This window comes from Candidatus Limnocylindrales bacterium (genome assembly GCA_035559535.1).
GTDB lineage: Bacteria > Moduliflexota > Moduliflexia > Moduliflexales > JAUQPW01 > JAUQPW01.
The window spans coordinates 115343-230685 of sequence record DATMBG010000037.1; the positions used below are offsets into that span (position 1 = coordinate 115343).

General features: G+C 46.8%; 95 protein-coding genes and 1 tRNA gene (1 of these 96 cut by a window edge). 55 read left to right on the top strand and 41 right to left on the bottom strand.

What is annotated here, in order from left to right; translation table 11 throughout:
• Positions 1-89, bottom strand: partial view of an acetyl-CoA carboxylase biotin carboxylase subunit gene (gene accC, locus VNM22_13080; GenBank protein HWP48092.1) — the start only. 1441 nt of this gene lie to the left of the window's left edge; the window shows 89 of its 1530 coding nt (coding positions 1-89); the start codon lies at positions 87-89; its stop codon lies off the left edge, out of view.
• 918 nt (positions 90-1007) lie between these two features.
• Between accC and VNM22_13085 the strand changes: the two genes are divergently transcribed.
• The 11 genes from VNM22_13085 to VNM22_13135 all read left to right on the top strand — a co-directional run bounded on the left by VNM22_13085 (position 1008) and on the right by VNM22_13135 (position 8752).
• A complete protein-coding gene (locus tag VNM22_13085) occupies positions 1008-2267 on the top strand; it encodes a threonine synthase (protein HWP48093.1) in 1260 nt (419 codons plus the stop codon).
• Positions 2268-2344: 77 nt separating this feature from the next.
• Entirely contained in the window at positions 2345-2860 is a 516-nt protein-coding gene (locus tag VNM22_13090; protein HWP48094.1) for a MoaD family protein, read from the top strand.
• Positions 2861-3242: 382 nt separating this feature from the next.
• A complete protein-coding gene (locus VNM22_13095) occupies positions 3243-4223 on the top strand; it encodes an ABC transporter substrate-binding protein (protein HWP48095.1) in 981 nt (326 codons plus the stop codon).
• A gap of 149 nt (positions 4224-4372) precedes the next feature.
• The gene (locus VNM22_13100) at positions 4373-5404 is read left to right on the top strand and encodes a hypothetical protein (GenBank protein ID HWP48096.1); all 1032 of its coding nucleotides are present in this window, start codon (positions 4373-4375) and stop codon (positions 5402-5404) included.
• Positions 5405-5463: 59 nt separating this feature from the next.
• The gene (locus tag VNM22_13105; GenBank protein HWP48097.1) at positions 5464-5643 is read left to right on the top strand and encodes a hypothetical protein; all 180 of its coding nucleotides are present in this window, start codon (positions 5464-5466) and stop codon (positions 5641-5643) included.
• Between the two features lie 4 nt (positions 5644-5647).
• Positions 5648-6403: an ATP-binding cassette domain-containing protein gene (locus VNM22_13110; GenBank protein HWP48098.1), complete on the top strand. Its 756-nt coding sequence runs from the start codon at positions 5648-5650 to the stop codon at positions 6401-6403.
• 23 nt (positions 6404-6426) lie between these two features.
• Entirely contained in the window at positions 6427-6825 is a 399-nt protein-coding gene (locus VNM22_13115; protein ID HWP48099.1) for a PPC domain-containing protein, read from the top strand.
• A 342-nt stretch (positions 6826-7167) separates the two neighbouring features.
• Positions 7168-7356, top strand: a complete 189-nt coding sequence (locus VNM22_13120) for a hypothetical protein (GenBank protein ID HWP48100.1) — start codon at positions 7168-7170, stop codon at positions 7354-7356.
• Between the two features lie 55 nt (positions 7357-7411).
• On the top strand, positions 7412-8233 hold the full coding sequence (locus VNM22_13125; GenBank protein ID HWP48101.1) for a PRC-barrel domain-containing protein: 822 nt from the start codon (positions 7412-7414) through the stop codon (positions 8231-8233).
• A gap of 17 nt (positions 8234-8250) precedes the next feature.
• Positions 8251-8505 (top strand): DUF2795 domain-containing protein, encoded by a 255-nt coding sequence (locus VNM22_13130; GenBank protein ID HWP48102.1) that lies wholly within the window; start codon positions 8251-8253, stop codon positions 8503-8505.
• Positions 8506-8605: 100 nt separating this feature from the next.
• Positions 8606-8752, top strand: a complete 147-nt coding sequence (locus tag VNM22_13135; protein HWP48103.1) for a lmo0937 family membrane protein — start codon at positions 8606-8608, stop codon at positions 8750-8752.
• Positions 8753-9188: 436 nt separating this feature from the next.
• Here VNM22_13135 and raiA read toward each other — a convergent pair whose 3' ends face one another.
• From raiA to VNM22_13180, 9 genes are all read right to left on the bottom strand, one after another.
• Positions 9189-9707, bottom strand: coding sequence for a ribosome-associated translation inhibitor RaiA (gene raiA, locus VNM22_13140; GenBank protein HWP48104.1), 519 nt, complete (start codon positions 9705-9707; stop codon positions 9189-9191).
• A gap of 183 nt (positions 9708-9890) precedes the next feature.
• The gene (locus VNM22_13145) at positions 9891-11591 is read right to left on the bottom strand and encodes an IlvD/Edd family dehydratase (protein ID HWP48105.1); all 1701 of its coding nucleotides are present in this window, start codon (positions 11589-11591) and stop codon (positions 9891-9893) included.
• A 310-nt stretch (positions 11592-11901) separates the two neighbouring features.
• Positions 11902-12312 carry a F0F1 ATP synthase subunit epsilon gene (locus VNM22_13150; protein ID HWP48106.1) on the bottom strand — a complete coding sequence of 137 codons (411 nt, stop codon included), beginning with the start codon at positions 12310-12312 and terminating at the stop codon, positions 11902-11904.
• Between the two features lie 73 nt (positions 12313-12385).
• Positions 12386-13807 carry a F0F1 ATP synthase subunit beta gene (atpD, locus tag VNM22_13155; protein HWP48107.1) on the bottom strand — a complete coding sequence of 474 codons (1422 nt, stop codon included), beginning with the start codon at positions 13805-13807 and terminating at the stop codon, positions 12386-12388.
• A gap of 98 nt (positions 13808-13905) precedes the next feature.
• Positions 13906-14772 carry an ATP synthase F1 subunit gamma gene (gene atpG / locus VNM22_13160; GenBank protein HWP48108.1) on the bottom strand — a complete coding sequence of 289 codons (867 nt, stop codon included), beginning with the start codon at positions 14770-14772 and terminating at the stop codon, positions 13906-13908.
• 85 nt (positions 14773-14857) lie between these two features.
• Positions 14858-16372, bottom strand: a complete 1515-nt coding sequence (gene atpA / locus VNM22_13165) for a F0F1 ATP synthase subunit alpha (protein HWP48109.1) — start codon at positions 16370-16372, stop codon at positions 14858-14860.
• 123 nt (positions 16373-16495) lie between these two features.
• On the bottom strand, positions 16496-17038 hold the full coding sequence (gene atpH / locus VNM22_13170; protein HWP48110.1) for an ATP synthase F1 subunit delta: 543 nt from the start codon (positions 17036-17038) through the stop codon (positions 16496-16498).
• Complete coding sequence (gene atpF / locus VNM22_13175; protein ID HWP48111.1) at positions 17035-17637, bottom strand: F0F1 ATP synthase subunit B; 603 nt, start codon at positions 17635-17637, stop codon at positions 17035-17037. Before atpF ends, atpH begins: the two co-directional genes overlap by 4 nt.
• Positions 17638-17713: 76 nt before the next feature.
• Positions 17714-18133, bottom strand: a complete 420-nt coding sequence (locus VNM22_13180) for an ATP synthase F0 subunit B (GenBank protein ID HWP48112.1) — start codon at positions 18131-18133, stop codon at positions 17714-17716.
• Positions 18134-18515: 382 nt separating this feature from the next.
• On the opposite strand from VNM22_13180, the gene VNM22_13185 reads away from it, so the two are divergent.
• The 10 genes from VNM22_13185 (at position 18516) to VNM22_13230 (ending at position 29517) form a co-directional block, all read left to right on the top strand.
• Positions 18516-19325 carry an SAM-dependent chlorinase/fluorinase gene (locus tag VNM22_13185; protein ID HWP48113.1) on the top strand — a complete coding sequence of 270 codons (810 nt, stop codon included), beginning with the start codon at positions 18516-18518 and terminating at the stop codon, positions 19323-19325.
• Between the two features lie 180 nt (positions 19326-19505).
• Entirely contained in the window at positions 19506-20291 is a 786-nt protein-coding gene (locus VNM22_13190; protein ID HWP48114.1) for a basic amino acid ABC transporter substrate-binding protein, read from the top strand.
• Between the two features lie 18 nt (positions 20292-20309).
• Positions 20310-20975, top strand: a complete 666-nt coding sequence (locus VNM22_13195; protein HWP48115.1) for an amino acid ABC transporter permease — start codon at positions 20310-20312, stop codon at positions 20973-20975.
• Between the two features lie 27 nt (positions 20976-21002).
• Positions 21003-21737, top strand: coding sequence for an amino acid ABC transporter ATP-binding protein (locus tag VNM22_13200; protein HWP48116.1), 735 nt, complete (start codon positions 21003-21005; stop codon positions 21735-21737).
• Between the two features lie 153 nt (positions 21738-21890).
• Positions 21891-21967: transfer RNA gene (locus VNM22_13205), tRNA-Met, on the top strand.
• Positions 21968-22016: 49 nt separating this feature from the next.
• On the top strand, positions 22017-23714 hold the full coding sequence (gene tilS / locus VNM22_13210; protein HWP48117.1) for a tRNA lysidine(34) synthetase TilS: 1698 nt from the start codon (positions 22017-22019) through the stop codon (positions 23712-23714).
• Between the two features lie 28 nt (positions 23715-23742).
• The gene (gene ftsH / locus VNM22_13215; protein HWP48118.1) at positions 23743-25539 is read left to right on the top strand and encodes an ATP-dependent zinc metalloprotease FtsH; all 1797 of its coding nucleotides are present in this window, start codon (positions 23743-23745) and stop codon (positions 25537-25539) included.
• 127 nt (positions 25540-25666) lie between these two features.
• Entirely contained in the window at positions 25667-26200 is a 534-nt protein-coding gene (locus VNM22_13220; protein HWP48119.1) for a DUF4416 family protein, read from the top strand.
• Positions 26201-26415: 215 nt separating this feature from the next.
• Positions 26416-27771, top strand: coding sequence for an NAD(P)/FAD-dependent oxidoreductase (locus tag VNM22_13225; GenBank protein ID HWP48120.1), 1356 nt, complete (start codon positions 26416-26418; stop codon positions 27769-27771).
• 18 nt (positions 27772-27789) lie between these two features.
• A complete protein-coding gene (locus VNM22_13230; protein ID HWP48121.1) occupies positions 27790-29517 on the top strand; it encodes a sulfatase in 1728 nt (575 codons plus the stop codon).
• A 1-nt stretch (position 29518) separates the two neighbouring features.
• Here the strand turns inward: VNM22_13230 and VNM22_13235 are convergent, their stop codons facing one another.
• The 5 genes from VNM22_13235 to VNM22_13255 all read right to left on the bottom strand — a co-directional run bounded on the left by VNM22_13235 (position 29519) and on the right by VNM22_13255 (position 36114).
• A complete protein-coding gene (locus VNM22_13235) occupies positions 29519-30622 on the bottom strand; it encodes a sorbosone dehydrogenase family protein (GenBank protein ID HWP48122.1) in 1104 nt (367 codons plus the stop codon).
• A 157-nt stretch (positions 30623-30779) separates the two neighbouring features.
• The gene (locus VNM22_13240) at positions 30780-34163 is read right to left on the bottom strand and encodes an efflux RND transporter permease subunit (protein HWP48123.1); all 3384 of its coding nucleotides are present in this window, start codon (positions 34161-34163) and stop codon (positions 30780-30782) included.
• Positions 34164-34432: 269 nt separating this feature from the next.
• Entirely contained in the window at positions 34433-35683 is a 1251-nt protein-coding gene (locus tag VNM22_13245; protein HWP48124.1) for an alpha/beta hydrolase, read from the bottom strand.
• Complete coding sequence (locus tag VNM22_13250) at positions 35637-35819, bottom strand: hypothetical protein (protein HWP48125.1); 183 nt, start codon at positions 35817-35819, stop codon at positions 35637-35639. Before VNM22_13250 ends, VNM22_13245 begins: the two co-directional genes overlap by 47 nt.
• A gap of 1 nt (position 35820) precedes the next feature.
• On the bottom strand, positions 35821-36114 hold the full coding sequence (locus VNM22_13255; GenBank protein HWP48126.1) for a hypothetical protein: 294 nt from the start codon (positions 36112-36114) through the stop codon (positions 35821-35823).
• 600 nt (positions 36115-36714) lie between these two features.
• Between VNM22_13255 and VNM22_13260 the strand changes: the two genes are divergently transcribed.
• The 8 genes from VNM22_13260 (at position 36715) to VNM22_13295 (ending at position 45843) form a co-directional block, all read left to right on the top strand.
• A complete protein-coding gene (locus tag VNM22_13260; protein ID HWP48127.1) occupies positions 36715-37884 on the top strand; it encodes an SPFH domain-containing protein in 1170 nt (389 codons plus the stop codon).
• Between the two features lie 67 nt (positions 37885-37951).
• Positions 37952-38947 carry a tetratricopeptide repeat protein gene (locus VNM22_13265; protein ID HWP48128.1) on the top strand — a complete coding sequence of 332 codons (996 nt, stop codon included), beginning with the start codon at positions 37952-37954 and terminating at the stop codon, positions 38945-38947.
• A gap of 36 nt (positions 38948-38983) precedes the next feature.
• Positions 38984-39943 (top strand): cyclase family protein, encoded by a 960-nt coding sequence (locus VNM22_13270; protein ID HWP48129.1) that lies wholly within the window; start codon positions 38984-38986, stop codon positions 39941-39943.
• 16 nt (positions 39944-39959) lie between these two features.
• Complete coding sequence (locus VNM22_13275) at positions 39960-41240, top strand: MFS transporter (protein HWP48130.1); 1281 nt, start codon at positions 39960-39962, stop codon at positions 41238-41240.
• Between the two features lie 110 nt (positions 41241-41350).
• The gene (gene tsaB / locus VNM22_13280; GenBank protein HWP48131.1) at positions 41351-42040 is read left to right on the top strand and encodes a tRNA (adenosine(37)-N6)-threonylcarbamoyltransferase complex dimerization subunit type 1 TsaB; all 690 of its coding nucleotides are present in this window, start codon (positions 41351-41353) and stop codon (positions 42038-42040) included.
• 39 nt (positions 42041-42079) lie between these two features.
• A complete protein-coding gene (hemB, locus tag VNM22_13285) occupies positions 42080-43135 on the top strand; it encodes a porphobilinogen synthase (GenBank protein ID HWP48132.1) in 1056 nt (351 codons plus the stop codon).
• Between the two features lie 170 nt (positions 43136-43305).
• A complete protein-coding gene (gene lepB / locus VNM22_13290; protein HWP48133.1) occupies positions 43306-43872 on the top strand; it encodes a signal peptidase I in 567 nt (188 codons plus the stop codon).
• A 288-nt stretch (positions 43873-44160) separates the two neighbouring features.
• Positions 44161-45843 (top strand): DUF2461 family protein, encoded by a 1683-nt coding sequence (locus VNM22_13295; protein ID HWP48134.1) that lies wholly within the window; start codon positions 44161-44163, stop codon positions 45841-45843.
• 222 nt (positions 45844-46065) lie between these two features.
• On the opposite strand, the gene VNM22_13300 is transcribed toward VNM22_13295, so the two are convergent.
• The 10 genes from VNM22_13300 to VNM22_13345 all read right to left on the bottom strand — a co-directional run bounded on the left by VNM22_13300 (position 46066) and on the right by VNM22_13345 (position 59843).
• A complete protein-coding gene (locus tag VNM22_13300; protein ID HWP48135.1) occupies positions 46066-46530 on the bottom strand; it encodes a RidA family protein in 465 nt (154 codons plus the stop codon).
• Positions 46531-46678: 148 nt separating this feature from the next.
• The gene (locus VNM22_13305; protein ID HWP48136.1) at positions 46679-48316 is read right to left on the bottom strand and encodes a thiamine pyrophosphate-requiring protein; all 1638 of its coding nucleotides are present in this window, start codon (positions 48314-48316) and stop codon (positions 46679-46681) included.
• A gap of 273 nt (positions 48317-48589) precedes the next feature.
• Positions 48590-49930 carry an aspartate aminotransferase family protein gene (locus tag VNM22_13310; protein ID HWP48137.1) on the bottom strand — a complete coding sequence of 447 codons (1341 nt, stop codon included), beginning with the start codon at positions 49928-49930 and terminating at the stop codon, positions 48590-48592.
• A 99-nt stretch (positions 49931-50029) separates the two neighbouring features.
• Positions 50030-50728: an ABC transporter ATP-binding protein gene (locus tag VNM22_13315; protein ID HWP48138.1), complete on the bottom strand. Its 699-nt coding sequence runs from the start codon at positions 50726-50728 to the stop codon at positions 50030-50032.
• A gap of 2 nt (positions 50729-50730) precedes the next feature.
• Complete coding sequence (locus tag VNM22_13320) at positions 50731-51483, bottom strand: ABC transporter ATP-binding protein (protein ID HWP48139.1); 753 nt, start codon at positions 51481-51483, stop codon at positions 50731-50733.
• A gap of 95 nt (positions 51484-51578) precedes the next feature.
• Positions 51579-52556, bottom strand: coding sequence for a branched-chain amino acid ABC transporter permease (locus tag VNM22_13325; GenBank protein ID HWP48140.1), 978 nt, complete (start codon positions 52554-52556; stop codon positions 51579-51581).
• 73 nt (positions 52557-52629) lie between these two features.
• Entirely contained in the window at positions 52630-53505 is an 876-nt protein-coding gene (locus VNM22_13330) for a branched-chain amino acid ABC transporter permease (protein HWP48141.1), read from the bottom strand.
• A 179-nt stretch (positions 53506-53684) separates the two neighbouring features.
• Positions 53685-54938, bottom strand: coding sequence for an ABC transporter substrate-binding protein (locus VNM22_13335; protein HWP48142.1), 1254 nt, complete (start codon positions 54936-54938; stop codon positions 53685-53687).
• A 748-nt stretch (positions 54939-55686) separates the two neighbouring features.
• Positions 55687-58341, bottom strand: coding sequence for a PAS domain S-box protein (locus tag VNM22_13340; GenBank protein HWP48143.1), 2655 nt, complete (start codon positions 58339-58341; stop codon positions 55687-55689).
• A gap of 125 nt (positions 58342-58466) precedes the next feature.
• On the bottom strand, positions 58467-59843 hold the full coding sequence (locus tag VNM22_13345) for a sigma-54 dependent transcriptional regulator (protein ID HWP48144.1): 1377 nt from the start codon (positions 59841-59843) through the stop codon (positions 58467-58469).
• A gap of 658 nt (positions 59844-60501) precedes the next feature.
• Between VNM22_13345 and VNM22_13350 the strand changes: the two genes are divergently transcribed.
• The 5 genes from VNM22_13350 (at position 60502) to VNM22_13370 (ending at position 65391) form a co-directional block, all read left to right on the top strand.
• Positions 60502-61263 carry a VIT1/CCC1 transporter family protein gene (locus VNM22_13350; protein ID HWP48145.1) on the top strand — a complete coding sequence of 254 codons (762 nt, stop codon included), beginning with the start codon at positions 60502-60504 and terminating at the stop codon, positions 61261-61263.
• Between the two features lie 629 nt (positions 61264-61892).
• Complete coding sequence (coxB, locus tag VNM22_13355; protein HWP48146.1) at positions 61893-62567, top strand: cytochrome c oxidase subunit II; 675 nt, start codon at positions 61893-61895, stop codon at positions 62565-62567.
• Between the two features lie 66 nt (positions 62568-62633).
• Positions 62634-64373 (top strand): cbb3-type cytochrome c oxidase subunit I, encoded by a 1740-nt coding sequence (locus VNM22_13360; GenBank protein HWP48147.1) that lies wholly within the window; start codon positions 62634-62636, stop codon positions 64371-64373.
• Positions 64370-64963: a cytochrome c oxidase subunit 3 gene (locus VNM22_13365; GenBank protein HWP48148.1), complete on the top strand. Its 594-nt coding sequence runs from the start codon at positions 64370-64372 to the stop codon at positions 64961-64963. Before VNM22_13360 ends, VNM22_13365 begins: the two co-directional genes overlap by 4 nt.
• 155 nt (positions 64964-65118) lie before the next feature.
• Positions 65119-65391, top strand: a complete 273-nt coding sequence (locus tag VNM22_13370) for a cytochrome C oxidase subunit IV family protein (protein ID HWP48149.1) — start codon at positions 65119-65121, stop codon at positions 65389-65391.
• Positions 65392-65545: 154 nt separating this feature from the next.
• On the opposite strand, the gene VNM22_13375 is transcribed toward VNM22_13370, so the two are convergent.
• Positions 65546-66694, bottom strand: a complete 1149-nt coding sequence (locus VNM22_13375; GenBank protein ID HWP48150.1) for a site-2 protease family protein — start codon at positions 66692-66694, stop codon at positions 65546-65548.
• Between the two features lie 726 nt (positions 66695-67420).
• Between VNM22_13375 and VNM22_13380 the strand changes: the two genes are divergently transcribed.
• The 7 genes from VNM22_13380 to VNM22_13410 all read left to right on the top strand — a co-directional run bounded on the left by VNM22_13380 (position 67421) and on the right by VNM22_13410 (position 75406).
• Positions 67421-68362, top strand: coding sequence for a universal stress protein (locus tag VNM22_13380; protein HWP48151.1), 942 nt, complete (start codon positions 67421-67423; stop codon positions 68360-68362).
• Positions 68363-68783: 421 nt separating this feature from the next.
• Positions 68784-70550, top strand: coding sequence for an acetate--CoA ligase (gene acsA / locus VNM22_13385; protein ID HWP48152.1), 1767 nt, complete (start codon positions 68784-68786; stop codon positions 70548-70550).
• Positions 70547-71581, top strand: a complete 1035-nt coding sequence (gene pdhA, locus VNM22_13390) for a pyruvate dehydrogenase (acetyl-transferring) E1 component subunit alpha (GenBank protein HWP48153.1) — start codon at positions 70547-70549, stop codon at positions 71579-71581. The genes acsA and pdhA overlap by 4 nt, the downstream gene beginning before the upstream one ends.
• Entirely contained in the window at positions 71578-72573 is a 996-nt protein-coding gene (locus tag VNM22_13395) for an alpha-ketoacid dehydrogenase subunit beta (protein HWP48154.1), read from the top strand. Before pdhA ends, VNM22_13395 begins: the two co-directional genes overlap by 4 nt.
• Before the next feature lie 88 nt (positions 72574-72661).
• The gene (locus VNM22_13400) at positions 72662-73885 is read left to right on the top strand and encodes a dihydrolipoamide acetyltransferase family protein (GenBank protein HWP48155.1); all 1224 of its coding nucleotides are present in this window, start codon (positions 72662-72664) and stop codon (positions 73883-73885) included.
• A complete protein-coding gene (locus tag VNM22_13405; protein ID HWP48156.1) occupies positions 73882-74127 on the top strand; it encodes an acyl carrier protein in 246 nt (81 codons plus the stop codon). Before VNM22_13400 ends, VNM22_13405 begins: the two co-directional genes overlap by 4 nt.
• Positions 74128-74233: 106 nt before the next feature.
• Positions 74234-75406 (top strand): hypothetical protein, encoded by a 1173-nt coding sequence (locus tag VNM22_13410; protein HWP48157.1) that lies wholly within the window; start codon positions 74234-74236, stop codon positions 75404-75406.
• A 22-nt stretch (positions 75407-75428) separates the two neighbouring features.
• Here the strand turns inward: VNM22_13410 and VNM22_13415 are convergent, their stop codons facing one another.
• A complete protein-coding gene (locus VNM22_13415) occupies positions 75429-75872 on the bottom strand; it encodes a DNA polymerase ligase N-terminal domain-containing protein (GenBank protein HWP48158.1) in 444 nt (147 codons plus the stop codon).
• A 29-nt stretch (positions 75873-75901) separates the two neighbouring features.
• Positions 75902-78337, bottom strand: a complete 2436-nt coding sequence (gene ppsA / locus VNM22_13420) for a phosphoenolpyruvate synthase (protein ID HWP48159.1) — start codon at positions 78335-78337, stop codon at positions 75902-75904.
• Between the two features lie 354 nt (positions 78338-78691).
• On the opposite strand from ppsA, the gene VNM22_13425 reads away from it, so the two are divergent.
• Positions 78692-79495, top strand: a complete 804-nt coding sequence (locus tag VNM22_13425; protein HWP48160.1) for a carbon-nitrogen hydrolase family protein — start codon at positions 78692-78694, stop codon at positions 79493-79495.
• A 38-nt stretch (positions 79496-79533) separates the two neighbouring features.
• Here the strand turns inward: VNM22_13425 and VNM22_13430 are convergent, their stop codons facing one another.
• Positions 79534-80412: an exonuclease domain-containing protein gene (locus VNM22_13430; GenBank protein ID HWP48161.1), complete on the bottom strand. Its 879-nt coding sequence runs from the start codon at positions 80410-80412 to the stop codon at positions 79534-79536.
• Positions 80413-80582: 170 nt separating this feature from the next.
• Positions 80583-81464 carry a dienelactone hydrolase family protein gene (locus VNM22_13435; GenBank protein ID HWP48162.1) on the bottom strand — a complete coding sequence of 294 codons (882 nt, stop codon included), beginning with the start codon at positions 81462-81464 and terminating at the stop codon, positions 80583-80585.
• 1777 nt (positions 81465-83241) lie between these two features.
• Between VNM22_13435 and VNM22_13440 the strand changes: the two genes are divergently transcribed.
• The 7 genes from VNM22_13440 (at position 83242) to VNM22_13470 (ending at position 95810) form a co-directional block, all read left to right on the top strand.
• Positions 83242-87264, top strand: a complete 4023-nt coding sequence (locus VNM22_13440; GenBank protein HWP48163.1) for a PAS domain S-box protein — start codon at positions 83242-83244, stop codon at positions 87262-87264.
• A 1005-nt stretch (positions 87265-88269) separates the two neighbouring features.
• Positions 88270-88899: a DsbA family oxidoreductase gene (locus VNM22_13445; protein ID HWP48164.1), complete on the top strand. Its 630-nt coding sequence runs from the start codon at positions 88270-88272 to the stop codon at positions 88897-88899.
• 307 nt (positions 88900-89206) lie between these two features.
• Entirely contained in the window at positions 89207-90229 is a 1023-nt protein-coding gene (locus VNM22_13450) for an ethylbenzene dehydrogenase-related protein (protein HWP48165.1), read from the top strand.
• A gap of 83 nt (positions 90230-90312) precedes the next feature.
• Positions 90313-92109, top strand: coding sequence for a cytochrome ubiquinol oxidase subunit I (locus tag VNM22_13455; protein HWP48166.1), 1797 nt, complete (start codon positions 90313-90315; stop codon positions 92107-92109).
• Positions 92106-93113 carry a c-type cytochrome gene (locus tag VNM22_13460; protein HWP48167.1) on the top strand — a complete coding sequence of 336 codons (1008 nt, stop codon included), beginning with the start codon at positions 92106-92108 and terminating at the stop codon, positions 93111-93113. Before VNM22_13455 ends, VNM22_13460 begins: the two co-directional genes overlap by 4 nt.
• A gap of 270 nt (positions 93114-93383) precedes the next feature.
• A complete protein-coding gene (locus VNM22_13465; protein ID HWP48168.1) occupies positions 93384-94127 on the top strand; it encodes a cytochrome c in 744 nt (247 codons plus the stop codon).
• Between the two features lie 105 nt (positions 94128-94232).
• Positions 94233-95810: a c-type cytochrome gene (locus VNM22_13470; protein HWP48169.1), complete on the top strand. Its 1578-nt coding sequence runs from the start codon at positions 94233-94235 to the stop codon at positions 95808-95810.
• Positions 95811-95991: 181 nt separating this feature from the next.
• On the opposite strand, the gene VNM22_13475 is transcribed toward VNM22_13470, so the two are convergent.
• The 11 genes from VNM22_13475 to VNM22_13525 all read right to left on the bottom strand — a co-directional run bounded on the left by VNM22_13475 (position 95992) and on the right by VNM22_13525 (position 108765).
• Positions 95992-96762, bottom strand: coding sequence for a DUF2182 domain-containing protein (locus VNM22_13475; protein ID HWP48170.1), 771 nt, complete (start codon positions 96760-96762; stop codon positions 95992-95994).
• Between the two features lie 15 nt (positions 96763-96777).
• Positions 96778-97422 (bottom strand): DUF1326 domain-containing protein, encoded by a 645-nt coding sequence (locus tag VNM22_13480; protein HWP48171.1) that lies wholly within the window; start codon positions 97420-97422, stop codon positions 96778-96780.
• A gap of 38 nt (positions 97423-97460) precedes the next feature.
• Positions 97461-98828: an alkaline phosphatase family protein gene (locus VNM22_13485; protein ID HWP48172.1), complete on the bottom strand. Its 1368-nt coding sequence runs from the start codon at positions 98826-98828 to the stop codon at positions 97461-97463.
• Positions 98829-98914: 86 nt separating this feature from the next.
• The gene (eboC, locus tag VNM22_13490; GenBank protein ID HWP48173.1) at positions 98915-99796 is read right to left on the bottom strand and encodes a UbiA-like protein EboC; all 882 of its coding nucleotides are present in this window, start codon (positions 99794-99796) and stop codon (positions 98915-98917) included.
• Positions 99797-99894: 98 nt separating this feature from the next.
• On the bottom strand, positions 99895-101223 hold the full coding sequence (gene eboE / locus VNM22_13495; protein ID HWP48174.1) for a metabolite traffic protein EboE: 1329 nt from the start codon (positions 101221-101223) through the stop codon (positions 99895-99897).
• A 109-nt stretch (positions 101224-101332) separates the two neighbouring features.
• Positions 101333-102241: a TatD family hydrolase gene (locus VNM22_13500; protein HWP48175.1), complete on the bottom strand. Its 909-nt coding sequence runs from the start codon at positions 102239-102241 to the stop codon at positions 101333-101335.
• Positions 102231-103076 (bottom strand): EboA domain-containing protein, encoded by an 846-nt coding sequence (locus tag VNM22_13505; protein ID HWP48176.1) that lies wholly within the window; start codon positions 103074-103076, stop codon positions 102231-102233. Before VNM22_13505 ends, VNM22_13500 begins: the two co-directional genes overlap by 11 nt.
• A 130-nt stretch (positions 103077-103206) precedes the next feature.
• Positions 103207-104535 carry a cytochrome c gene (locus tag VNM22_13510; protein HWP48177.1) on the bottom strand — a complete coding sequence of 443 codons (1329 nt, stop codon included), beginning with the start codon at positions 104533-104535 and terminating at the stop codon, positions 103207-103209.
• A gap of 254 nt (positions 104536-104789) precedes the next feature.
• Positions 104790-105725 (bottom strand): transporter substrate-binding domain-containing protein, encoded by a 936-nt coding sequence (locus VNM22_13515; GenBank protein ID HWP48178.1) that lies wholly within the window; start codon positions 105723-105725, stop codon positions 104790-104792.
• A gap of 392 nt (positions 105726-106117) precedes the next feature.
• Positions 106118-107818 (bottom strand): PQQ-dependent dehydrogenase, methanol/ethanol family, encoded by a 1701-nt coding sequence (locus VNM22_13520; GenBank protein ID HWP48179.1) that lies wholly within the window; start codon positions 107816-107818, stop codon positions 106118-106120.
• Between the two features lie 236 nt (positions 107819-108054).
• Positions 108055-108765 (bottom strand): ATP-binding cassette domain-containing protein, encoded by a 711-nt coding sequence (locus tag VNM22_13525; GenBank protein ID HWP48180.1) that lies wholly within the window; start codon positions 108763-108765, stop codon positions 108055-108057.
• A 217-nt stretch (positions 108766-108982) separates the two neighbouring features.
• On the opposite strand from VNM22_13525, the gene larE reads away from it, so the two are divergent.
• The 6 genes from larE (at position 108983) to VNM22_13555 (ending at position 114998) form a co-directional block, all read left to right on the top strand.
• Positions 108983-109810 carry an ATP-dependent sacrificial sulfur transferase LarE gene (gene larE / locus VNM22_13530; protein ID HWP48181.1) on the top strand — a complete coding sequence of 276 codons (828 nt, stop codon included), beginning with the start codon at positions 108983-108985 and terminating at the stop codon, positions 109808-109810.
• Between the two features lies 1 nt (position 109811).
• On the top strand, positions 109812-110573 hold the full coding sequence (larB, locus tag VNM22_13535) for a nickel pincer cofactor biosynthesis protein LarB (GenBank protein ID HWP48182.1): 762 nt from the start codon (positions 109812-109814) through the stop codon (positions 110571-110573).
• 26 nt (positions 110574-110599) lie between these two features.
• On the top strand, positions 110600-111259 hold the full coding sequence (tmk, locus tag VNM22_13540; GenBank protein ID HWP48183.1) for a dTMP kinase: 660 nt from the start codon (positions 110600-110602) through the stop codon (positions 111257-111259).
• Positions 111260-111266: 7 nt separating this feature from the next.
• Entirely contained in the window at positions 111267-112304 is a 1038-nt protein-coding gene (gene holB / locus VNM22_13545; protein HWP48184.1) for a DNA polymerase III subunit delta', read from the top strand.
• A gap of 356 nt (positions 112305-112660) precedes the next feature.
• The gene (gene metG / locus VNM22_13550) at positions 112661-114661 is read left to right on the top strand and encodes a methionine--tRNA ligase (GenBank protein HWP48185.1); all 2001 of its coding nucleotides are present in this window, start codon (positions 112661-112663) and stop codon (positions 114659-114661) included.
• Between the two features lie 19 nt (positions 114662-114680).
• Positions 114681-114998: a lipid-A-disaccharide synthase N-terminal domain-containing protein gene (locus tag VNM22_13555; protein HWP48186.1), complete on the top strand. Its 318-nt coding sequence runs from the start codon at positions 114681-114683 to the stop codon at positions 114996-114998.
• Positions 114999-115343: the final 345 nt, after the last annotated feature.

A 115343-nucleotide genomic window follows, 5' to 3' on the forward strand; every position in this document is an offset into this window, starting at 1 on the left:
GCGACTGTTGTAATCTCCAGATCCCTGCAGGCCCTGATAATCCTCAGAGCAATTTCCCCACGGTTGGCAATAAGAATTTTTTTGAACATGACCGGTAACCCTCTACTTTACAACCAGGATATGATACTTCCTAAGCTTAGACCCATTCCGGGGCAATAGCCTTTAATAACGGTGCAGTTGTCATCAAAGTACTATACGCTTTGGAAAGCTTCAAGTAAATTTTTTCTATAAAGATAATCCAGAAAGTGGGAAAGAGGCCCCCCAGGCCTTGGTAAACTAACACGCCCTTCCTGTCGAGGGATTCAGAATTCAGAATTTTCTTCAAGCTTCCTGGCCGTGTCCTGTTAGACAGGTTGCCCTGCCGGGGCTGACCTTTTCCCTTCAGTCAGGGTTTCCCAGGTCTTATCGGCCTTAACCGTCGTTTTGTGGGTTCCTTCCCATCTAACAAAGTGTTTTCTTCAATGAAGCCTATACGGTTGCTTTTCCACCTCCTTCCCGGTAAGCACCGTATCTTTTTACAGAGCAAATTTTATGCTATATTCCCAAAGGGAGACTTTATTTGTAAAAGGGATCTTTTTTCAATAACTTATAAAAAATTATTTTAGGGAAGCCTTCTTTCTGTCTTGCTAAAGGAGACAATAAAAGAGCTATAGAGACCTACAAGTTATTTTTTATTAAATAATTGTTTGATGTCTCAGTTTCTAAGACATCTTTCTCCCTGAGAGAGATCTTTATTTTCTTGACAATTCAGACCGGGAATATTAGTTTTCACATAAATCCTTATCCAGAATAGATAGATTTTCCCAAGAAACTTATGGAAATGACAGAATTCTTTAACCCTACAGGATGACCGAAGGGAACTTACCGATATAAGCGTTTCTGGGATGATCCTCCTTTTAAACCGTGGAAAGCGGTAGAGGTGTCTGTATTGCTTAATTTTATAAATTGTTCAGTGTCCGTTGCAAGGAACAGCAGACAACGGACAAAGGACAATGGATAGCGGACCGATGAGTTACGTACGTGGATTAAAGTGTCGGGAATGTGGGCGAGAATATCCTAAGGAACCCTTACATGTCTGCGAGTTTTGTTTCGGACCATTGGAAGTTGTTTATAATTATGAAGAGATCAAACGGAATATCAGTAAGGAGAAAATTGCCGAGCGGCAGAAGAACATGTGGCGGTATAAGGAGCTCCTCCCTTTAGAAAAAGACAGCGGAATCGGTATCGATATCGGATTTACGCCGTTAATTCGTGCCCATAACCTGGCTCAGGCTCTGGGAGTTTCTGAACTTTATCTTAAAAATGATGCGGCCAATTATCCGACCCTCTCCTTCAAAGATCGGGTTGTATCGGTAGCCTTGTCCAAGGCCAAAGAGTTCGGCTTTGATACCGTTGCCTGTGCATCTACCGGAAATCTGGCGAATTCAGTGGCAGCCATTGCAGCAGCCAGTAGCCTTCGTAGCTTTGTTTTTATCCCCTATGACCTGGAGCAGGGAAAAGTTCTTGGAACCATGATCTACGGGACCAATTTAGTAGGCATCAGGGGAAGCTACGATGAAGTCAACCGCCTGTGTAGCGAGATTGCCGGTAAATACGGTTGGGCCTTCGTCAACATCAACCTGCGCCCTTACTATGCTGAAGGTTCTAAAACCTTTGGCTACGAAATTGCCGAACAACTGGGGTGGAAGGTTCCCAAACATATCGTGGTTCCCATGGCAGGTGGATCTCTCATTACCAAGGTCTGGAAAGCCTTTAAGGAGCTGGAAAAGCTGGGTTTTGTTTCCGAGGTGGATACTAAAGTTTATGGCGCCCAGGCGACGGGGTGTGCACCTATTGTGACTGCCGTTAAGAAGAAAAGCGAGCTGATTACCCCTGTTAAACCGTCTACCATTGCCAAATCCCTGGCTATCGGTAATCCCGCCGATGGCTTTTATGCCATGGGAGTAATCCGAGAAAGTGGCGGCTGGGCCGAGGATGTATCCGATGAAGAAATCATCCAGGCCATGAAACTTTTAGCTGAAACCGAAGGAATTTTCACAGAAACTGCCGGTGGCGTCACATTGGGGGTGACCAAGAAACTCCTGGACCAGGGAGTCATTCCCCGAGATGAATCCATTGTGGTCTCCATTACAGGAAATGGTCTAAAAACCCAGGAGGTGGTCATAGATCGTGTGGGTAAACCCATCGTCATTGAAGCTAAGCTCTCCCAATTTGATGCCCTTTATAAAGAAAAAGGGGGCAGAAAATCCATTAACCACGAAGAATAAAAGATAGAAGATCAAAGGTCGAGGATAAAGCCTGTAGGAACTATCTTCCCTGCTTGATCTTCTATCCTCAAAGAGTTATGAGCGTGATTGTCAGAATTCCAACGCCTTTAAGGAAATTAGCCGGGGGAAACGCCGAAGTTGAAGTTCAAGGAAGCACCATTTCTGAAGTTATCGACAATCTGGAAAAGTCCTATCCAGGGCTCAAGGAGCGGATCTGCGATGAAAAAGGAGCCATACGTAGGTTTGTAAATATCTACGTTCGGGAGGAAGATATTCGGTTCCTTAAAAATATGGAAACCGAGGTAAAAGACGGAGATGTGGTCTCGATTGTACCGGCCATTGCCGGAGGTGCTATAGAAAAAAGACGGGTTTATTTAACTTTTCCTAAGGAGTTGGTTAAAGAGCCGTTGATTTATCGGGTAGGACATAAATTTGAAGTGGTTACCAACATCCGTCAGGCCAGCGTTTCCGATGAAATCGGACTTGTAGCTCTGGAGCTGGAAGGTGAACGAGAGGAAATTAAGAAAGCCATTGCCTACTTCCAGGAACAGGGGGTGAAGGTAGAACCTATCGAGATGGATGTAATCGAGTAATTTTTAACCAACCATTCCCTGAATTTCACGAATTTTATCCTCCCAATTCGTGAAATTCTCTCCTTCTCCCCTTCTCCCCTTCTCCTTACCTCGAAGATAAATTTTTTCTGCTTGACATTCCTATCTTGTCTGTTTATGAAAGAGTTATATCCCTTCACCACGAAAATAGGACCTGATCAGACAGGATGATCCTGACCTTACCTCCCATTTCCCTCTCCTGAAACCTCCAAAGAGGGAGCGTGAGGGGAGAGAGGATAGGCCCTCTGGGATTGTCCTTACAGGTGATGGGGCATTTCAATGGGAAAGGGTATTCATCGTTCTTCATTAACTTTTCTACTTACTTCCTCACCCCATTTAAGTATAACTTTAAAGGAGGAAAGGCATGAGACGAGTTATTTTAAGTTTGCTTTGTGGGCTTTTAGTAAGTTCTGTGATAAGTGATGGTTTGGCGGCAGAGAAAAAATTAAAATTTGCCTTTGTAGCCGGAGTAGCAGACCCCTTTTACTTCACCATGGAAAAAGGAATCCGAAAAAAGGCTCAGGAATTAGGGGTTGATCTGGTTGTTTCAGAGTATCCAAAAGCCTGGGGACCGGAAGTGCAGGTTCCTATCCTGGAAGCGGTTGCGGCCCGTGGAGATATCGATTTGATTATGACCGCTCCGACCTCCACCGAGGCGTTGATTCCGGTCCTTAAAAAAATCCACGATCAGGGGATCGAGATCATTACCGTGGATACCTTCATCGGAGATGGGGATTATACCAAGGAAAGTAATTATAGCTTCCCTCTGGCTTATATTGGAACAGACAATAAATTGGGCGGCATCCAGGTTGCCGAACGGCTGGCCAAAATGATCGGTGAAAAGGGGAAGGTCTATATTAATACCACAAATCCCGACGTCTCCAGTGTAAGGGATCGGGTCGAAGGGTTTAAGGAAGGGATCAAAAAATATCCCAACATTGAGCTGGTAGGAATAGATTACAATCTAGATAGTCAGGAAAAGGCCCAGGCTCAAACTTTAGCCAAGCTTCAGGCTAATCCAGATATTGTAGGGATCTTCGGAACTAATCTGTTCAGCGCCCAGGGGGTTTATCAGGCTGTGGTCAATGCAGGCCTGACAGGTACCGTAAAGATCGCTTCCTGGGATGCTACCCAGGATTTGATCAATGCTCTCAAAAAAGGTCAGGTGGATCTGGTACTGGCACAACTCCCGGCTGAAATAGGTAGCCTGGCAGTGGAATGGGGTTATAAGTATTTTAAGGATAAGACTCCGATTCCTAATAAAAGGGTCGTCCCCGGTTTCCAGTTCTTTACCAAAGAAAACGTGAATGACCCTGAGATGCAGCAGTATATCTATTCCAAATAGGGGATAATGGGCAGTGGATCATAAGTCTTAAAAAGGGAAGGTCCTGAGGGGTCTATTGGTCCCTTCTCCCCCTGTGGATCCACCGCCCATTGTCTACTACCCCCGGTACAATCACCATGAAATCCGGCCTGAGAAGATTCCTGATCCGAGTGGGTCGGAACTGGGCCTTGTTCTTTCTCATTTTGATGCTAACTTACTTTAGCATCTTTGGGCTTGGGTTCTTCAGCCTTAAAAACTATCAAAACATTCTCGTTGCCTCTACGACCACCCTTATGCTGGCAGCCGGGGAAACCTTCGTTATCATTACCGGAGGAATTGATCTCTCTGTAGGTTACGTCATGGGAGCCGCAACGGTTATCGCTGCCCTTGTCATGAGAGATCTTTACAATTCCGGGGTTTCAGAATCCTTGAGTATCCTCCTGGGATGCCTGGCCGGGCTTTTTTCGGGGATAATTCCGGGATTTATCAACGGATTTCTCATCGCCAGGTTAAAAGTCCCCCCTTTTATTGCAACTCTGGGTATGTTTGGCGTAGCCCATGGGGCCGGGCTTATCCTGTCTGGTGGTTTTCCGGTTGTTAACCTGCCTCCTTCCCTGGGTTTTATTGGAAACGGTTATATTTTCTATTATCTGCCGGAAAAAGGGTTCTCTTTTCTTCAACGTCCGGAGATGGAAAGAACCGAAGTCCGAAATCTCGTTGGAATTATTCCTATCCCTGCCGTTATAGCAGCCATTGTCTTGATTATTTTTGGTTTTATATTGGCCCAGACCCGATTTGGTCAGCATACCTATGCCATTGGGGGAAATGTAGACGCGGCTCTAAGGGCCGGTATTCCGGTTTCCCGACACCTGATGATTATCTATATTATCTCGTCCATGTTTGCAGCACTGGGAGGGGTTCTGTACGTGCTTCGCTTTACTACCGGAAGTTCCCTGGCCGGAGAAGCCAGGATGCTGGATTCTATCGCAGCGGTTGTTATAGGAGGTGCCAGTCTGTTCGGAGGTACCGGTAATCTCAAGGGAACGGTGATTGGAACCTTGATCATCGCCACTTTAGAAACCGGATTGGTTATTTTGGGCGTTCAACCCTTTTATCAATTCTTTGCCGTGGGTATCATTATTATTATCGCCGTCCTCATCGATCAGTTCTTTCCCGAAATGATCTATGAAGATGAATCCTGACCCCTTAGAAACAGAAGGTCAGAATTCTAAAATCGGCGTAATGAAGAAAGTAGGGGAGTATGGGGGTAAGGGAGTATGGGGGTATGGAGGGGTGGGTGTGTAAGAGAATTTACCCCCATACTCCCCTACTCCCACACCTCCTCTTCATGGATGAGGATTTAAAAACTGCAAAAGTATCATTAAAACCGAAACTTTTAACTGAACAGGACGTCTTAAAAATAAGAATAGAGAGGAGATAAAAATTTGGAATCGTCTACGCCTATTTTAGAAGTTATCAATTTAACCAAACGATTCGGTGGATTGGTGGCCGTAGATCGGGTCCATATGCAGGTCTTTCCAGGTGAAGTGGTGGGATTGCTGGGAGATAACGGAGCCGGTAAGTCCACTCTTATTAAAATGATCTCTGGAGTTTATCAGCCCGATGAAGGACAAATTCTCTTCCAGGGAAAGGAACTCAAACTCTCAAACCCCATGGAGGCCTTGAAACTGGGTATTGAAACCATCTATCAAGATCTGGCTCTGGCAGAGAATCTAAATGTCTACGCTAATATTTTTTTGGGGCGAGAGAAAGTCAAAAAAGTTTTGGGTTTTATTAACGTATTGGATAGAAATTATATGTTAGAGGAATCCAGACGAGTCTTAAAGCGGTTAGATATCGAGATTCCTTCGCTACGGAACAAAATTCAGAAGCTTTCCGGTGGTCAACGACAGGCCGTTGCGATCTCCCGGTCGATTTATTGGAATGCAAAATTTTTAATCATGGATGAACCTACGGCTGCCCTGGGAGTTGCCGAACAACAGAAGGTTCTGGCCCTTGTTCGAACCCTAAAGGCTCAAGGAGTTCCGGTGATTATTATCAGTCATCAACTCCACGATGTCTTTTCCGTAGCAGATCGGTTAATTGTGATGCGTAGGGGAAGGAAAGTGGGCGAGCGCTTAACCCGGGAAACGACACCCGATGAAATCGTTGGGCTCATTGTCGGTTCAATCCGGGAATAACAAGATAAAAAGGAGGCCGTACCATGGCTAGTTATAAAAATAAAGGGTTATGGATTTATCTGGGAATTATCTTTTTAGTCGGTCCTGTTTTTCTTGCCGGCTGCCACGATGAGGATAATGGGCCTACAAGTGTCGTTGTATTAGATACTACCCAGCAATTGGCCCCGGGGGGTTGCGCTTCTCCCCTCTTTAATGGAGAGGCCGGGGTTCCTGTAAAGGTTGAGGCTACGGGACCTTCCAATGAAAATCCAGACTTAACCATATTCGATCCTAATAATAATCAAGTTGCTACGGCGACCAATTCAACCCTTGGATCGGAAACTCTGGGCTTTACACCCAGTATCACGGGGGGTTATACTGTCAGAGTCTGTGATGCGAATAATGTCGGCGGTGCAATCCGGATTGTGGTAACCCAGAGGTAATCCTTTGCCCATCTTTATTCTGTTCAACTCTTACCATTCCTTATGGGGGCGCCTGAAATATGCCCCTGCCTCCTTTATTTCTATCCCTTTTAAAATCCCTAAAGGACTCATTTTTACCCCTTGAAGGGTCTTCCTTAACCTCTTTCTTCGCTTCTTCTGCCTCCTGGACTTGAAATAATCCTACCAAAGGATAAACCCAAGAAAACTTGTAGAATTCGGATCTACCGGCTTGTCCTTGTCTTTGGTTACTTTATTGGAATTTGGGCTTATTAAAATCTTATTTTGGCATAAAAAATGAATAATTAAGAAAATAATAACTAAAAAATAAAAAAGGAGGAAAGTATGGCTGAGATACATATTCAGAGAAAACGATCCGGTGGTTGGCTTTGGTTTCTGCTGATCCTGGTACTCATGGTTCTGGCTATTATCTTTTTTTCATGGCGTCGTACTCCAGCTCAAGGAATAAATACCCTATTTACCGGCCAATCCACTTCAGTAATTACAATCTATCCGGTCATTATACCTCATTGAATAGGCTCTTTAGGGTAGCCTGAAGGAGGATTTCAGCAAACAGGAGGTAAGAACTATGGCTTTAGCTGAATTATCAAAATTGGATGATTTTGAGGTAGCCGATGAAAGCGTCGATATTCGAGGATTTCCGGTTTATAATAAAATGGGAGATTATCTCGGCGATATTGACGAGCTTCTGGTGGATCCAGTCGCCATGAAGGTTCGGTATGTCATCATCGATGCGGGGACCTGGTTGGAAAGTAAAAAGTTCATCGTACCTGTAGGAATGATTGAGATTGATGATGCTTCTAACCGGGTGTATCTGGGTACGCTGACCCGGGAAACCATTCATCGACTACCCGTTTATGATGAGTCCCGATGGACGGATCCCGACTATGAACGGGAGTTATTGGGTATTTACTACCCAAACAGAGCAGGAAGTTTTGACCAATTTACTTACGAAACCGATGAAGCGTTCCGGTATCCCAGGCGGTTTGAAACCCACGAAACGCCTTTTCGACGAAGGGATATCTATCGCCCAGGTGAATCCACATGGGGTTGGTTAGACACCTGTAGGATAAATAATCATCAGTGGGATCTTAAAGGGTATGAAGTTTATGGAAAAAATAACGAGTATCTGGGAGTTGTAACCCGTTATTGTGGCTATAAGGATACCCAACAAACAGAGTATCTGGTTGTAGATACCGGTGGATGGCTCATCAGCGAAAAATTTCTGGTTCCGGTTAACCGGATTCGGATTGATCCCACAGCAAGAAAAATTTACATCGATAACCTGACCCGGGCTCAGGTAGAAACTTTACCCAGGTATGATGAAAGTAGGCTCTTCACGCCAGAGTATGAAAACGAATGGCGTAAAGCCTATCAGTATATCGTATAGAACCAGGAGGTAGAAAGATGGCCGAGAAAACTCGAAAAGATCAAACTCAGGAAGATAAACAAAAAACCCAAAAGGACTCCCAGGCACCTAATCCTATTCAAGTCCAAAAATATCTAAGCGGAATTGACTACCCTACCGATAAGCAGGGTTTACTGGAAGCGGCAAGAAGAAATGGAGCCGATGAAAAGGTCTTGAATATTCTCAATGAACTTCCAGAGAAAAGCTACGCCAGCCCCAAGGAGGTATCCCACGAGATAGGACAGGTCGAGTAAATCCCAGGTTGAATCTATCAGGTTTCAGGTAGTAGAAAAAATACAGATCGGTATCCAACTTAATTTTAAATAAACCCTCCCCGGTAAGGAGTAGCTGCTTATGTTGTGGACGATTCTGTTGATTCTTTTGGTGCTTTGGGCTCTTGGTTTTGGCTTTAGTATAGGAGGTAATCTCATTCACTTGTTATTGATTGTTGGGCTTGTTGTGCTGATTGCCCAGTTGATACGGGGACGGAGAGGAGTCTGAGACCCTTCAGAGAACTATCCAGACCAGTCTGACCGGTTTTCAGAAGCTCTGGTGGGGTGACCTGCTAAGAAATATCTTGCCAATAGGAAGTTTTTGGAGCAAGAAGTATCTTAAAAAGATTTTAGTCGGCTGTTTATAAAAGTAGCCTGTCCTTCCGTAGGGGGCCCGTTCTGTTTCTGACTTGAGGTTGTACCGGTTGCATCCCGTTCGTCCTGGGCAGGTGAAAGGGTTCAGGACGAACGGGAAAGGATTTCCTTCGCTGAACTTTTAAAACAGAAAGGATAGGAGAGGTTCCTTCAGTAGGGGGAACAGACGAGGAAGGGGCCTAAAACCCATTTGTCGATGGAGCAGTTCTGAAGGAGTACTTCGGGTCTGAGCAACTCCGTAAGGTTTTTTGCTTTTTCTCCCTTTGTATTTCCCTGGCTTTAAAACTTCACTAAAACACGGCTACCCGGGTGGCCTGGGGTCCTTCTCTACCCTCTTCAAGATCAAACTCTACCGGAATCCCCACTTCAAGGTTTTCAAAAGAGACGCCTCGAACAGAATTTTTATGGAAATAAACTTCTGTTCCTTCCTCTGTAAGAATAAAGCCATATCCTTTATCCTTAAAAATTTGGCTGATGGATCCTCTAGGTTGAGTAGACGGCGGCTTGATGGCATGAATCTGTTTTTCCTTGATATAGTCTTTAAGTTCCCTTTCGATGGTATCGAAGGCCTTAAAGAGTGCGTTCTCTAGCGTATCATCGGTCTTGTTCGCGACCAGGGTATTACCCGGAACCAGCAGCACAATACGTACACAATCATTCCCCTTCTGATGGTGGGGATCTTTTTCTAGCGTAATGCGGATATGAATGAGATCGATATCGTATTTAGTAAGTTTGGAGAGTCTTTCTTCAATTAAAGCCCTTCGTGCCGGGGTTACCTCATCATGGAGTCCTTCAATCTGAATGTTCATATCAAGCCTCCTTCCCAAAGAAGTGGATGCAAAAAGACGTTCCGATTTTAATTTAATACAAATCCTGCATAGTTTGTTCCAACTAAATAGGTTTTGAGAGTTTTTCTGTTTAAATTTCTCGCGTAGAATCCTGCCTTCAGAAGGATAAGCGACGAAAAGAGAGCTACCTGAAGGATATGCCGGTTATTCCAAATTTTCTGCCTGCAAATAATCAAAATCACAGCCTTCGTCGGCCTGGAGAACGTGTTCCAGGTACATCTTCACATAACCCCGTTTATAGGGGGATAGGGGCGGTTTCCAGGCGGCCAGACGACGTTGGATTTCTTCATCGGGTACCAGTAAGTTAAGTTTTCGATTGGGAACATCCAGTTCAATGAGATCTCCGGTTTGTACAATGGCTAAGGGACCTCCTGCGGCAGACTCGGGGGTTACGTGGAGCACAATGGTTCCATAGCTGGTTCCGCTCATACGAGCATCGCTAATTCGGACCATATCCTCGATTCCTCGCTTTAACAATTTAGCCGGAACCGGTAATCTTCCCCACTCCGGCATACCCGGTGCTCCTTTGGGTCCTGCATTTCTTAAAACCAGTACGGTATTTTCATCTACCTCCAGATCAGGATCATCAATCCGTTCATACATTTCTTTATTACTTTCAAAAACAAGGGCACGTCCTCGATGCTGAAGTAATCTGGGTGATGCGGCAGTTTGTTTAATCACTGCCCCCCTGGGGGCCAGGTTTCCATAGAGGATAGCCGTTCCTCCCTCTTTATAGAGGGGTTCTTTCATCGTTCGAATGACATCGGGGTTATAGCATTGGGCATTCCGGATATTTTCTCCCAGGGTTTTACCGGTACAGGTCAGGGTATCCAGGTGCAGGAGGGGAGAAATTTCTTTCATGACGGCCTGAACTCCGCCCGCATAGAAGAAATCTTCCATCAGATATTTCCCGGAGGGGCGTACATTGGTGATAAACGGGGTAGTTCGGGAGAATTCATCAAAGAGAGACAGAGGGAGACGAATGCCCAGTCGTCCGGCAATGGCCGTGAGGTGAATGATGGCATTGGTAGAACCGCCCAAAGCCATCAGAACCCGAATGGCATTTTCGAAGGCTTTACGGGTCATAATTTGCGAGGGCTTCAGATCTTCGTAAACCATTTCGACGATTCGGCGTCCGCTGGCTTCAGCTGTGGCATAGCGGCGGGAATCGGGGGCCGGAATGTTTGCCGTCCCCGGTAAGGTCATTCCAAGAACTTCGGCGAGACTGGTCATCGTCGAAGCGGTCCCCATAACTGTACAATGACCGGCGCTACGCGAAATGCTACCTTCAATCTCGGCCCATTCTTCATCGGTGAGTTTTCCGGCTCGTTTCTTATCCCAGTGTCGTCGCACATCGGTTCCGGAGCCCAGTTCTTGTTGTCCCCACATCCCTCGCAACATAGGTCCTCCGGTTACCATAATAGTTGGGATATTGGCGCTGGCGGCACCCATTAACTGGGCTGGAACCGTTTTATCACACCCTCCCAACAAAACTACTCCATCGATGGGACTGGCCGTAATCATTTCTTCTACATCCATGGCCATCAAATTACGGTAAAGCATGGTCGTTGGTTTCATGAAGGGTTCCCCTAAAGAAATCGTCGGAAACTCCAGGGGGAAGCCGCCGGCCTGCCATACCCCTCGTTTAACCGCTTCGGCAACGAATTTTAGATGCAGGTTGCAATTGTTCAACTCACTGGCGGAGTTACAAATTCCAATGATGGGTTTATTTTGAAAAACCTGTTCATGAAAGCCTTCTGCCCGCAGCCAGGCACGATGAAAAAGACCCGCCTCATCGGAGGGTCCAAACCATTCTCGACTCCTTAATTGCTTCGATGGACGCATAGATCCTCCTTCTCACAAGATAGAGGGTTATTTCTATTCTTTGAAAGATAAGTGGGAAAGCTAAAAATGGTAAACAAAGATTAGTAAAACATGGGGATCTGTTAGATATTGAGCACCCTCAGCCGGGAACCCAGTTTTTAAATCAAGGGGCTTCCAAGATTTCTGGACTCCTGGAAGCCTTCCTAGGAATCCTAGGCAGGCAGGTATAGGTTACTTTTGGGATCCTGAGTACCGGGTACCCCTTCCCATAGCTGCCATTTTAGGGTTTATAACTTCTTATTGCCAGTTCAATGGGATGGGTCAGGCAGGTTTAGGTTTTTTTAACCTTCTTGGCTACCTCCAACCGTACTTCTGCCTGCCGCATTTCGGCCAAGGCGGTTTCCAGGTCATAATCGGTCTTCCGTAGATTCTCTTCGGCCCTTGCCCGGGCCATTTGAGCCCGGTTGACATCGATTTCGTCGGCAGTTTCGGCAGTATCCACCAGAATGGTTACTTTGTCCGGTCCCACTTCTGCAAATCCAGGACCTACAGCTAAGAAATAATCCACATTCCCCTTTCGGTACCACAATTCCCCAAATCGAAGTGTGGTCAGGAAAGGAGTATGCCCCGGAAGCACGCCAAATTCTCCTTCAGATCCAGGCGCTGTCATTTCATTAACCTGTTCACTGACCACAACCCTTTGCGGGGTCACCACATCTAATTGAAAGGTTTCCTCGGCCATAGATAAGGACTGGAGACAGGAGGCAAGAGAGCCATCTTACAAGCCTTCAGGCTCCGGTCTTAAACTTCCTGGTTTATTTTCCCCTTCGGATTCGCTCGGCTTTTTCCATAGCTTCGTCGATGGTCCCCACCATATAAAATGCCTGTTCCGGAACCTCATCATGTTTCCCTTCCAGGAGTTCTTTAAATCCCCGAATGGTGTCTTTGACGGTGACATATCGGCCTGGGGTTCCGGTAAAGGCCTCTGCAACAAAGAAAGGTTGAGACAGGAAGCGCTGTATTTTTCTGGCCCGGGCCACGATGAGCTTATCCTCTTCAGAAAGCTCTTCCATTCCAAGGATGGCAATAATATCTTGAAGATCTTTATATCTCTGGAGAACCTGTTGAACTCCCCGGGCCACTTCGTAGTGTTCAAGGCCCACAACGCGGGGATCTAGGATCTTAGAGGTGGAATCCAGGGGATCGACGGCGGGATAGATACCGAGTTCTGCAATCTGTCGATTGAGTACCGTCGTTGCATCCAGGTGAGCAAATGCGGTCGCGGGGGCAGGATCGGTTAAGTCATCGGCCGGAACGTAAATAGCCTGGACGGAAGTAATGGAACCTTTAAGGGTGGAAGTAATACGCTCCTGCAGCTCACCCATTTCTGTAGCCAGTGTCGGTTGGTAGCCTACAGCCGACGGCATTCTTCCCAGAAGGGCTGAAACTTCCGAACCTGCCTGGGTAAATCGGAAAATGTTATCGATAAAAAGGAGTACATCCTGACCTTCCACATCCCGGAAGTATTCGGCAACCGTTAAGCCGGTTAATCCGACTCGAAGTCTTGCCCCCGGGGATTCCGTCATCTGTCCGTAGATCAGGGCGACCTTGTCAAGAACGCCCGAGTGTTTCATTTCTAACCAGAGATCATTCCCCTCCCGGGTTCTTTCTCCAACCCCGCTAAAAACCGAGAATCCACCGTGCTGCATGGCGATATTATGGATCAGCTCCTGGATAATGACCGTTTTTCCTACACCTGCTCCACCAAACAAACCTGTTTTTCCCCCCTTGGTATAGGGCTCTAACAGGTCAATTACCTTAATTCCGGTTTCAAACATCTCTTTAGAGGTACTCTGTTCTATAAGGGGCGGAGCGTCCCGGTGAATAGGCCATCGTTCTGTAGCTTCGACAGGCCCTAGTCCATCAACCGGCTCCCCGATAACATTCAGGATTCTACCCAGGGTTCCCCTTCCAACCGGAACACTAATGGGTCTTCCGGTATCTTCAACGGGTAGACCCCGGATAAGTCCATCTGTAGGGGCCATGGAGATGCATCTTACCGTATCTTCCCCCAGATGCTGGGCTACTTCAGCAATAATATTGATATCCCTACCGGTATCCGCCTCAAAACCTTTATTGGTAATGCGAACTGCATTATAAATAGCCGGTAAATCCCCTTGCTCAAATCTCACATCGATAACAGGTCCGATGACCTGAACAATTTTTCCTACTCCCATCTTGATAAATACCAGAAGCCAGGAATCAGGAGCCAGAGTACAGAATAATTTCTGGTTCCGGACTTCTGACTTCTCAATTCTTCACTCATCACTTTTTCTTAGGTTTTTAAAGCCTCTGCGCCATTGACAACCTCAATGATCTCTTTGGTAATGGCAGCCTGTCGGGCCCGGTTATAGGTTAAAGTTAGTTTTGCAATAACTTCTGAGGCGTTTTTGGTTGCAGCATCCATGGCCGTCATCCGGGATGCGTGTTCGCTTGCATTAGACTCCAAAAGGTAACGGTAAATTTGAGTTATAATATGTTTGGGAACTAATTTTTCCAGAACTTCTTTGACTCCTGGTTCATAAATATAATCGGGTTGATAAATCTCAGACGGTACTTCTTCTTGGGGCTTTACGGGCAGCAATTGCTGTAGACTCACCTGTTGCCTCATCACAGATTTAAATTCAGTATAAACAACATAGACCCCATCGACTTCTTCTTTCAAATAACGATCAACTAAGTCTGTTCCAATAAGAATGGCCTGCTCATAACTTAGCTTCCTAAAAATATCTATATACTCTTTCCGAATGTTGGAGTATCTTCGCCTTAAAAAATCTCTTCCCTTCCGTCCTACGACGTTTAGCGTTAGTGAGACCTCATCTCCCCGTTCTCGAATAAATTCCATGGCTTTTCTGAGAACATTTCCATTAAATGCTCCGGCAAGCCCTTTGTCGGCCGTAATAATGAGGAGTTCCACTTTCTTTTCTTCTCTGGGCGTTAGAAGGGGATTTAAGCCGGGTTTTGCCCTCCTGGCCACTCTGCTAAGAACTTCTGCCATCTTCTGGGCGTAGGGGCGAGCTTCTTCTATTTGGATCTGAGCCCGTCGCAGCTTCGCTGCAGATACCATCTTCATGGCTTTCGTGATCTGTTGGGTATTTTTAACACTACGAATTCTGCGTCGAATATGTCTAAGACTCGGCATTCTTTAAAGAAGTATGGAAGTAAAAGGGGATAAGCGTATGGAAAGATAAGGGAGCTTTCCACACTTCCATACTTCCGTACTTCTTCTATACTTTCTCATTAAATATTCGCTTAAATTCTTCAATGGCCTGGTTAATCTTCTTTTGAAGCTCATCGGATAGGGCTTTTTTCTCGGCTATTTCCTGGACGATCTCAGGGTGCTTGTTATCCATAAAGGCGTAGTACTCCCTCTCGAATTGTCGTATTTTTGAAACCGGAAGGTCATCCAGGAAACCGTTAACTCCGGCGTAGATGATCAGAACCTGCTTTTCCATGGGGAGAGGTTGATATTGATCCTGTTTTAATAGTTCAACCATTCTTTCACCCCGGGCCAGTTGGGCTTGAGTCGCTTTATCCAACTCACTTCCAAACTGGGCAAAGGCCGCCATCTCTCGATATTGAGCCAGATCCAGTCTCAATCTACCGGCAACCTGTTTCATCGCTCTGGTTTGAGCAGCTCCGCCAACCCGAGAAACAGAAAGGCCTACATTAACAGCAGGCCGAATGCCCGAATAAAAAAGGTCGGATTCAAGGTAGATCTGTCCATCGGTGATGGAAATGACATTGGTGGGAATATAAGCTGAAACATCACCCGCCTGAGTTTCAATGACCGGAAGGGCCGTCAGACTCCCCCCTCCCAGTTCATTGTTAAGCTTGGCTGCACGCTCTAAGAGCCTGGAATGAAGGTAAAAGACGTCTCCCGGATAAGCTTCACGACCTGGTGGTCGTCGTAACAAAAGGGAGAGCTGTCGGTAAGCAACGGCATGCTTGGAGAGATCATCATACATCACCAGGGCATGTCGACCGGTATCCCGGTAATACTCGCCCATGGCACATCCCGCATAGGGAGCAATGTACTGAAGGGGAGCCGGCTCGCTGGCTGTTGCCGAGACTACAATGGTATAATCCATTGCCCCATAATCTTCCAGGGTTTTGACGACCTGGGCAACTGTGGAACGTTTCTGACCAATCGCCACGTAAATACAGATCACGTCCCCACCCTTTTGGTTAATAATGGTATCGACCAGAATAGCCGTCTTTCCTGTTTGTCGATCTCCAATAATCAATTCACGCTGTCCCCGTCCAATAGGAATCATGGAATCAATGGCTTTGATTCCCGTTTGTAGGGGTTGATTGACCGGAAGACGATCGACAACCCCAGGAGCTATACGTTCAATGGGACGGTATTCGGTGACGGGGATGGGACCCTTTCCGTCGATGGGTTGCCCCAATGCATTTACAACTCGACCGATCATGGCATCTCCAACGGGCACTTCGGCGATGCGCCGGGTCCTTTTAACCGTATCGCCTTCCTTAATGGCCACGTAGTCCCCCAGTAATACTGCTCCCACGTTATCCTCTTCCAGGTTTAAGACCATTCCCATGACTCCATGGGAAAACTCCAGAAGCTCGCCGGCCATGGCCTTTTCTAATCCATAAATGCGGGCAATCCCATCTCCTATTTCGATAACGGTCCCCACTTCTTCTACATCGATCCCCGCTTCAAAACCTGCTATTTGCTGCTTAATAATGGAACTGATTTCCTCCGCTCGAATTCCCATCTAATAAAATGTGGAAGTAGGAAATATAGGAGTGTGGAAGTATGGGAGTATGGGAGTAAATTCTCCCACACTCCCACACTTCTATACCCCCATACCTCCCTACTTCCACACTCCCATACCTCTTTATCCTTTTACCAACCTCTCCCGTACACGATCCAATTGGGTACGGATGCTTCCATCAAATACAAGACTTCCAATCCTGGTTACAATCCCCCCCAGGAGTTCGGGATTTACCGAGGTTCTCAGGATAATCTCTTTACCTGTAACCTGACTTAACTTTTCCCGTAACCGGATTTTGGTTTCTTCGGATAAAGGAATTGCACTTTGAACTTCAGCCGTAGCCCGATTGAGAATCTCATCCCAGAGTACCCGGTATTGCTCTATAATATCTGAAAGATTCTGCAAACGTCCTTTCCGAAGCAATAGATTTAAGAAATTAACAGTCAGAGGAGATAACCGAATTCTTTCTGATACCTCTTCTAAAACCAGGCCCTTCTGGACAGGTGCAATGGAAGGATTAAAAAAAATATACTTTAAGGTTTCTTCACTTTCTAAAAGGTTGGAAAGTCGGGAAAGCTCTTCCCAGACTTCCTCAAGCTTACCCTGGTTTTTCGCCAGATCTACCAGGGCTTTTGCATAACGTTTAGAAACTTTAGTCGTTCTCAATTCAGATTCTCCATCCTTGCAATATACTCTTCGACCAATTTCTTTTGGTCAGACTCTGTCAGACTGGCACGTAGTTTTTTCTCAGCGATTTCCACGGCTAACAGAGCCGCAAAGGTTCTGAGCTCTTCCTTTGCTTTTTTCACCTCTTGATCTACTTCAAACCTTACCTGGGTCATCAACCTTTCTGCCTGCGTTTGAGCTTCGGCCAGAATTTTTTTCTTTTCCTCCAGAGCGTCTTGCTCGGCTTCTTGTTTTACTTTCAAAGCTTCTTCTTCTACAGAGAGCAGTTTAGTTTGATAAGCCTCTGCTTTTTGGATAGCCTCCTCTTGAATTTCCTTGGCTTCCTTTAAAGCTTTCTGAATGTGTTCGGCATGATTATCCAGAAAATTCATCAGAGGTTTTCTCAGGGCGACATAGAGAATTCCTGCGAAGATAACGAAATTGATCAACCGTTCCAGAGTTTCTGCCACAGATCCCCCTTCTGCCTGGGAATGTCCTCCTTCTCTACTATCTTTCTCAGCCGCCAGGCTTAATCCGGCCGGCTGAACGACGCATAACAAACCTAAACAGATTAGAATTATAAACCCTTTTGTTAACATTTTCTAAAAACAGAATACGGCGGGCAGTAAACAGAAAACCGTCACTTTAAAGGCCTTTTTTACCGCTTACCGTCCGTTATTTCTGCAGGATTTTCTCCACAATCAGATTAGAAAAGGCTTCCACCTGTTGTCTAAGATCAGCCTTGGCCTTCTCCAGATCTGCCTGCATATCTGCTTTGGCCTTCTGAATTAACGCTTCCCCTTTCCTTTGGGTTTCTTCAATGAGACGCATCTTTTCATTTAAAGCTTCGGTCTGGATCTTCTTACGAAGTTCTTGAGCTTCTTTTTTGGCTTCCAGGAGTCTTTTCTGGTATTCCGTTTCCAGTTCCAGAGCTTTTTTTCTGGCCTCTTCGGCATCTTTAAATGCACTTTTAATGGCTTCTTCCCTTTTCTCGAGCCAGTTTGTAATAGGCTTAAATACCAGTCGGGTCAAAATGAACATCAACACAAGGAAATTGATAATCTGAATTATGAGGGTATAATCTAGTTTAATCACCTATTTGAATAAAGTCATAAACCTGCCCTTCTCCCTGAGACCAAACTTACCTGGCTACTTGATCAGGTTTATCCAGATCCCTATTCTCTGGATTCATTTACTTCAACAAGGTAATTAAGCTATCCCAACAGGAGTGTAAGGCAGATTTCAAACTCTGAGACTTCTTTACCTTACTCGTTTCTTTGATATTCGTTGATATTCTTACAGTTTCAGGAATCTCCCGGAAAAGTTCTTTTATATAATAACACCCTGCTACGATTTTTTCACATAGAAGATTTTTTCATGTCAAGTTTTTTTTATGAATTTGCGTCCAAAGATTTAACTTTTCATTGACAAGCTGTCTTTTTCGTGGTTTCAAATAGTTAAAAAAGAGGAGAAGCTTATGCCCGAACCAATTCCACTTATTACATTGCTCACCGATTTTGGACTTCAGGATCACTACGTGGGGGTTATGAAGGGGGTTATCTATCAGATTAACCCTCAGGCTCGAATTGTAGATCTTTGTCATAACGTCCGACCTCAGGATATCCTTCAGGCCGCCTTCTTATTAAGGGTTTCTTACAGTTACTTTCCCAAGAGAACGATCCATGTAGTGGTGGTCGACCCGGAAGTCGGAACCAAGCGACGCCCTATTCTGGTTTCGACGGAGTCCTATTACTTTATTGCGCCCGATAATGGGGTCCTTTCTTATATCTATCAAACAGAGCCTGTTGGGGAGATCCGTGAGATTACGGCCTCTCATTATTTTTTGCACCCGGTCAGTCAGACCTTTCACGGACGGGATATTTTTGCTCCTGTAGCTGCCTGGTTATCCCGGGGAGTTGCTCCGAGCTCCTGTGGGGAGCTTATTACCGATTATAAGAGATTTACTATTCCGGTTCCAACCCTGGTAAAAGAGGATATCCTCCTGGGACGAATCCTTTATATAGATCGATTTGGTAACCTTGTTTCTAATATTACGCGAAAGGATTTCACAGAACATCTGGATAAATCACCGGGGAAACGCTTTGTGATCCGAATTGCTGACCGTAACCTGACCAGGATTTGTCATTCCTATACCGAGGGAAGCGAAGGAGAACTTATAGCCATCTTTGGAAGCTCGGATTTCCTAGAATTTAGTATCAATAAAGGAAATGCAGCTAAAACCCTTGGTCTGCAAATAGGGGCCGAGGTGCTTTGTAAAGTTGCTTAATACCCGCCACCTTACACTTACTGTGGGTTAGATAAGCGGCAGGTAGGGTAGACCTGGCAGTGAGCTTCCATTCGGGATTAGTAACTTTCTCGTCTCCTGGAGACGTTGTGTGCTTCGCCGGTAGTACGAATCGCTATTTCGTTCAACGGAATCTGTGATTCATATTCCGGTAAAACCCTTATGTATCGTAGAACAACCTTTTTAGGATTGATTTTCTTTTTGGGTTTGGTAGGTTTGTTGGCCACTCTATGTTATGCCGGACCGGGAGTAGATCGGGTCAAAAAGGCGGGGGTATTGAAAGTGGGAAGTGACATTACCTATCCCCCTTTTGAATACATGGAGGGGAATCAGCCTGTTGGGTTTGATGTGGATTTAGCCGAGGCCATTGCAAAGGAATTAGGAGTTAAACTGGAGTATATCAACACGGCCTGGGATGGTATCTTTGCCGCCTTAAAGGCCGGAAAATTCGATATGCTCCTGTCTGGTATTACCATCACAGAGGAAAGGAAAAAAGCCTTTGATCTGGCTTTCTCCGACCCTTATTTTTTGTCCGGTCAAGGGGTAGCAGTGCGAAAGGATAATGATCAAATTAAAACTGAAGCCGATCTCAAAGGTAAAGTTGTGGGTGTCCAGATTAATACCACCGGTCAATATGCCGTGGAGAAAATAGCCGGGATCAAAGAAATCAAAAAATACGAAACGCTCCCGGAAACTTACATTGATCTGGCAGCGGGAAGATTGGATGCTGTGGTAGGGGATTATCCTGTCATCGCCGAGAACGTAAAAAATAATGATAAGATAAAAATCGTCGAAGGCCTTAAATTAGGGGAACCGGAGGCTTTAGGTATTCCGGTCCGGGCTTCCGAAAAAGATCTTTTGGAAGTCGTTAACAAGGTGATCCGAGATCTTAAGGCCAGTGGAGAATACGATAGGATGGTCCAAAAGTGGTTTGGAACTTCCCAGTAGGAGTGTAGGTAGTTTTTAATGGACTTCAAGCTTTCTATTCTGATAGAAGTCTTTCCTATTCTGCTTCAGGGAGCCTGGGTAACCCTTTACTTAACCGTCAGCTCCCTCACGATAGGGTTGGTCATCGGCCTAATCCTGGGGCTTATGCGGATCTCGGAAAACTGGATCTTAAGGACATTTTCACTGTGTTACGTAGAATTTATCCGGGGTACCCCTCTTCTGATGCATCTGGTAATTATCTATTATGCTTTACCTTCTTTGCATCCCAGTCTGAATCTTCCGGCCATTGTAGCCGGGATTGTGGGTATGGCTTTAAATAGTGCCGCTTACATTGCCGAGATTTTTCGTGCAGGTATTCAGTCCATCAGTAAAGGTCAGATGGAAGCGGCACGTTCTTTGGGAATGACCCATTTACAGGCCATGACCTATATTATTCTTCCCCAGGCTTTTCGGGTTTCTCTGCCGCCGCTCACCAATGAGTTTGTTGCTTTGTTAAAGGATTCTTCCCTGGTTTCTACCCTGGCTGTCTCCGAGTTACTGAGAAAAGGTCGTGAAATTGTAGCGTGGAAAGTAAACGTTTTTAGTCCCTACGTGGGAGTTGCCCTTCTTTATCTGGCCATGACCCTTCCCATGACCAAACTGGCCAGATACCTTGAAAAAAGGGTTAGTGTGGGTTATAGCTGAGAAGATCTTGCCGGAAAGGTGAAGCCCATGATCGAAATTCAGAATGTTTATAAAACCTATAAAACCTCCCACGGTCCGGTCCGGGCTCTAATAAACGTTAGTAACTCAATTAAAAGAGGGGAAGTGGTGGTGATTATAGGTCCCAGCGGTTCGGGTAAGAGTACCCTGCTTCGCTGCTTAAATCGCCTGGAGGTCATCGATCAGGGTAAGATTATCATCGATGGGATTGTTTTGAATGATGTCGGGATAAATATTAACAGAGTAAGGGAGGAAATTGGAATGGTTTTTCAACAGTTTAATCTTTTCCCCCACAAGACGGTTCTTCAGAACATCACGCTGGCTCAAAGGGTTGTAAGGAAGCGATCCCGAGAGGAAGCCGAACGAATTGCCCGGGAATTACTGGAAAAGGTGGGAATTCCCGAGAAGGCCTCTGCCTATCCTGCCCAACTTTCAGGAGGTCAACAGCAGCGGGTTGCCATAGCCAGGGCTTTGGCGATGCAGCCAAAAATTATGCTCTTTGATGAGCCTACCTCGGCTTTGGATCCGGAGATGATCGGCGAAGTCCTGGAAGTGATGAAAAATCTTGCCCGTGAGGGGATGACCATGGTCGTGGTGACCCACGAAATGGGATTTGCCCGCGAAGTCGCGGACCGTATCATCTTTATGGATGAAGGACGGATCATCGAAGAGGGACCTCCGCAATTATTTTTCAAAACTCCGCAACAGGAGAGAACCAAACTTTTTTTAAGCCAGATCCTGTGATGGAATCGTACGCACTTTTCTCTTGACAAATCCGCGAGAAGTTTAGTATTCTTTATACAACTCTGTCATTTTTGCCTGTAAATTTAGGAAGTTTAAACTGAGGCGAACGATTGAAATTAAGCGAAGGAACTTACCTCCCACCTATCGGAAGACGGCGGTGTAGCTCAGTTGGTTAGAGCACGCGGCTCATATCCGCGGCGTCCGGGGTTCGAATCCCTGCACCGCCACCAAATGTACGTGTGTTAATTAAACTCTTCCTCTTTCTTTCAAAAGAATAGCATGCAGTTAACAGGTACGAACAAGTCAAAATTTCTTGAAAAAATTCTCCATATTCTAAAAAAATATCCCATGCTGGAGGCGGGAGATAATCTCCTCGTAGGGGTCTCCGGGGGGATGGATTCGGTATCACTTTTGCATGTTTTAAATCGATTAAAACCCACCTTAGGGTTTAGACTGCATGTGGCTCATTTTAATCATAATCTTCGGGGTGCAGAATCCCTTCGAGATGCCAGGTTTGTAGAAAAGCTGGCCTGTGAATGGGGTCTTCCTTATACTTTAGGTTCCGATTCTGTCAAAGATTTTGCGCAATCCCAGAAAATGTCCCTTGAAGAAGCTGCCAGAACCCTTCGCTATCGGTTTTTTTATCGGACTGCCGAAAAGGTAGGGGCCAACAAAATTGCCACAGCCCATACGGCAGATGATCAGGCTGAAACTTTACTTCTTAGACTTTTGCAAGGGGCTGGACTGGATGGATTAAGCGGTATTCGCCCCATGTACAGCCACCTGGAAAACATCACCCTTCCCTTGCAGGGAGGCGAGGAAGAGAAGGTTTCCTGGAGTGGACAGATTATTCGCCCTTTTCTTCAAATTACCCGGGAAGAGATCCGGTCCTTTGTTGAACAGGAAGGGCTGGAATATGTCCAGGACTCTTCTAACCTGGACAGGCGCTATCTACGGAATAAGATCCGATGGGATTTGCTGCCTTTGCTTAAACAAGAATTTAATCCAAACATTATAAAGCGATTGGCCGTCACGGCTGATTTACTTCGAGATGATCTCCATCTGCTCGAGGAATTAACCGAGGCCTGTGATCCTCAGGTTTGCAAGATGGAAAGGGAGGGAGAAATTCGGATCGAACTCCCTCGATTTGCCCGACTTCATCCGGCACTCCAAAAGCGTCTTCTACGAAGAAGTTTCGAAAAGTTGACCGGATTTATCCAGGGACTTAAGAGTACCCATGTGCAGGCTGCCGTGGAGTTGCTAAATTCTGGAGAAACCGGGAAATCTGTTCATCTGCCCGGAGGCGTAATCCTCCAACAGAGCTATGGACAGGGGATTATGCTAAAAAGACCTCCAGAAACTCAAAAATCTTCCTCTCTCCAATCTCCACTTTTAACAGAAAATCCCGGAGGGGCCAGTTTATGGGGCAGGGAAGTCGCTTTATCCGAAGAAATCCTACAGGTTCCTGGCATACAGAACCAAAAAGGCTTGATCTTTCGCACCCAAGTTCTTAGTGTAAAAGATAGAGACGCCCAGAGTTTATTCGAAACCTTGCATAAGCAGTCCCAGGGTCTTACCTTTCCGTTTCTCTTCTTTTCTCAGGAGGGAAATAGGAAGGAGGTTGACTTTTGGAATAATAGACCGGATGGCTCTAAAAAGGTTCAGGTTCTACAACCTCAAAAAATTACCGTTTTTTTCGATTATCACAAGTTACGATTTCCTCTGAGAGTTCGAAAAAGAAAACCGGGAGATCATTTTCAGCCGTTGGGAATGAAGGGACGAAAAAAATTACAAGATTTGCTGGTGGATCTTAAGGTTCCCAGGGAAAAGCGAGATTTAGTTCCCATCTTAGAAGACGAAGAGGGGATTATTTGGGTAACAGGTTATCGTATAGCCGAACGGGTTAAAGTAGACTCTACAACAGAAAAAATCCTGGTATGTACGGTAACGCCTTCTGAAAAGGACGACTTACCTTGAAAGTATTTATGTAAAGGGGGTATAGACGTTGAACACTTCGTTTTATAAAAATCTTGCTTTATGGTTAGTGATTGTGGTCGTAACTATTTTACTTTTCGATTTATTTAACAGCAAACCTGAGACCTATCGCAGAATTGTTTTCAGTGAATTCATGGATCGTGTGGATGAGGGAAATATCAAAGAGGTGGTTATTTCGGGAAATTTAATCCGTGGAAGGTTAACCGATGGGTCCAAGTTTGAAACCTATGCCCTGGAGGATCCGGAACTTGTAAAAAAGTTACGCAAGCAAAAAGTCGAGATTATTGTAGAACCTGAGGATAAAAGCTCCTGGTACCAATATTTATTAACCTGGTTACCGATGTTGGTCTTCCTGGGGGTCTGGTTTTTCTTTATGCGGCAGATGCAGATAGGAGGAAGCAAAGCTCTCTCCTTTGGTAAAAGCCGGGCCCGACTTATGAGTGATCAACAAAGAAAGGTGACATTTAAAGATGTTGCCGGAATTGATGAGGCTAAGGAAGAATTGGAGGAAATCATCGAGTTTCTCAAAGATCCTCATAAGTTTCAAAAGTTGGGGGGTAGAATCCCTAAGGGCGTTTTGTTAGTCGGACCTCCAGGAACGGGTAAAACTTTATTAGCCCGGGCCATAGCTGGTGAAGCCGATGTTCCTTTCTTTAGTATCAGTGGGTCGGATTTTGTGGAGATGTTTGTTGGCGTGGGGGCTTCTCGGGTTCGAGACCTGTTTGAGCAGGGGAAGAAAAACGCACCCTGCATCATCTTTGTCGATGAAATTGATGCGGTGGGAAGACATCGTGGGGCCGGCCTGGGGGGTGGTCACGATGAACGCGAACAGACTTTAAACCAACTCCTGGTTGAAATGGATGGTTTCGAAACCAATGAAGGGGTTATTATCATAGCCGCTACAAATAGACCCGATGTTCTGGATCCTGCCCTCCTGCGTCCAGGACGTTTTGACCGTCAGGTGGTCGTTCCCAGCCCAGATTTGAAGGGACGTATAGAAATTCTCAAGGTTCATACGCGAAAAGTCCCCTTGGCCAATAACGTAAATCTGGAGGTAATAGCCCGAGGAACTCCGGGTTTCTCCGGAGCCGATCTGGCCAATCTCGTCAATGAAGCTGCCCTCCTGGCTGCCCGAAAGAATAAATCTGCTGTCGAAATGGTTGATTTTGAAGATGCCCGGGATAAAGTTCTAATGGGCTCAGAACGAAGAAGTCGGGTTATCACCGAGGAGGAAAAACTTGTTACGGCTTATCATGAAGCCGGACATGCCCTGGTTGCTAAGCTTCTACCGGAAACCGACCCGGTCCATAAAGTCACCATTATTCCAAGAGGAATGGCTCTGGGAGTAACCCAATATCTACCGGTAGATGATCGCTATATGCGGTCTAAGACCTATTGCTTGAATGCAATCGCTTCGGCTCTGGGTGGCCGTGTGGCAGAAGAAATTATCTTCAAAGAAACAACCACCGGGGCCTCTAATGATCTGGAAAAAGCAACCGAGTTGGCCAGAAAAATGGTTTGTGAGTGGGGAATGAGCGAAAAAATGGGACCTATAGCCTTTGGTAAACGCGAGGAGCATATCTTCCTGGGTCGGGAATTTGCCCAACGTCAAAATTATAGCGAGGCAACTGCGGTTGAAATAGATAAAGAAGTACGAAGAATTGTTATGGAAAATCTGGAGCAGGCTAAAATGTTGTTAACCAAGCATATCGATAAACTCCATGCCATTGCGAAAGCTCTCTTAGAGAAAGAGGTCTTAAATGGTGCCGAACTCGATAGTATCGTTTACGGAACCGCTACGGTTTGATTCGGTACTGAATAAAGAATACTGAAGGATGGGCGAGGATACCCCCGCTCCCAGGAGGGTAAGGAGGCTTACGCTTATTCAGGACTCTTTATTCAGTACCTCATACGTTGGTAGGAGGGCATGAAAAATGGTTAAAGAAATAAAATTTCCACGGCGCGGAAAACTTGTCGTTGGAATTATGTCCTCCAATATAAACCTCATTGAAGATACAGAACAAAAATTAATCAAAAAATTCGGTAAAACAGATTTTGAAAGCTCTCTAATTCCCTTCAATCACACCGATTATTACACCGAAGAGATGGGAGAAGGATTACAAAAAAAATTTGTGAGTTTTTCAGAACTTATAGCCGTGGAAGATCTCCCGTATATTAAGATATTTACCAACGACCTGGAAAAACGAACTATGAAAGACGGTAAAAGACAGGTTAATATTGACCCAGGCTATCTGACTCACTCCCAATTGGTTCTGGGAACTACTAAAGCCTACGCCCACCGAGTTTACCTCAAAGAAGGTATCTATGCAGATCTTACCTATATTTGTAAGAGAAAGAAACTTCAACCCCTGGATTGGACTTATCCTGATTTTAGAGACCCTAACGTTATCCTCTTTTTCCAGAAAGTACGGGAGCGATACTTAAAACAAATACGCGTAAGTCGATAATAAGGTTTAAAATGCCCTAAATCTCTTCTATACGTTTGCAGTTTTTAACTGTTTATCCCCAAAGAACCCTGAAAAGTGTGGGAGTGTGGGGGTATGGAGGGTATGGGAATGTGGGAGTATGGGAGTAGGGGGGCGTAGGAGAGTATAATCCAATATTTCTTATCTCTACACTTCCACATTCCCATACCCTCCATACCCCCACACTCCCCTTTTCTATGAGAGTTGGCATTATCGGAGGGGGTATTACCGGGTTGTTTATTGCTCATGCCCTTTCCCAAAATCACATTTCGGTTACTCTATTTGAGAAGTATGCCACTCTAGGGGGTCTCATAGGGGGTTTTAAACTGGGAAACGTCTATCTCGAGCGATATTACCACCATTTTTTCAAGAGTGATCTTCCCCTCCTCCGACTTCTCGAGCAATTGGGCCTCCAGGATAGACTATTTTGGCGGGAAGCAAAAATGGGATTTTACTATCGTGGCCCACAGGATCCGACAGGTCATCTCTATGGGTTTGGAACTCCTGTCGACCTCCTGAAATTTACTCCCTTAAGTCTGATAGATCGTTTGAGATTTGGATTTTCCATGGTCTATCTTCAACGAGTGAAAAAATGGGAAGGACTGGAAAATATTAAAGTTCAGGATTGGGCTATTCGCTACCAGGGTCGGCGAGTTTATGAGGTAATCTGGCAGCCTCTGTTAAAGGCCAAGTTTGGAGAAGATTATGAAAATATCTCGGCTTCCTGGCTCTGGGGTCGGGTTCATGCCCGGGGAAATTCCCGAAGTAAAGGAGGTAGTAAAGAAGAACTGGGCTATATAAGGGGCGGGTTTCAGCAACTGGCTATGGCTCTTGAGATCAGTATTTTAAAAAATGGAGGCCAAATCTTTAAAAGTACCCCTGTGGATCATATAACCCGTAATGGCCGGGATCCTTTTACCTTGACAACCCGAAAGGGTTCTTTTGCCTTTGATAAAGTGGTATTTTGTGTTCCGATCCCGGACTTTTTGAAAACGCTGGGTCTGGATCATCCCTATCCAGTGGAAAGGAAGAATCGGTCCCTGGAGTTGCCTGAGGAGTATATAAATCAATTGAAAAAAATCAAGTACCGTGCGGCCATTTGTCTGATTTTGAAACTCAAACAACCGCTTAGCGATATTTATTGGCTTAATATCAGTGATTCAGAAGTTCCCTTTGGAGGAATCATTGAGCATACTAATTTTGTTCCCCCCTCTGAATATCAGGGATCCCATATCGTCTATATTTTTAATTACTTGAATCACCAGCATCCTTTCTTGAATATGTCTAAACTTCAACTTCTTCAAACTTACCTCCCGGCCCTTCAAAAAATCTTCCCGGACTTTAAAGAGTCCTGGATCGAGCAATCCTTTTTAACACGAGCAGATTACGCAACTCCGGTCTATACTTTTCAGTATTCGCTGATAAGACCTCCCTTTGAGACGCCTATTAAAGATCTCTATCTGGCCAATACCAGCCAAATCTATCCTGAAGATCGAAATACAAGCAATGGAATCGCTATCGGGATGGAAGTGGTAAAGCGATTACTCTCTTGAGTAAAAGAGTTAACCCTTATGAACTCAAATACTTACCAGAAAGCAAAACCTATCCTTTGTAGGATTATTGATTCGGTAATTATCTTTTACTTTCTTCTTTTATGGGTATTTTATTATACCGGTGGCTTCGTCTATGAATTTTTCGGTATTACCCTTAAGCTCACCCATATCAAAAACCCTTTGATTATTATAACAACTTTATGGTTGATCAAGCACCTTCTGCTTTTTGATTCCTTGAGATCTGTCCTGCGCTTTTTTCATAAGGCCTTTCTTTTTGCAACTTTCCTTCTTTCCCTTCACTTAGCGAATTATATAGGGTATGGGTATTATCTCAATGCAACCTTAGCCAGGTTCGATGCCTATAAAAAATTTGCCGATACTCCCTCTGAGGGAATAAAATCCGATAAAGGCTGGAATGTGATTCTGATCAGTATCGATACCCTTCGGGCAGACCACCTTCATAGCTATGGATATGAAAGGAATACCTCTCCTCATATCGATAAACTGGCTTCTGAAGGGGTTTTGTTCACAAACCACATTGCCGCCGCCCCGGCTACTCTCATCTCCCATGCTTCGATGTTTACTTCCTTAAATCCTTCTGTTCATAAAGCCGAAGCACGAACCCGGACTGTTTTAGATGGTAGATTTATTACTCTGGCTGAGTTCTTAAAAAAAGAAGGATTTATAACAACTGCCTTTACCGGGGGTGGACAGATGAATAAGGCGTTTAGACTGGATCAGGGTTTTGACAGGTATGATGATGAGAACGATGGAAACGGACTTCCCGATGCAATAGATAAGGTACTCAACTGGCTAAAGCGACATAAAAACCAGCGTTTTTTTCTGTTCTTCCATACCTATCAGGTCCATGCTCCTTATAGTCCTCCTCCACCCTATGATGAACTTTTCTACCCTGAATATAGAGGAAGTTTAGGAAAAAAAATAGAAGGTGAGATCCTGACTCAAATTAATGAAAAAGTCTTACCCATCGAGCAGGAGGATCTAAGACATATTATAGCCCTTTATGACGGTGAAATTGCGTTTACAGACGCCCAATTAGGGCGCTTATTTGACGAGCTTAAAGCCCTGGGTCTCTGGGAAAAGACCCTCATGGTTCTTACTTCTGACCATGGAGAAGAATTTAACGAGCATGGCATTGTAGGACACCACGGTCATACTCTGTATGAGGAACTCTTAAAAATTCCGCTTATTATTAAATTTCCAGATTCATCTTTTCGGGGAGTTATTGTTCACCAACAATCCAGGGGAATTGATATTTTTCCTACTATTGTTGATATACTGGGATTTCGAAAACCCGAACCGATCCAGGGTATCTCTTTACTTCCTCTGATAAAAAATCCTCAGATGAAACTGGCTCTTCCCGCTCTAAGTGAGAAGGAAGGCCATGAATTAAAATCCCTCCGAATAAACGGCTACAAACTCCATGTAGGCTCTAGAAAAAGCAAATCGGTAACCTTTGAAACCCCCTGGACAAAAATGTTCTTTTATCGAATCCCTGAATATCATTCAAGATTAAAAGAACAGGCCTTCTATGATTTAAAAACAGATCCAGGAGAAACCCGGAATCTTCATAAATCCCAGGTCCGGTTGGTCAGGGTTTTTGAGAGAAAAATAAAACAGCTAGAAGAAGAAAACTCTCTTTTGGCCGGTTCCTTTAAACCCGGTAAAGCCCAGGAAGATCAGGAGCTTGTTAAACAACTTAAAGGATTAGGCTATCTTCAATAGGTTAACCTCGTTTATAGAAAATTCGGTAAATGACCCCTCCCTTATCATCTGAAACATAGAGGGCCCCGTCTTTTCCAACCACCACATCCACAGGGCGTCCCCAGGCACTGCTTCCCTGCAGCCAGCCGGTAGCAAAATCCTCAATCTTTTCAGGTTGACCATCTTTGAACTTAATTCTAATCACTTTGTACCCGGTGGGAACGGTACGATTCCAGGAACCATGGAAGGCAACAAAAAGATTACCCTGATATTCCTCGGGAAATTGGTTTCCGGTATAGAAGGTAAGTCCCAAAGGGGCAGAATGGGCTTGCAAGGAAATCACCGGGGGAATGGTTTTTTTACAAAAATCAATTCGATCTTTAAATTCTGGATTGGGCTTTTGATCTCCATAACAATAGGGCCAACCGTAATGGCCTCCTTCTTTAAGAATATTAATTTCTTCAGGCGGAAGATCATCTCCCAGCATATCCCTTCCATTGTCGGCTGCCCATAATTCTTGAGTTTGGGGGTGCCAGGTCAGGCCGACCGAGTTTCGAAGTCCCTTTGCAAAAATCTTTTCTCCAGTACCATCGGCATTGTATTGGAGAATAGCTGCGCGTCTCGGATCTCTTTCCTCACAAACATTGCACGAAGAACCTATCGAAACATACATTTTCCCATCGGGTCCAAAACTAATCGTTTTGGTTGAGTGTCCTCCCATCGGGAGTCCTGAAACCAGAACCTTTTTATCTTCACCTTTGAGGTCTCCATCTTTATCTGTAAATCGAACCACCCCATCCAGAACCGAGATATAAATCCCATCTTCAAAAAAGGCAATACTATGGGGGCCTTTCAAACCTTCGGCAAATAGGATCTTTTGATCTGCTTTTCCATCTCCATCTTTGTCCGGGAGAACGAAAACTTTTCCACCGCTCATATCTGCTACAAATAGATCTCCTGCTGGACTTACGGCCATGTGTCGGGGAGTACCCAGATCGGAGGCAAAAATTTGAATTTCGAAACCGGCCGGAAGATCAATTTTCTGAGCGGCAAGACATCCTTGGGAGGTGAGGAGAAACAGTAAAAGATAAAAAGCAAAAAAAGGAAATTTATCAGCTAATTTCATTTTCATCCAGAAAGAAGATTATACTTATCAAGGCCTTAAATTCTAAATTTGATAAGCATAAACGACTTAAAGCACTAGAGTTATAAATCGAGAAGCCCGTTTTCTTAGGGAAAACGGGCTTCAAAGGTACTTCTACAAAAACACCGAGCCTACAGAATCAGTGTTTTTTGTCCGGTTGGGTCAGATCCAGAACTGCCGGGGGGTTATTCCCGTCAGAACCGTTACTTCCGGTTGTAGCGTCCCTATCTCCATCCCCCGAAACCGGTATAAGCTCCATATCCAGGAGGGGGGCTTCATGGATAGATTCCATCCCAGAGGAAGTAGCCGGTTCCATTTCCTTTCTTCTTCTGATTCCGGCTCGCAGTTGTGATATCCATTTAGGAACTTTCGTCTGGATATCATCAAAGACGGTATAAGTAACCGGGGTAATAAGGAGGGTCATAAGTAAACTGAGGGCCTGGCCCCAGATAATAACATTGGCCATCGAAGCCCGCGATGCAGATCCGGCTCCTTTACCGAACACCAGGGGAAGCATTCCGGCAATGAGGGTTAAAGTGGTCATGAGGATTGGACGCAGTCGTGCATGGTTTGCCTCGAGGATGGCTTTATCCCGCTCCATCCCTTCCGCCCTTAACGTATTGGTATAGTCCACCTGAAGGATACCGTTTTTCTTTACAACTCCCAATAACATGAAAAGTCCCAGGTCGCTGAAAATATTGAGGGTAGGATCCCGGGTAAGGTTAAAATCCCTCATAAGAATCAGCGAAACCATGGCAGCGCTCCAGGTCAAGGGAAGAGCCATCATAATACTGATGGGAAGGGTAAAGCTCTCAAACTGAGCAGCCAGAATCATATACATAAAAACCAGACTGGTCTGAATGGCCATGATAAACCCCCAGTTGGCATCCACTAAGGTTTTAGCCCAACCCGAAAAATCCGTTTGATAGGTGATGGGTAAATTCAATTCCTTAGTAGCCCGGGTGAGGTGCTGGATAGCTTCGCTAAGGGACAACACCGGGGTTACGTTGGCCAGGATGGTAATTTGTCGTTGGCGATTCTGACGATCGATCTGGGCGGGTCCTCTGGCTTCGGTCAGGGTAGCTACGTTGGCTAACTTAACCAGTCCTACCTTCTTCGAGGGGATCGTAAGTTGATAAATTACTTCTGGGTTGTTACGAAATTCTTCCTGAGCCCGAATCCAGACGTCATATTGATCTGCTCCTTCTTTGAATTTGGATACCGGTTCTCCTTGCACAAAGGTTCTCAAGCTGGAGGTAATGTCTTCAACCGTAACACCCAGATCGGAAGCTTTCTCCCGGTTGATATTAACCCTCAACTCGGGTTGTCGGAGGGAGAGCGTCGTATCGAGATCGACAAATCCGGGGATATCCCGTACCTTAGCAATAATTTGCTCGGCATATTTCTGCAATTGCTCCAGATCCGGACCTCGGATGTTATAGGCTATCATTTGAGGTCGGTTACCGCTTCCACTCACCAGGCTAACCGGTTGAACACTGGTTCTGAGATCCGGGAACTTCCGAAGCATTTTTCTTGCATCCAGCATGACATCATCTTGGGAGAAATTGGGTTTCTCAGGTACATTTAGTTTTAAAAGATCGTTAAGGACAAAATATGCGATGGTTTCGAACGGATTATGGGATCGCTCCCTGACAGGAATCAAACCTACGTAAATATTTCCTGCAGTGACTTTAGTTCCGTCTACATCTCCGATAGAGGTTAACACATGGGTCACACCTCGCAGCTTGACCACTTCTTGCTCGATTTTGCGGAAGTATTCATCGGTTTTCTCCAGGGTACTTCCTTCGGGAACCTCTACAGAAATCTCAAATTGATCTTGATCATCGCGGGGAATGAGGCTTTGACCGATCTGCCTCAATAAAGGTCCAGGAGTACCCAGGATTGCATAGTAGAAAAGGTCGTAACATAGAAAGGCGGAGATCAATAAGATGACCCATCTATGACGGAGAGACCAGGCCAGAATCCATCCATAGGATCGGTCGATAAGGGAGTAAAACCGGGATTCCTTGGCACTTTTCCCGGAATGTTTGAGTTTCAAGAACCGGGAACAAAGCATTGGTGTCAATGTAAAGGCAACCAGGAGGGAAATCATAATGGAGAAAGCGACGGTCAATCCGAAGCTCGCGAAAAACTTACCAACTCGGGTTTGCATAAAAGACAAGGGGATGAAAATGATAACCAGGGAGAGGGTGGTGGCCATAACGGCCAGGGATATTTCTCGAGTCCCTGTGGAAGCTGCAATTCTGGGAGCCAGCTTTTTTTCTTCCATATGTCGGAAGATATTTTCCAGAACTACGATGGCGTCATCAATAACAATTCCAATAGCCAGAATTAACCCCAGCATCGTGATATAATTCAGCGTATATCCGAACAGGTACATCAAGGTAAAAGTAGAAATAATAGAGGTTGGGATGGCCAGGGACGCGATTAAGGTACTTCGAATATCCCACATAAAGATAAGAACGGCTAAACTGGCCAATATAACTCCGAGTTTTAGATCGAATTCGACCTCTTCCAGGGAGTTAAGGACAAAGGTAGACTGATCCCGAATCAATTGAATCTGAATATCTGGGGGGAGAATACGTTTGATCTTTTCCAGACGCGCTTTGATTCTATTAACAACCTCAACGGTGTTGGTACCCGACTGCTTCTGGACAATGAGTTGAACCGCGTTATTTCCATCCAGTCGCGAAAGGGTTCTCGGTTCTTCAATCCCGTCTTCCACATACCCGACATCTTTAATTCGGATCGGCGTGTTGTTAAAGTTGGCCAGAATGAGATTATTGAAATCCTCAACCCGATAGAATCGCCCCATGGTCCTTAACATGAGCTCTTGCTGCCCTTGCTCAACCCGTCCGGCCGGTAATTCTATATTTTGAGCTGCTAACGCGGTCTTAACCTGACTGATGGAGATGTTGTAGGCACTGAGTTTATCTGGATTGAGCCAGACATTGATAGCACGTTTTCGGCCTCCGATGATATCAACAGAGCCGATCCCATCCAAAGTTTCTATATCTTCTTTGATCATTTTCTGGGCAATCTCCGTTACTTCCTTAAGATCCCTCTTTCCGGAGACCACGATACTGATAACCGGCACCGCATCCACATCAAACTTACTTACAACGGGTGGGTCTGTTCCTTCAGGTAATTTAGACAAGACGGTACTGATTTTATCTCGAATATCCTGGGCTGCTTCTGCAGCTTTTCTGTGCAGTTGAAAGACAACGGTTATTCTCGAAACCCCCTCTATAGAGGAGGACCGTAACTCGTCAATTCCATTAACGGTATTGATAACCTCTTCCAGGGGTTTGGTGACCTCTGTTTCAATTTCTTCCGGACTGGCTCCTTTAAGGGTTGTTGTAACCGTTACAACCGGAAGATCCACATTGGGAAGAAAATCTACCCCAAGCTTCTGATATGAATACCACCCTAAAACAACCAGGGCTAGAATAAGCATCGTGGCAAAAACAGGTCGTTTAATACAAATATCGGCAAGAGACATACTCTTATAACAGGGAATAAGGGGTTAGGGTTGGGAGCGGAGAGGGCTCCGGCTCTGTGATCCTAAATTCTAATTCCCAGTCCTTATTTTATCTTGCAAGACCTTTATCCCAGTCATTAGACTATGAAGAGAGCTTCGGAAAGAGAAATGATGATTCAATATAAAAATCACCATTCAAACTTAATACAACGGAGTAAAATTCTTGTCAAGAATATTTATAAATTTTCAGATTTCTCCCGTAGAAGACCATTTCAAGTTAATTAATTTTTCTAAATAACTGGTCCCTGTTTATTATTGGATTGAGCCTGCTGCAGGAACTGTATGAGCAACTTACTTACCTCCTCCGGCTTCTCTTGCTGCACCCAGTGCCCAGCTCCTTCCACCAGGTGAACCCCCAGCATTTGCCTGCAGGCACTCTCCTTCATTTTCTCTAGATGGCCGGGTCTCTGATAGACCCCCCAGTCACTGGCCCCTGCAATGAAACTTGCGGGTACCTCAATGGCTCGACCGGAGAATATCTCGAGCTCGGCTGCGTACTTGGGGTCCGTTAGGCAACGATACCACTGCAGACCCCCCTGGAACCCAGTCCTGGCGAACTCTGAGCTATACACCCGCAACTCTTCTTCGGTCAGCCATTTGCAGGCTGCGATCTCAGAGTCAGATGGCATCTCCGGGGCTACGGTCTCTGCCATTCCCTTGTCCAGATCCATGATATAGTAAGGGGGGAGTTTAGCCAGCTCGGTCGCTGTCCAGGATTTGAGCGGGAAAGGTTTATTTTGCTTCCAGTCCGCACTCTTGACGTGGTAGTAGGCCCGAAGGAAGTTATGAACCCCCTGGGGGCAGTGAAGCATGTTATCGTTGGCCTCACGGGTAGAGTAGTACCATTGATAATGCTTGCGCGGTCGGGGTAGCGCTGCCAGTTCTTCGTGGATGTCAGGACCGGATGAGACATTGCTTTGTGGGGACTCGTTAGCCGTGTTGAAGGGTAGCAATGGTGGACCTGCAAAGGGCGCACTCATCAGCACCACAGAACGAAACACGTCCGGCCGTATCAAGGCACACCAGGCCGCGACAGGGGAGCCAAAATCGTGCCCTACGACGGCTGCCACCGAGCGGTAACCAAGCGCGAAGACGAGCCCCAAAGTGTCCCTGACCAGATTGAGAAAACGGAAAGAACCGACATCGCCGTCATAATTGCCATCCCAACCTGTAGTGGGTCCATAGCCTCGTTGATCAGGAGCGACTACGTGGAACCCGGCCTGAGCGAGCGGCAGCATCACCTTTCTCCAGCTGTAGGCAAGCTCTGGGAAGCCATGGAGAAGTAAGACACAGGGATGATCTTTGACCTCGAAGCCGGCTTCCAGCAGGTGCATAGTGAGACCATTGATGTCGTTCACGAAGCGGGAGCGTATTCCGGCGGGAAGGGTGGTCTCGCCATAAGCCACATCCTTGTTCTTCCTCTCGGTTGATTCTTCAACATCGTTCATCGTTCGACCCTGAATAGTTAAATGCATAAGCATTTGTTGCCATCATGGCATGGGCAAGGACGGTGAAGACTCCTTGCATGCGTAAACGGCGTGTGAGAACTCTGCTCTCAGATAAGATAATAAGATTATCTAGGGTTTTATGTAGGGCTTCTCCTCTGTTAAGTGCCACTCTAGTCTCGTTTGTGTCTTCCAAGGTGCTCTGATGCTTTCTGAATGGTGTAGCTATTTTCTTTGATTTTTATCGAAGATAGGTCTCCAGCCAGTTTGTTGGTGTGGATAAACAGGAAGAATAGTTTACAAAGCCTTCCCGCATAGGTAAGCTTTGAAGGGTTCCTTTCTTTGCCCTTTGATATCCCTGCTGCCAGATACTCTAACCCATCGAAGATTGTGCTCCGCATACTGCGGATACAGGTTTTATCATCCAGCTTACCGGGCTCAATGGCAATTAAGTGCTGGTAGTTCATACGTATGAAGGTAATCCGCAGGTTGCTGGATGTCAAGAACGGAGCAGGAATTGCGGGTTGGGAGGTATCCAAAAAATTGTGTAAACTAAACCCGAAATCAACTATTATAATTTATTTAAGGTTATTGTCTGAAAAGAACCGATAAAAATTCATCTTTACCCTATCATGATTTTATCCAAAGAATGGTGGAGGAAATCTCTGAGAAGTCTTCACAGGGAAAGAAATCTGCTTTGAGCTATTTAGAGATAAACGTATCCGTATCCATTTAGTAGGTGGAAAAAGAAACACTCCCTGGCCCCCCTCCAGGGGGGACTGATGTAGGGTTGCTGCCGCTGAAGTCCCCCCTGGAGGGGGGCCAGGGAGTGTTCAGATAGAAAAAGTAACACCTGCTAGATGGTTACAGTTACGAGATAAACTTTTTTTCTTGACCCTTTTTCCTTAATCTGTTAAACTTTTACAAAAATCTGTTCAATTTAAATTAAATAGGTTTATGGAACATTTAGATGCTATATTTAATAGAAGGTATATGTTACCTGTTTATATCAGGATAATTTTCCTGATAACTCCAGTTTGCTACCCTCAAAGAGTGGGAGGAAAGGTATGTCATCGGATCTCTTAAACGAGGCAAAATTACCTGCAATTGTTTTACTGACCCTCTTATTTACCTTGATGGTTATCGGCGTCATTGTTTATTTTGCTGTTGGCGCTCATCGGCCCGGATTTGCCATCGCCATGCTGGTTATAATAGCTTTTCTGGCCATAGCAGTAACCATTCTTTATCTCTGGAAGGGTGTGATTACCGTTGAAGAAAAGCGGGCCATGGTTGTGGAGCGATTGGGGCAATTCCATGCGGTTTATGGTGCCGGAGTTCATATTTTACTTCCTTTTATTGATCGGCCCCGGAAGCTCCAGGTCAGAAGTGTAAATGGGGAGTTTATACAGGTTGAAGATATCGATTTAAGGGAGAGGACTGTAGATCTGCCTGCACAGGTCGTTATTACCAAGGATAACTGGCAGGTCGAAGTCGATAGTGTAGCTCAGTATCAGATTGTGGATCCCAAACAAGCCGTTTATGGAACAGCCAACGTGGTTCTGGCTATGGAAGAGTTGATCAAAACTTCTCTAAGGGATGTTATCGGAGGGATCACTTTGCAGGATTTGCTGGGTGGACGAGAGAAGATTAATGCGGAATTAAAACTACGGATCAGCAAAACCAGTGCAGATTGGGGAGTTCAAGTTCGTGAAGTGGGGTTGCAAAGGATTAATCCACCTGCCGCCTACATTGAGTCCATGAGCAGGAAGCAGGCGGCTATTGCAGAAGCGGAGGGTAAGAAACAAGCAGCCATTGCAGAAGCGGAGGGTAAGAAACAGGCAGCTATTCTGGAAGCCGAAGGGGAACGGGCAAAGATCAATGCCTATGAAAGTACCGATGTTCTTTTAAGAGTCAAATACCTGGAAGCCTTGGGGAGGATCGCAAACGGTAACGCAACTAAGGTATTTATTCCTTTCCCCAACGATCCGAGTCAGGCAAATCTTTTCAGTAATATTATGAATGTAATGGCCGGCGTGGGAGAAGCCTTTTCTACCAAAGATTTTAATACCCCGGCTGGTGGACAGGGTTCCAAACCGTCTCCTGAAAGTACTACCAAACCTTCGGTCCATAAACCCGAACCTGCCAAATCAGATCCCCATAAACTTGGGCAACGACCCCTAGTCAAAAGACCTGTACCCCCCTCATCTCCACAATCCCCTCCAAAGGCAGAATCCTAACCCCCCTCGAGAGGATGTGGAAGCAGAATAGGAACCCCTATTTTCATCCTACATCCCAGGTTCCAGCGTGAGAAAGGTCTCCATTCCTCTGAATAAGATTTCATCCCAGGATATTAACCTGGCTAAAAATCCTAAGGCCATGGAAGAGGTGACCGCTATTCTAAAATTGTCCCAGGAAGAGCGAAACGCCAGGTTATCAGAGATTTCTCAGAGAATTACCCAGGGAACTGCTACCCTCTACGAAGAAAAAGTCCTGGCAAAGCTACTTTCTCCAGGTCAGGCAGAATGGATCTACTTGCTTAATAAAAACCTCTCTAAGATTGAGGCCCAAGGGACCGGTCTGGAAGAAGAAAAGCCTTCCTCATCAGAGGATGAACTAAAGCAGGAGGAAAGGACTCCTACTTCTTCCTCTACCCAAACTGAGGAACCTCCGGATCGAGTTTCCAGAACAATCTTTTCAAACCGAAGTTTAGAAAAGGAACAATCAGACCTCAAAATCCTGCCTTCTCCATCTGAAATAGGATCTTACATGAAAGGTTTTTTAACTGGAGTTATCGGGGCCGGTCTCTTAATTCTGGGAATATGGAAAACTTTTAATTCCCCTGAAAGCTCAAAGTTTGAGGTAACCTTCTCTTCTCGATCTTCCTCGACCCCTTCTCTCCCTGCAGATACCCTTCAGGTTCTTCAGACCCAATTAGAAAAAGGACAGCAGGAGATCCGAATGGGTAATTTTAACCGGGGAGAGTCTGAACTGAAGGAAATTATGGTAAAATATCCGGAGACTTCCCAGGCTGAGGAAGCTTATCTGACACTGGCAGAAGCCTATCGATATCGGAGCCAAAAGCCGGATCAAGCCCTCCAGCTTTATCAAGCTTTTTTAGAAAAATATCCCCATAGTTCCCGAACCGGTCTGGTTCTCTTAAAAATGGGATTCTGTTATGAAGACATGGAGGATCGGGGGAATGCAGTAGCCATGTACCAATCTGTTATCCAACGCAACGGTGAAAAAAGTCGACTAGGGCAGCTAGCGGCTGAGAGATTGAAAACTCTAACAAAAGAGTAAGAGTGTGGGCGTGTGAAGGTATGAGAGTATGGGAGTGTGGAAGTAGGGAAGTATGGGAGTATGGAAGTGTGGGGGTGTGGGAGTGTGGACGTGGGGAGTAAATTCTCCCCTACTCCCCTACTCTCATACTCCTATACTCCCATACTTCCACACTCTCATAACTTCCACACTCCCATACTTTATAAAGAAATGCTATCACCTGAGATCCGAGATACCATTGTGCGGAGTAGTAAAATTTATGACCTTGGCCAGCCTATATATATGGGAATGCCTGTTTATCCTACCCATCCACCCTATATTTTTACCATGGTCCGACGACACGGGGATGTCTTTCGAGAAAATGGATTCAGCGGAGCTAACGAGCTCCTGGTTATGTGCGGACATACGGGAACACATCTCGATGGATTAGGGCATATTTCCCAGAATTGTAAGCTCTACGGAGGAGTGGATGCGATAGAAACGCAAACTGGCGGAAAGGGATTAAAATCCCATGGAATGGAAACGGTCGCCCCTATTCTTTGTCCGGGAGTTTTGTTAGATGTTCCGGCGTATCAAAATATAGAAGTCTTACCCCCTACCTATGAAATTTCATCGGCAGAGTTAGAAGCTGTAGCAAAGTTTGAAGGGGTCTCTATTAATCCGGGCGATGCCGTTTTCATTCGTACGGGTTGGATCAGGCACTGGAATACCCCCCAGACTTATATCGGACAGGATACCGGCCTTCCGGGTCCCAATAACGATGCGGCGGAATGGCTGGCCAGTAAGAAAATTCGCGTGACCGGAAGCGATACCATTACCTATGAATGTGTGAAGCCCAACACCAATCGGATGCCGGTTCATATGACTTTACTGGTCAAAAATGGTATTCATATTATTGAAATGATTAACCTTGAAGAATTATCTCGAGATCGTATTTATTCCTTTCTTACAATTATATCCCCACTTAAGATTGTCGGAGCAACCGGTTCCCCGATTCGACCTCTGGCTATCGTTTAAAATTAAAGGAACTTTCGTGTCGAAGAAGGCAAGTAATTTAGAAATTTTTAGCTGGTGCATGTATGATTTTGCTAATTCCTCCTTTACGACCGTCATCGTCACCGCTTTTTACGTCCTTTACTTTAAAGAGGTCGTACTTAAGGGTTACTCTCCCGAAGAAGGGGATTTTTTCTGGGGGTTGAACATTTCCTTATCTATGTTATTTGTAGCCCTGTCTTCACCGATATTAGGTGCCATAGCCGATTATTCCGGGGCCAAGAAAAAATTTCTCCGATTTTATTCCCTTCAGTGTATCCTTTTTACCGCACTTCTGTTCTTTGTGAAGGAGGGAGATCTTTTACCTGGAATGCTATTTTTCATTCTGGCCAATATCGGATTTGAAGGCGGGATTGTTTTTTATAATGCTTTTTTGCCCGAGATTGCAACCTCTGAAAATATAGGACGTATTTCAGGTTATGGGTGGGCTCTGGGATATTTGGGCGGTCTGGCTTCCTTAGTGATGGTCCTCCCTCTCGTCAAGGGAGGATTCACCCCGGAAAATCTCTTGAACTGTCGACTGAGTTTCGTGGTCATCGCCCTCTGTTTTTTAGTTTTTTCACTTCCTACCTTTATTTTTTTAAAAGAGCGGGCAATGCCTAGAACTCCCCCGGCCGGGCAAAGCTATATTCAGGCCGGTTTTTCAACACTGGCTGGTACTTTTCGGGAGATAAAACGATATCGAGAACTGCTCAAGTTTCTTCTGGCCTTTTTTCTTTTTAATGATGCCATTGCCACAACCATCGCCTTTAGTGCCGCCTATGCCCAGGATACCTTGCATTTTACCGTGAGCGAGAATATTACTTTAATTATCGTGATTAATATAACGGCAGCCATCGGTGCCTTCCTGTTCGGTTTTGTGGTCGACCGGATCGGAGCCAAAAAAACTATCAGTATTACCCTGTTGATCTGGATTATGGTTGTCATCAGCGCTTATTTTAGTGAGACTAAGACGAGTTTCTGGATTATTGCTAATATAGCCGGAACAGCCATCGGTGCTTCCCAATCTGCCAGTCGTAGTTTGATCGGTAGCTTTTCACCGAAAGAAAGAAGTGCGGAGTTCTTCGGATTCGAGGCAGTCTGTGGGAGGTTTTCGGCTATTTTTGGACCTCTGGTCTTTGGGACCGTATCTTCCTGGACAGGTAATCAACGGTATGCCGTACTTTCGATAGGTTTTTTCTTTACCCTGGGTTTAATCTTACTCCAGCGGGTTAATGAAAAGGAAGGAATCGAGGCAGCAAGAATCGGAAATGCCGGTTAATGAAGAAGGAAGAATAAAGGAATGCTTAGGATTCATGGTTTTAGGAAGCGATTGACGATTGGCGATTGGGAGGTTACCCATCGTCGCTCGCTGTTCGCTGAAGATAACTCTTGTTAAAGGTTTTAGGAATTGATACCTCCACCATGACCGGAAGTGTCGGGCTTCTTAATGATCGGGAATTAATGGGGGAATATACAATAGGTAATCTGGCTAATCATTCCGAACGGTTGATGACGATGATAGACCTTTTGCTGAAGGAAGTAAACTTAAAGCCGGAAGAAATAGATGGAATAGCGGTTGCCCTGGGACCCGGATCTTTTACAGGACTACGCATTGGGGTAACTACAGCAAAGGCCCTGGCTTACAGTCTGAAGAAACCGATTGTCGGGATTCCTACTCTAGATGCCCTGGCCCAGCATTTTACTTTAACAGACAGGTTGATCTGTCCCATTCTGGATGCCAGAAAACAGGAAGTATACTCGGCTTTTTATCGGTCTGATGGTCATAAAGCTCAGAGAATATCGGATTATCAGGTGAGTTCAATTGAAAAAGTTCTGGAGAAAATTCAAGAGCCCGTGGTATTTTTAGGAAATGGCCTGATTCTTTATCAATCCCATATTGCAAAGGCTTTGGGTGAAAAGGCTCTTTTTGCAGACCCGGCCCATTCTTCCCCAAGGGGTGGCTTAATCGCCTGGTTAGGTCTTCAACGTCTGACCCAACAAGATCAGGATGATCCTTTCTCTCTGGTCCCTCTGTATGTGCGGAGGTCGGACGCAGAGATCTTTTGGGAGAAACGGTAGAGAGAGTATAGGAATGTGGGGGTATGGGAGTATAGGAGTGTGGAAGTATGGGAGTGTGGGAGTATGGAGGTGAATTCTCCCTTACTTCCATACTTCCATACCCCCACACTCCCATACCATCAACTTATGAGTTTTCCTATTTATCGTCCTCGACGACTTAGAAAAAACGAGAGTTTTCGTCGTATGATACGAGAAACTCGTATTTCTGTGGATGATCTGGTTTATCCTTTGTTTGTGGTTCCCGGAAGTCATATTAAGAGTGAAATACCCTCCATGCCGGGAAATTATCATTTTTCTGTGGATCGGTTGGTGGAAGAGGTGAAAGAGGTTTATGATTTGCGGATTCCCGCGGTTTTGCTCTTTGGAATTCCTGAAAGTAAGGATAGTGTGGGTTCTGGAGCCTATGATGAAAACGGGATTATCCAGAGAGCTGTACGAGCTATCAAAGAGAGAGTACCCAACATGATGGTTATTACCGATATTTGTCTGTGCGAGTACACCGATCATGGCCATTGTGGAGTAGTTCTAGATGGAGAGATTCAAAATGATGAAACGTTAAAGCTTCTTCAAAAAACAGCCTTATCCCACGTGAAAGCCGGTGCGGATATGGTAGCACCTTCCGACATGATGGATGGAAGGGTTAAGGCGATTCGAGAAATTCTCGATAATACCGGGTATTCCCATATTCCTATCATGGCTTATTCGGCTAAATATGCCTCAAGCTTTTATGGACCTTTTCGCGATGCCGCCCACTCCGCTCCACAATTTGGAGATCGCCGGTCTTATCAAATGGATCCCGGGAACAGCCAGGAAGCAATTCGGGAAACCCTGCTGGATATTGAAGAAGGTGCCGATATCGTCATGGTCAAACCGGCTCTTCCTTATTTAGATGTGATATATCGAGTTAAAACCGAGCTGGGTATGCCCACAGCGGCCTATAATGTAAGCGGTGAATACTGTATGGTTAAAGCGGCTGCGTCCCGGGGATGGATTGATGGGGAGCGGGCTATGATGGAGATGTTACTGGGGATTAAACGAGCGGGGGCAGATATTATCCTGACTTACTTTGCCAAGGAGGTGGCCGCACGATTATAAAACTCCTTGACAAAAAGATCTCCCTTTCTGTATGTTAAAACTACTGTGGTTATGAGGTAGAATGAGTGTACGCTCATTCAGAATTTTAGGTTTCTGGAGATATTAACCGTAGCTAATTCTGATTCTTTTCAACAAGAATGGACAGAGCTATTCAAAGGATTGTACTGGTTATGCAACAATATATAAAAATCTTAGAACACTGGAAAGCTGACATGACTAAAGGTTACAAGGGCGTTATTCTGGAGTGGATTAAAACCGGAGTTATTGCTATTATTCTTTCCTTCATTATCAAGGCTACCGTTGTAGAAGCCTACCTGGTACCCAGTAGTTCCATGGTACCGACCATCCAAATTGGAGATCGTATTCTGGGAAATAAGTTTATTTATTGGTTTACAGACCCCAAACCCGGAGACATCGTTGTTTTTCGTCCTCCTCCAGAGGCCCACACCAATGTTCCACGATATGTTAAAAGAGTGGTAGCCGTAGAAGGAGATCTTGTGGAAATAAAAAATGGCATGTTATATGTTAACGGAAAACCTCGAAAGGAAGATTATATCAAGGAACCTCCAGAATACACCTTTGGACCTAAGCGGGTTCCAAAGGGCCACATATTCGTCTTAGGAGACAATCGGAATAACAGCCATGACGGTCATGTTTGGGAATTCCTTCCTAAAGAAAATCTACTGGCCAAGGTATTTTTCCGATTCTGGCCACCGAGCCGGATAGGAGTGCTATAAATAAGGGCATAGGGGCGATCCCAGAGATCGCCCTCACCAGATCTCACTATACTCTTCCACCGAATTTAAGGTGCAGGACTGACCTGTCTTAAATTTCTCTGGCAAGGCGAAACCTCCAGATAGGTATTCCCAGACTCTATCTGGGAATAAAGTTAGGAACAGAAATAGTAGAGAACCTTACAAAAGTAAAGTCATTAAGAGAATTTATTCCTCACCCGAACTTACCTGAGTTTCCGATCTGCTTACCTTCATCTTGACATCCCCTTTTCCCTTAGAGTATATAAAATTATGCAATCTTTTTTGATTCAAAGGTTTAAGGGTTTTTTTCCACAAACCTTTACGTTTCTCAAAAATTTGCAGGCCCATAATACCCGAGAATGGTTTGCAGCCCACAGGGAAGAGTTTTATCGCTACCTGGATCAACCCCTTCGAGCTCTTCTTAGGGATTTGGGTCCCTTTATCTCCCAAACCTTTCCCGCCTTCAAATGGGAAACCACTCCCAAAACGGGGAAGTGCCTTTCCCGGATTCATATCCAGGGTAAGTCAGGAGTAAACTTATACTATACCCATTACTGGGGAGCATTTTATCGTCAAAGTCAAACCAAACAGCGTGATGCCCAGCTTTTTATCAGCCTTCATCCTGAAAAGGTTCGGATAGGATTTCATCTGGGATCTGAAGCTAGGCTGGTATGGATGCGGTTTCAAAAAAATATTAAAAAGAATCCCCATTTTTTTCAATCCCTGCTGAGGGAATTAGTTTTAAAGGAATCCTATATCTTCGAAACCCTTAAGAAATCCAAGGAGGTTCCCCATCCACTTCCTGAAGTACACGATTTAGAAGCCTTAAAAACCTGGGCTCAGGCCCGAGAAATGACAATAGCCCGGGAGTTAGATCTGCAAGAACCCCGCCTCTATCAACCTGAGCTGGTTCAGGTAGTAGAGGAGATTTTTAAAGATCTTTATCCCTTTTATGTGTTTGTTACAACTCCGGACCCCATTTCTAAGCTAAATGGCCGAATACGAGTGGCTGACCGACCTGCTTTATCTTTGACCAAAGCCCTCCGAGGTCTGGTTAAAGAAGAACCCACGCCCTATCCTTCCACGACGTCTTTACCGGCTTATACCTTTCAGCAACTTCTGGAAGAAACTTACCTGGAAGAATCCTTCCTTAGAAGTATAGAAAACTTATTAAGCTCTGGGAAAAAGCAGGCGATTTTTACAGGGCCTCCTGGAACCGGAAAGACCTATGTGGCTCAAAAGTTTGCCAGATATCTACAAGGATCTGAGGGTCGGGTGCAACTTATTCAATTTCACCCTACTTATGGGTATGAAGAATTTATGGAAGGAATCCGACCTCAACTGGTTCAAACCCGGGAGGGTTTCCACGAGGTAACTTATGAAGTAGAAGCGGGTGTTTTTAAAGCGTTTTGCGAGGAAGCTCGGGGGAGAAAGGGAAATTACGTTTTTATTATCGATGAAATCAATCGTGGAAATCTTTCTCGAGTTTTTGGAGAATTACTCTACCTGCTGGAATATCGGGATCAAGAGATCATTCTCCCCTACTCACGCCAGCGCTTCTCCATTCCAGAGAATGTTTATATCTTGGGGACTATGAACACAGCCGACCGTTCCATTGCTTTGGTCGACTTTGCATTACGTCGACGGTTCCATTTTGTTTCCTTCGAAGCCGACCAGGCCGTTTTAAAACGCTGGCTTGAAAAGAATTGTCCTTCCATGATGGAATCGGCATTAGAGATTTTTACCCTCCTGGATCGAGCCATTGAAGATAAGCACTTCAAGATCGGGTTTAGCTATTTTATGGATCCGGAATTGGATCAGGACAAACTTCGACTTCTCTGGAACTATACCCTTCGACCTTATCTGGACGAATACTGGTTTAACGATCCCTCGCGGGTTTCTAAACTTGAGGAGAAGGTCAGGAAGATCCTCTCCAAAGAAAAGAGCTCGTAAATTTTTCCTGCCCATTGGGTTCTTGGGGAACGACCTGTTCTGGATCCGATCAAACAGGTCCTCCCTACCGGGGTTCAACCAACCCCAAAAAAAGCCACGGACCCCTATCCCTGACACATACAAAGTGGAAAAGGGGCCAGGTTTGAGCACCTGGACCCGTATAGAACGGAAGGGTATTATCCATAAAAACTTAGAAGCCTCCTTTTAGGGAAAAGGATATAATTACCCTTCTACTTCCACAATCATCTCGATTTCTACGGGTATATTTCGAGGTAAAGAACCCATTCCAACAGCCGAACGTGCATGCCTGCCCCGATCTCCAAAGATAGCCACCAGGAGATCTGAACAACCGTTTATGACTTCAGGATGATTGGTAAAAGACGGATCGGCATTGACCATACCCAACACTTTGACAATCCGTTTAACTTTGTTCAGATCTCCGATTTCGGCTTTAAGGGAAGATAGCAGGTTGATGGCCACCAGCCGTGCCGCTTCTTTTCCCTGCTCCAAATCTATCTCACGTCCCACCTTACCGATTACCATGCCCCCTTCCGGCTTTCTCGGTCCATGTCCGGCAAGAAAGATCAGATTTCCGGTACGTACTGCATGGACATAATTTGCCAGAGGGCGGTCCGGGGTATGAAGGGTTACTCCTAATTCCTTGAGCCGCTGCTCAACATCGACCATACGTTTTTATCCTTTCAGGGTTCTGGCTTTGCCTGGTTTTTGTTTAAGACCAGACAAAATCAACAGTCTTATCCTTTTAGTCTCCTGAGTGAATCTTATCAACTCTTCCAAAAAGACAAACGAGGACGTTTGTCCTACTCTTACTTGTTTAGGGAAATAAAGAAAACGTAATTTCTTTGGCAGTAAGGAATTCCAGTAAGACGGGAATGCCCTCTTTTGTTTTCTGGATACCTCGTTTGATGGCCGGGATGATTTCATCGGGGGTAGAAATCCGTTCTCCGTATCCACCGAAGGCTTTGGCCATATCGGCATAATTCCCGGATATATCGGTACTGCGATATTTCTCTGTAGAGATCGGCATAACCGGCAGCTCCATGGCCATGGAGAAGTTGTTGAATAGAATAGAAAGGATAGGTATGCGTTCCCGGACTGCGGTTTCAAAATCCATACCTGTAAAACCAATGGCAGCATCTCCCCAGACGTTGATGCACAACTTGTCCGGTTTGGCCAGCTTGGCACCCATGATCAGCCCGAGTCCGTAGCCCAGTTGGGTGGTCTTACCCCAACCCAGATAAGAAAGAGGGGTAACCGATTCCCAGAAAGGTGAAAGCTGATCTCGGGGACTTCCTGCATCATGGGTAATGATGGTATTGGCCACATCGACTGTGTGTAACAGATCCCAGATTACTCGATAAGGAGAAAGGGGAACATCCTTAGAAGTTAGCTTGGGCATCCATTTGGCCAGCCATTCCCCCTTGATGGTTTTGATTTCTTGAATTACCTGCTCTGCACGACCTCGGGGTTTACCTCCTAACTGGTCTCGAATTTCGGTTACTAAGGCCTCGAGGGTCAATCGGGCATCTCCGATCAGAGCATATTCTACTGCCACATCTTTGTTAATATCCGCCGGATCCAGCGTAGCCTGGATAATGGTTTTGCCTTTGGGTATCTTCACCCCAAAGTTAGTGGTACTGAAACTACATCCAATACCAAAAATCACATCGGCCTTCTGGAGGAAGTCATAAACCGTTTGGGGCATGGACTTACCGCCAGAACCTAAGGACAGAGGATGATTTTCCGGAAAAGCACTTTTACCTCCCAGGCTGGTAGTAACCGGCGCTTCTAGTAGTTCCGCTAATTCACGCAAAGCCTGCCAGCCTTTTGCATAATGAACCCCCTGTCCTGCATAGATAACCGGTCGCTGGGCATTGAGTAAAACCCGGGCCACCCTTTGGACTTCGAGTACGTCGGGTGCATAGCGCAATTTAGGTGTGGGACGATAATTTAAAGGTTCCGGGACTTCCTCTGCAAAAAGATCACTGGGAATTTCTACCAATGCCGGACGCGGTCGACCGTTTTTCACCTGGGTAAAAGCACGGCGTAAGGCATCCGGTAAGGCTTGAGGTAGAATAACCTGTTCACAAGACTTGGTCACATGGCGATAATTAATAAAAGAATTGAAATTAGGAGGGATATTGGTTATGGTACGGGGATACCCCATGGGCAGTACCACGATAGGTACCGAATCCCCGTAGGCCTGGGCTACCCCCCCAAAAGCGTTTTCCGACCCGGGCCCGCTTTGCATGCAGAACACCCCGATTTTCTCACCTGACGTCACCCGACTGAGGGCATCGGCCATATGAAGGCCTACACGCTCCTGACGGACGATGATGGGACGAATCCCTACCTTTGCGGCACCCTCGATAATATGGTTGACCGGATAAGCAAACAGGTATTCTACCCCCTCTATCTTTAAAATTTGACCGATGGCATCAGCAACTTTCATTCTCTTTCTCCTTTCCGTAATACTTCATTTATAGCCATAAAAGCCTTTCTACACCTGGGGACGACCCGTGGGTCACTTCCCCCCGCGTTATATCCAAAGTACAGGCGGAAGGCCTTCCGCCCCTACGGTAATGTCATAGCCTTTTCATAGGAATGGGTATTTTTGGGAATAAAAGAGGATCAAGCAAAAAGGTATGTTTCATGGGAGTAATTGTCAAGGAAAATGGGTTTTTCTACGCTTTAGCTATCTATTCCATGGACCTGAGCCATGCCGTTAATATCCCATGTCTTCTGCTAACGCGTCATTCAAGCTGGTATTGAACCGATCCAGGTGTTCTCCCGTCATAGCCGTCGAGATACAGCCCAACCCTCTGGAAGCCAGGAAGATCCCTCGATTCAGGAGAGAGAAGAAAAGTTGATTTCGGCTTTTCATATCTCCTCGTTGGGCCGATCGATAATCCAGGATTTCTTCTGTTGAGAAGTGGATATTAAAGAGAGAGCCAACCCCGGTCACCTGAGCCTTAACACCCCGTTTTTTGAAGGTCTCGGTGATCATAGTTCGGAGTTTTTCTCCCATCTGGTTAATTCGATCCATGGCTTCAGGGGTCAACGCCTCCATAGCGGCCAATCCGGCGGCCATACCTACGGGAGTTCCATTAAAGGTACCGCTGTGGGGAATTCTGGGAGTTCCATTTCTTGGATCCATCAGGGCCATAATGTCTTCGCATCCACCAAAAGCTGCAACTGGATAACCCCCGCTGATAATTTTTCCTAAAGTCGTCAGATCGGGGCGAATGCCATACATTTCTTGAGCTCCACCCAAACGGACCCGGAAGGAGATGATCTCGTCGAAAATCAATAAGATTCCATATTGTCGGGTAATCTCTCGAAGGAACTGCAGGTATTCTTTCCTGGCCGGGATTATACCCCCTGCTCCCAGGATGGGTTCGATAAGCACACAGGCAAGCTCATGTTTATGTTTCATAATCAGACGCTCGCTGTTTTTCTGATCATTGAAGGGAAGGATAACCATCTGCCCGGGGATGGCCGGTGAGATTCCTACAGCATCCGGGATAACAGCCGGAGATTCCACAGGACCGACCTGATCTAAAGGAGGATGCATACTCATAAGGGCATAATCGTAAGAGCCATGAAACCCTCCTTCAATCTTGGCGATCTTGTGTCTTCCTGTAAATCCTTGAGCCAGTCGAAGGGCAAACATAATGGCCTCTGAACCGGAGGAAGCAAAGCGGATCCGTTCGATGGAAGGAACCCGCGAGATGAGAAGTTCGGCAAGTTTGATCTCCTGTTCCGTTGGAGCACCAAAGCACGACCCTTTTTGGATTTGTCTGGCAACGGCTTCTGTGATTTTTGGATGATGGTATCCATGGATCAGGGAGGTATAATTACCCAGGAAATCTACACGCTCGTTTCCATCCACATCGTAAAGCATACAACCCTCCCCACGTTCCATATACACAGGAAAAGGCTGGAAATAAGTACTGGTTCGTGTAATACCTCCTGCAAGGGAATTTTGGGCCCTTTGGTAGAGCTGCATCGACTTTTTATTCTTCTCTATATACCGTTGGACAACTTTTTCTATGGGAATGTCCATAATTTAAAGGGTCAAAAATTGGAAGCCAGAAGAAGGAATCTTGACCGACCTTCGACGTCTGATTTCTAACTTCTAACCCCTGCTGCCTGCGTTTCCTGATTATACGGCCAGATATCGCCTCTTGATTTCTTCGTTTTCGGAAAGCTCTTGAATATTCCCGTGATAACGGATCCGTCCATCGTCGATGACATAACCACGATCTGATAGCTTCATGGCAAATTTAGAATTTTGCTCGGCCAGAAGGACGGTAACTCCTTCCTGTTTGATCCGTTGGATAAGTTCTCCAAGCATTTTAACAATGAGCGGGGCCAGACCCTCCGAAGGTTCATCCAACAGAAGGAGGTCCGGATTTCCCATCAACGTACGGGCAATGGTCAACATTTGCTGCTCGCCGCCACTGAGGTGAAGACCTCGTCGCGCCTGGAGTTGCTGAAGCTTTGGAAAGATCTCAAAGATCTTCTCAATCGTCCACTCCTCTCGGCCATTCCGGGGTTTTCGCTGGGCTACTTTTAAGTTTTCAAGTACCGTTAAATCTGAGTAGATCCTTCGATCTTCAGGGACAAAACCAATTCCCAATCGGGCGATTTGAAAAGGACGCTTTCCGACGATTTCAATACCTTTAAATCGGATACTTCCGGATCTTGGAGGAGTTAAACCCATGATACTCCGAAAAGTGGTGGTCTTCCCGGCACCATTTCGACCCAACAGACAAACGGTTTCCCCTTTATCAACCTGGAGAGAAACATCATGCAAGATATGACTCATCCCATAAAACGTGTTAATATGTGAAACTTCCAAAATCACGGAACCTCTCCCAAATAGGCTTCAATAACCCGTTCGTTATATCGAATATCTTGAGGTTTTCCCTCTGCAATAATGCGGCCTTGATGCAAAACCGAAATTCTATCTGAAATGGAGAAAACAATCTCCATATCGTGTTCGGTAAAAACAATGGTAATTGCCAGCTCTTGACAAACTTTTTTGATAAGCTCTACGGTTTGAGCAGTATCTTCTGGGGACATTCCTGCCGTGGGTTCGTCTAAGAGCATCAACGTGGGTTGATTGGCCAGAGCTATAGCCATCTCCAACCGTTTCTGATCCCCGTGGGACAGAGCAGTAGCGGGGAGATAGGCCTTCTCCGTCAGACCGATACTCTCCAAAACCTTATAAACTTCTTCATTTACCTTGGGAATTTTCTTGGCCGGGGTGATAAAATTCAGACTTTTTCCAATACGAGATAGTACCGGAATCATGACATTTTCAAAGACGGTTAACTTGGGGAAGATATTGGTGATCTGAAAAGATCGGCTGATTCCATAACGGAGGATTTTAGGAACCGGAAGGTTTGTAATATCTTCTCCCCGGAAGAGGATTTGTCCGGAGTCTACCGGAATTCGTCCGGAGATCAGGTTGAAAAGGGTTGTCTTTCCGGCCCCATTGGGGCCGATAATGGCCCGGATTTCTCCTTCCTCAACCGAAAGATTTACCTGATCTACAGCCCGGAGCTCTCCAAAGCTTTTCGTCAATTGTTTGGTTTCAAGAATAACCGCCACGGCCCAGGAACTACCTTGTATGGGAGTGGGAGAGTATGGGGTATAGGAAGATTTACATCCTTACTCCCCCACTCCCATACTCCCATACCCCCCTTCTACACGCCTATCCTTCTACCCCCTCGCGCTATTCTACTCCACAGAGTTCTCAAGAATCCCATCACTCCACCGGGTAAGAAAATGACCAGGAAAACAAGGGTTACACCGAAGTAAATTTCCCAGAAATCGGTATGGGAGATGATATAATCTTTTAACAGAAGAAACAGCCAGGATCCCAAGATAGGACCAAGAAATACTTCACTTCCGCCCAGAAGGGTCATTAAAACAGGCTCTGCAGATTTCGTCCAGCCCACCACATCCGGGGATACAGTACTGGCGAAGGGTGCATAAAGCGCCCCGGCCAATCCAGCAAAGCAACCTGCAATGGAAAAGGCGATCAATTGAAATTTTTTCACTTCAAGACCTGAGAAATTTACCCTTTCTAAATTCTCTCGAATTCCCCGTAATATATATCCCAGAGGAGAATGTACTATTTTCCAAAGCAGAAAGGTAGAAAGGATAAAAAAGACCAGGACAAAATAATAATAATACAGAGGAGAAGCCAAATCCAGGGAGATCAATCCAAAAAAGCTAACAGTGGGTTTAGGAACCCCCACCAGGCCATTATCTCCACCAGTCACATCGTACCATTTAAAAGCGATGGCATAAACCATCTGACCAAAGGCGAGGGTCAGCATGGAAAAGTAGATCCCGGTCAATCGTACGCAGAAAAATCCTATAGCGAATGCCGAGAGGGTTGCAAAAATAACCCCCACTAAAATGGCCAGCCAGAAGGAAGAAGAAATCTTCATCAACATAAGTCCACAGACATAAGCGCCGATACCAAAGTAAGCAGCCTGTCCAAAGGAGAGGAGACCTGTATAGCCGAACAGCAGATTAAAGCTGGTGGCTAAAAGGGCCATGATGAGGATTTCAATATAAAGAAGAAGTTTAAATGCGGAAACCCAGTAAGGCAAATAAATCCACACACCTATGAATAGAAGCCAGCCGATCAGGGGGAAAGAGGAAGATTTCAATTTCTCTGTCCTATATCACAGGTAACATTTAATCCAGGTAACCGACTATAGTTTACCTATGACCTTTTATTCTTTAAATCCTTGCTTTTCCAACCAATCCTTGAGGTCTTGTAATTAAGATAATCGCCGTCAAAATAAAAATGAAAGCAATATTAAATCGGGGGATAATCAAAATTCCGAAAGATTCCAACTGACCTATGATTAAAGAGCCCAGAAAAGCCCCTTGTAAATTTCCCAGTCCGCCTACAATGACTACCACAAAGGCATCGATAATGATATTGATTCCCATACCGGGAGAAACCGTCCGAATGGGGCCAACCAGTGCACCACCCAGTGCAGCCAGACAAGAGCCCAGCATAAATACCAGGGTAAATAAGGCGGGAACATTGATCCCGAGGGCATCGGTCATTTCCCGATCTAAGGAAGCAGCCCGAATAAACATCCCCAACCTGGTTTTATAGACGAGCACCCAGAGTCCCAGGGCTACCAGGGGGCCTAGGAAGATGATAAACAGGTCGTAGGCCGGGTAGGCGTCTCCAAAAAATTTTACAGATCCCGACAGAGCCTGAGGCTTTGGAACAACTTTATAATCGGTCCCCCAGGTCATTTTTACTAAATCGTCCAGGATGAGAATCAATCCGTAGGTCAAAAGAAGTTGATAGGCATGGGGGCGGCGATAAACGGGTCGGAGGAAGACAATTTCGATAATCCCACCTATGATTCCTACACTTAGAACCGACAGCAAAAGGGCAAGCCAGAATCCCATGGAAAGATTCTGGAAGTATTGAAGAAACGTAAAAGCGCCATAAGCCCCCAACATATATAAGGAACCATGGGCAAAATTCAAAACGCCGAGAACTCCGAATACCAGGCTTAATCCAGATGAAATCAAAGACAAGACCATCCCATAGTTAAGCCCGTTTAGGAACTGAAGGAAGAGAAAGGCCATTAGTATTTGGGACGCGGAGACACGGGGATGCAGAAATGCGAGGACAAAGAGATAAGAAAAAAGATGATTACCAATACCTTCATGCCCTTGAATCCCCACGTCTCATATCCCCGTGTCCCTGTGTTTCCGTGTCCCCATGTCCCCGTGTCTCCGCGTCCCCGTGTCCCCGCGTCTCTAAATTACTGCATCTTACACCCTGTTTCCTCTACCGGCGGAGTTGCCTTCGAACCCGGAACGATTACGTACTCGACCAATGCTGGGAAGGGGTATTTTTTACTGGGCCCTAACCGTCCCCAGACCACATCTTCTACGACTTGATGATCTTCCGGTCGGATGTATTTTGTACCTTCCGGAGCTTCAAAACTAAGCCCTTCTCCGGCTTTGATCAGTGCCTCTACATCGAGACTACCTGCTTTTTCTACCATGGCTTTGATAAAATAGATCCCGGCATAAGTTTCTTCAGCAAGATACTCGGGGTAATCCCCATAAGCTGCTTTATAGGCTTCTATAAACTCTCGATTTTTGGGCGTATCGGGAATTAATTTATCCTCGGCGAAGGGAAAGTAGCGGCTACTTCCCCAATACTTATCAAAGGGAATTTCGTTGCCCAGGGTTTTAACGACTTCATACATAAGTCCGGCCCCGATGGCAAACAACTGAATTTTGTCAAAGAAACCATGGGGTTTGGCCTGTTTAACAAAGTTAATATTTCCTGCAGACCAAAGGGCTGAGAAAACTGCTTCCGGTTGGGCTTGAAGGACCTGGGTAATATAAGGCGAGTAATCTTCTGCGTTTAACTTGGGCCAGGCCTCTGCTACTACTTCCACATCCGGTTTAAGTTTTTTCAAAGTCCCTATGAAATTATCCCACATGGAATGACCGTACTCATAATCCGGAGCTATGACGGCCCATTTCTTATAAGGTTTTTCGGCCATAATAAAAGCCGCAGATCGAGAATCCTGAGCGGCATTGTTAGAGGTTCTGAAAAAATACTTATTGCATTTTTCACCGGTAGCCCGGGCCGTAGCTGCATCCGTTCCAACCAGAATGGTTTTGTTCTCCTTAGCAATCTCCATAACTGCCAAAAGTACTGCGCTGCTGGTGACCCCTATCAGAAAATTGACTTTATCTTCCAGAATTAACCTTCTGGCCTGTCGTACGCCGGTATCAGGTTTGGCTTCATCATCTCGAACGATATACTCTACCTTTCTTCCTAAAATCCCTCCTTTCGCATTGATTTCCTTAACGGCCAGTTCGGCTCCCATGGGGCCTGTTTTCCCGTAACCTGAAAGAGGACCTGATAGAATGGCCAGACCACCAATCTTAATAGGAGACTGATCCTGTGCTGCGCTTTGGCCGGGTAAGAAACTTGCTGAAAGAAAAGCAATAGCCGATATAACAGCAATAAAGCATTTAACGGTTTTTATAGACATATCCTCTCCTTTTCTTGCTTAAATAGTTATTTTACTTTACCCTGAACCTTGATACTTTGTAACGCTGTGTAACTCTCTGTCCTCACCCCCGGGCCCCTCTCCCACAGCGTGGGAGAGGGGAGCCGGCAAATCTCCAGATCAACCCCCCAAGTGCCCCCTCTGTAGGGGCGGGAGGCCTCCCGCCCCTACAGAGGGGGTTGGAAGGGGAGGGTAACTTAAAAATTACGCAAGACGAAGTAAACAAAGTATTAATTTAAAGTTACCCCCTACCTTTAGAAGGTATACCAGGAATGATCTTCATAAAGAAGGGCACGTTGTACGTGCCCGCCTCTGGATAACAAATTTCACCAATAAACTCAATATAAGAGTTAAAAAGATCTGATAAAAAATCTTGCAAAAACTTAATAGGGTGTCAAGAAAAAAGTAAGGTTTTGAACCTGGACCTGACATTTCGGTCTGCGACCTGTTTTTCTCATTCTTGGGTTCTATCTGAGAATGCGGATGCAGTGATTCTACCTCGCTGTAAAAAGGATTCCCGGCATAGAGTTTCAAGGTATTGACTGGAGGGTGTATGAAAGCTGCGTATCTTTTAGCTCCATCAGGGGCTATCTTAGGGATAATCAAAGGAAGCTTAACGGGCCACTCCGGTGAGGCCTTGAGAGTTTTGAGATCTTATAACCAGAACTGAGTTGTTCGTACAGGATTTAATCTTTAACTTGGGGATAAAAAGTTGGGCTTTCCGGGATTTTTACCTGGAGTTGAGGACCTCTGCCAGGGTTTTCAAGAGCTTTTCTGCAGTGTACGGCTTTGACAAAAATGTTTTAATGCCTCCTTCGGCCATTTCAACTGCTTTCCCATTCATCTTCAATCCACTGGCAGCTATGATTTTGACCTGTGGATTAAGCTTCTGTAACGCTCGAATCGTCGCAGGACCATCCATATACGGCATCATCATGTCCAGGAGTACCACCTGAATTTTCTCTTTGTTCTCTGCGTACAGCGCTACCGCCTCGGCACCGTCACTTGCCGTCAACACCTTATAGCCATAGCTCTCCAGCGTCTCTTTGGTAACCTCCTGGATCGGTACCTCATCATCGACTACCAGAATTAACTCTCCGTGGCCCATCGGTAACTCGGGATGCTTTTCTTCCCTTTGCTCCGTCCCCTCCGTCTTTATCGCAGGTAGATAGATTTTGAACCGGGTCCCTTTTCCTATCTCACTATAAACATTGATAAATCCACCATGACCTTTCACAATCCCTAAAGCCGTGGACAATCCCAACCCCGTCCCCTGACCATGTTCTTTGGTAGTAAAAAAAGGTTCGAAAATCTTATCCAGAATGGAAGCCGGGATTCCCACTCCGGTATCGGTCACAGTGATAAGAACAAACGGACCCGATTTGGCTTCCAGATGCATGCGGGCATAGCTTGCATCTAACTGTATATTCTCGGCTTCTAGGGTCAGCTTACCCCCTTTGGGCATGGCATCTCGTGCATTAACACAAAGGTTCATTAAGACTTGATACAACTGGGTTGCATCTCCATGGATGGACCACAGGTCTTCTGGGATAATCGTGTGAATCTGAATCGATTTCGGCAACGTCTCCTTCAGAATTTTCTCTATTTCCTTGATTAAATGCCTGGGTTGAAGCACGATATGTTCCCCTTCGGCCCCTCGGGCAAATGAAAGCAATTGATTGATTATGCCAGCCCCACGTTCGGCGCTGCTTCGAAGGGTTGCAAGTAAACGTTGACTCTGCTCATCAGTGAACTTCCGCTGGAGAAGCTTAATCGCCATAAGGATTGGAGCCAAAACGTTGTTCAGGTCATGGGCAATTCCCCCTGCCAGTGTGCCAAGGCTCTCCATCCGCTGAGCCCTGAGAAATTGGGCTTCAAGTTTTTTCTTCTCCGTAACGTCCGTATTGATGACAAGGACCGATTTAGGTAGACCTTTATCATCGCGTACCAGGGCCCAGTGGCCTTCTACTATAATCTCCTTGCCGTCCTTGGTTAATTGCTTCAACTCCCCTCGCCATTCTCCTTTCTCCATCAATGTCCGATGAGCTTCTTCAAATTGAGAGAGGTCTCCTCGATACAAAAGTTCCTGAATATTCTTACCGATAACCTCTGCTGCTGTCCAGCCGTAGATACGTTCAGCACTTTTATTCCAAAAAAGAACCCGGTGCTTTAAATCCCGAACAACAATGGCATCCTGTGCCTGGTTAAGCAGAGTAGCCTGCTCACGTAATTGCTCCTCGGCCCGCTTACGTTCGGTAATATCACGCACGATCCCGGTAAATATCCGTCTGTTTCCCAGGTGCACTTCACTTACGGCCAGATCAATGGGGAATGTCGTCCCATCCTTATGTTGTCCTAGGACCTCACGACCGATGCCAATAATCTTTTTCTTACCTGTTTCCAGATAATTCCTCATATATCGATTGTGTTCTTCCCGATAAGGTGGCGGCATCAATATGGATACATTTTGGCCTATGACCTCTTCGGCCCGGTAACCAAATATCCGTTCGGCTGCTTTATTGAACAGTTCAATACTTCCCCTCTCATCGATGGTAATGATTCCATCAACGCTGGTATCTACAATGGCCCGGGCTCTTTCCTCACTTTGCCTGAGGGCCTCCTCCACCTGCTTCCGTTCCGTGATATCCACAGCCGAGGCTATGAGATGACTGACCTGTCCTGCCGGATCAAACTCTGGAACAAGAGCAAAGTCCACGGTGATGAAATGACCCTCTCCTACACGCATCACAACATCGTAGCGGGATTTCTCTCCCTGGGCAGCCCGTTGAATCGCCGCTCGAAGTTGAACCTGGATGAGAGGCGAGTAAGACCACCAGTAGGTCTCTTCAAAGAATTTTCCGATGACCTCCTCAGGCTTCAGTAAAGCTGCCTCTAACGCAGTCTGATTGACTTCGATGAGTACTCCATCGGGGGTCAACACACCGACGAATACCAACAAACTGTTGAGAATATTCCTCAGATGGTGTTCATTTCTCCGTATTTCCTCTTCTATTTGTCTCTCCCTGATAAGATCCTTTGAAGAAAGAAGAATATACTTCCCTTCTGGTGTGTCCATGGCATGGGCCAGGATCAATACAGGAATTCTGGCTCCATCTTTTCTTAGGGCTTCTATTTCAAAGTGGTTCTTCCTGGTCCCAAACAAGGATTGATGAAGCAGAGAGATGGGGTCTACTTCGGCTGGAAACAGAATATTTATCTTTCGTCCCAATATCTCTTCTCGCCTGTAACCGTACAATTCGCATGTCTGGCGATTCACTTCCAGGATGGTAAACTCAGAATCCAGTATAGAGAAGGCAACCTCTGCACTTTCAAAAACCGCACCGTAGAGGCTCTTAGGAAGGCGGAAAACAGTTCGTCGTTTCATGTATCCTTTGTTTGGCCTATACCCATTTGCATTTCTTAAAAAATAGATTTGGTTTCCTCTCTAGAGGACGTGAATAATGACCATAGGGAAGGCAAATAGGTATTCACAGTTGTCTTATGAAAAGCTCAAGCAGAAATTCCATACTGCTTCATCTTTCGGTAGAGGGAATCTCGAGAAATTCCCAAAATCTCAGCCGCCCTGGATTTATTCCCTTCAGCTATTCGCAAGGCCTGCTCAATGGCAAACCTCTCCAGCTTCTCCAGGGAAAGGGTTGAAGCATGGTAAAGGGGAACACCTTTCCGGCCCTCTAAGCTTTCTTCTGAAGAAGCTCCCTTTAACACAGATTTAAGATCCTGGACCGTCACACTCCTCTGGTCATCGGCTGTGGCTGCAATCCCTTCAATAATATGCTCTAACTCCCGCACGTTCCCAGGAAATGAATAATCCATCAGGAGACCGAGGGCCTCTTTTTCTAACTTTAATTTATGTCCGTACTTCTCTCCGTACTTTCTCAAAAACCTCTCCACAAGTAACGGAATATCCTCCCGCCTTTCTCGAAGAGGTGGGATCAGAATCGTCAATGTTGAAATTCGATAATACAGATCCTCACGGATCCATCGACCTTTAAGCTCTTCCACCGGACGATTAGAAGCGGATAAGATCCGTACATCTACTTCCACTTCTCGCGTCTCTCCAAGAGCCCGAACTCTTCTATCCTGAAGAACTCGAAGCAGCTTCACCTGGGCATCTTTAGGCATCTCGCTGATCTCATCTAAAAACAAAGTCCCTCCACTGGCCGTTACAAAGAGCCCCTTATGATCGTGTAAAGCCCCGGTAAAGGCTCCCTTCTTGTATCCAAAAAGTTCGCTCTCGATCAACTCTTGGGGTAAGGCGCCACAGTTGATGGGTACAAAGGGTTTATCCCGCCTCCGACTCCGGCGATGGATCATTCTGGCCAAAACCTCCTTACCGGTACCCGTCTCTCCAACGAGTAACACCGGAACATCGGACCGAGAAGCTGCAACCACCTTTTCCATAACCCCTCGCATGGCCCTTGAGGTTGCTATGGGTTCCTCAAACCCCGAAGCACCATCCAGCAGATCCTGAAGTTGGACCACTTTCTTCTTCAGCTCGTACATCTCCATGGCCCGACCCACCTTCTTCAAGATCATATCCTCATCGAAGGGTTTCAAAATGTAGTCATCAGCTCCTCGCTTGATGGCTTCCACAGCGGTCTGGATGGTTCCATAGCCGGTCATGATAATGACAGTGATGTCGGAATCTACTTCTTTGATCCTCTCCATGAGGGTAATCCCATCCAGCAGAGGCATCATCAGATCCACAAGGGCCAGGCCGATATCCTCCTGACCCTTGAGAGTCTCAAGGGCTTCGTTCCCGGATAGAGCTACCAGGGTCATGTAACCGTGGTTTTCGAAGAGGAGGGAGAGGGTGAGGGCCATTTCTTTGTTGTCATCGACGATTAAAATTTTAGGAGAGTTCATGGGATTTTATCCTTACCTCTAAAAGTTCCGGTCGTTTCGAAAAGTAGGAAGGGGAATTACCTCAACCTTCTAAGACAGAAGGGAGATATTTCATTTTCTCCCCCTTAAAACACCACGTAAACCGCAAGGAGCAATCCCTCACGGCTACCTTGTTTAAGGATAGTCCTTATAATCATCCCTACGTCATCAGGTAATAGTTTCATAGGGTATGAATGCGATAACTTACCTTCTCAAATATAGGGGTCTTTCCCCCCGGATGTCAAGCAACTTCATCTCAGGTTGATCAACTTGTTATGAATTTATACTTTCGACCTTTCTTCCCCATGAGGTAGGGGTTTTGTATAGATAAATCCCTTAGCAAAGTTAATTGATCCCAGGATCAAACAAAAGGCGTTTTGGTTTCTTTGAAAGATTACTGCTTTCTAAAATTAATTAAAACTAACTTTACAAGAACTTATGGAACTGCCAATCGGGTTATAATAGATTTATACAAAAAGATAGACCCCTAATTTTAGGGTTAACTTATTTTTAAGTTAGTTCAAATTACGTATTAACTAGAGGTACAATATCTTCTGCGATGACTTAGCCGAATGGAGGATAGTACTGGCCTACCCATGGCAATATTTCCATTCGGGACTTTGGTATAAGCTCTAAGAGTATGAACTTTAACTATCGCCGCAAAGAACTCGAGGCGGAACATATTCCCGAAGCCATAGCACAACGACTGGCAGCTAAAAAGAAGCATAGCTATCTGGGTGATGCAGTTCTGGGAGCTATCGATGGTTGTGTCACAACATTCGCTGTTGTGTCAGGTGTGGTGGGTGCAAACCTTCCCCAGGGTATAGCCATGATACTCGGTCTGGCTAATTTGCTGGCGGATGGCTTTAGCATGGCTGTCAGCAACTACCAACGGGCCAAGAGTGATAAAGAGCAAACAGAGAGGGCTCGTCGAATAGAAGAAAAACATATCGATGAGGTTCCAGAGGGGGAGCGTGAAGAGATACGGCAGATCTTCTCCCGCAAAGGCTTTGAAGGGCTTGTCCTTGATGAAATTGTTCAGGTCATTACCCGGGATCGTAGGCGGTGGGTTGATACGATGCTCACCGAGGAACTAGGGCTTCAACTTGAGAGCCCAGCACCCCTCAAGGCAGGGATAGTCACATTTATCGGATTTTTCCTCGCCGGCCTGATTCCGCTCCTGCCATTTTTACTGGCAACGTACCTGACCGGACAGGGAATCTTTTTCATGAGTATTTCTGCGACAGGATTGTCATTCTTTCTGATTGGAGTCCTCAAAGGATGGGTGCTGGATCGCCCGCTTTTAATTTCAGGCTTGGAAACACTTCTGGTCGGTGGTTGTGCAGCAACTCTGGCTTACCTAGTGGGAGTCTGGTTAAGGGATTTCGCCGGGACTTTTTAATCAACTCTATGGAAGGACAAGTTTTCTCACCCCTGGCAGAGGGGTCCCTTGATATATCGATCTCAGGTGTCTTGAAAGGCTTAGAGTAGAGAGCAGGAGTCTTCTCCGAATTACTCCCAAAAACCTGTTTTGTAAGCTATGGAGTTTGGACTGTCTTTTGTCTTAACCTCTGACGTCACCTCGCTTATCCCATAAATATGGGACTTCCATGGATGTCGTAAGATTCCAGGACAGATATCAGGGTTTCAAAGACCCTATTCTTGCATCTGATTCATTGGATGTAATTATCGATATTACAATATCTTACGCATGTTTCGGGAAATATGGAATGCCCATTGCATGAGCTCAAGTTGATATTAAACCCATTTCTGTGGGAGGGATAGGGACGAAGCAATCTCCCTCATCCCAAAGGTTGCTTCGTTCCTATCAACGCTTAAGGTGGTAAGTCAGAATAGCCTTTTCAAGTTGAAAGAGCATTCTGGAGAAGGGATATGGCACCAAAATCTGTAAAGGCGATGGGTTAGTCGTCCTTATAAGCGGTTGCATATGTTCTCTCTTTATTTGTGTAAGGGTGCTGCAACCGTTTTATCGGATAACAAGATAAGAAAGGAGGTGAATGGCTTTAACTTATGTTAAGCTGGTTACCGGAGAATATTTCCACTTACGGAGGGGATATTGATTCCCTTATGTATCACATCTATTACATCACGGGCGTATGGTTTTTCTTAACTTATGGGGTGATTATTGTTTTTTTGCTCCGATATCGTCGCCAAGAGGGTCAGAAGGCAGCCTACGTCCGGGGGGATAGTCTGACGCAGGCCGGCTGGCTACTTGTTCCTCTCTTGATCGTACTGGCTCTGGATCTGTGGATTGATTTTCAGGGTTCGGAGGTTTGGGCCAAGATCAAGATTGATGCGCCGTCCAGCGACCTGCTGGTAGGAGTCACCGGGAAGCAGTTCAATTGGGAGATCGCGTATCCAGGACCAGATGGAAAATTAGGAACGGCAGATGATCTTGAGATGGAGAACGAACTGCATGTTCCGGTGAATAAGGTTGTACACGTGGTCCTCAGGTCAAAAGACGTCATTCATAGTTTCTTTCTCCCGAATCTTCGCCTCAAGCAGGATGTGATGCCGGGACGAACTATTGAAGCCTGGTTTGAGGCAACAAAGCCAGGTCGTTATCCCCTGCCTTGCGCCGAACTATGTGGTTTTGGACATTCCGGTATGGAAGGTTCTTTAATTGTGCATTCTCTCGATGAATATGAGAAATGGGTACAGAAAAACTGGCCCCATAAACCCTGATGTATGAGGAGGCCAAGGGCAGAGACGCCTACTTGCTCTCTGCTTTTTGCTTCTAGGAGGTGATCCATGAGTAATATTCTTGGGGATGTTACGCAAGGAACTTATCATGAGGAAAAGGGTTTCTGGCGTACGTATGTCTTTTCCACTGACCATAAGGTCATTGCCAAGCAGTATCTCGCTTTAAGCTTATTCTGGGCGGTCCTGGGTGGGTTTGCAGCATATCTGATCCGTTGGCAGCTCGCTTATCCTGAAACGGCGGCACCTGGGGCCAGTTGGATCCCGGAACCCTTCATGTATGAAGGAGTTGTTCCGCCCGAATTTTACAATGTGCTCATCACCATGCATGGGACGATTATGGTCTTTTTCGTAGCCATGCCCCTCCTCCTGGCGGTCTTCGGGAACTATCTTATCCCTCTGATGATTGGAGCTCGGGATATGGCCTTTCCCCGGCTCAACATGCTTTCTGTTTGGGTCTTTACCCTTGCGTCGCTGGTGTTGTTGATTTCTCTCTTTGTACCAGGAGGGGCTGCATCTGCAGGCTGGACCGGGTATCCACCCCTCTCTGCCAAGGCAATCTACACAGGTGTAAACTGGGGCATGAACCTCTGGATTGTGGCCATTGCCCTAGAGTTTGCCGCCTTCCTTATGGGAGGAATTAACTTTCTGACTACAACCCTCAATATGCGGGCACCTGGAATGACCCTCTTCCGTTTACCCCTCATCGTTTGGATGCAAATAACCGCAGGTGTTGTCTTCATGCTCTCTGTGGGACCCTTGATAGCTGGAGCTGTGATGCTTCTGCTAGATCGCGTGATAGGGACAACCTTTTATGTTCCGGAAGGTGGTGGACAACCTCTCCTGTGGCAACATCTGTTCTGGTTCTTCGGCCATCCAGAAGTTTATGTCATTCTTCTGCCTGCCCTTGGAATTATTCTGGAGATCTTACCTGTCTTCAGCCGAAAGCCGATTTTCGGTTATCGCCCAATTATCTACTCCACAATTGTGGCTGGCATCCTCAGCTTCATCGTCTGGGCACACCATCAATATGTAAGTGGTATAGACCCCCGACTTGCCATGCCTTTCAGCATTACTACCATTCTTATCTCTGTTCCCTTTGCCCTTATTGTATTTGCCCTGATCGCCACTCTGTGGAAAGGATCAATTAGCTTCCCAACCCCCATGCTCTTCGCCCTTGGTACTTTAGGAGTGTTTCTTATCGGAGGCTTAACGGGTATTTTTGTGGGTTCAGCACCTGTAGACATTTACTTCCATGATACCTACTTCGTCGTAGCCCATTTCCATTATACCCTTTTCAGTGCCGTGTTCTTTGGTGGATTTGCCGGACTCTACTTCTGGTTTCCAAAGATGTTTGGACGGATGATGAACGAGACACTGGGAAAAATCCACTTCGTGCTAACCTTTATTCTCTTCAACACCACCTTCTTCCCCATGTTCTTCCTGGGTATTGGAGGGATGATGCGACGGATTGCGAACCCGATGCAGTATGAGTTCTTGCAGCCGTTGCAACCCATCAACGTGTTCATCACCGGTTCTGCGATTCTTCTCCTGATTAGTCAGGGAATCTTCGCAATCAACTTCTTCTGGAGTCTGTTTCGTGGGAGAATAGCCGGACCAAATCCATGGCAGGCAAATACTTTAGAATGGAGTACCTCATCGCCACCACCCCACGAAAATTTCCATAAAATACCGACGGTCTACCGGGGTCCTTATGAGTATAGCTTACCTGAGACCGCCGAAGACTGGCTCCCCCAGAATCAACCTGAACTAGAGGAGGTAAAAAAATGAAAGATGCTCTTAACATGAAAATAGAATCCATGACCTTAACCGGTACCGGTATCCCCAGTGGAAAGGCAGGAGTATGGTGTTTTCTCGCCTCAGAGATTACAGTCTTTGGAGGGTTGATCGGTTCCTACCTCGTAGTTCGTCTTGGTAGTGGAGGATGGCCAGAAGCGGCAGCACATCTGAGCTTTTCCCTTGCCTTATTCAACACGCTGGTCCTCCTTACCAGTAGTATGACCATGGTGTTAGCCTTTGATGCCGTGGAAAAGGGGGACTCCAAAAAACTTCGAACCTTTCTATTTCTTACTATCCTCCTGGGCCTGGTTTTTTTAGGCGTTAAAGCTTTTGAATATGCCGGTAAACTCGCCCATGGCTTTACGCCGGGTACCGGAGTCTTCTGGTCCTTTTACTATGGGATGACCGGCCTCCACGCTCTTCATGTCCTGGCCGGGGTCATCGTCAATATTATTCTTTTTATGGAGGCCCTTGGAAATGCCCTAAAACCAAATGAGCATCGTGTGGAACTGGCCGGTTTATACTGGCATTTTGTCGATATAGTCTGGATCTTCCTCTTTCCACTTCTTTACCTAACTTGACAGTCCGGATATCGTTTTGGGTTGATAATGAAATTATACCTTATCCGTAGAGGCAGGTTTAAAACCTGCCTCTACTGAACAGGTTAAGGGAAGATTTTTACTCCGCATAGAGTTAGAGTCTTCGCTTTGCTTGGAGCAACGTTAGACGAAAGAAAATGGAAGATAAACATCATCCCAATTACTTTCTTATATGGGTCTGGCTCATGGCCCTGGTAGTTGTCTCAGTTCTATCCAGTCTGATCTTGCCAAAATCTCTGGCAAGTTTTCTAATTTTTACTGCTGCTGGAATCAAGGCTTTGTTGGTTATTCTAAACTACATGCACCTGAAATATGAGAAACCTTTAATTTATGCCTTTGTGATCGTTCCGCTCCTGTTCGCCTTGATTCTGACGCTTCTCCTTTTCCCCGACTTTGTTTTCCACGGCTGAATTTATACCAAATTTATTTTGAATAGATGAGGGGTACCTTGCAACATGGCCTACAAACTCTATTGAACTTCAATGTGAAGATAGTGCTATAAAGTCCGGGGTTAGTAGAACCAACTGGGTGTGGTAGCCCCAGAGCGGGGCTATGTCCCCGCTTTTATGTCTCAAGAATGTGCCGGATCTCTAGAAAGCGGAGCAGTCCTGTTTTAGTAATCATCCCGACCATCTTATCTTCGCGCACCACCAACAGGCGACTTACTCCTTCTTGAACCATCTTCTTTAAGGCCTCTGCCAGAGAGGCTTCCGGAGCAATGAGGATGCTGTTACTTATGGGAATCATGACTTCTTCTACAGTTCTGTTCCCATCTTCCCCTTCAAGGAAATCCTTTACATCAGCAATGGAGACAATCCCGAGCACTTTTCCTTCTTGAACCACCGGAAATCCTCGATATCCATATCGAAGGAAGTACTCGTTGATCAGATGCCTGAGGGGTAACTCAGGTGGGATGCTTATCACCTCCTGGATCATCACTTCTTGAACTTGAACACCTTCCAAAGACTGCTTTATAATCAGCTCCTGATAACCACTCTCAGCAATTCCTCGTAGGAACATCCCGATGAAAATGAACCATAAGCCTCCTATCAAAGCTCCCATAAAAATTTGAAACCCACCCAAGATCATAAGGGTCAGGGCGAATCCTTTCCCTATATTGGAGGCTACTTGAGTAGCCCGGGTTAAGGAACCGGTCCTCCACCACCAAAGGGCTCGTAAAATCCGTCCTCCATCCAGTGGAAATCCCGGGATAAGGTTAAAAATACCAACAGCCACATTGATCCAGATCAGATAATCCAAAACAACCAGGCTCAAGGAGGGTTGGCTTCCCTCCAGACCCATCTTCATTCCCCGGAAAATCAGGGCCAGAGCAAAGCTACTCAGAGGTCCGACAAAGGCTATTTTTAACTCCGTTTTCGGATCTTTGGCCTCCTCTGAAAGCCGAGAGATCCCCCCGAAAATAAAAAGGATAATCTCGGGAATCTTAATTCCAAAACGGATGGCCACGAGAGAATGGGAAAGTTCATGGATCAGAATGGAGAGAAAAAATAGAAAAGCTGCAATAAGCCCCGCAATCCAATAAGCCTGATTGCTTTGACCTGGATAATAATGGGGAAAATAACCGGCGGAAAGGCTCCAAACCACTAAAGCGAAGACGATAAGCCAGGAATAGTCTAAGGTAATTTGAATTCCGGCTATCTTAAAAAGATGGAACCCGGCTCTGTTTTCTTCTTCTATCATTTTTGCAGCCATATAAACCCCCTCTTCCTTAAATTTTCTCATTCATTAAGTTTCTGAAATTCATCAAACTTTTGAAAAAGAGATGCATTTCCGGTACCATTCTTCTCTCCTTCGTCATAGATAGAAGGTTTCCTGCAATAACATTTACCTACAGAGTCTGATATCCTTTCTATTGGATAGAATGGGGTTCCCCAGGTCTCCCTTTTTAGGATTCCTTGGCTAATTTAGAGATTCTTCTTTTAACTAAACTTCGGTTACCGTTCTTTTTCTCTTATTAAGATCAAATTGCAGGTAGGTTAATTTTGTCTTGATTTTTAGCATTATCTGAACATCCTATCCCTATAAAGTCTTCCCTCTATTTGAAGAATTTTTGTCTTGATTTTTGACATTGTCTAATAAGCCAGCAGATATTGGAATTTTGCTGATACCGTAAGATTTTAGGACAAACAAGCCCGCTCTTATTTTCCTGTAGGGATCTGTGATGCTATCCACCTTCCTTTACCCGGGACTTATAACCCTCCGGGTAGCAGCAGGATCTTCATAATTGGAGGTTTTGGCACAGGTATTGCGGTATCTCCTTGGCAGTTAGGGAAGATCCATAAAAACACGTTTGACGAATAGGGAAGGATTCGTTTAGGGCGAACAAAACCAGCGTAAATTAGTAAAGAATTCAAGAGAGGATATAGAGAGAGAAGTTGCAATCCACAATCCTCGATCTCGAATTTAAGGAGGAAAGGTATGTATCGATCTATTCTTGTACCCCTCGATGGCTCGACATTCGCAGAATACGCACTGCCTGTAGCGCGAAGCATTGCGCGTCGGGCAGGTGCAACACTCCAACTGGCACGGGTGCATGTGCCCATCCCGGCAAGATACGTAGAAGGTATGGTCATCTTCGATAAGGAACTCGAAGCCCGGAATCGGGAGCATGAACAAGCCTACCTGGCTGAAGTGGTCAAACGTCTGGCAACCGATTCGGAAGTTCCTGTTACTTCTGTATTACTGGATGGGGAGATTGGGAAGATCTCTGAGGTACTCAATGACCATGTAAGGGCTATAGGCGCAGATCTCATAGTGATGTCAACTCACGGGCGAGGAGCTCTATCTCGCTTTTGGCTTGGAAGTGTGGCAGATAAGCTGGTGCGGCAAGGGTTAGTACCTATCTTGTTGGTACGGCCCTTAGAAGAGAAGGAAGATGGTCCAGATCTTGCCCATGAACCGGTCTTCCAACACATATTGATTCCCCTTGATGGATCGGCGTTGTCCGAGCAAATCCTGGAACCCGCAGTAGCACTGGGTAAACTGATGCAGGCCGATTATACCTTGTTACGAGTCTTGGAGCCCTGGATGCCTATCGGTTATCCACCTACTGAATACTCCATCAGGCTGGACCACCAGTTGCAAGAGCAATTGCAGAGAGAGGCCGAAGAGTATCTGGAAGGGGTAGCTGGACGGTTGAGGGCCCAATCGCTTCAAGTCCAGGTAAGAGTGGTTTTCAGCCGATTTGCATCCACAGCCATCCTTGAGGAGGCAGGTAAGCAGGGAATTGATCTGATTGCCATGGAGACACACGGGTGGGGAGGTTTAACACGGTTGCTTATAGGCAGCGTCGCCGATAAGGTGCTACGAGGTGCTTCCGTACCAATACTGTTACAACGTCCCCACGGAGAAACCCCGTGATCGTAGGGAAGCAGGGAGAGATCCTCGAAGGGGAGAATGAAGAAAGCTTCAGGTAATGGGTAATTTTTTAAGTTGCCCATGAAATAAGAGTGCGAAGCCCTCCACCAGCAGAAAACAAAAGACAAGCTGGTTTTTACAGTGAAAAAGAGTAGAGGGATAGGGAAGTCTATCCTGGTACTTCTCGAGGGTTCCAGTTTTTTCAGAACATGCACTAAGGGTGGATCATAGTTTTAAAGGCTTCAAAGATTATATTCCCTATTTTTAGGGTTGGCACCTCAATTGCTATCCTAAGAGGGAAAATACTTTGAGAAATGGCCTTTTTGATCTTACTGGAAGTCAAAGTAAGGGGATCTAGACATCAGAAGAGCTTACGGATTCTGGTAGCTAGATAGGCCCTAACATGAAAGCGAAAGGAAGCCCTGTGAATTGGAAACCGATCAAGAAATTTCCAAATACCTGGACTGTTAAGCCAAATCTCTTGGACTATGACAAAACCTATGCTACCTTTTCCTGGGAAGAGGTACGTCGGGAACTTGACGGCTTGCCAGATGGCAAAGGTCTGAACATAGCCCATGAGGCTATTGACCGACACGCCACTGGTCCAAGACGTGATCACCTGGCCATCCGATGGTTAAGTAGGGAGGGGTCAGTCCGCGACTTTACTTATGGAGATCTCAGGGAGCAGAGTAATCGTTTTGCCAACGTGCTTAGGGGACTGGGTGTGGGGAAGGGTGATCGGGTATTTGTCCTGGCTGGCCGCATTCCCAGCCTTTACATTGCTGCGCTTGGTTCCCTAAAGAACACCAGCGTCTTCTGTCCTTTGTTTTCTGCCTTTGGTCCGGAGCCTATCTTCCAGCGGCTGAGCAGAGGAGATGCCAAAGTTTTGGTGACTACCGAACGGTTGTATCGGCAGAAAGTTGCCGACATGCGGGAGCGCCTACCGCAATTACAACATGTATTGTTGGCAGATATAGACGAAGATATAAACCCGGGTACCTGGTCCCTACCGAAACGGCTGAAGGAAGCAGCCAGTGAGTTTACAATCCCTCCGACGGATCCAGAGGATATGGCACTTTTACATTTTACCAGCGGTACCACCGGAATGCCTAAGGGAGCCATTCATGTACATGAGGCTGTGTTAACCCATTATGTGACCGGAAAGTATGTATTGGACTTCCATCCCGAGGATATCTTCTGGTGTACAGCCGACCCTGGATGGGTAACCGGTACTTCCTATGGGATCATTGCGCCTCTGGTCCACGGTATTACCAACCTTATTGATGAAGCCGATTTTGATGCAACCCGTTGGTATCGCATCCTGGAAGAGCAAAGGGTAACCATATGGTATACAGCTCCCACAGCGATTCGTAGGTTGATGCGTATGGAGATCGAGCCACGCCAGCAGTACGACCTGAGTCATTTGCGGCTCATTCATAGTGTTGGTGAACCACTTAATCCCGAAGCAGTTGTTTGGGGCGAGCAGGTACTGGGGCTACCGATTCATGATAACTGGTGGCAGACCGAAACCGGTGGGATCATGATCGCCAACTTTCCTTCCATGGAGATCCGACCCGGCTCGATGGGACGCCCCTTGCCTGGGATCGAAGCAGCTATCGTCCGACGGATAAATGAGGATAAAGATGAGGTAGAAGTAGTGAAGGAGCCTCATGTCGAAGGAGAGCTGGCGCTTAAGCCCGGTTGGCCTTCCATGTTCCGGGGATATCTTCATGAGGAGAAGCGCTACCAGAAGTGCTTTGTAGGGGGTTGGTACCTTACCGGTGACCTGGCCAGACGTGATGAAGATGGTTACTTTTGGTTTATAGGACGGGCTGATGATATCATTAAAACCTCTGGACACATGGTGGGTCCGTTCGAAGTAGAGAGTGTGCTAATGGAGCATCCAACTGTGGCTGAAGCAGCTGTAATCGGCAAACCTGAGCCATTGATCGGCGAGCTGGTCAAAGCCTTTGTTTCTCTTAAACCTGGCATAGAACCTAGCGAGAAACTTCGTCTGGAACTTCTAGGTTTCGCCCGTTCCAGGTTGGGGTCAGCAGTAGCACCTAAAGAAATCGAATTTCAAGCCAATCTGCCCAGGACCCGCAGTGGTAAGATTATGCGCCGGTTGCTTAAGGCGCGCGAGCTGGGGTTACCGGAGGGCGATATATCCACTTTGGAGACAAGTGAATGAGTCCAGAAACCATCATAAAGCCAACGAATACAGAGACAATACCCTCACAGAGGATAGTCCCTATCAGTCGTGAACATGCCCTGCATCTGCTATACCAGATGATTCGGATTCGGCGTTTTGAAGCAAAGTCGGCTGAATTGTATGGGGCCATGAAGATCCGTGGTTTCCTGCACCTGTACGATGGTGAGGAGGCGGTGGCCGTGGGGGTGATGGAAGCTCTCAGACCTGAAGATGCCGTCGTGGCCACCTATCGGGAACATGGTCATGCCCTGGCACGGGGGATTCCTGCGGGTGCGATTATGGCAGAGATGTATGGTAAACAGGAGGGTTGCAGTCGGGGTCGGGGGGGGTCCATGCACCTCTTTGATGCTAAGACGCGTTTCTATGGAGGTAATGCCATTGTTGGTGGCGGTTTGCCCCTCGCAGTAGGATTGGCTCTGGCAGACAAGATGCAGGGTAAGCGACGTGTAACCTGTTGCTTCTTTGGAGATGGTGCTGTTGCCGAAGGGGAATTCCATGAATCCATGAATCTTGCGGCTCTCTGGCAGCTTCCGGTTTTATTTATTTGTGAGAATAATCTATACGCCATGGGAACTGCCTTGCAATTATCTCAGTCCATTACGGATCTAGCCAAGAAGGCAGCCGGCTATGCCGTGGCTGCTGAAGCTGTGGATGGGATGGATGTACTGGCTGTAGAGGTAGCAGCCAAAAAAGCAGTTGAGATCGTGCGAGCCGGCGAAGGGCCCTATTTTCTAGAGTGTCGGACCTACCGTTTCCGAGGTCATTCGGCGTTTGATACAGAGTTATATCGGACTAAAGCTGAGGTTGAGGAATGGAAGAAACGGGACCCCATTAAGACCTTCATCGAGTATCTTAAAAACCAGGGGCTTGTCAGTGAGATGGACTTAAATGAGCTGGAACGGAAAGTAGCCGACGAAATTAAAGAAGCTGTAGACTTTGCAGAAGCGGGGACTTGGGAACCTGTAGAAGATCTGACACGCTTTGTTTACTCAGAACGGAGGGAGGTATGAAGGAAAATCCACAGATGATCCGACTGACTTATCGAGAAGCAGTACGGGAAGCGATCCGGGAGGCCTTACGCAAGGACGATCGGGTGTTTTTGATGGGTGAGGATGTTGGCCGCTATGGTGGCTGTTTTGCCGTCAGCAAAGGTTTACTCCAGGAGTTCGGTCCGGAGCGTATCCGTGATACTCCGTTGTCGGAATCAGCTTTTGTCGGTGCCGGGATAGGTGCTGCGATGGGCGGCATGCGCCCTATTGTGGAGATCATGACGGTGAATTTCAGTCTCCTGGCTGCCGATCAAATCCTCAACAACGCCGCTACGATTCTTCACATGTCGGGCGGTCAGTTTAACATTCCACTGGTCATTCGAATGGCAACCGGTGGGGGTCGACAAGTAGCAGCCCAACATTCCCACAGTCTGGAAGGTTGGTATGCCCATATCCCGGGGATCAAAGTGTTAACTCCGGCAACGCTGGAAGATGCCCGGGGTATGCTTTGGACTGCCCTTGAGGATCCAGATCCCGTGCTGATCTTTGAAAATTCCAACCTCTACAATATGGAAGGTCAGCTACCTGCCGATGCAGGTCCGGTGGATATCCACCGGGCCCGTGTGCGGAGGCCAGGGAGTGATGTAACGATCATTACCTATAGTGCAAGCCTCTTCAAAGCCCTGGATGCGGCAGAAATTCTGGCAAGGGAAGGGATTGATGCTGAAGTTATTGATCTGCGCACGCTACGCCCTTTAGACCAGGAAACCTTTTTGGCCTCAGTGACCAAGACTCACCGTGCAGTGATCGTGGACGAAGGCTGGCGCAGTGGGAGCATCTCGGCTGAGATCGCCGCACGTATCATGGAGGGTGCTTTCTACGAGTTAGACGCTCCAGTTGAACGCATTTGTAGTGCAGAGGTTCCCATGCCTTATGCCAAACATCTGGAGCAGGCGGCATTACCCCAAACCGAGACCATTGTAGCAACGATTAAAAGAATGATGCATTCCTGAGTGGTGAATTCAGACTTTAGAATAACAAGTCAGATCGCTCATCATTCAGCAGGCATCGTTCATCATTGGCAAGATGGCTGAGTTTCGTATGCCCAGTTTGGGTGCTGATATGAAAGCAGGTACTTTGGTTGCCTGGAGGGTCAAACCCGGTGATCGCGTCAAGCGTGGTGATATCATCGCCGAAGTAGAGACAGAAAAAGGGCTTGTTGAAGTGGAGGTCTTCGAAGAGGGTGTGGTGGATCAGATTTTCGTTCAGCCTGGGGAGAAAGTTCCTGTGGAGACGGTGCTGGCCATGATTCGTCCTGAGGGAATGCCGGCGGTATCTGCCCCCGCAGAGGTCCCACAAGCAGCAGTAAAAGAGCATGTTCCAGCGGAGGCAGGACCGGAGGTAAAACCAGGCCTCGAAGTCTCGCACCTGCCGGGTCAACCCCCGCAGAGACGTATCCGGGTTTCGCCCCTGGCCCGCAAATTGGCGGCTGAGCTTGGAATTGATCTGAGTACCGTGCAGGGAACAGGTCCTATGGGAGCCATCGAGCGAGCCGATGTTGAGCGTGCCGCAGCGAAAAGACTCGCAGAAAAAGCTCCCACACCATCAGTTTCGGAGAAACCTGGACCACCTACTATGGAAAAGCCTGCCGTCACCGAGTTCCAGATTGGTATGCGACGAGCCATCGCCGCAGCCATGTCTCGCTCCAATCGCGAGATCCCTCATTATTACTTAGAGACCCGTATCGATATGAGTCGTGCCCTCCGATGGTTAGAAGCGGAAAATCAAAGGCGCTCCATCAAGGAGCGACTCTTACCTGCTGTATTGCTGATCAAGGCAGTAGCACGGGCATTAGGGGAAGTACCTGAACTCAATGGTTATTGGATCGATGACCGCCTTCAACCTCAGGAAGCGATACACATTGGCTTTGCCATCTCGCTCCGGCAAGGCGGATTGGTTGTGCCCGCCATTCACCATGTAGACTTGAAGAGTTTAGATGAACTGATGGAGGCACTGCGAGATCTGATTACGCGAGTACGGGCCGGTCGTCTGCGTAGTCCTGAAATGACCGATGCAACCATTACTATAACGAATCTGGGCGACCTGGGTGTCGAGAAGGTCTTTGGAGTCATCTATCCACCCCAGGTGGCACTGGTAGGCTTTGGCAAAATCACAGAGCAGCCCTGGGCAGAGAATGGTATGATCGGAATCCGACCGGTTCTGACAGCAACCCTGGCGGCAGATCATCGTGCCACCGATGGGCACCAGGGAGGTCGGTTCCTGGAAGCCCTCAACCGTCACCTGCAGGAGGCAGCCAAGTTATGACCGAAGCACAGATTAAGGAGACTATCTTTAAGGTCCTGGGACGGATCGCCCCGGAAGCCCAGTTGGATAAACTTGCACCTAATGACAACCTCCGAGAAACATTGGACATTGACTCCTTCGATTACCTCCAGTTCCTTATCGGTCTCAATGAGGAACTGGGCGTGGAGATCCCAGAAGCAGACTACGGACAGTTGACTACCCTGGCCGATCTTATCCGTTACCTTTCGGCTCGTGTCCGTTGACGCTTCAGGGAAAAAGTTTAAGGAATCATCTTTATAAGATGTCTCGTCGATTCGAAAAGTCAACCTCTAAGAAATGATCCTGATTTTTAGGAAAGGAGCCTATAACATGAAATTACTGATCAGGGATGAACTCAAGATCCTCCTGGAAGAACATGAAAAACCCTGTCTATCAATTTTTATGCCTATGTACCGGACCGGAGCTGAAATTCAACAAAATCCCGTCCGATTTAAGAATATGCTTCGGGAAGCCGAAGAACGTCTGATCACAAGTGGTCAGGAAGAACAAGATGTTAAAGAACTCCTGGATCCGGTCCAGGAGTTGTTGAAGGAGGATGATTTTTGGCAACATCCCCTCAATGGGTTGGCGGTATACCGCTCTCCAGACTTCTTTCGTTACTATCGCCTTCCCTTTGATCTTCAAGAGCTGATAATCATTGCCGATCACTTTTATATCAAACCACTTCTCCCTATATTCTATGCTGAAAAGCGATTCTATATATTGGCTCTTAGCCAGAACCAAGTCAAGTTGTTTCAAGCCACCCGTTATAGTATCAATGAGGTCGAATTAAAAGGTATCCCTCAAAGTCTTGCCGAAGCTCTTAAATATGAATATCCTGAAAAGCAACCTCAATTCCGTACCAGTGCACCAGGAGGGAAACAACACCCAGGTCCGCGACGAGCAGCTGTTTTTTATGCTTATGGAGTAGATATCGATGATGCTAAAGGTCGGATCCTACGCTATTTTCGGGAGATTGACGCAGGATTGCATGGATTGTTTAGGGATGAACAAGTACCCCTCATACTGGCAAGCGTTGAGTATCTATTTCCGATTTACCGAGAAGCAAATACCTATCCTTATCTGATGGAGAAAGGAATCCCCGGAAACCCCGAGTTGCTGAGTGCAGAAGAATTACATAAGCAAGCCTGGGCTATTGCACAGCCTTATTTTCAGAAGGCACAAGAGGAAGCTGCAGCCCGGTACCGGGAGTTGGCAGGGAGTGGCCGGGTTTCCAATAACATTAGAGAGATCATCCCGGCTGCCCACTATGGACGGGTCGAATCCTTGTTTGTTGCTGCGGGCTATCAACAATGGGGGACCTTTGATCCGGATACCAATCGGATTGATCTACACCAGAGTGCTGAACCGGGAGATGAGGATCTACTGGATTTAGCAGTTATTCAAACCCTTCTGCATGGTGGAAGCGTTTATACCGTTAGTCTGGAAGAAATGCCTGATGGGCAAAAGCGGGAACCGTTAGCTGCTATATTTCGCTATTAAATAAGAGTGTACTTCCAACTTTTCAACTTTCTTTTAATTTAATGAGTAACCAATCCCGAGAGCGACCTTTTATACGTACCAATACATAGGGACCCTTTAACTTTTGACCCTGTAAGGTGAACTTGAGTTGGTCCGGCCCGGCTTTCTCCAGCGAATAGGTTCCTTGATCCCAGATATGGACCATCCCTGCTCCATACAGACCTTCAGGGATAACCCCTTCAAAATTAATATAATCTACGGGATGGTCCTCTACTTGCACGGCCAGGCGACGTATGCCGGGTTTTTGGGGTGGACCCTTGGGCACGGCCCAACTCCGCAGTACCCCTGCCATCTCCAGTCGGAAGTCATAGTGTAAGTGACTGGCCTGATGCTCCTGCACAACGAAGCGGTGCTGTTTGTTATCCAGCCTCATACTCCAGGGCTTTGGTGATTTCACAGAATTTTGTTTTGGATGATAGGTTGCCAAGGTTATAATTTCCTCTCGGACTTTAATGCCTACGGTTTCTGAATCTCTTTTGACCCGCGTCCTAACTCTTCTTCCAGTTTCAAGACATTTAGTGTAGTCTTTAGGACACTGTCCGGATTCAAGCTTATGGAGTCAATACCAAGCCGTACCAGGTATTCTGCCATTTCTGGATAGTCCGAAGGGGCCTGACCGCAAATACCTGAATGGCGATGGTTTCGATGTGCTCCTTCTACGGTCTGACGTATCATCTCCTTGACTCCGGGGTCCCGTTCATCAAAATCGAAAGCTACGATCTCCGAATCGCGGTCCACACCTAAAACAAGCTGGGTTAGATCATTAGAGCCAATGGAGAAACCATCAAAGATACGAGAAAAGGCATCGATCTGAATTACATTGTTGGGGATCTCGCACATCACATAGATTTCAAGACCGTTCTCGCCCTGCCTTAATCCATACCCGGCCATGGCCTGGAGTACTTTCTCTCCTTCTTCTACCCGGCGACAGAAAGGTATCATGAGTTTTACATTGGTTAATCCCATTTCTTCGCGTACCCGACGCATAGCGGCGCACTCCAAGGCAAAACCTTCGGCATAAGCAGGATGAGCGTAGCGTGAAGCACCCCGGAAGCCAAGCATAGGATTGGCTTCCACAGGCTCGAAGTATTTACCTCCCAGGAGACGGGCATACTCGTTGGTCTTGAAATCAGACATGCGTACAATTACAGGCTTTGGGTAAAAGGCGGCTGCGATAGTCCCTACCCCTTCGGAGAGTTTTTCCACAAAGAAATCGGCCGGTTTAGTATGGTGCCGGGTGAGGGCTTCCAACTCTGCACGCTCCTTGGGATCTTCGACCTTCTCCGGGTATAACAAAGCCATGGGATGGGCCTTGATGTACTCGCTGATAATGAACTCCATACGAGCCAGTCCTACCCCATCATTGGGAAGGAAGCTGGTCTCAAAAGCTGTTTCTGGATTGCCGATATTAATCATGATCTTGGTAACCGGTCGTCTGAGTTGGCTGAGGTCAATTCTGTGCACCTCAAAGGGGAGGCTACCTTCATAGACCTTGCCTATGTCCCCTTCTGCGCAGGAAACCGTGACGGTACTACCACTCTTGATTCGTTCGGTAGCTCCACCTGCTCCTACCACAGCTGGAATCCCTAACTCCCGAGCAACAATGGCAGCATGACAGGTACGACCTCCCCGGTTGGTAACAATAGCCGACGCTTTCTTCATCACCGGCCCCCAATCTGGGGTAGTGGTATCAGCAACCAAAACTTCTCCTTCCTTAAATTCTCGAAGATGGGATACATTGGAGATTACATGAGCTATCCCGGTGGCAATCTTAGTCCCTACCGAACGACCGGTAACTAAAACTGGACCTCTGCTCTTTAGCTCATACTCCTCAAGGATATGCCCTTTTTTCTGTGAAGCCACCGTCTCAGGTCGGGCCTGTACCAAATAAAGTTTTCCATCCAGGCCATCCTTAGCCCATTCCATATCCATAGGCATTTCATGTCCTGCCTTGGTGCTGTAGTGCTGCTCTACCTGGATGGCATAGTCTGCCAGGGTTAATACCTCTTCATCGTTGATGCAGAAACGCTCCCGGTCTGCACGAGGGGTGGGGATATTCCGCGTTGCTTCCCGGGTCCCTCCTTCTGCATAAATCATTTTGATCTGCTTCTCTCCCAGGTTTCGGCGCAATACCGCGCGATATCCTTTCTTGAAGGTAGGTTTATGGACATACCACTCATCCGGGTCCAACGCACCCTGCACTACGTTCTCACCAAGACCATAAGCGCCTGTAATGAATACCACATCCCGAAAACCGGACTCTGTATCCAGGGAGAACATAACCCCACTGGCAGCCAAATCTGAACGCACCATTTTCATGATACCGATGGATAGAGCAACCTTGAAATGATCGAAACCATGGTTGATCCGATAATGAATGGCACGGTTGGTAAAGAGACTTGCAAAGCAGCGTCGACAGGCATCTAAAAGTACTGCGTCCCCTTTGATATGAAGGTAAGTCTCATGTTGCCCGGCAAAACTGGCTGTGGGCAGGTCTTCGGCAGTAGCCGAACTACGTACCGCTACGGTCATCTCTGGATCATATTCTTCCTGGAGCCGATGATAAGCAGTAAGAATCTCGTCCCGCAGATCCTCCGGAAGGCCAGCTCCGTAAATAATATCCCGAGCCTGCTTACCTCGATGTGCCAGATCTTGGATATTCTTGGGGTCCAGGCTTTCCAGGATATTTCGTAATTGATTCCAGGCTTTAGCGCTATCCAGGATATAACGATAGGCATCGGCCGTAATAGCAAAACCATTGGGTACCAGCACCCCTTTTGGAGTCAGTTCCCGGTACATCTCCCCTAAAGAAGCGTTTTTACCCCCGACAAGGGGTATATCGCTCAGACTTATTTCCCGGAAAAAGCGAATATATTTAAATGACTTAGACATCTTAATTTAATCCTTCCTACGGAGAGTGGGGGATGTGAAGTCACTATCTCATCCCTCACCACAGGATTTGAAAATTCCTCCTTTTTCGTTATTTCTGCTTCCCAAGTCTTTTAATTTCTTTTACAATAAGTATGCCAAACCGTTTTTCGATTTCTAGGCTGTGGAGTTTCTAACAGAGAGACCCAGAGAAGGATTTGACAAAAAACAGGAGACTTCAAATAATCCTGCTGAAAAAACTTGTCAGGAACTTCCTCACGAAATAAATAATCTAAAAAGAGCGATGGGAGTTGAGGCAAGCCTTTCGTTGAGCGTTCAAACTATTTTAGTCAAAGCCATTTTGCGGAGAGGTGATTCATGATTATTGCCCTGGCATCACCGCGTATCGCCACAACCCTTGAGGAGGGTTTAGATAAGATCAAGCGGCTTTTATCCGAAGCTTCAGCCCAAGGGGCAGAAATCGCGTGTTTCCCAGAAGCCTATCTCCCAGGTCTGCGGGGACAGGATTTTGAAGTGTTGCCCTTTGATCACGCCCAGCAGGAGCGGGTACTTCAGACCGTAGCCCAATGGGCACGGACGTATGCAATAGCCGCTATCCTCGGGATGGAAAGGCTCACAGAGGTGGGCCGACAGATTGTTGCCTTTGTCATTGACGCCCAGGGCCAGATTCAAGGATACCAAACCAAAAACCAACTGGCCCCGACCGAAGATCGGTTCTATGTGCCCGGAAATACCCGACGCCTCTTCGAGATCCGGGGGATTAAATTTGGCGTGGTAATTTGCCATGAGGGGTGGCGCTATCCCGAGACGGTGCGATGGGCGGCGGTGCGGGGAGCCAAAATCGTCTTTCACCCCCACCATACAGGGAGTGATCAAGGGGGTGTTCGTCTGACGCAGTGGGGGGCGGTCCATGGGCCTTACTACGAGAAGGCGATGATGCTTCGTAGCCTGGAGAACACCATCTACTTTGCCAGTGTCAATTACGCCTTGCGGTTCCAAGAATCGGCGACCAGTTTGATCACTCCATCCGGGCAGTGCCAGGCATACTTGCCCTATGGAGAAGAAGGAGTATTGGTCCAGGCGATCAACGTGGAGGAAGCAACGGGATTGCTGGCCCTGCGATATGCTCCCGAGCGTTATCAAGAATTCAGGATGGAATGAGTGCCTGGCACCCTATGCAACACCAGCTTTACAGGGTACTAATCGGTATCCTTCTTGGGTTTAAAGGTCCTTTCCATCAACTCAAACTTTGTAATCCGATCCAGCCGGAAATTTCGAACTTCCTGACGGAGATGGCAGTAGCCTTTTAAATAAATCTGCTCATCGAGTTTAAGAAAAAAATAAGGATCTACCAGCCGTCCCACCTTCTCTTTCTGCTTCGTAGACTTGTATTCTATAAAAACGGAGCGTCGTTCTTGAGCAGCCTTTCGAAGTCCCTGGATCAGATCCAGGGGATAGCGTTTAAAGGCCTGATTCTCCCACAGGGGGAATCGGTAAAAAGGACCATGTCGCTTGAGCAATCCACCCAGAGTAAATATCCCTTCTGCCTGAAGCTTATCCAGGAAAATGTTAAATAGATCCTTTGTAACCAGGGCATCTCCCAACCCCCGATGAGCCTGGGGATGCGTAATATTGAATCTTTGCCTTAACTCATCCAGATTATGATGTTTGTATTGAGGATAAAGGACCCGGGATAAGGTAAGGGTATCGAGGGTTTTGTTATCAGTGGGGGTTAGCTTTTCTTTCTCGAAGGCAACGGCCAGAAAACTCAGATCATAGGGTGCATTATGGGCAACCAGCAGAGTATCCTGGATAAACTCCACAAACCTCGGAAGCACTTCTTTCAGGGGCGGGGCCTCTGCCACCATATCGTTGGTAATATGGGTAAGGGCGGAAACTTCGGAGGAGATAGAACAGCCTGGATTCACCAGTTGATTAAAAATTCCCAGGATTTCCTTATCTTTAAACTTAACGGCTCCAATCTCGCAAATTTGATCCCCCGAAAGGGGATCTAAACCCGTTGTTTCCAAATCGAAGGCTACAAAGGTAATATCTTTAAAATGCGTTGAAGGTTCCACATAGATAATATATGGCAGAAGGGTCTTAAATTTCTATGAACTTTATCCTGTTTTATCCTAAAAACTTATCCAGGAGGGAATTTTGTCGTAAAACAAAGAGCCAAAATGAGGGGAGGAAGGTCCTGGTTGTTCCGCTCATTTTGGCTTTTTAAGAAGGGGGAAGGGATTTACTAAGCAACCCCATACTTCTTAAACCATTCTTGCAGACGTTTCCAGCCATCTTCGGCTGCTTCCTTACGATAACTGGGTCGATAGTCAGCATGGAAGCCGTGGGGGGCCTCGGGATAGACTATGATTTCGGAGGGATTACCCGCAGCTTTCAGGGCCTGACGCATCTGTTCAACGGTATCCAGGGGAATACCCTGATCTTTTCCACCATAGAGGCCTAAAACCGGTACCTTAAGGAACGGGGCTATATCGATAGGATGCTTTGGTTGAAGTTCGTTGGGCTGACCCACCAAACGGCCATACCAGGCAACCCCTGCCTTTACCTTTGGATTATGGGCAGCATAGAGCCATACAATTCGCCCACCCCAGCAAAATCCGGTAATTCCAAGCCTGGACACATCCCCCTTACCGGATTTCTCAGCCCAACTAACGGTGGCATCCAGATCGGACATAACCTGTGCATCCGGGACCTTGGAAACGACCTTGGAGAGGATTTCTCCTATATCGGTCATTTTGGATACATCTCCTTGTCGGGCATACAGATCGGGTGCCACGGCCAAATAGCCTAATTTGGCAAGGCGACGGCAGACATCTTTGATGTATTCATGAACCCCAAAAATTTCTTGAACAACCAACACAACGGGGAATGGCCCTCCAGAGGAAGGCATAGCTCTGTACGCAGGGAATTCACCATCTGCAGTAGGAATCTTTACCTCTCCTGCCGTTAACCCGGTGGTATCGGTGGTAATTGTTTGTGCGGAAACCGGCTGCACTGCCAGAGCAAATCCGGTTGCCAACGTAGTGACTACAAACTCCCTCCTCGTAAACTCTGTCTTCGGCATCAAACTTTTCAAATCTTCATGCATCGTACTTTCTCCTTCCATACATAACATATCCTAAAACGGATCTATACTCTACTTTTACAGTTTTTAAAGGTTTATCCCTGAAGGGGTCAAAAGTATGGGAGTATGGGAGTATATTCTCCCACACCTCCCTACCTCCACACTTCCATACTTTCACAGTCCTTCGCGGATAAAAATGCAAAAGTGTAGATCTATACTATTTAGGATTTAAACGGGTTGTTAACCAATCGTTTCGATCCTGTCAGGATAATATGTATTACCCTATTCCAGAGAAATACTTTTAAGCAAGTACAATTTTTTTTCCCTCTAGTACACTGTTTACTTAATTTTAGCCTCATAGGGCTACTTTCACTCCCCAGCTCCCCTCTCCCGCAGCGTGGGAGAGGGGCCGGGGGTGAGGGTCCCTTAAAAGTCAAGCAAAACTAAGTAAACAAAGTACTAGGATACTTACCGTATTTCTTTAAAATTGAACCTTCTCGTTCTCAGGTATAACACCAATTCAATATAGAAACCTGGCCTAGATGGTAGGGACGAGGGGACGCGGGGACACAGCGACGCGGAGACCCAACCCTTCCCTAGGGAAACCTGACCTAAATGGTAGGGGCAGCCCTCTGGGACTGCCCTATTTAAGGTCGATCCCATCGGGGTCATCGCCTCTACACATAATGTGACATCTTTATGGAGAATTGGTATAATCTGGGAATGAGGCAGGAACGGAAGTTTATATAAAACTACAAGGATATAGCTACCTACAGATTTGATAATTTTTTCATAACTTTTGCTCCCGACAAGACCATCAACAGCTTTTTCTTGTAAAGGCGCTCTCCAGGTATCTAGGTAAGAGATTTGCCGAGATGCTCCAACAGGTCTATGACCGGCGTAAGCCCTCTGAGACACCTCCCTTGTGGCTTCAAACGGACTCGACATTAAGGGTTTCTAGCCCTGGGCTGTCGTACCGAATCACTTGAACTTGCCATAAAGTTGCTCAATATTGCTGCACGGGTTATTGTGGGGAGCCTGGTTCAAATGGCCTGTGATCCACAGACCAAAACCGAAAAAAATTCTTGACATTTCTTAACATTTAAGGAAATATTATCATTCTAACGAAAACATAACAAGTCTGAACATGACCTTGCTCTCCCCACCGGAGTATTGAAATTCTGCCAGAGGACTAGGGTTTATAAAGAAAAAATTAGTAGCCGGAAGACTTTTATTTTGGAACCTGAAAAATCCGCCAAACCAAAATTTCTGGATCAGGTGCGTACAGCCTCGTACCCGGCATTACAGTCAACGCACCGAAGAAGCGTATGTGAGTTGAATTAAGTGCTTTATTCTATTCCACAACAAGCGCCATCCGGCAGAGATGGGTGCCAAAGAGATCTTCGAAAGATCCACTTTCCGGAGTAAGACGAAGGTACCACTTAGGCGAATGGACATTACAGTGTGCCGTCAAAGAGGCTCGGCAAGAATTTTATCGCTATTTCCCGTAGGTAGTAGCCGTAAGAGTCGGTGAGGGGGAGAAGGCAAGAAGGAAGGGGGATTTTGCCTAACTTGGCTTGTAGTTGACCGAGGGTGGCGGGCGGGGGGAGTGGTTGACTTTGAAGACCTGTTCGCCCCCTCGGCAACTGAAGCAGGATCGTTAGGCCTCAACGCCGAGAGCGAATTGCGCAAAGGTAGCGCGTTCACCTTCACGCTGCCACTTGACCAGAAATGAAACCACGAAAGACACGAAATGGACGCAAGGGGCCGACCTGTCTTTCGGTTTTCGTATCTTTCGTGTATTCGTGGTGAGCCTCTCATGAAAGCTAGAATCCTCCTGATCGAAGCCAACGAGCAGAACCGTTACCTCGCCACGTTCCTGTTGGAGAAGCACGGCTTCACCGTGGTCCACGCGCCCGACGGCCCGGCTGGCATCGCGCGCGCCAGGCAGGAGCGGTTCGATCTCATCCTGCTCGACATTCAATTGCCCGATATGGACGGCTATGAGGTTGCGCGCGCGTTGCGCGCCGAGCCGGCGCTGGCCGGAGTGCCGATTGTCGCCGTGACCTCCTACGCGATGGTCGGCGATCGCGAGAAGGCGTTGGACTCGGGTTGCACCGGCTACCTGGAGAAACCCATCAACCCGGACACGTTCGTCGCGGAAGTCTGCCGCCATCTGCGACCGCCCGGTGGAGAAAGCGAGGAAGCAATCGTGCTCAAGGAATACAGCGAAACACTGGTCCGCAAACTGGAGGAGAAAGTCGCCGAACTCGAACAAGCCAACCGCGCGTTGCGCGAGAGCGAAGCGCGCTTCCGGGCGATTTTCGAGAGCGAACCGGAGTGCGTGAAGCTCCTGGCAGCCGATGGCTCGCTGCTCGCCATGAATCCCGCCGGATTGCAGATGCTCGAAGCTGATTCGTTCGAGCAGGTCGAGCGCCACTGCATGTATCCGCTTGTGGTGGAGGAACACCGCTCCGCCTTCCGTGAACTGACGGAGCGGGTGATGCGCGGGGAGTCCGATACGCTTGAATTCCAGATCGTCGGCCTCAAGGGTGGACGCCGCTGGTTGGAGACCCACGCCAGCCCGCTGACCGACGCGACCGGGAGAATCGTGGCGGTGCTCGGCATCACACGCGATATCACCGAGCGCAAGCAGGCCGAAGCGGCGCTCCGCGAGAGTGAGGAGCGCTTTCGCCTGCTGGTGGACCATGCGCCCGAGGCGGTGGTGCTGCTCGACGTGGAGACCGGCCGCTTCGTGCATAGCAATCCGGCTGCCGAAACGCTCTTCAAGCTGCCCGCCACCGAGCTGGCCCGGGTCGGCCCGGTCGAGCTCAGCCCGCCAGTCCAACCTGACGGCCAACCTTCTGAAACCAAAGCCCGTGCGCTCATTGCCGCCGCGCTTGCCGGCGAGAAACCCGTCTTCGAGTGGATGCACCGCGACGCCACCGGCCGCGACATCCCCTGTGAGGTACGGTTGCTGCGGATGGAACTAGGGGGGCGGACGATCGTGCGCGGCAGCGTGCTGGACATCTCGGAGCGTAAGGCTGCCGAGGCGCGCATCGGCCAGCTCAGCCGCACTTACGCGGTGCTGAGCGGTATCAACCAGGCCATCGTCCGCGAAAAAGACCCACAGGCGTTGCTGACCAGCGCCTGCCGCATCGCCGTCGAAAAAGGCGGCTTTTGCCTGGCCTGGATCGGTTTGGCCGGGGCGGACGGGTGGTTGCGGGTCACGGCCCACGCGGGGGCAACGCCGGAGACGATCGAAGTGGTCCGTGCCTTTGTGGAAGGCCCGCAACCGGACTGCGCCTTCACCTATCACGCGCTGCAGCAGGGCGAGCGGGCTGTGTGCCTGGACATCGCCAGGGACGAGCGGGCGCGCAACTGGCGTGACGCAGCACTGGCGCGCGGTTGCCGTGCGATGGCCTCCCTGCCGCTGCAGGTGGGGGACCGCACGGTAGGCACGTTCAACCTTTACGCGAGCGTGGCGGGCTTCTTCGACCAGGAAGAACTGCACCTGCTGGACGAGCTGGCGGCGGACATCGGGTTTGCCTTGGAGGCGCACGAGCGGGAACGCGAGCGGCAACGCGCCGAGCAGGCCTTGCGCGAACTCATCCGTACGGTGGACGGCATCGTGTGGGAAGCCGATCCCGACACATTCCACTTCACCTTTGTCAGCTCGCACGCCGAGCGGTTGCTGGGCTACCCGGTGGAACGCTGGTTGAACGAGCCGGACTTTTGGGCTAGCCACCTGCACCCGGACGACCGTGAACGGGCCGTCAACTTCTGTGTTGCCGCCACCCGCGCCGGAAAGGACCATCAGCTCGAATACCGCATGCTGGCCGCGGATGGGCGCGTGGTGTGGCTGCGGGATCTGGTGACGGTAGTCGTCGAGGACGGCCGCCCGGTGAGGTTGCGCGGCATCATGGTGGACGTGACAGCGGCCAAGGAAACCGAGGCGGCCCTGCGCGCCAGCGAGGAACGGTTCCGCGAAATCGCCGAGACCATCGAGGAGGTTTTCTGGGTCACAAACCCGGAGAAAAACCGGATGCTTTACGTCAGCCCGGCCTACGAGCGCATCTGGGGTCGCAGCACGCAGAACCTGTATGCCTCCCCGCGCGACTGGCTGGAGGCCATCCATCCCGACGACCGCCCGCACGTGCTGGAAGCCGCCACCACCCGGCAGACCACAGGCGAGTATGACGTCGAATACCGCATCGTCCGGCCCGACGGCCAGGTGCGCTGGATTCGGGACATGGCGTTTCCCGTGCGGGACGAGTCGGGTCGTGTGGTACGCATCGTGGGCGTGGCGCGGGACATCACCGATCGGCGGCTGGCCCAGGAGCGTTTCCGCCTCCTGATCGAGAATGCGCCGGACATGATCCACGTGATCGACAACCAGGGGTTGCTCTGTTTTCAAAGTCCTTCGGTGGAACAAATCCTCGGCTACACCGAGGAGGAACGGCTGGGCCGCAGCGTCTTTGATCTGGTGCATCCAGACGACTTGGCTGCTGTCCGGGCAGCGCTGGGGCAGGCCGTGGCTCAACCTGGCCAGTCCGTGAGGGTGGAATGCCGGTTGCGGCACAAGAACGGCCAGTGGCGGCTGCTCCAAGCGGTGGGCCGCAGCTTGCCGGAGCAGGCCGCCGAGGGGTTCATCGTGCTCAACTCGCGCGACGTGACCGACCAACGCCGGTTGGAGGAGCAGTTTCGCCAGTCGCAGAAGATGGAGGCGATCGGGCAGTTGGCCGGTGGCGTGGCGCATGATTTCAACAACGTCCTGACCACGATCATCATGCAGTCCGAGTTGCTGGACATGGACGAACAAGTGAGTCCGAAGATCAAAGACGGCCTGCGGCAGATTCGCGCCGCCGCCGGGCGGGCGGCGAATCTCACGCGGCAGTTGCTGCTGTTCAGCCGCCGCCAGGTGATGCAGCCACGCGACGTGGACCTGAATGAGGTCGTGACCAACCTGGCCAGGATGCTGCAGCGGATCATCGGCGAGGACGTGCGCTTACAACTGCACCTGAACCCAATGCCGCTGTGGACACACGCGGACCCCGGCATGTTGGATCAGGTCTTGATGAACCTGGCCGTCAACGCCCGCGACGCCATGCCCGAGGGCGGTCAGTTGCGCATCGAGACGCTGACCAGAACCGTGGACGAAATGCTCGCCCGGCAGCACGGCGATATCTTACCCGGCGACTACGTGGGCTTGCGCGTGACCGATACCGGCTGCGGCATTGCGCCGGAACACCTGGCCCGCATTTTCGAGCCTTTCTTCACCACCAAAGAACCGGGCAAAGGCACGGGCCTGGGGCTGGCCACTGTGTTTGGAATCATAAAGCAGCACGGAGGCTGGATCGAGGTGGAAAGCCAGGTGGGACAGGGAACGACGTTTGAAGCGTATCTGCCCGCTCTGTCCAAGCCCGCCGCGGCTGCGGCGGTAGCCCGAGCGGTTGCCAGACCGCCGGGAGGCACGGAAACCATCCTGCTGGTCGAAGACGACGAGGCTGTGCGGCTGATGACGCGTGCGGTACTGGAACGGCACGGGTACCGGGTGATCGAAGCCCCGGACGGGCTGGCCGCCCTCGAACGCTGGGAACAACATCGCGCGGAGGTGGCGTTGCTGCTGACCGACATGGTGATGCCGCGCGGGATCAGTGGCCACGAGCTGGCCCGGCGGCTGCAGGCCGACCGGACCGATTTGAAGGTGCTTTATATGACAGGTTACAGCGTGGAACTCGCCGGCCGGAAATTGATACCGCAACCGGGCCAGAATTTTCTCCAAAAGCCTCTTCAAGCCGACGTGCTGCTGGCCGCCGTGCGGCGGTGCCTGGACGCGTGAGACGATGGCATCAACGGACGAGTCTTGCCGTGCGGGACACCGGCCGCATGTTCCGCAACCTCTAAAGTTGCGGGATGGTGGCACACGCGTCTCGCGTGTCGGTTTCATGTCACTCGACCGATGTATTCGGCGAGACCTCGGACACAACGTGCTCCGCCACGATGAAAAGCGAACTCGCCTTGCCCCGTGAGATAGGCGACTTTCGCCGGCTGAGAGGTTGCGATCCTGGCAGTGTTATCTCACGGCGCAAGGTAGCACACTCGGTTTACCGGCGCACGAGAATTGGACAGATCAGTGAATGTAATCACGCTGCGGCGTTGATTGCTTCGTCGTGAACTGAGATGGAGGCAATCTTGTGAAGTGGTCTGACAACCAGCTGAAGCTGCCGGCGCGTAGAAGGACCCAGGCGAAGGTCCCCGCGGTCCTCGTGTGCCGTAGCTTAGCCGGAGCGTTAGGCAGGTATATACCCGCAAACAAGGTGTAGAACGATGAAGATGTGGAGGGAATGGATTGTCTCGGACCCTAAAGCGTGATACAGCCCCCTCAGCATGCATAGAGCAGATGACAATGGGTTGCAGGAAAACTGCCTGCTGGGATCTATACGGGGCGGCTGGGTAACTCGTCCTACCGCGATGGCCGAACCACGTACTTCTGAATAATATCCCTTGTTTTAACATACCTGTGAATCTTAATCTTATCTGAAAGTGAAATGGGTCGAGTATACTTTCTAGCCCTATTTGTATGGAAGTACCGTCCAATGGTCGGATTCATCATTGGGCATTCATTCCAGAAGTAGGTAAGTATTTACGGGTTGTCACGAAACCAGATGGGGAACCTGTACATAAGGCATTCTTTGACCGTGGCTTTAGACCATAGCCTGAGGAGTAGACCCTATGAAGTTTCGATAGGACTCAGACACCGACAGGGGCTTAGAAAAGCATTTGAAAAAAGACAACTTAGTGGTACGGACTCAACTTTTAACTACAAAAGGAAAGGAGAAAGTTTATGGCCGAACCTGCAATTCTTGAAGTATTCTCAGACTATGTTTGACCCTGGTGCTATTTCAGTACGGGACGTATTGAGGAACTACGAAAAAACTATGAGGTAGAAATTAAATGGAGGGCTTTTCCTCTTCATCCCGAAACTCCAGAAGAGGGACAGACCCTGGAAGAACTTTTTGCGGGCCGTTCTCTGGATCTCGCCATCATGATGGCTCGCCTGAAGCAAGTAGCCGCCGTTGAAGGATTACCCTTTGGGGAACGTAGAATGACCTATAACAGTCGTTTAGCCCAGGAATTAGGTAAATGGGCAGAATCCCAGGGTAAGGGCGATGAATTTCATAGGGCGGTTTTTCGAGCTTATTTTGGAGAGGGTAAGAATATCGGAAAGATTCCAGTACTCATAGATATAGCCCGATCTGTGGGTCTTTCAGATAAAGAGGCTCAGGCTGTGCTTGAGGAAAGAACCTTTAAGGAAGCCGTTGATTCCGATTGGCACCGCTCTTATCTTATGGGAATCACAGGGGTTCCGACTTTCGTAATCAACAGGCAAGGAGTTGTGGGCGCGCAACCCTATGAGGTGCTGGAATTACTGATGAAGGCAGCGAATGTAAAAAAGCGTCAACCCGATCAGTAAAACCTCCCATTTTCCTCTACAGGTTGAGAAAGCCAGTCTCAAATCCAGGAAACCTTCTGTTCCCTTACCGTTGGTTTTCATAAAGTAGAGTTTTCCATTAAATTTTTATTGACAAACCTTCCTCGGATAAATGATATAATTAAACATAATAAGCCTTTATAAGGTACTCTCCCTTCAATTAGAAATGATCCAAAGGGATACCCCTCGAGTTTACAAGCGATCTTAAAAGCGTTTTAACCCGTTTGATCTTTGAACAGTAGGAGGAAATATTTACGTGAGTTAACTAACCTTAGGAGGTGGATGTGTTATGAGAGTAAGGATTTTCGCCGGGGTTCTTGGGACTACTATAGGTATAACGCTATTACCAACCAATCTTTTTGTTTTAGCCCAACAGGCTCCTATTCCCGTTGAATCTATCAAAGTGGATATGGCTCCGAAGGTAGATGGGGATGGGAGTGATGAGGTCTGGCAAAAAGCTAAAGAGGTTAAAATTCAAACAAAAGATGGTCCGGAGGCGAAGCTTAAATCGGTCTATACAGACAAGGAAATATTTTTCTTGATTACCTGGCCAGACCAGACAGAATCCATTAATATGGATATGTGGGTTTTCAAAGATGGGGCCTGGTCCATTAAGCAGGAGCCTCGATATGGAGGAAGTCAATCCTGGGATGCGGATCAAGATCGTTTGGCCTTTCAATGGAATATTAAGGACTCTGTTACTGGATTTAATGAAAAAGGTTGCGTGGCTCTCTGCCATGTTGAAGAGAGGGAAGATCGCATGCACACTAACGGTCCCGGGCAATATACGGATATCTGGCAATGGAAGGCAGCTCACTCCAATCCGTTGGGAAAGATCGACAATGGTCACCTGGACAATACGGTGGTCAGTAAAAAAGATCAGCCGGACGAGGAAAAACGTCTCTATGCCGCTCATAAATGGGATGGGACCGGGGATGAGCCCTTTGTAAGAAATATCGAAAATAACGCCCCTAAATGGATGCCCAAAGGGGGGCCCAATAAGGAGCCTTTCTTGATGAAAGGTAACGAAGTTCCCCTGGATCCCAGCGTTGTAAAGTCAGGGGATACTGTTCCGGGTTGGGTGATAGGACCCCTTCCCAAAGGCCGGGATGTCATCAATGCTAAGGGGGTTTATAAAGAGGGTACCTGGACTTTAGAAATCGGTCGGGCCCTGGTGACCGAGAACAAAGATTTTGATATTCAGTTTGAAGATCTCAAAAAACCTTATTATTTTGGGATGGGTATTTGGGAGAATGACCGCTTGTTTGCTCATATGCGTGCAGATGGGCCGTATATGTTGACCTTTAAATAAGGGTCCTGGAGGGAATTTGAGTGAAAAAATTTACAATAGAGAGTCTCGTTTTCTGCTGGAAAGCGTGAGTCTCCAATTGCTTTATGAGGAAAATAAATCGTAAAGTTTTTTTCATCTTTTCTCTGCTTTTCTTTGTGATCCTGATAGGTTCGGCGTTTGCCCAACAACCTGCCGGTGATCAACCTGTGGAGTATCGGGCATTTCCGTATATAGGAAGCCGACAAATCATGTGGATTGCAGCACAATTACACCTGATGTTTGCAGCCTTTATTTTAGGTGTTCCTATTTTTGCAGTGATTGTGGAGTTTATCGGATTCTATGCCCGAGACCCCTTGCAAAAACTACGTTACGACAGACTGGCCAAAGAGTTTACCAAGCTTCTATTAATCGCGTTTTCTGCAACGGCTATCTGGGGAGCCATCCTTACCTTCTTATTTATCACCCTTTATCCCAAGTTTTTTAATTACTTATCGAACATCTTCTCTCCCACCTTATGGATTTATCCTTTTCTCTTTTTTGGAGAAACTTTCACCCTTTATCTTTATTGGTACGGCTGGGAGTGGTTACAGGGGGAGAAGAAAAAATTCCATTTGGCCTTAGGGGTACTTCTAAATCTCTTTGGGATTGCCGTCCTTTTTATTACCGATGCCTGGACGACCTTTATGATGAGTCCCAGTGGAGTGGATGAAAAAGGTAATCTGGTTAGCCTCTGGAAGGCGATTAACAATCCGTTGTGGATGCCTTTAAATATTCATCGGCTGATCGCCAATATCGTTTTTGGAGGTTCCATTGCGGCGGCCTACGCGGCTTTTCGATTTTTATCTTCTAAAACCGAGGAAGAAAGAGCCCATTACGATTGGATGGGATATATTGGGAATTTTATAGCCATTCAAGCCTTTATTGTTCTTCCCTTTGCCGGGTATTGGTTTGGTCGAGAAATTTATGCCTTTGATCAACAACTGGGAATCACCATGATGGGGGGTTTTCTGTCCTGGCTCTGGATTATTCAGGCGATCCTTATCGGAATTATTTTCCTGGCAAGTAATTACTATTTGTGGATCGGTATGGAGCGGATCCCAGGGGCCGAAAGATATCGACTGTATACCCGGCTTATTTTGTTGGTTTTAGTTGTTGGTACACTGGTTTGGGCAACTCCCCATAGCCTGGTGGCCAGTCTGGAAGAAGCGAGAAAAATGGGTGGCGCTCACCATCCTCTTTTGGGAGTTCTGGGGGTTATGTCCGCTAAAAATACCGCGGTCAATATCATGATTCTGAGTACTTTTCTTAGTTTTTTGTTCTATCGGCGGGGCAATAAAATCTCCAGGGTTTCCTGGGCTAAGACCGGTGTGGTTCTTCAAGGGCTTATTCTCTTCCTGGCGGCTTTTATTGTAGTCTTTTACGGAGTTCGTGGTTACTTTGTAGAAGCCATCGTGCGAATTGGATATTCGGTTTATCAGGTTTTAGCCGTATTGAGCGCTATTATCCTGACCATGATCCTGGATATCTTTATGCTCCGTAATGCAGAAGAGATCGGACCCATTCGGTGGGGAAAAATGCCACCCCGTTCTCAATACGCGCTTTTCCTCGTTGCCATTACATTTACCTGGCTTATGGGACTCATGGGATATGCCCGGTCGGCCATTCGACAACACTGGCACGTTTATGGAGTTATGCGTGATACTTCCCCCGAAGCTTTCTCCCCGACATTGGGCTTTGCAGCCGATATGGTTTCCATTTGTGTTCTTCTGTTTTTTGCCCTCGTCTTCTTTATCTTCTGGATTGGTCATCTTGGAGAAAAAACAAAGATCCTTGAGGAACAGGTTGAGGAGGAAGTAGAAGGAATAACCACTGCCAAGCTGAAAGGGGGTTATACAACATGAATGGATCCAATCAATTTATCGGGCTTAAAGTTGTTTTGTTTACGCTGATTGTTATAGGTATTTTTACCTATTATGCCAATAGTATTCCGCAACTGGAGTCAAGACCTCCCAAGGAGCTTTCTCTAAGTAAAGAGAACCTCACTCCAGAAGCTCTGGTTCAGGCTGGTAAAGATATTTTTTATGGAAAAGGAACATGCGCACTTTGCCATGCCATCGGCGAAAAAGGACCCCGAGCTCCTGATTTAGCAGGAGTAGGAGCCAGAGCCGCCACACGTGAGCCGGGAAAATCCGCTAAGGAATACTTGATAGAATCTCTTATTAATCCCACCGCCTATGTGGTGGAAGGGTATCCTCCCATTATGCCTGCGGTTAATAAACCTCCCATTTCTTTAAATCCAACGGAGATTTTAGCCGTTGTAGCATTCCTCGAAAGTCTGGGGGGGACGGTCGATGTTAAACCCTCGGATATCCCTTCTGAAGCCTCTGCTACCGCCGCTTCTGCGACTCCTGCAGCACCTGCTCCCTTGAAACTCCCAGGAAATCCTGAAGCCGGAAAGGCCGTAGCAGAAGTGTGTGTTCAGTGCCATATTATCCCAGGTGTCGGTAAACCCAGAAGACCCAGGGCTCCAGATCTTTCAGCCATTGGAGCTATTGCTACACCCGATTATATTATGGAATCCATTCTGGATCCCGATGCAAAGGTAGTAGCCGGATATCCTGCCGGATTAATGCCTAAAGATTTTGGGGAGAAACTGAAAGCCCAAGAATTTATGGATCTGGTGGCTTTTCTTATGACCTTAAAAGGAGGATCGCCGGAGAGTGGTGAACCGGGTAAAGGAGCTCAACCTGCTGAAGGTCAAAAGAAGGAAGGGGTCCAGGAGACAAAGGCTTCTTCCGTACCGGTCCCCGAAGCTAAACCGGCAGAAACCGAGAAGAAGGAAGGAACCGAATCCCAGGGTAGCAAAAGCCCAACCGCAGGTTCTGAACAGAATAAATCTCAGTAGGGTCATACCTATTTGTAATTAAACGAGTAGCATGTCATTGCGAGCCCTTCGATACCTGCAGGTAAATTCCGCGAAGCCATCCCTTGACTTCAAGGGATGGCTTTGTCCCCTTTGCTTTACCCTGAGCTTCGGCTCATATCGCCCCTTGCAATGACAAACTCTTACTCCATTTGAAAGAGCCTTAACGATGAGTTATCAGGATAAAACGTAAAACATAAGACCTGAAGGCCTCCAGAGGCGCTTTGTGTTTTATGTCTTCCGTTTTAATATATGTCTATTCTGAAAAGCTCTTTTATACATGCCATTCTACTCCTTGTTATCGCTATTCTTATTTTTAAATACGGGATTCACCCTCCCATTCCCCAAAGCTTATTTTTGCTTTACCTGGTTATTACCCTTTTCGGAATTTTCCTCTTTGTTTCTTCCAGTGAGGAGACCTGGAAAAGCTTCCTGAGTCCCATCCATGCAACGCTTTATGATCCCAGGTTTAGGGGAATTCGAGCGATTATCTTTATCATCCTTCCCATACTGGCAACTTACCTGGTTTACCTGAGAGTTCAACCAAAAATAGAACCTCCGGCAGAACTACGAACCATTCACCCGGCCCCTCCGGATACCATTAGTTTTCGTAATGGAACCATTAAGCTTCAAGGGTTAGGAAATCCCTTGAGGGGCGATAAAGAGCATTTCCAGGAGCACGTAAATAGAGGCAAGGCCATTTATTTTAAAAATTGTTTCTACTGCCATGGAGATGGGTTAAACGGAGAAGGCCATTTTGCCGAGGGACTTAATCCGAAGCCTGCAAATTTTACCGATGTGGGGACCATTGCACAGCTTCAAGAATCTTATCTTTTTTGGAGAATCGCCAAGGGTGGACCCAATCTTCCAACAGAAGCAACTCCCTGGAATTCTGCGATGCCAGCCTGGGAAAACTATCTCACAGCGGACGACATCTGGTCCGTTATTCTTTATTTATATGAAGCCACCGGTTATCAGCCCAGGAAGTGGGAGTAAGGCCAATAACATAACCCAGGAGTCAGAAGTCAGGAGTCAGAAGTCAGAAGCAGTTTTAGTTTTTGACCTCTGGCTCCTGGCTTCTGTTACGTTTTACGGGACTAAATGAAAAAGACACTTAACTTCTACGGTTGGATTTCTGTGGTACTCCTGATTTTTTTTCTCAATCTAAACTTTGTTCATGCCGGAGAAGCGCAACCTCCCGAAAAAAACCTCGAAGTAGGTAAAGCCCTCTATCAAAAAAATTGTGCCCAATGTCACGGGGATAATGGAGAGGGAAAGGGAGTATCAGAACCCTTCGTATTTCCAAAACCTCGAGATTTTACAGCAGGTCTTTACAAGATCCGAACCACCCCCGGTGGGCAACTTCCTTTAGATTCAGATCTGTTCCGAACCATCAGCTTCGGGATGCCGGGATCTTCCATGCCGGCCTGGCAACAACTGAGCGAAGCGGACCGCTGGCAATTGGTTCACTATATTAAAACTTTTTCTCCTAAATTTGCTTCGGAAACCGCAGAGAAAGTGGCCACAACGCCGAAACCTGCCAAACCTGATCTCGAGAAAGGACGGCAGCTCTTTCAGGATATAGAATGCTGGAAATGCCATGGACAGGAAGGGCGAGGTGATGGTCCTTCGGCCCCGGAACTTAAGGATAACTGGGGATTCCCTATAAAACCTGCCGATCTGACAAAAAACTGGACTTTCCGAGGGGGTGGTTCGGTGGAAGATATCTATATGCGAATCATAACAGGGATCAATGGAACTCCCATGCCTTCCTTTTTGGATTCCTTTGAAAAACCAGAAGATGCCTGGGATCTGGCCTATTATGTAAGATCTTTATCCCCTGAAAATAAACCCGAAGTTACTGTGCTCAGGGCAAAGCTTATCCCGGGTGAACTACCCACAGAACCTGAAGACCCACGATGGAATGAGCTACCTGCTTACTACTTTCCACTTTCCGGCCAGATTACTATAGAACCCCGATTATTCACGCCTTCCCTTGATTCTATCTTCGTAAAGGCTGTACATAATACTAAGGAAATTGCTTTCCTGGTTATGTGGAATGATAGAACCCAAGATCCTTCCCCTCCGGGTGCTATCCCACAAACTGCATCGGCAGAAGGTCAACAAAGTCAATCTGCTTCTCAACAAGGTAACCCTTCAGCCCCTCAACCAGGAAGTCCCCAAAAATTCAGCGATGCCATTGCTATCCAATTCCCTGTCAAGCCAGATCCCGGCGGTTTCATAAAGCCATACTTTATTATGGGCGATTCAGAAAGACCGGTCTATTTATGGACATGGAAAGCCGAATGGCAGGGTGTTAAGGAATCCAATGCCAGTGGCCCATTCAAAGAAACCCTACAAAGTCAGGAAAGCCAGACCCTTCAAGGTAAAGGTATCTATAAAAACGGTCAATGGAAGGTCCTTTTTAAGCGAGCTTTAACCACCCAGGATAAAGACCATGACTACCAATTTGAAATTGGAAAGTTTATCCCCATCGCTTTTTCTGCCTGGGACGGCTCCAATGGAGAAACCGAACTGAAAAGATCCCTCTCAACCTGGTATTATCTGTTCCTGGAAACACCCCGGCCCATTAGCCAGTACCTTTATCCCATCACAGCCTTTCTACTTATAGCCGGAGCGGAAGTCTGGTTCTTGAAACGAAACAGCCGAAGGCAGTAAATTTGGGACACGAAGACCAGGGGACGCGGGGAAGTATGGGGGTATGGGAGTAGGAAGATGTGGGAGTAGGGAAGTAGGGGAATATAGGAGAACATACTCCCATACTCCCACACCCTCACACCCCCATACCCCTATACCCCCATACTCCCACGCCTCCATACTCCCACACCCCCATACCTCTCTACAAAATCAGGTAGACACCTAGACCCACCAAACCCACTCCGACTATCCGACCGAGGATCATGCCATAGCGGCTGACTTTCTCAATGAAAATAATTAAAGTTAGAAGACCCATGGCGGTAAGGTTCATCAAACCTACCGCAAACAGGACAAGCATGAGACCCCAGCAACAACCCAGGCAGTAAGCACCATGGTATAAACCCATTCGCAAAGCACCTGCTATTCCTTCACGCCAGTGCTGAGCAATGAATCCCAGTGGAGATTGGCAATGGCGCAGGCAAGCTGTTTTGAGGGGACTAAACTGATAAAGCCCCGCCAGTATCAGCAGAATCCCCTGACCGACCCGAATCGGTTGGAGCAAGTATCCATCGGATATTCGAGTACTCCCTGATTGCACGATCCAGATTACAAAATAGGCAATTACTCCAAAGGCCGTCCAGATCACAAGATATCCGGCTACAAAGACCCATGTCGGTACAAAGGCCTGACCCTGAGACTTCCTTTGACGGACAAGACGGCTAAATAGCAGGATCATGGGAGCCGCTGAAGGAAACATCATAGCGACCATCATACTGAGCCACATAAACAAGAAGGCCACGAAAGTGGGCCAGTTTCTGCTCATCGAATCGGGAGAACCAGCTGATCCGATCATGGTTATTCCGCCTGGCATCTTCATCGAAACGGTTATAAGCCAGGCCAGGAGGGTAGATATGGCCAGGACCCCTCCGGTGATGAGCTGCTCGCGGGGCAGAGAAGTGAAACGTTGATTCATAAAGAATATTCGTTTCTATTTTTGATTAGTCCATTCTACAAGGGCATAAATCCCGTTTTGACCCGGGTATTCGAACTGAATGTTACTGTAGTTGATACTCATGATCTCGGTTGTGGCGGCATCTCCATCATTCCAGATTAATCCGCCCCGCGGAAGAACGATATGAACTTCATGTTCTTCACCCGTGACCGGATTTTTGAGGGGAGTTAAGCGGACTTCCAGTATACCCGGAATTCGAAAATAGGACCGACGGCCCTCGACCTTCATTTCAATGGGTTTGAGGATAGGTCCTTCCGCCACCTCAATAGTAGGGGCAAGAACTTCCCAGGGCATCCCTCCGGCTCTACCCGATAGAATTCTTTTGATCGATTTGACCTGTTCGGGACTGGCAGATTCATCGATAAACAGGACCGATCGTCCATGACCTTCATGAAGGGCTCCTGGATACTTCACGGCAAATACGGTACGGACACCCGCAAGATCCACTTCGCCGTAGTGTCCTTCAATGACCTCTATACCCACAATGGTGTGGCAAGAACCATGATCTGGGAAACCTCCAAAATTGCAGTTACAACCAGGGTCACAGTTGCAGGTTTCAATCCAATGCCCTTTGAGCCAATACGGAGTTCGAGTAGTTGGATTGGGTGTTGCTTGAGTCATAACCTATTCTCCTTAACTTTGGACAGGATAGAGGTTCTTTAACTTCCATTATCCCTACGCAAATGCTTTAAAATAAGATCATAAACCTCTGTTGCATCTATGGATCTTTTATCCAGTAAGTCTCCTTGTTGGGTGATAAAAAGAGGACCTTCAACCGGTGAATCTGTTACGCGGCCATGAGATCCCTTTACGAGGGAAGGATCCAGAGGTATTACGTCCATCAGGTATCGAAATCCGAGTCGTTTCTTGAGAAGGATCCACCCTACCTTTAACGGAAGGAACTTAATGGCAGGGTCGGTAAATAACTCTACAGGGTCATAACCGGGTTTACGGTGAATATCCACGGTTCTGGCAAAATCGGGTGCCCGTCCATCATCGAGCCAGTAATAATAGGTAAACCAGGCATCTGATTGGGAGATAGCGATGAGATCTCCGGCTCTGGGATGGGTCAGATGGTACTTTACTTTTCCGGCTTCATCAAGAATCTGCTCGATCCCTTCAGTTTCTTCTAGAATCTTTCGTACCTGTTGGGTTTTAGATGGATCGTTGATATAAATATGGGCAATTTGATGATCAGCGACGGCAAAGGCGGTGCTCGCTCCGGCATCTAAAAGTTCTAATCCCCGCTCCTCACGGATGGCGATCAAACCCCTCTCCCGGAAGATTCGATTAAGTGAAATGGCCCTGGAAACATCTGTAATGCCGTATTCCGAAAGTACAATAATCTGAGCTTCATGGGCCTCATAGTACTCGATTAAATCCCCACAAACTGCATCAATTTCCTGAAGATCCTTGTGAATGGATGGATGGTGAGGACCAAGGCGTTGCAGGTTGTAGTCGAGGTGCGGCAGGTAGATCAAGGTCAGGGTTGGATGATATTTTTGATCGATCCGTTTAGCCGATTCGGCAATCCACCGGCTGGAGCGAATGGAAGTCTGGGGACCCCAAAAGTCAAATAAAGGAAAGGTACCTAATTGATTTTGTAGCTCGATCCTTAGTTCAGCGGGACGTGTATAGATATCCGGGATCTTCCGTCCGTCTGCCAGATAGATAGGTCGGGGAGTCACGGCGTAATCTACCGAGGAATACATGTTATACCACCAGAAAAGATTAGCACAGGTAAAGGTGGGATCGAGGGTACGAGCTATCTCCCAAACCTTCGGTGCCTGAACCAGTTTGTTGGATTGGCGCCAAAACTTGATTTCACATTCATCGCGAAAATACCAGCCGTTTCCGACAATGCCGTGTTTATCGGGATACTTTCCGGTTAGATAGGTGGCCTGGGCCGTACACGTTACGGCAGGGGTAACAGCTCCTATGGTTGCTATCTTTCCTCGCTGTGCCCAGGTACTCAGGCAGGGAGTGTGAGGTCCTAGCAGCTCGGAAGTTAATCCGACAACATTCATTACGACGGTCTTATGCATCTTAGGGTTAAAGGGTAAAATCCAAAATCTGAGGTCATAGGGATAAAATGACCTTAGACTCCGGACTTTTACGTTACATATAAAAACCTGGCAATCTGCACGGCAGGAATCCACAGAGCTAGAACCAGTAAACCCAGGAGGAAGCCGGCAAATCCGGCTGTAAAGTAGGCGTCGAGTAGAATAATAGAGAGGACGAGGGTTTTAACGGCCGTTTTAATGTTGTCAGGGGTTGCTTCCAGCAGAACCCCTACTAACGGTCGAAGGGTTACGACAGTAAAGAGGATTAAGAAGATAAGAGGCGTAAAACCGGTCAGAATCCCTTTTAACCATATGTAAAAGCAACCCAGGATAACCAGTATAACCCCTATGGTAGCCAGTTGTTGCCCTCGCTGCTCTCCCCCTATTACCTCTCCCTTGCTGAGCGTCGTTATGGAGATGACATAGAGCATAACCAGGAAAGCAATGGTAATTTTAGAGGAAATTTGCCCGGGAATTATACTCATTCCTAATAAAACATTTAGAAAACGACAGCTACCCATATTAAGAGAGCCTAAAATCGGAATGTTTTTGGTAATCCCATCATAGGAGAGAATAGCACCCGTCAGAAGCACTGCAAAAACAAAACTTTGGATTCCTACAAATCCTGCAGAAAGAATCCCCAGGAGGATGGAGCCAATACCTATAACCACAGCCGTACGAAGGCTGATTTGTCCAGAAGGAAGAGGGCGTTGGGGACGCTCTTTCAAGTCTACTTCGTAATCGAAACAGTCATTGAAGACAATTCCTGCCGTATAAAGAAAAGAGCTTGAAAGAAGGAGAAAGATCAGGTATTTGATCTGTCCTGGATGGAACTGTGTCGCTGCGAAGTATCCGGCAAAGATATCCGCCATAGCAGTGAAAACATTGGGGATCCGCATGAGTTGAAGATAAGGTTTCACAGTCTTTAACATAAAGTTTCCAAAACCCTGGTATCCTCTGTAGTTAAAAAACGAGAAAATACCAGGAAGGTGCCCAGGACATCAAAAAGATTTTTCAAGAACCTCTCAGACTAGCTTCTGCAACGGAAACCCTTTTCTTCCAGAACCCTCCGAACATACTCTAATTCGTTTGCTATATTTGTACTAAGATCGCCAGTGCCTGTACCTGCTTTATGGGCGATCTGCTCGACCCACGTATAGGTTTCGATAATGAGGGGAACTTCTTCCCCAAGGATTTTGGAGGAAGGGTTATCCCCAGGGTCTGGGAGAAAAATAAACTCCCTTAGAAAGTTTTTAAGTTCTTGAATAGTGGTCTGAATACCGGCCTGAGGGTTTTCAAATACGGGTACATGATAGTGGGTTCTCAGTTGTGTGACCCCTCGTCGAGCGAGTTCATTCTTTCCCTCTGGAGTAAAAAGATAAGGCAAATCCAGAGAAAAAATAACCGGTTTCCTTTCTGCATTAATACCTACCACCTGATGCAAAAACCTGGAGTTCATAAAGTATTTTTCAATGACCTCCATGTCTTCGACCTTCTTTAAGGGGTTATCAACTTGAATGGCATTGGAGACTTGTACCTTAAAAATTTTAATCCTGGATTGTTGAAGAAACTGAACAGATTGGATTAAATCCTCATATTGCACCAGTTGATGGCAGGTATCGAAGGTAACTCCCAGGAATTGGTGGATCACATTCTTAGCTTCTTCGAGACGTTTGGAATCCTTGGAGAAATCAGGTTCCTGGTTCGATCTTTGTCCGGCCAGAAATTCAGCTCCAACCCGATCCACGTAGTTTGTGAAAAACTCCCTGACTTCCGGTATGCGTTCATAGGTCAGGCCCGGTTCCGGTTCCATTCCGATTGCACATCGTTTTCCAGTTTTACGCTCTGTTTCATACGCGTGTAAAACACACCGGGTCATATTGACGGCTATTTGGGAATGGATCTGATCTTTGTTGGTTTCTGTGAGATAGGTTTTGAGAATACCCCCGGGAACACTAAGAGAAACAAAGGTTTCATCTTCCGGAGCCAGAAAGGCTAAAATGTCGATACATGCCTTGGTAAAGGTGACCCGTTCTTCCCCCTCATGCCAGTTGGGCAGGTAAACCCTTTCCTTGACGTAACCTTCATGAAAAGTTAAAGGAACAAAGGCGTTGAGGGTAATTAAAGCCAGATTGTGTTGGAAGAGAAAATCTCGAAGTTCCTTTAAAATTCGGTCACTACCGGCCAGTTCGTCTACGATTTTCTGGGATAACCTCAATTCGATATAAAATTTATCGTCTCCGAAAACCCTTTTCTTAATTTCCGGAACTTTATTTTTGAGGACATCCCACATTCCATCTAGAGTTTCATAGGGAAAAGCATTCAGGGCATAGCCGAGTCGGCAGGTTCTTTGATGCATGTGCAGGAATCTGGAAGCATAGGAATATAAGAAGAGGAAAGTAAGGGTTATCAGCCGATAATCCTTCTATTATATTCCGCACTCTCATATTCCGTATAGGGTTCCTGAATTAGTCTTCTGTGGAAGGTTCTGTCTGGCCTGTCTGTCCTCGAAGAACAGAATTTCCTGCAAATAAAGTCTGCTGGTCAATGTTTTGAGGTACTAACCAGTCGGATTCTTTGATCTGTCCACTTTGACCATACGCTTCCAGGGCATTGGCATAGCAAATTTTATGTACATCTTTGGGTTCAATCCCACTCTCCAGCATGAGGCGGGCGACTTTAGGTACCGATAAAGGATCTGAATATCCCCAATCTGCACTGGAATCCACAATAATACGCTCACTGCCGTATTTACGAGCAATTTCCACCATTCGGGCTTTACCCATTTTGGTTTTAGGATAGATGGTAAATGCCGCCCAAAACCCCCGTTCGAGAACCTCCTCAACGGTTTCTTCGTTATTATGATCGATCACCACTTTCCTGGGATCAAGACCATGTTCCAGGGCTATTTCCATACTTCGCAGGGTACCTTGTTTTTTATCCCGATGGGGGGTATGGACCATGACGGGTAAATCCAATTCTCTGGCTAACTCCAATTGGGCTCGATAGTATTTCTCTTCCATGGGAGTTTGATCATCAAAGCCAATTTCACCTATTGCAATGACCCGCTCCTTGCAGGCAAAACCGGGTATGATTTCCAGTACTTCCTCGGCCAGGCGTTCATTATTAGCTTCTTTGGCATTGAGCCCGATGGCACAGTAATGCTGAATGCCGTATTGGGATGCACGAAATCTTTCCCAGCCGATCAAACTGGAGAAATAATCGATAAAAGTACCTACGTTCGTTCGAGGCTGACCGAGCCAAAATGCAGGTTCTATCACCGCAACAACACCGGCTTGAGCCATCCGGACATAGTCATCGGTAGTCCTGGAGGTACAATGAATATGAGGATCAATGAATTTAAGTTCATGTGCCATAATAGAGCTCCTTTAATGTTTCCCAGGTTGCACCCGGCGTCATGGGGGCAATCCTGTTTAATTGATCTAAATATTCTGAATAAGAAGGTAAACGGGCATTGCGGCGTAGAAGTAGGTGGATGGCATCTCGGGTATGGCCGTGGGTTATCAAAAAGTAGTCGTAAATAGTTTTCCAATGGGATTCTTCTAGATGACCCCCTATTGCCCTAAATAATTCATAATGGACTACCCGTTTGGCTGCAATTCGTTCCCGCATATAATCGATAAGCATTTGGGCCAGGCGAGGATTGGCCCTTTCATCTAAACCCTGAATGGGCCATAAGGGACTTTCGATGAATAACGCCTTGAGAACCATTTGATTAAAGGCAGGCTCCCGAAGACCGGTTCGTGTATAAGGATTAAAATGGGCCAGGGACTCGAATACGGGTTTTATATTGGTACGAAGGGATTCGGTGGCAATGTCGTGGAGGGCATCAGAGCCTTTTAAGTAAGGTAAACTGTAATTTACAGCCCAACGTTCTTCAGCATCGGCAGTTATGAGGAGTTTCTGTAGTAAAGATATAAATTCTTTATCCAATACCTGTTCTGCATAAAGCAATAATACCACACGAACTAGATCCAGAATACGCCAGTGATCGGGAATAATAAACCGATTTGCCTCCGTCAAGGTAAGGCGAGATTTTGGATAACGCCGGGAAGCCAGAGCAAACATACGGATAAACTGTGAGGGGTTTTCCAGGGTAATTGACGCTATATCCCGTGACCATTGAGCTTGACCCTTGGCATCCAGTAAGGACATCAGCCCCGTTTTGAACTTGTTTAATATCTCGGTCATACCTTCCAGAAATGAGAAGCTATTCTTTTTAAGGGATGGTTGACTTAAGATCAGTATAGATGATTATTTAATTCCCCTCATTTTTTTGTCAAGGTAAATTTAGGATCACAAGCAGAAACAGGGTTCACTTTTAGTGTTCGTGATCTCCATGCCCATGCTGTCCGCCAGATTCTTTATGACTACTGTGCGTGCCGGGTTCCTGTTTTGAGGTCTCTTGAGAATCCAGAGTCATCAGGTAGGCTGTGATAGCCGTAGCTTCTTCGTTAGAGAGGCGAAACCCTGGATGTCGGGCACCTGGATGGGGTTTGTATCCGGTTGGATAAGTCTGGATAGCCGTAGGATTCAGCAGGTAGTGGGTTAACCAGCTTTCATCGGGAACAAATTCTCTGATTCCTAAAAGGGGAGGTCCATTGGGTACTATATCCGGTGGAAATCCTCCGATCCTATGGCATCCGGTGCAATTTAAATTACCTATAAGCATCCGACCTTTCTCTGCCGTCGCTTTAGGGAACCGGGCTTTTGCCAGACTATAGCCATCGGTGGCTTCAGGCCCTAAACTGAAAATATAATCCCTAAGGGCTGCAATTTGTTTCCATCTATTCCCCTCCAGGATATTTTCCGGTCCGGACTTTTCCTCCGGGAAATAGGTCGGCATTTTAGTACCGGGTTGAATCTTTTGAGGATCCAAAAGCCAGCGAACAACCCAATCTGGGTTGAGACGTTGCCGGGCTAGGGAGAGGTCAGGCGCCCATTCCTCGGGGCGGCCTTCCGGCTTTTTATCACCCTGCGGGTGGCATTTGAAACAGGCTAGATACTCCGGGCCGGCTAAACGTGCTCCGGCTTCTATACTCTCCTCCGTTGGATAACCGTTAAACTTAAGTTCTTTAGGAAGTGGAGAAGCCTTGGGATCTTTAAGCGTCATAAGATACTCGGTAATTGCCAGGGCTTCCTCATCTGAAAGCCTGAAGTCCGGCATTCTTTGTTGAATACCCGGACGCAAAGGATAGGGTTGCTTGAGAAAGGAAAATAACCAGGAGGCCTGGACCTTATCACCTTCAAAATAAAGCTCAGGAAAGTTATGGATATGACCGGTATGCCCATGCCTTGCCTCTACGAGATGGCATCCGGCACAATGTAACTGATCCACCAACTCTTTACCCCGGACCTGAAGATTTGTAAGACCCCGGGTTGAGCTGTGGGCCTGTTCTTCAGTCTTATGGGGATGCCCTTCGTGAAGTTCCCGGGAGGAAGTCATAGGTTGTGGCTCGGTGGGTATTTCCTGCAGATGCCCGACTTCACCTTGATGTTCTTGGTGGGAAGAGGTTGGTTGTTGCGGCTGAAGTGGTGATCCCTGTTGAGGGGGGGTAGAATGAGGATGTTCCTCATCGGCCAAAAGTAACGATAAAAATCCCCAAATGAAAAAAGAAATCCCCAGGAGAATAAAAGACATTCGTTTCATAGGATTTTCTTTCTCTTTTATATAAGATAAGGAACGATAACCTTAAAATTGCAAATCAAATCTGGAAATTCCCTATCTATCAGAATTTTTCGAATTAAATGGATGTTACGATGTATGTTATGTTAGGGTGGTACTTACCTGTGAAGGCAAACCTTTCTAAGGTTTGCTTTTTAAATGGTAAGATTCACCACAGTTTTGACAAATTGGACTTGCGAAAGTTCCGATAAAATTTCTTTTGCAGTTCCCTGTATTTTTTACTTTGTTGGAGGGAAAGGAGGATAATAGGGAACCCCATATTTGGCCATAATAGACTGAATCGTTCCGTTTTGGGTTAAAAGGGTCAGGGCTGCGTTGATAGCTTCTTCCAGATCTTTGTTAGTCTTATTCACACCCATCACGACATTCCATCGAAGTTCTGGTTCTGGAACATAGCCTTCGGGAACTTTAATAGGCGCATCGGGATGTTGTTTAAGATACCAGCCGACTGCAGCGGCTGTGACGACTGCCGCTTGAATTTCCTTGTTGGCCATAGCCTCTATAATATCTTCTTGGGTCACATAAGGGGTTACGGTAAAACCCTTTTTATGGGTAAGGATATAATGGGCCCACGAACCGGGTTCAATGCCTATCTTCAAATTTTTATCGAGGTCATCGATACTTTTTATCCCTTGAGCTTCTTTAGGAATCACCAATACATTGCCGGTGCCATAGTAAGGCTTGCTTGTAAAGAAACGTCCCCGAGAGTTTTCTTCCTCATCTTCAGGTTGAATAACGCCCATCAAGAAGTCACATTCTGCGTAATCTCGAGGACGATAAGCCCGAAGATATTCGACTCTTATATTGATCCCCAGAATTTTCCCTACCTCCTTTCCAATCTCCAGTTCATAACCCGGCATGTCCAGATCCCGGCTGGAATAAGGTAAACTATTGGGACTCGCACAGAGATAAAAGGTTCGTTTCTGGCGGGTTTCTTTAGGGAGAGTTTCAGATTGAGAGGCAGGTAGCTGAGGTTGAGCCGGTTGAGCTTTTTCTACAACTTGAATGACCGGAGGATGAGGCAGCAGGAGTTCTTTAAAGGAGGAAGTTTCTATGGCACTTAAGAGCGAAGGGAACAAGGCCCAGGACAAAAAGCATCCTAAAAGGACACTCCCTATAGAAGGGAGTTTTTGCCTGATATCAGGGTATTGCATAATTTAACTTTCGTTTATTCCTTATAAAGGCCATAGGGTAACTTCTCTGAGTTGCCCTTCTTATCCTGTTTCTTATACCAATTTTTGGTTGAAACTGACCCTTAACTTTCCTGTTCCCTCTAAGCTTGTTGAAGGAAGAAAAGGAGAGGAACAAGATCGTTTAGGGCATATTTCAGTTTGAAACTGGTATTACGTGAAGTCATGTTAATTACACCCCGTTCGTCCGGAGCAGGTTGAAGGGCGCAGGGGGTACAGGGAGGGGTTTCCCTGGCGGACATTTCAAAACAGAAAGGATGTTAACTGCAAAACCCCTCTTTGCCGTTTAAAAAAGAAGAGGGAATAGAGTATAGAACTCCACCCCCTTTTGAGGACTACCCGGGTTAGACGTTAAATTATCTTTTTAAACCATAGATAAATAAGGTTGCACTGTTTTTCCAGTTTTCGGTCTCCGGCCAGAGTTGTGGATAGAGGCCGACCACTTTAGAACCCCATCCCGAGGGGATGGCCACATACTGGATTCCTTTAACGGTATAGGTAACAGGTCCTCCGCGATGTCCCGAACCGGCGTTGAAGCTCCATAAGGTCTCTCCGGTGTCCTGATCCAGTGCTTTAGCGTTCCCTTCTGCATCCCCATAGAAAATGAGGCCTCCAGCAGTAGCCAGGAAGCTGCTGAGGGTAGGATATTTCTCTTTCACACGCCACTTGTTTTTACCGGTTAGAGGATCCCAGGCGTCTATATGTCCACCTGTTTCACCCTTTACTGCAGGTCTGGCAATCAGGTCTGCACTAAAAAAGGTTTGGGCCTGGGGTACTGTGATAGGGCTTTCTTTACGAACGGTAGTTTCCTGACACCACTCAATTCCGTTGGTAAACCAGATTCCCGTCTTGGGATTATAGGCCCCGGCGTTCCAGGATCTACCTCCTCCCGTAGAGGGACAGTTAAAGAATTTCTCTCCGAGTTTCGGAGCCCGGACGTTCAGGAGTCTTCCATTCTTATCTACACCACTAAACCAGTCCAGGTTGTCGATCATTGCAAAGCCACTGATATACTTTCCATTAGTTCGATCTAAAACATTCACCCAGCCTCCCTTATTGGGATGGACCAAAAGTTTTCTTCCATCTTTTGTATCAATCAAAACACTTTCCCAGGTGCTATCGAAATCTAAGGGATCGTGGGGATTTTCCTGGAAATACCACTTCAATTTCCCGGTATCGGGGTCCAGGGCCAGAATACTACTTGTGTAGAGGTTATCCCCGGGTCGGGCTTCCCCCCAGTCATAATCCGGGGCCGGGTTTGCGGTTCCCCAATAAACCAGATTCAATTCAGGATCATAAGACCCTGTCATCCAGCCCCCTCCACCACCCGTCTTCCAGGAGTCACCTCCCCAGGTCTCACTGCCGGGTTCGTTCTTGCTTTTATCGGGGATGGTGTAGAACCGCCAGGCCTCTTTTCCATCTTTGAGATAGTAAGCTGCAATAAATCCCCGAATCGGCAGCTCTCCCCCGGTGGTCCCCACGATTACCTTGTCCTTTACAACCAGAGGGGCTCCGGTAATGTTATTCCCGTTTTTGGTCCAGTCATCAACCTGAGTCTTCCATACTTCTTTACCATCCTCCATACTCAGCGCAACCAGATAACCATCAATGGTACCCATAAAAATTTTGCCGTCTCCAATGGCTACACCCCGATTGTAAGGAATAAAGAAGGTGTTGATTTCCTTGGGATATTTGTAGAAATAACTCCAGATGACCTTACAGGTGGAAGCATCCAAAGCGTAGACCCGATTCCAGGAGGTGGAGAGATAAAGAATCCCTTCATAGACAATGGGTGTTGCTTCTAAACCTTCATCGATGGCATTTCCTCCGGGTTGAAAGGCACAAACAGGAACCAGATCCTTAATGTTAGCTTTATTGATTTGATCCAGTTCACTATAACGCCAGGCAGCATAATTACCATGATAATGTAACCAATGATCTTTACCAGGGTTGAGAAGCTCTTGAGAGGTTGGTTTTCCCTCGGCACCAAAACTTATGGGTTCTAAAACTAAAACTCCGGCTATTAAATAGGCCATCAATTTGAGAACTTTATTCACTGGTGATTCCTCCTTTATGGTTATTTAATCTATTCTATCTATTATAAAGATTACCTGCTTCTTACTCCAAGATTCCTAGCTTACCAGTCTCCCGTAATTTATAACCGCTCTATTTATCCTGACAAGGTTAAATCGGGTTTTAACCTTAGAAGCTCCGTAGCCCGCGGTAGGCAGGAGCAAACAGGTCCTTTCTTAGCTTTGGTGGCAAGCGATCTATTCCAACAGGTTACTCCTCCTTATTTAGGAGTATAAAGTGTACCCGTTTGGGCATCTAAAAATAAAATCTCATCGGCCACCTGCCTTGCGAACTCCTCATCCAGAGTTACGATAAAAGCAGTGAGGGCCATCTTTTTGTTTATTTTCCTTATCAATTTTCCTATGTTTCTCGCAGCTCTTGCATCTAAACCCAGGGTTGGCTCTTCATACAAAAGGATTTTAGGTTCATAGGCCAGGGCCCGGGCCACCTCTACCCGTTTTCTTGCTTCCTGTTCCAAATCGGAAGGAAACTTGATTGCATATTCAGAAGACAATCTGACTTTTCTCATCAAATCTCCGACCCTCCTGGCGATTTCCTCCTCGCTGAAAAGTCGGTCTATCCTTAACTTTAGAGGCAAGGCGATATTCACGCCTACGGTCAGATTATTGAAGAGTAAGGAACGTTGGGAGACCAGACCAAAATTCTCCAGAAACTTATGCCAGTCTGCATCATCTTTAAGATCCCGGGTATCTATTCCCAGGACCCGGACTCTTCCCGAGTCTGGAAGGGAAGCCCCATTAATTAAGTTCAATAAAAGCTCCTTTCCACTATGGGGAGGTCCGACAATCGCAAGACTCTTACCGTGCTGGACCTGGAAACTGATATCTTTTAGAATCTCTCTACCTTCAAAAGATTTGGTTACATTTTGCAATTCTATTTCGATAATGGGGGCTTTTTTAAAACCGAACATGCTTTTATTTTATATATAAATAGATAAGGTTGTCAATTTAAATTTTATAAAGATTACTCTACATAACTACCTTTAAATGAAGCACTTACACAAGATTACCTCTACAAAATCTATTTCCTTTCAACTTGACCCGAGTACCTCTTTGGATGTATACTTACTTTTACGTAATTGTAATCTTAACCCAAGTTAAGAAAGTTCTATGATAGGAGAAGCTAAAATGGTAAAAACCGAAGAGAAGTATCAGCGTCTGAAACAAATTTTAAAAGACATGGAGGGGGTTTTGGTTGCTTTCTCGGCCGGGGTGGATAGTACTTTTGTACTTAAAGTTGCACATGATGTCTTAGGAGAGAAGGTTCTCGCGGTTACGGCGCGTTCTGTTACTTATCCCCTTGCAGAATTAGAAGAAGCCAAGCAATTAGCCTCTTCTTTAGGGGTGAGGCATCTTATTGTTGAGTCTAAGGAGATCAATGTTCCCGGATTTAGTAACAACCCGCCCAATCGTTGCTATTATTGCAAAACCGAGTTATATGATATACTGACCGAGATAGCCCGTCGGGAAAATATCCCCTATGTTGTGGATGGAACCAATTACGATGATATCCAGGATTATCGTCCGGGCATGAAGGCGACAGCGGAACATGGTGTAAGAAGCCCTTTAAAGGAGGCCGGACTTACCAAGGAAGAAATCCGATATCTTTCCAGAGAATTGGGTCTTCCAACCTGGGATAAGCCTTCATTTGCCTGTTTATCCTCTCGATTTCCTTACGGGGACCAGATTACAGTTGAAAAGTTACAGAGGGTGGAGGCTGCCGAAAACTTTTTGCGGCAGTTTAAGTTTAAGCAATTACGGGTTCGTCATCATGATAAAATTGCACGTATTGAATTAACCAAAGAAGATATGGTTCGAGTGGTTACAACTGATATCGGCGATAAGATCGTGGCTAAATTTAAAGAGTTAGGTTATGCGTATGTTACTTTAGATCTTCAAGGATATCGGACCGGAAGTATGAATGAGGTCCTGTTGAAATTAGAAATGGTCAACTAATATGGATATCGAAAAGTTAAGAGCGCTACTTGAAGGAGTCCGGGAGGGTTCTTTAAGTATTGATAGAGCTTTGGAGAGGTTAAAAAGCCTCCCTTATGAAGATCTCGGTTTTGCTAAGGTTGACCACCATCGACATCTCCGTAAGGGGACTCCCGAGGTTGTCTTCTGTCAGGGAAAAACGGTCGAACAGGTCGTCAAGATTGTAGAAAGACTGATCAAGACTGGAGAATCCAATATCCTGGCGACTCGAGCTTCCGAGGAGGTCTATCAGGGAATCAAACAGGTTATCGGAACGGTAGAGTACCACTCTATGGCCAGAGTGGTTGTTGTCTGCCCTAAACCGACGAATCCTCAGGTAGGATGTATCGCCCTTATAAGTGCGGGAACGGCAGACCTTCCGGTCGCAGAAGAAGCCGCTGTAGTAGCCGAAACGCTCGGAAACCGGGTGGAAAGGATTTACGATGTGGGGGTAGCCGGTTTACATCGTCTGCTGGATAATCTTAAACGAATTGTAGAAGCCAATGTCATTATCGTTGTGGCCGGGATGGAAGGAGCTCTTCCCAGTGTTGTGGGGGGTTTAGTCGATAAGCCGATCATTGCAGTTCCCACCAGTGTGGGATATGGAGCCAGTTTCCATGGGCTGTCAGCTTTGCTGACCATGCTTAATAGCTGTGCACCAGGCATATCAGTGGTTAATATCGATAACGGATTTGGTGCTGCTTATCAGGCGAGTTTAATTAATAAAATGTGTGCTAAGTCGTGAAGCCGAAAAACCACATATTTTCTCCTATGGCACGTGGGTTATTTATAACCTTTGAAGGGATTGAAGGCAGTGGTAAAACAACCCAGGCTACTCTCCTGGTTGAGTATCTAAAATCTAAGGATATTCCGGTTTTATATACCCGTGAGCCGGGTGGTACCCCCATTGGAGATCAAATCAGAAAAGTTTTATTAAATACTGAAAATCATCACATGACAGGACTTACAGAGCTTTTACTCTACGGTGCAAGTCGAGCCCAGCATGTTGAGCAGCTTATTCGTCCGAGTTTAGAAAAGGGTGTGATGGTGGTCTGTGATCGGTATACCGATGCTACCCTCGCTTACCAATGGGCCGGAAGGGGACTTGACCGAAAGGCTGTTGAGATGGTCAATGGGCTGGCAACCTCAGGACTTTATCCTGATCTTACCATCTTGCTGGATGTACCTGTAGAACTCGGCCTGGAACGGGCTAAAAGCAGAAATTTGAAACTAAATTTACAAAATCGAGAAGGGCGATTTGAAGAAGAAAGTCTTTCCTTTCACCACCGGGTTCGAGAAGGGTATCGGAAGTTAGCTGCTGGTGAGCCGGATCGGATTTATTTAATCGATGGGACCCAAGATATACAGACCATCCATGAAGAAATCAAGCGGATTGTCCTTGCAAGAAGGACTGATAAGAGTGAAGGGTAAGGAATAAATGTCCTTTTCAACCATCATAGGCCAGGAAGAGGCCGTCCATTTAATCAGAAAGGCTCTGGCTAGAAACCGGGTACCCCATGCTTATCTCTTCACAGGACCCGAAGGGATTGGAAAAAAACTCACAGCCCTGACTCTGGCTAAAGCTTTGAATTGCCTGGTCGCATCCGATGATGCCTGTGAGACCTGTAAGTCTTGTTATAAGATTCATAAAGGATGCCACCCGGATGTAGAAATAATCGAAGCCGAAGGCCAGTTTATTAAAATCGATCAGATTCGAGAGTTACAAAAACAGGTCGGTTATAAACCTTTTGAGGGAAGAAAAAAAGTTAGCATCCTTAATAACGCAGAAAAGTTAAACCTGGAGGCTGCCAATGCTTTATTAAAAACTTTAGAAGAGCCCCCTCCTGATACGGTGTTTATCCTGATAAGTTCAAGCCCCAGTGCTCTGTTGCCGACTATTGTTTCTCGATGTCAATCGATACGGTTTAGTCCCTTAGGCCTCCAGCATACGGAGCAGTTTTTGGTAGAGAAAGGAGTTGCAACCGGTCCAAAAGCTCACTTATTGGCTGCTTTATCTGAAGGAAGACCTGGAAGGGCTTTAAATATGGACATAGACAGGATCCTTTCCCTTCGGGAACAGATCCTGGAGCTTATGGATTTGATGATCCCCGATGGGGGTTTGAGGACCGATCTGCAGCCTAACAGGACACAGGTTTTGTCTTTGCCCGATTCCGGGATAAAAGTTTTACTGGGCAAAATCGAAGAGTTTACACGGGATCGGGATCAAACCGAAGAGCTTTTAGACTTTTTATTGGTTTTTTATAGGGATCTGCTCCTGTTATCTGAGCAGGGAAATCCCGGCTTCCTGGTAAATCAGGATCTGATTTCATTCTTAGAAAGATATAAAACCCGCATATCTTCTCAGAAGATTTTGAAGATTTGTCAGGATATCTATCAAACAAAAGTTAACTTGCAACATAACGCAAATCTCCAATTGGCCTTGGAAGACCTGTTCTTAAAGATCATGGAAACTTAAATGTGATTATTTAGCTCCAAAAGGATAAAGAAAGTAAACCCAGAGATGTGGAGTAATTTCTTCGTTTCTGATACGTTATAAAGTTAATTCTATGTAATTCTCGGCCTTTACCTCGGCCTCTTTCCCGAAGCTTCGGGGGAGGGGTCGGGGGGATGCGGGCCAGGATAAGAAGGTTAGCCCCAGCGGGGCGACCTGGGTCTAGCCCCTGGCGTATTATCCTGGCGCGGATGGGGGTCGGGGGTGAGGGCCGAGCGGTTAGTTAGAGTTAACTTTACAAGGTATCAGATCTTTGTTCTTCATATCTTTTAAAGAACCTTTGTAGCTAAATAATTATAACCCTATTTTGTAACTTAAAAATGGCTGACTTAAAAAAATTTTATATTACAACCCCCATATATTACGTTAATGATGTGCCTCATATTGGTCATGCGTATACGACCATTGCCTGTGATACACTGGCCAGATACAAGAGGTTGACCGGATATGATGTATTTTTTTTAACAGGTACCGATGAGCATGGGCAAAAGGTAGAGCGTACGGCGAAGAAAAATAACGAGACCCCCATTCAACTGGCGGATCGTACCATGCAGCGGTTCAAAGACCTGTGGAAGCGGCTGAGAATTTCCTACTCGGATTTTATCCGAACCACAGAACCTCGCCATATTGCTGCGGCCCAGAAACTCTTCCAGGCGGTTTATGATCACGGCGATATTTACCTGGGGGAGTATGAAGACTGGTACTGTACGACCTGTGAGCAATTCTTAACGGAACTCCAACTGGTAAATGGACGATGTCCTAATTGTGGACGTCCTGTAGAAAAACTGAAAGAAGAGAGTTACTTCTTCAGGATGTCCAGATACCAGGAGCCGTTACTCAAGTATATAGAAGAGCATCCGGATTTTATTCAACCCGAGACCCGGCGAAATGAGATTATCAGTTTTATTAAAGGAGGACTGCGGGATTTAAGTATCAGCCGGACTTCCTTTGATTGGGGAATTAAGATACCGATTAATCCCCGGCATATTATGTATGTTTGGTTTGATGCCCTGACCAATTACCTGACGGCCGTGGGTTATGCCGAGGATCCCCAAAAATTTGAGAAATACTGGCCTGCCGATATTCATGTGGTTGGGAAAGATATCCTTCGGTTTCATACGGTTTACTGGCCTACCTTCCTGATGTCTGCCGGATTGCCTTTACCGAAAAAGGTTTTTGCACACGGTTGGTGGCAAGTGGAAGGTCAAAAAATGTCCAAGTCTCTGGGAAATGTGGTGGATCCGAATCAAATAATCGATGAGTTTGGGGTAGATCCTTTCCGCTATTTCCTTCTTCGGGAAGTTTCGTTCGGTTTAGATGGGGATTTCTCCAGGCAAGCCTTGATTCAGAGAATCGATAGTGATCTGGCCAATGATCTGGGGAATCTCTTTAGTCGTTGCCTGACGGTTATTGAGAAGTATCAAAATGGAATTGTACCGGAGCCTGTTGGATCTACAGAGCGAGAAAACCGATTGGCAGCTCAGCGTGCTGAAACTTTGATCAAAATGGATCAATCCATGAACGAACTGGCCTTCCACCAGGTACTCAAAGATATCTGGGATTACATCAACGAAGTGAATCGCTACATTGTAGATACCGCCCCCTGGATGTTAGTCAAAGATAAAGCCAAACAGGATAGACTTTCGACCGTACTCTATAGTCTGGCAGAAGCTTTGAGGGGGATTGCCCTGTTGATCGCTCCGTTTATGCCGGAAACCTCCGAAAAAATGTGGACCCAACTGGGATTACCGGATAAACCAGGCCCAGAGGACTTTGCCTCCCTGAAGGTTTGGGGTGGATTCCCCAGTGGGATCCAAATTCATAAGGGGGAGCATCTCTTCCCACGCATCCATTCTAAGGGTGCAGACCTGGAAATCTCGGGAAGAACCGCTAAAGAGGCCTCTCAAAAAGACACTTTAACGCTCGACGAAACAAAAAAAGATCCTGTACAACAGACCTCTGAACTCAGTTCAGGACAAATAACAGGTAATGAACAAAATCTGATTACCCTTGAAGAGTTTGCCAGGATCGATCTTCGGGTGGCTGAGATCCTGGCTGCCGAGAAAGTTAAAGGATCTTCTCGTTTAATCAAGCTCCAGGTCGACCTGGGTACAGAAAAACGAACGGTCGTGGCAGGTATTGCAGAAAGCTATACTCCTGAAGAACTCATCGGACGTAAAGTTATATTGGTTGCTAACCTAAAACCCGCCAGACTTATGGGAATCGAATCCCAGGGTATGATTCTGGCTGCTGTAAAAGATAAAAAGGCTGTCCTCCTTTCCTTGGATCGAGAAGTTGAGATAGGAACTAAGGTAAAGTGATGGAGGAGAAAATGGGAGAGTGGGTAAGACCTTTTCCCATTCCTCCTCCTTCTCTTCTAAAATGAATGGTTGGTTAATTTTCGGTTTATTCGGACAATTAATGTTTTCCATGCGGTTTATTGTCCAATGGATTGTCTCTGAAAAAAGAAAGGAAAGTGTAGTACCTATTCAATTTTGGTACTACAGTCTGGCAGGAAGTTTAACTTTACTCCTTTATGCAATTCATCGAAAAGATCCTGTGTTTATCTTGGGCCAATCTCTAGGAACCTTCATTTATATTCGTAATCTAATCCTCATCTATCGTAAACAGGCCGAGATCTCTAAAAGTATTCCGTAAGCCTGAGAGTCGGTACCTTACCTTTTTATGGATTTATGGAATGAGTCGGTATTGTCGCCTCGCTCTCTTTTCCGTCTTATACCAACCATCAAACGAGACATTTAACCTACTTTTCTACCCCCCAAAGTATTTTTATTAATGTATCTTCTCTTCTAAGACCTGGGTTTCCCGCATAGCCATGACGATATTCGAAGCTTCAGGAATTTTTCTTGCCGGATCTTGATCTTCCTGAAGGGTTGTAAAATGACAGGCGGGACGCGCTTATCCTGCTGGTGCCCCGGACATCTGGGTTTCATGGAAAAAGGCCCTGTCCTAACAAACGGGCGATTAGCCACCAGGCACATC

What these genes read in the sequence shown, in the direction of transcription:
- VNM22_13525 (HWP48180.1), bottom strand. Translation starts at nt 108,765, where the DNA reads ATGTTCGGTTTTAAAAAAGCCCCCATTATCGAAATAGAATTGCAAAAT.
- raiA (HWP48104.1), bottom strand. Translation starts at nt 9,707, where the DNA reads ATGAACATTCAGATTGAAGGACTCCATGATGAGGTAACCCCGGCACGA.
- tilS (HWP48117.1), top strand. Translation starts at nt 22,017, where the DNA reads ATGCAGTTAACAGGTACGAACAAGTCAAAATTTCTTGAAAAAATTCTC.
- VNM22_13515 (HWP48178.1), bottom strand. Translation starts at nt 105,725, where the DNA reads ATGCAATACCCTGATATCAGGCAAAAACTCCCTTCTATAGGGAGTGTC.
- VNM22_13485 (HWP48172.1), bottom strand. Translation starts at nt 98,828, where the DNA reads ATGAATGTTGTCGGATTAACTTCCGAGCTGCTAGGACCTCACACTCCC.
- VNM22_13395 (HWP48154.1), top strand. Translation starts at nt 71,578, where the DNA reads ATGAAGGAAAATCCACAGATGATCCGACTGACTTATCGAGAAGCAGTA.
- VNM22_13195 (HWP48115.1), top strand. Translation starts at nt 20,310, where the DNA reads ATGGACTTCAAGCTTTCTATTCTGATAGAAGTCTTTCCTATTCTGCTT.
- VNM22_13435 (HWP48162.1), bottom strand. Translation starts at nt 81,464, where the DNA reads ATGGAAGGAGAAAGTACGATGCATGAAGATTTGAAAAGTTTGATGCCG.
- VNM22_13330 (HWP48141.1), bottom strand. Translation starts at nt 53,505, where the DNA reads ATGGCCTTTCTCTTCCTTCAGTTCCTAAACGGGCTTAACTATGGGATG.
- VNM22_13425 (HWP48160.1), top strand. Translation starts at nt 78,692, where the DNA reads ATGATTATTGCCCTGGCATCACCGCGTATCGCCACAACCCTTGAGGAG.
- VNM22_13125 (HWP48101.1), top strand. Translation starts at nt 7,412, where the DNA reads ATGGCTTTAGCTGAATTATCAAAATTGGATGATTTTGAGGTAGCCGAT.
- VNM22_13465 (HWP48168.1), top strand. Translation starts at nt 93,384, where the DNA reads ATGTCTATTCTGAAAAGCTCTTTTATACATGCCATTCTACTCCTTGTT.
- VNM22_13300 (HWP48135.1), bottom strand. Translation starts at nt 46,530, where the DNA reads ATGGTCGATGTTGAGCAGCGGCTCAAGGAATTAGGAGTAACCCTTCAT.
- VNM22_13305 (HWP48136.1), bottom strand. Translation starts at nt 48,316, where the DNA reads ATGAAAGTTGCTGATGCCATCGGTCAAATTTTAAAGATAGAGGGGGTA.
- VNM22_13185 (HWP48113.1), top strand. Translation starts at nt 18,516, where the DNA reads ATGCCCGAACCAATTCCACTTATTACATTGCTCACCGATTTTGGACTT.
- VNM22_13190 (HWP48114.1), top strand. Translation starts at nt 19,506, where the DNA reads ATGTATCGTAGAACAACCTTTTTAGGATTGATTTTCTTTTTGGGTTTG.
- VNM22_13350 (HWP48145.1), top strand. Translation starts at nt 60,502, where the DNA reads ATGAACTTTAACTATCGCCGCAAAGAACTCGAGGCGGAACATATTCCC.
- VNM22_13295 (HWP48134.1), top strand. Translation starts at nt 44,161, where the DNA reads ATGCAATCTTTTTTGATTCAAAGGTTTAAGGGTTTTTTTCCACAAACC.
- ppsA (HWP48159.1), bottom strand. Translation starts at nt 78,337, where the DNA reads ATGTCTAAGTCATTTAAATATATTCGCTTTTTCCGGGAAATAAGTCTG.
- larB (HWP48182.1), top strand. Translation starts at nt 109,812, where the DNA reads ATGGATATCGAAAAGTTAAGAGCGCTACTTGAAGGAGTCCGGGAGGGT.
- VNM22_13360 (HWP48147.1), top strand. Translation starts at nt 62,634, where the DNA reads ATGAGTAATATTCTTGGGGATGTTACGCAAGGAACTTATCATGAGGAA.
- metG (HWP48185.1), top strand. Translation starts at nt 112,661, where the DNA reads ATGGCTGACTTAAAAAAATTTTATATTACAACCCCCATATATTACGTT.
- VNM22_13130 (HWP48102.1), top strand. Translation starts at nt 8,251, where the DNA reads ATGGCCGAGAAAACTCGAAAAGATCAAACTCAGGAAGATAAACAAAAA.
- VNM22_13450 (HWP48165.1), top strand. Translation starts at nt 89,207, where the DNA reads ATGAGAGTAAGGATTTTCGCCGGGGTTCTTGGGACTACTATAGGTATA.
- VNM22_13085 (HWP48093.1), top strand. Translation starts at nt 1,008, where the DNA reads ATGAGTTACGTACGTGGATTAAAGTGTCGGGAATGTGGGCGAGAATAT.
- VNM22_13335 (HWP48142.1), bottom strand. Translation starts at nt 54,938, where the DNA reads ATGTCTATAAAAACCGTTAAATGCTTTATTGCTGTTATATCGGCTATT.
- VNM22_13235 (HWP48122.1), bottom strand. Translation starts at nt 30,622, where the DNA reads ATGAAATTAGCTGATAAATTTCCTTTTTTTGCTTTTTATCTTTTACTG.
- VNM22_13380 (HWP48151.1), top strand. Translation starts at nt 67,421, where the DNA reads ATGTATCGATCTATTCTTGTACCCCTCGATGGCTCGACATTCGCAGAA.
- VNM22_13150 (HWP48106.1), bottom strand. Translation starts at nt 12,312, where the DNA reads ATGGCCGAGGAAACCTTTCAATTAGATGTGGTGACCCCGCAAAGGGTT.
- VNM22_13310 (HWP48137.1), bottom strand. Translation starts at nt 49,930, where the DNA reads ATGGACATTCCCATAGAAAAAGTTGTCCAACGGTATATAGAGAAGAAT.
- VNM22_13230 (HWP48121.1), top strand. Translation starts at nt 27,790, where the DNA reads ATGAACTCAAATACTTACCAGAAAGCAAAACCTATCCTTTGTAGGATT.
- VNM22_13375 (HWP48150.1), bottom strand. Translation starts at nt 66,694, where the DNA reads ATGGCTGCAAAAATGATAGAAGAAGAAAACAGAGCCGGGTTCCATCTT.
- VNM22_13340 (HWP48143.1), bottom strand. Translation starts at nt 58,341, where the DNA reads ATGAAACGACGAACTGTTTTCCGCCTTCCTAAGAGCCTCTACGGTGCG.
- VNM22_13145 (HWP48105.1), bottom strand. Translation starts at nt 11,591, where the DNA reads ATGCGTCCATCGAAGCAATTAAGGAGTCGAGAATGGTTTGGACCCTCC.
- VNM22_13120 (HWP48100.1), top strand. Translation starts at nt 7,168, where the DNA reads ATGGCTGAGATACATATTCAGAGAAAACGATCCGGTGGTTGGCTTTGG.
- VNM22_13500 (HWP48175.1), bottom strand. Translation starts at nt 102,241, where the DNA reads ATGGCACATGAACTTAAATTCATTGATCCTCATATTCATTGTACCTCC.
- VNM22_13505 (HWP48176.1), bottom strand. Translation starts at nt 103,076, where the DNA reads ATGACCGAGATATTAAACAAGTTCAAAACGGGGCTGATGTCCTTACTG.
- VNM22_13105 (HWP48097.1), top strand. Translation starts at nt 5,464, where the DNA reads ATGGGGGTAAGGGAGTATGGGGGTATGGAGGGGTGGGTGTGTAAGAGA.
- VNM22_13260 (HWP48127.1), top strand. Translation starts at nt 36,715, where the DNA reads ATGTCATCGGATCTCTTAAACGAGGCAAAATTACCTGCAATTGTTTTA.
- larE (HWP48181.1), top strand. Translation starts at nt 108,983, where the DNA reads ATGGTAAAAACCGAAGAGAAGTATCAGCGTCTGAAACAAATTTTAAAA.
- VNM22_13220 (HWP48119.1), top strand. Translation starts at nt 25,667, where the DNA reads ATGGTTAAAGAAATAAAATTTCCACGGCGCGGAAAACTTGTCGTTGGA.
- atpD (HWP48107.1), bottom strand. Translation starts at nt 13,807, where the DNA reads ATGGGAGTAGGAAAAATTGTTCAGGTCATCGGACCTGTTATCGATGTG.
- VNM22_13510 (HWP48177.1), bottom strand. Translation starts at nt 104,535, where the DNA reads ATGAAACGAATGTCTTTTATTCTCCTGGGGATTTCTTTTTTCATTTGG.
- VNM22_13135 (HWP48103.1), top strand. Translation starts at nt 8,606, where the DNA reads ATGTTGTGGACGATTCTGTTGATTCTTTTGGTGCTTTGGGCTCTTGGT.
- eboE (HWP48174.1), bottom strand. Translation starts at nt 101,223, where the DNA reads ATGCATCAAAGAACCTGCCGACTCGGCTATGCCCTGAATGCTTTTCCC.
- VNM22_13255 (HWP48126.1), bottom strand. Translation starts at nt 36,114, where the DNA reads ATGAACTACCAGCACTTAATTGCCATTGAGCCCGGTAAGCTGGATGAT.
- VNM22_13410 (HWP48157.1), top strand. Translation starts at nt 74,234, where the DNA reads ATGAAATTACTGATCAGGGATGAACTCAAGATCCTCCTGGAAGAACAT.
- atpA (HWP48109.1), bottom strand. Translation starts at nt 16,372, where the DNA reads ATGGGAATTCGAGCGGAGGAAATCAGTTCCATTATTAAGCAGCAAATA.
- eboC (HWP48173.1), bottom strand. Translation starts at nt 99,796, where the DNA reads ATGTTAAAGACTGTGAAACCTTATCTTCAACTCATGCGGATCCCCAAT.
- VNM22_13090 (HWP48094.1), top strand. Translation starts at nt 2,345, where the DNA reads ATGAGCGTGATTGTCAGAATTCCAACGCCTTTAAGGAAATTAGCCGGG.
- VNM22_13470 (HWP48169.1), top strand. Translation starts at nt 94,233, where the DNA reads ATGAAAAAGACACTTAACTTCTACGGTTGGATTTCTGTGGTACTCCTG.
- atpG (HWP48108.1), bottom strand. Translation starts at nt 14,772, where the DNA reads ATGCCGAGTCTTAGACATATTCGACGCAGAATTCGTAGTGTTAAAAAT.
- VNM22_13405 (HWP48156.1), top strand. Translation starts at nt 73,882, where the DNA reads ATGACCGAAGCACAGATTAAGGAGACTATCTTTAAGGTCCTGGGACGG.
- VNM22_13460 (HWP48167.1), top strand. Translation starts at nt 92,106, where the DNA reads ATGAATGGATCCAATCAATTTATCGGGCTTAAAGTTGTTTTGTTTACG.
- VNM22_13115 (HWP48099.1), top strand. Translation starts at nt 6,427, where the DNA reads ATGGCTAGTTATAAAAATAAAGGGTTATGGATTTATCTGGGAATTATC.
- VNM22_13345 (HWP48144.1), bottom strand. Translation starts at nt 59,843, where the DNA reads ATGAACTCTCCTAAAATTTTAATCGTCGATGACAACAAAGAAATGGCC.
- VNM22_13365 (HWP48148.1), top strand. Translation starts at nt 64,370, where the DNA reads ATGAAAGATGCTCTTAACATGAAAATAGAATCCATGACCTTAACCGGT.
- VNM22_13370 (HWP48149.1), top strand. Translation starts at nt 65,119, where the DNA reads ATGGAAGATAAACATCATCCCAATTACTTTCTTATATGGGTCTGGCTC.
- coxB (HWP48146.1), top strand. Translation starts at nt 61,893, where the DNA reads ATGTTAAGCTGGTTACCGGAGAATATTTCCACTTACGGAGGGGATATT.
- VNM22_13200 (HWP48116.1), top strand. Translation starts at nt 21,003, where the DNA reads ATGATCGAAATTCAGAATGTTTATAAAACCTATAAAACCTCCCACGGT.
- atpF (HWP48111.1), bottom strand. Translation starts at nt 17,637, where the DNA reads ATGTTAACAAAAGGGTTTATAATTCTAATCTGTTTAGGTTTGTTATGC.
- VNM22_13245 (HWP48124.1), bottom strand. Translation starts at nt 35,683, where the DNA reads ATGCTTATGCATTTAACTATTCAGGGTCGAACGATGAACGATGTTGAA.
- pdhA (HWP48153.1), top strand. Translation starts at nt 70,547, where the DNA reads ATGAGTCCAGAAACCATCATAAAGCCAACGAATACAGAGACAATACCC.
- VNM22_13240 (HWP48123.1), bottom strand. Translation starts at nt 34,163, where the DNA reads ATGTCTCTTGCCGATATTTGTATTAAACGACCTGTTTTTGCCACGATG.
- tmk (HWP48183.1), top strand. Translation starts at nt 110,600, where the DNA reads ATGGCACGTGGGTTATTTATAACCTTTGAAGGGATTGAAGGCAGTGGT.
- VNM22_13475 (HWP48170.1), bottom strand. Translation starts at nt 96,762, where the DNA reads ATGAATCAACGTTTCACTTCTCTGCCCCGCGAGCAGCTCATCACCGGA.
- VNM22_13455 (HWP48166.1), top strand. Translation starts at nt 90,313, where the DNA reads ATGAGGAAAATAAATCGTAAAGTTTTTTTCATCTTTTCTCTGCTTTTC.
- VNM22_13400 (HWP48155.1), top strand. Translation starts at nt 72,662, where the DNA reads ATGCCCAGTTTGGGTGCTGATATGAAAGCAGGTACTTTGGTTGCCTGG.
- VNM22_13480 (HWP48171.1), bottom strand. Translation starts at nt 97,422, where the DNA reads ATGACTCAAGCAACACCCAATCCAACTACTCGAACTCCGTATTGGCTC.
- lepB (HWP48133.1), top strand. Translation starts at nt 43,306, where the DNA reads ATGCAACAATATATAAAAATCTTAGAACACTGGAAAGCTGACATGACT.
- VNM22_13225 (HWP48120.1), top strand. Translation starts at nt 26,416, where the DNA reads ATGAGAGTTGGCATTATCGGAGGGGGTATTACCGGGTTGTTTATTGCT.
- VNM22_13440 (HWP48163.1), top strand. Translation starts at nt 83,242, where the DNA reads ATGAAAGCTAGAATCCTCCTGATCGAAGCCAACGAGCAGAACCGTTAC.
- VNM22_13095 (HWP48095.1), top strand. Translation starts at nt 3,243, where the DNA reads ATGAGACGAGTTATTTTAAGTTTGCTTTGTGGGCTTTTAGTAAGTTCT.
- holB (HWP48184.1), top strand. Translation starts at nt 111,267, where the DNA reads ATGTCCTTTTCAACCATCATAGGCCAGGAAGAGGCCGTCCATTTAATC.